Origin of the sequence: Streptomonospora nanhaiensis (genome assembly GCF_013410565.1) — a bacterium.
Lineage (GTDB): Bacteria > Actinomycetota > Actinomycetes > Streptosporangiales > Streptosporangiaceae > Streptomonospora > Streptomonospora nanhaiensis.
Genome location: NZ_JACCFO010000001.1, coordinates 1999248 through 2114590, shown reverse-complemented (window position 1 = coordinate 2114590; position 115343 = coordinate 1999248). Strand labels below are relative to the sequence as shown.

Here is a 115343-nt window from a genome sequence, read left to right as displayed (position 1 = left end):
CGCCTGGTGGCCGACCTGTTCCGCAGCGGCGACATCGGCGGTGCGGGCCGCGTGGTCTACTTCGAGCTCGACCGCGACCCCGGCTGGCTGGACGCCGTCGACATCCTCAGCGGCGCCCGGCCGCTGGGCGCCAAACTGCGCTGCGGCGGCACCCGCCCCGACCACTTCCCCAGCGCGCGGGAGGCCGGGGCGTTCATCACGGCCTGCGTGGAGCGCGACGTCCCCTTCATCGCGACGGCCGGGCTGCACCGCGGGGTGGGCCGCGCCGACCCCGCCACCGGCGCCGCGCACTACGGCTACCTCAACCTGCTGCTGGCCACCGCCGCGGTGGTCCAGGGCCGCCACGACGCCGTGGTCCCCGCCCTCACCAGCACCGACGCCCGCGGGCTGGCGTGCGCGGCGGCCGGACTGGACCCCGCCACCGCCGCCCGCACCCGCGAGCTGCTGGTGGGCTACGCCTCGTGCAGCACCGGCGACCCGGTGCGCGACGCCGCCGCGCTTGGCCTGCTGGGCTCCTGGGAAGTGTGAGTGCACGACCCCGCAGCGAACCCTTCGAGGAGGAACGTGACGACGACATGGGTGCCCGGCGCCGACGACTCCGGTTACGGGGCCGACAACCTCCCCTACGGCGTGTTCGCCCGGCCCGGCTCGCCGCCGCGCGTGGGCGTGCGCGTCGGCGACCACGTGCTCGACCTCGCCGGCGCGCTGGGCGGCGCCGAGTTCGCGGCGCCCTCGCTCAATCCCTTCCTGGCGCGCGGGTCGTCGGCCTGGCGCGCCACCCGCGCCAAGATCAGCGGGATGCTGACCTCGGCGGACTCCCGCCCGGCGGTCGAGCCGCACCTGGTGCCGCTGGCCGAGGTCGAGCTGCGGCGGCCCTTCGAGGTCGCCGACTACGTCGACTTCTACGCCTCCCTGGAGCACGCCGCCAACGTCGGGCAGATCCTGCGGCCCGGTGAGGAGCCGGTTCACCCCAACTGGCGGCACCTGCCCGTGGGCTACCACGGGCGCGCGGGCACGGTGGTGGTGTCGGGCACGGGCGTGGTGCGGCCCCGGGGCCAGCGGCAGCCGGCCGACGGCGGCGGGCCGCAGTACGGCCCCAGCACCCGGGTGGACGCCGAGGCCGAGCTGGGCTTCGTGGTGGGCACCTCCACCTCGCTGGGGCGCGCGGTGCCCGTGGGCGACCTCGCCGAGCACGTCTTCGGCGTGGTGCTGGTCAACGACTGGAGCGCCCGCGACATCCAGGCGTGGGAGTACGTGCCGCTGGGCCCGTTCCTGGGGAAGTCCTTCGCCACGTCGATCTCGCCGTGGGTGGTGCCCCTGGACGCGCTGGGCGCGGCCCGGTTCGCCGGGCGCGAGCAGTGGCCCGAGCCGCTGCCCCACCTGGCGCGGGTGGCCGACTGGGGGCTGGACATCGAGATGGCCCTGGCGGTCAACGGGCACGTGGTGTCGCGGCCGCCCTATGCCGCGATGTACTGGACGCCCGACCAGATGCTGGCCCACCTCACCAGCAACGGCGCGTCCCTGCGCACCGGCGACCTCTACGCATCGGGCACGGTCTCGGGCGCGGAGCCCGGACGGCAGGGCTGCCTGCTGGAGCTGAGCTGGGGCGGCACCCGGCCGGTGCGGCTGCCCGGCGGGGGCGAGCGGACCTTCCTGGAGGACGGCGACACCGTCACCCTCACCGCCACGGCCCGCGGCATGAACGGCGGCACGATCCGGCTGGGCGAGGTGTCGGGCACGCTGCGCCCGGCCGAAGGCTGAGGCCGCGGTGCCGGGCGGCGGCCGCACCGCCCGGCACCCGCGGTCACTCCCGTGCCGACGTGCCCGGCAGCGCCAGGCCGAGCGTGTCCACCAGCGACGCCACGAGGCCGGTGTCGCGGCCGGACTCCTCAGCGGGTGCCCCGGTCTGGTCGGCGGCGGGCTCGGGCGCGGCCGAGACCTCGACGCCGGCCTCGGCCAGCCGCTCCTCGACCTCGGAGATGACCTGGCTGATCTGCCAGGTCTCGATCTGGAAGCGCGTGGCGCACTCCTCGGACTTCTCGGTGCGGGTCTGGGCGTCGGCCGCCTGCCACAGCCGCAGCACCGCGCCGTCGTCGACGGCGGCGTCGGCGGGCCGCACCGGGGAGCCCTGCGGCAGCAGCTCCTCGGTCAGGCAGGTGCGCACGTCCAGGACGGAGACCGAGGGCACGTCCTGCGGCTCGGCCGCCGGGGACCCGCCGTCGGCCGCGGTGCCGGTCGGAGCATCGGCCGGGGTGTCGGCCTGGGCCGGCTCCTGCGGGTCCTGCGCCGCCTGTTCGCCGCCGTCGGAGGCCGACGCGGCGGCGGGCTCGGGCCGGTCGGGCCGCTGCTCCGCGTCGGGCCGCGGGGCGTCCTGCCGGCCGTCCGCCTGCGCCTCCGGGGCGTCCTGGCCGGGCTGCTCGTCCTTGCCGGGCCGGTCCGGTCCGGCGGGCCCGGCGGGCTCGGCGGGCGGGGTGGGTTCGGCCGGTTTGGCGGGCTCCTGCGGCTCCCCGGGCAGGGCCGCGGGCTCCTGCTCGGCCGCGTCGTCCTGCTCGGCGGTCCCGTTCTCGGCAGCGCCGTCCTGCTCCGGGGAGTCCTCCTGGGCCGGCTGGTCCGGCCGCGGGGATTCCCAGGGGTTGGGGCGGGGCCGCACGCCCTCGGCGAAGTCGAACAGTTCGTCCTCGTCCCAGCGGTCCGGCTGGAGGTAGGCGGCCACCGCGACACCGGGTTCGGGCACCCAGAACACGTCTCCGGTCTTCGGGGAGGCGTAGGCGTCGGTGCCGTTGACCTCGGCGCGCTGCAGCGCGGAGTCCTCCAGGTGGTCGTAGCGCGTGGCGCGCACCTCGTCCAGGTCGGCGAGGTCGTCGCCGCGCAGCACGCTGACCCGGCCGTAGATCGCGTCGAGGCCCTGCACCCAAGCGATCTCGGAGCGGCGGTCGCCGTTGAGGCCGACCGTGGACTTGGCGTGGATTCCGTGGTTTTCGAGGCCGGGCGGCAGGTACCCGATCTCGAACCCGTCGAGTGAGTAGGTGGAGACGCTCTGCCGGACCATGGGCCACGGCAGGGGCCGTTCGTCCGCGCTCGCGGCGCCCCCGCCGGCCGTGAGGCCGGCGGCGGACACGGCGGCGGCACCGGCGAGCGCGATCCACCTCTTGTGGTGCTTGCGCATGCTTGGACTCCTCAGTTGACTACCAAGCGTGAACGGTGACTACGCGGCGTGCATGTCACCACTCATCAAAAATCGCACATCCCGTAACCATTTGCTCACAGCGTGTGGTTCGTGTCGTGTGAACGTTCTTCAGTGCGCACCCGGCCCTGGGGGGAGTTTCTGGGCACTGCACCGCGGGATCGCCTGGCTGACACTCCGCGGTAACCGTCCGAGCCGACCCTGGAACGGTCCGTGATGCGCTTCAGCAGAGGAGTGACATGTTTCGACGGTTCGGCCTCGCGGTGGCCGCGATGGCGCTGGCGCTCGTCGGAAGCGGGGGCGCGGCGGTGGCGGTGGTCGCCCAGCCCACCGCCCCCTCGGCGCCCGCCCGCCCTTCCACCGGTTCCGCCGATCCCGGCCGCGACACCCGGGTTCCGGCCGTGTTGGACGTCGCCCACCGCGGCGCCTCGGCCTACGCCCCCGAGAACACCTTGGCCGCCATCGACACCGCCCGCGACCTGCGCGCCACCACGGTCGAGATCGACGTGCAGCGCACCCGGGACGGAGAGCTGGTGGTCATCCACGACACCACGCTGACGCGCACCACCGACGCCGAGGAGGTCTTCCCCGGCCGCGGCTCCTACGCGGTCGCCGACTTCACCCTCGCCGAGCTGCGCCGGCTCGACGCCGGCTCCTGGTTCGGCGCCGAGTTCGCCGGGGAGCGGGTGCCCACCTTCGAGGAGGCCCTGGCCCGGCTCGCGCGCCACCGGCTCAACCTGCTGCTGGAGGTGAAGTCGCCCGACCTCTACCCCGGCATCGAGGCCGACATCGCCGACACCCTGGCCGAGCACTCCTCGTGGCTGAAGCCCCGGCCGGCGTGGAAGTGGCCCCGGCTGACCATCCAGAGCTTCGACTGGGAGTCGGTGGCGCGTTCCCACGAGCTGCTGCCCGACGTGCCCCACGGCCTGCTCGGCCTGGTGCCCGCCGAGGACGTCGACGACTACGCCTGGGCCGACCAGATCAACCCCAGCCACACCGTGATCGACGCCGACTACGTCGAACTGGTGCACGAGGCCGGCCTGGAGGTGCACACCTACACCGTCAACGAGCCCGACGACATGCGCGCCGCCATCGACGCCGGTGTCGACGGCATCATCTCCGACCGGCCCGACGTCGCCCGGCGGGTGATCGCCGAGGAGACCGCGGCGGTGCGGCCCTAGCTGCGGGGCGACCAGCCCGCCACCCCCGGCCGGCGCTGCCAGGGCAGCGGTCCGGCCGGGGGCCGGTACTCCACCCCCAGCGCGTCCAGCCGGCGCAGGTGGTCCCGCAGGCGGGGCCAGAACTCCGCGTACTCGCGGGTGTCGCGGGTCCACACCGTCTCGGCGAAGGCCGACAGCCGGGGGAACACCATGAAGTCGACCGAACGGGGGGTGTCCATGTGCTCGGTCCACACGTTGACCTGCGCCCCCAGCACCCGGTCGGCGCCCGAGGCCGCCAGTTCCGGCGGCACGGGGTCGGCGGTGTAGACGTCGGCGGTGGTGAGCACGGTGCCCACCGGCACGGGCTCGTCGGGGTCGGCCGACTGGCGGTAGTCCAGGTAGGAGGTCGCGGTGGGGCACATCACCACGTCGTGGCCGGCCCGCGCCGCCGCGATCCCGCCCTCGGTGCCGCGCCAGGACAGCACCGTGGCGCCCTCGGCCAGGCCGCCCTCCAGGATCTCGTCCCAGCCCAGCAGCCGCCGCCCGCGCTCGGCGAGGTAGGCGTCGAACTGCCGGATGAACCAGCTCTGCAGCTCGTCCTCGTCGGCCAGCCCCTCCTCGCGGATGCGCCGCTGGGCGGTCTCGCTGGTCCGCCACTGCTTCTTGGGGCACTCGTCGCCGCCCACGCACACGTACCGGCTGGGGAACAGCTCCAGCACCTCGTCGAAGACGCCGCGGTAGAAGTCCAGCGTGGTGTCGCTGACGTTGAGGACGGTCTCGATGACCCCCCAGTCGCGGCCCACGTCCACGGGGTCGCCCTCGCCCAGTTCGGGGTAGGCGGCGATGGCCGCCTGGGAGTGGCCGGGGATGTCGATCTCCGGCACCACCGTGATGTGCCGGGCGGCGGCGTAGGCGACGATCTCGCGGATGTCGTCCTGGGTGTAGAAGCCCCCGTGCGGGCGGCCGTCGTAGACGGGCGGCTGGCCCGCGCCCACCTGGCTCTCCGCGCGCCAGGCGCCGACCTCGGTCAGGCGCGGGTAGCGCTTGATCTCGACGCGCCAGCCCTGGTCGTCGGTCAGGTGCAGGTGCAGCACGTTGAGCTTGTGCATGGCCAGCAGGTCGATGAAGCGCAGCAGGCCGTGCTTGGGCATGAAGTGCCGGGCGACGTCGAGCATGCAGCCCCGCCAGGCGAACCGCGGCCGGTCGGTGACGCGCACGCTGGGCAGCGTCCAGTGCGCGGCGCCGGCCAGGGGCGCCCGCCGGAACGCGTCGGGGGGCAGGAGTTGACGCAGGGTCTGGGCGCCGTAGAACACCCCGGCGGGGTCGTTGCCCACGATCAGCGCGCCCTCGCCGTCGACGATGAGCCGGTAGCCCTCGGTGCCCAGCCCGGCGGCGGCGTCGACGCTGAGCCGGATCTGCGCGCTCTCGCCGTCGCCGCGCGGGAACGGCAGCCCGGTGGCCGCACCCAGTTCGGCCCGCAGCCACGCCTCGGTACCCCGGGCCGCGCTGTCGGCGTCGATCCGGGTGGACGGCGTCAGGACCAGGCCGTCATAGGCTCCGGTCGCCAGCTCGGCGGGCCGGGGCAGCAGCGAGAAAGCGGGCACGGGGGGCTCCCATCCGGTCTAGACCAATGGCCAGACCATGGTGCCACGACCCGTCCGAAAAGGACATGGGCGGCCCGCGGCTACCGCACGGGCACCCGGATCCGCTCGCTGCCGGGCCCCAGCGGCGCGGTGGGGGACAGCCACTCGTTGGAGAGCAGCACCGCGAGGGTGTAGAGGTGCCACACCTGCCCCGGGCGGCGGACGGGGTCCTCGTTGAGCAGGCGCTCGGTGCGCTCTTTGTCCACCAGTTCGAACAGTTGCGGGGTGTCGAGGATGCGCTCGCGCATGGGCGCGAGGTACTCCCCGCCCAGGCGGCGGCGCCAGTCGAACCCGCCCCTTGCGGTGGTGGCCGTCAGGGCGGGCCGCGCCCGCCCCGTCCAGCGGCGCGACCGGCGGGCGTCGAAGCGCCAGGGCCGCCCCTCGACGGGCAGCGCGGCCAGCGGCGGCGCCAGCCGCGCGATGAGCCGGTACACCACCTCCTCCGACCAGCGCCACCGCGGCGACAGCGTCATGGCCTCCCAGCGCACCCGGTGGTCCAGGAACGGGTGGTACATGCAGAACCCGATCAGGGTGGCCGTGCGCGACCCGGGCAGCCACCGGCCGCTGCGGAACCGCAGGAACATCCGGTCCAGCACCACGGCGAGGTCGTCGGTCTCGGCGGTGTAGCGCCGGAAATAGCGGTCGGCCTCGGCGTTGGCCTGCGGGGTCATCAGCGCCGCCTGGGCGCGGGTGATGGTCTCGACCTTCTTCAGCAGCGCCGAGCGCTCCAGGCAGGGCTGGTCGTTGAGCCACCCGCCCCGCAGCGCCTCGCCGCCCGACCCCGACAGCCGGGCCTCCAGCAGGAACGACGTGGGCGCGATGACGTTCTCGAACGCGGAGTTCATGCCCTCGGTCATGCGCACCAGCCGGGCGGTGCGCGGCAGCGGGTGCTCGGCCAGCACCGCGTCGTCCTCGACCTCGGGTTCGGTGACGCGGTGGTCGGTGACACCCAGGCGCGCGCAGATCCGGCGGGCCAGGACGACGTCGGGGTGGTCGGCGAACCCGCGCGTGGTGGCGCGGAACGGGATGCGCGCGGCGTGCAGCAGCGCCGCCACCAGCCGGCTGTCGCGCCCGCCCGTGAGCGACAGCGAGATCGCCTCGTCGTGCCGGCGCACCGGCGCCACCGAGTCCACCAGCGCCTCGGTCAGCGCCGCCAGGCGGGCGCGGCGGGCCAGGGGGCGGCGCGGGGCCGGCTCGGGCCGGGGCAGCGGGCGCGACACCACGCGCGCCACGCCGTCGCGCACCCGCAGCGTGCTCAGCTCGGTGAGGGTGGAAATTCCCCGGAAGGGCGTGTGGTCGCTGATGTAGAACCCGTGCCGCACCAGCGCCTGCATGGGCGCGACGTCGTAGTCGGGGGCGGGCGGCATGGGGGAGTCGGGGCCCTCCTCGGCGGCGCGGGCCACCAGGTGCACCAGGGCGGCCCGGTTGCCGATCACGTGCAGGGCGGCCCGCTCGCAGTGGTAGACCGGGTCGTTGCGGGTGAGCGAGGTGACCGCGTCCACACCCCGGGGCAGCGCGCGGAAGATCCCGAACGCGCCCGCGGTGCGGTCGGCGAGCGGACCGGGGTCGCCGGGCTCGGCGCGCAGGCGCTCGGCGTCGGCGGGGTCGGCCAGGTAGCCGGTGTAGCCGAAGACGCCGTCCTCGCCGTCGACGCGCACGGGCGTGAGCGGCCGGGGCAGCCAGGGGTGCTCGGGTTCGTTGGTCCACGCCATCAGCACGATGTTGTGCCGCGGGGCCTCCCAGGAGGAGTGCCGCAGTGTCTCGGCCGGGACGGGCAGCACGCGGTGGGCCAGGGTCCGCGCCGCGGCGACCACGTGGTCGGCGACGGGCGCGCGGTGGTCGGGCTCGGCGGAGCAGAGTGCCAGGTAGAAGCGCATGTGCGTCTCCGTTGGGTGGTCGCTGCGGCAGGCGGCGGTGCGGCCGCACCCGTCGCGGATGAGGCTGCTCCCAGTTGACGCCCCGGCTACCCCGGCGGTGGCCCGGCACGGGCCGGTTCACGCAGATGTCGGCGGCTGTTCACCTGGTAAGGGCTTGCCGGCGGCGCGCGGCCCCGTGGGGCCGGAGGCGGCCACCGGCCGGTCCCGGACACCCCGGCGGGCCGGCGGCACCGAGCACGCCCGCCGGCGCGCGGGCGGCGGCGGGCGCGCTCGGCGGCCTCCCCGGGAGGGCGCGCCTCCGTGGACGGGCCCCTAGAGCGCCGGTGTGACCAGGTCCAGCCGGATCCAGGTGTCGGTGACGCGCACGCCCGGCAGCGCGCGCAGCCGCTCGAACACCGTGCCCAGGCCGGCGACCGAACCCGCCGCGACGGTCCCCACCAGGTCGGCGCCGCCCAGGCAGCGGGCCAGGAACCGGGTGTGCTCCCACCCGGCGATCCCGGCGACCGCGGCGGCCCCCTTCGCCGCCGGCCGCGCCGTGAACCCGCCGTGCCGCCCCATCCCCACCGCCTCGGGGTCCAGCAGCGCGGTCACGGCACCGCGCCGCCCCGGACCAGCCGCATCACCCGCGCGCGCACCGCGCCCGCCGACAGCCCCACGCGCCCGGCCAGCGTCTCGAACGGCAGGCGGCCGTCGGCCCGCAGCTCCCGCACGATGGCGGCGTCGACGCCGTCCGGTTCCAGCGCGCTCACGGCACTCACCTACCTGGTTCGGGGGTGTCCCAATTCTGCCGAACCCGCGCCCGCCCGCCCGGCCCCGCGGCGCGGGGCGCCGCGCGGGGGGTTGACACGGCGCCCACCGGGAAGGAGGCCGGGCGGGACCCGCTCGCGTCACCGACTCTTGCCCTGATGTTTCCGGTGATTCCCCGGAAGGCGAGCGAGAGGTCAGACACGGCCGCTATCCAGGACACACGCGGTGCGCGGCGGACGCCGGAACCGCCGCGCGGCGGCGGCCGAGGGCGCCGCGCGCCGCGACCGCCGGGGGGGAGGAGGGCGCACCGGCACGGTAGGGCTGGCACCACCCCGATCCGGGTGGTGACGTTATCGCCCGCTCCAGGAGCCGCCGCGTAGCGTTTCGGACAGGCGGAGCGCTCACCTCGGCGCCGCCCAGTACCGACGAGGGGGAGACGATGCCGGATCGGCCGCCGGATCCCGCCGGCCCGCGAGAGAGGAGGCCGGAATGCTGATCTGGTCCATCCTCATCGCCCTGGCGGGGGCCTTCTGCATGGCGCTGGGGTCGGCCCTCCAGGAGCGCGACGCCGTGCGCGCCCCCGGGCACAGCGTCGCCCGGTTCGGGTTCCTGCTCCACCTCGCCCAGCGCCCGCGCTGGCTGCTGGGCACCCTGGGCGCCGGGGCCGGCGTGGTCCTGCACCTGGTCGCCCTCAGCGGCGCCCCCCTCACCATCATCCAGCCGATCGGCGTCACCGGCCTGATCTTCGCCATCGTGCTCTCGGCGGTGTTCAACCGGCGCCGGGTCCGGCCCGGGCAGATCGTCGCCGGCGGGGCCGTCATGGTGGGCCTGGCCGGGCTGCTCCTGCTCTTCCCGCACACCGCCCAGACCCCGCACATGGCCACCGGCACCGCCCTGGCGCTGGCCGGCTCGGTCGCGGCCGTGGGCTGCGCGGCCTACGCCGCCGCCCACTGGCTGCCCCCCGCCCTGCGCGTGCTGCTGCTGGCCGCGGTCGGCGGCGTGGCGCTGGGCACCACCTCGGCCCTGGCGCGCGTGGTGGCGGCCAACGCCGTGGTCGACGCCACCGCCGTACTGAGCTGGCTGACCGTGCTGTGCGTGGCGGTGGCCGTGTTCGGCGGGCTGTTCCAGCAGAACGCCTACCGCACCGGCCACTTCGCCGCCGCCTACGCCACGCTGCTCGTCGTCGACCCCATCACGGGGGCCGGTATCGGCGCGCTGCTGCTGGGCGAGGGGCTGCCCGCCACGCCACTGGACCAGGCCCTGGCCGCCGGATCCGCGCTGCTGGCCATCGCCGGCACGGTCGCGCTGGCCGTGGCCCGCAACCGCAACCCCGAGGCGGCCCGGCACCGGACAGGGGATCCCGCACCGGCCGGCACCGCGCTTTCCACGACCTCCGTCCACTCGACGACGACTCCAGGAGACTCCCGATGACCCCGTTGAGCCAGCGCACACAGCTGCGCGCCGGCGTCCGAGCCGCCGCTGCGAACCCGGCCCGCCTGCGCGTCCTGATCGCGGCCGACACCTATCCGCCCGACGTCAACGGCTGCGCCTACTTCACCCACCGGCTGGCCACCGGGCTGGCCGCCCGCGGCCACGACGTGCACGTGGTGTGCGCCTCGCCCACCGGCGAGCCCGGGGTCCGCCGCCGGGACGGGGTCACCGTGCACGAGCTGCGCTCGGTGTCGGTGCTGGTCCACGAGTCCATGCGCACCACCCTGCCGCTGGGGATCAACGGCCACCTGGACCGGCTGATCTCCCGGCTGCGCCCGCACGTGCTGCACGCCCAGAGCCACTTCACGACCTGCCGCGCCGCCATCGGCCGCGCCCGCCGGGCCGGGGTGCCCGTGGTCCTGACCAACCACTTCATGCCCGACAACCTGTTCGCCCACGCGCACGTGCCCGGCCGGCTGCAGGAGCTGGTCGGCGACCTCGCCTGGCGCGACATGATCGCGGTGGCGCGCACCGCCGACTACGTCACCACGCCCACCCGGCGCGCCGCCGACCTGCTCACCGGCAAGGGGCTGGACCGCCACGTCGAGGCGGTGTCCTGCGGCATCGACCTGGAGCGCTTCCACCCGCGCCCGGCCGAGCGCGCCGCGGCGCGCGCCCGCTTCGGCCTGCCCGACCGCGACACCATGGTGTTCGTCGGCCGGCTGGACGAGGAGAAGCGCATCGAGGACCTGATCCGGGCGCTGCCCCGCGTCCACGGGGAGCGCGACCTCCAGTTGGCCCTGGCCGGCACCGGCCAGCGCGAGGAGCGCCTGCGCCGCCTGGCGGCCGAGCTGGGTGTGGCCGACCGCGTGCACTTCCTCGGGTTCGTGCCCGACGCCGACCTCCCGCTGGTCTACGTGGCCGGGGACGTGTTCGCCATCGGCAGCGTGGCCGAACTGCAGAGCATCGCCACACTGGAGGCGATGTCCACCGGCCTGCCCGTGGTGGCGGCCGACGCGCTCGCCCTGCCGCACCTGGTGGAGGAGGGCCGCAACGGCTACCTCTACTCGCCCGGCGACGTCCCCGCGCTGGCCAAGCGGCTGGCCGAGGTGCTGGCCGACCCCGGCACCCGCGCCGCCATGGGCGCCGCCAGCCGCGAGATCGCCCGGCGCCACGACCACGCGCGCTCCCTGGACCGGTTCGTCGAGATCTACACCGAGGTCCGGCCGCGCCCGATGTCGCGGCTGCGCACGCCCGCGGCCGCCGGGGCGCGCGTCCGCCGCCAGGGGATGGCCGCCTGACCGGCCGACGATCCGGGCGAACGGGAGAAAGCGCCGAAACGGCCCGGTATACCGACAACTCACTCACTTTCCGTATTCTTTGCGCGACTCTCCGGTGATGGCCTCGCGCCGCGCGGTTAGACACCCCCTGTGTGGTTCGTCGGGACGGGCCGGGGCGGCAGGGCCGCGCAGATCCACGGGATCGCGGCCCGGCTGCGGAAGGTCCAGCGGGAGGCCGATGAGCGCGAGGCCGCGCTCATCGGCCTGGAGCGCGTCCACACCGACATCCAGCGCCAGGTCCAGCGCGCCGAGGAGGAGCTGGCCGAGCTGCGCCGCCGCCGGATCGAGGCGTACTCGCGCTGGTGGGCGGTGCGCGAGGAGCGCGACCGCGCCCGCCACGTGGCCCGCCGGCTGCGCCGCCGCCTGGAGCGCCTCCACCACCGGCCGCGGCCCTTCGGCGGCTGAGGGCGCGGGCCGCCGCCCGCCTCAGCCGGGTGCCGCGCCCAGTTCGGCGTCCAGGTCGCGCCGCACCTCGGCCGCCGTGCGGCGCAGCGCCCGCAGGGTGGCCTCGATGGCCGGGCGGCGCATGCTCGTGGCGCGCACCACCGCGTAGACCTCGCGGGTGGGGCCCACACCGGGCAGCCTGCGGAAGGCCAGCCCCCCGGTGCCGGCCGCCAGCGCCAGCGCGGGCACCGCGGCGATCCCGATGCCCCGCGCCACCAGGCTGAGGATCGTGCTCTGCCCCTCGAACTCCCAGGCCGTGGTCGGGGCGCCCCCCACGTCGGCGAACAGGCGGTCGATGCCCGAGCGCGAGGGCTCGCTGCGCGGCGCCGCGATCCACGGCTCCTCGCGCAGCTCCCGCAGGTCGACGGGAACGGCCGGGTCGGCCAGGCGGTGCCCCCGGGGAACCGCCAGCACCATGGGGTCGTGCAGCAGGTGCACGTGCCGCAGCCGCCCCGCGCCGCTGTCGGGCCGGTCGCCCGACCAGTCGTCGACCAGCGCGATGTCGACCTCGGCCGAGGCCACCTGCCGGATCCCGGCGGCCCCCATGCTCTGCCGCAGCACCAGCTGCATGTTCTCGTGCACCCGCAGGCCCCGCGCCAGCAGCGGCGCGAAGGCCACCGCGCCGGTGGGGAAGGCCGTGACGGTGACCTGGCCGGCGGCGACCCCCCGGTGCTCGGCCAGCACCGACTCCGCGGCCTCGACCATGGCCAGGATCTGCTCGGCGTGCTCGACCAGCAGCCGTCCGCTCTCGGTCAGCTCGGCGCTGCGGGCGGTGCGGTCGAGCAGGGCGGCCCCGGCCTCGCGCTCCAGCGCCGACAGCTGCTGGGAGACCGCCGAGGGGGTGTAACCCAGCGCCTCGGCGGTAGCGGCGATGGTGCGGCGCTCGGAGAACTCCTTGAGGATCCGCAGCCGACGCAGGTCGAGCATAAGCCGAGCTTATCCTCTGCATGCAAAAGATTCGCTGGTACTGATGCACCGGATTGGGCAGTGTGGCGTGTGACAGCCGGACGCCTGCGGCGTCCGGCGGCAGACCACGGGCTCGGAGCCGTTTCGAGCCGCCTGGACGATGCGGAGTTGATCGCTTCATGTCTGTCACCGTGTCCGCCACCCTCGCCGTCAACGAAGCCCTGGCCGAGCGCCGCCGCCGCGGCCTGCCCGTCCTACCGCTGGGCTTCGGAGAGGCCGGGCTGCCGGTCCACCCCTCCATGCGCGACGCGCTGTCGGCTGGATGTGACAGGAACGCCTACGGCCCGGTCGCCGGCACGGCCGAACTCCGCGAGGCCGCCGCCGGCTACTGGCGCCGCCGCGGCCTGCCCACCGACCCCGACCTGGTGGTGGCCGGCCCCGGCAGCAAGCCGCTGCTCTACGGCCTGCTGCTGAGCATCGGCGGCGCGGTCGCGGTGGCCGCGCCCAGTTGGGTCAGCTACGCCGCCCAGGCCCACCTCTCCGGCCACGGCTGCGTCCAGGTGCCCACCGACCCCGCCCAGGGCGGGCTGCCCCAGCCCGACCTGCTCGCCGCCGCCGTCGAGGACGAGCGCGCGCGGGGCCGCGACATCCGCGCGGTGGTCGCCACCCTGCCCGACAACCCCACCGGCACCCTCGCCGACGACGCCACCGTGCGCCGCCTCGCCCACACCGCGCGCGAACTCGACCTGGTGATCATCTCCGACGAGATCTACCGCGATCTCGTGCACGACCCCGGCGCCGACTTCCACAGCCTGGCCGAGTACGCGCCCGAGCGCACCGTCGTCACCACCGGCCTGAGCAAGAACCTCGCCCTGGGCGGGTGGCGGCTGGGGGTGGCCCGGCTGCCCGACAGCCCCTTCGGCCGCCTGCTGCGCGCCGACCTGCTCGGGGTGGCAAGCGAGATCTGGTCCAGCCCGGCCGCGCCGGTCCAGCAGGCCGCCGCCTACGCCTTCGGCGAGCCGCCCGAGATCGCCGACCACATCGGCCGCAGCCGCCGCCTGCACGGCATCGTCATCCGCGAGGTGGCCGACCGGTTCGCCGCCGCCGGCGCGCTGGTGCCCGCGCCCCAGGCGGCCTTCTACACCTACCCCGACCTCGAGGCGTGGCGCGGCCACCTCGCCGCCGAACACGGCGTGCGCACCGGCCGCGAACTCGCGGCGCTGCTGCTGGAGGACTACGGCATGGGGGTGCTGGCCGCCGCGGAGTTCGGCGAGAACGAACGCGCCCTGCGCCTACGGGTGGCCTCAAGCCTGCTCTACGGCGACACCGAGGCCCGCCGGCACGCGGCGCTGGCCGCCGACGACCCGCTGGCGCTGCCCTGGATCCGCGCCCACCTCGACCGCCTCAGCGAGGTGCTGGAGCGGGTCGGCCCGGGCGCGCGGCGCGCGGCGGCGCGGGTGCCCGCCCCGGCGGTGCGGGCGGTGCCCAAGGCGGGATGAGCCGTCCGGCCGGCCTGGCGCGGATGGCCGGCCGGACCCACGGCATGTGGGAGACAGCGGGGGCGGCGGGGAGGACCGCGGGGAGCGCGGTCAGCGGGAGCGACACCCGGTCATCGCGGAAGGGCCGGGCGCGCTCCCGCGCCGCGGACAGCGTAGCGCCCGTTCAGGCGTGCAGCCGCATCCGGGGCAGGTCCACCTGCCCCGGGGCGATCACCGAGCGGTAGTGGCCGATCAGCTGGTCGCCGACGACCTCCCAGGTGCGGCCCTCCACGGCGGGCCGCGCGGCGGCGGCCATACGCCGGCGCAGCGCTCCGTTGTGGATCAGCCGGCCCACCGCCACGCGCAGCTCGCGCACCGATTCCGGGGCGTAGAGCAGGCCCGTGCGCTCGGGCTCGACCAGGTCCAGCGGGCCGCCGGCCGCCGGCGCCACCACGGGCACGCCCGAGGCCAGGGCCTCCTGGATGGCCTGGCAGAACGTCTCGTCGGCGCCGGTGTGCACGAACACGTCCATCGAGGCGTGCAGCCGCGACAGCTCCTCCCCGGTGCGCTGGCCCACGAACACCGCGCCCGGTATCCGGCGGCGCAGCCGTGCCCGGTCGGGGCCGTCGCCCACCACCACCAGGCGCGCCCCGCGCAGCCGCGCCACGTGCGCCAGCAGGTCCACCCGCTTGTCGCGGGAGAGGCGGCCGATGTAGCCGACCAGCACCTCGCCGCCGGGTGCCAGCCGCCGGCGCAGCTCCTCGTCGCGGTGGCGGGGGTGGAAGCGGTCGGTGTCCACGCCCCGCTGCCACAGGCTCAGCCGGGGGAACCCGCGCTCGGCCAGGGCGCGCAGCGTGGCGGTGGAGGGCACCAGGGTGCGGTCCACCGCCGCGTGGACCTGGCGCAGCAGGGGCCACAGCGCGTCCGCGCCGGGCACGCCGTGGCGCGCGGCGAACCCGGGCAGGTCGGTCTGGTACACGGCGACGGTGGGCAGGGCCAGCGGTCGGGCCACCTCGACGGCGGCGCCGCCCAGCAGCACCGGCGAGGCCAGGTGCAGCACGTCGGGGGCGAAGGCGCGCAGCGCCGCGGTGACCAGCCGCCGCGCGGGCAGGCCCAGCGAGAACGACCGGTAGCCCGGCAGCGGGACGCTGGGCAGGCGCAGCACCGGATAACCCGCGTAGGTGGCGGGACCGGCGCCGGGGGCGAGGATGAGGGCGTGGTGGCCGCGCGAGCGGAGGTGGTCGGCGACCCGGCACACCGAGTTGGTGACACCGTTCACCTGGGGAAGGAACGACTCCGTCACGATCGCCACGCGCAGCGGGTCGGCGGGGTCGGGGCTGAGGGATGGGTAAGGCGGGCGCATGCGGCTCTCCCGTTCACGGGACGGCTCCTGGGCGGCACCCTAAGCAGCCAGAATGAACCGGTTCGTACCGCAGGCATACGCGCGGTCAACGGCCCGCCGCCGGGAATGCGACATCTTCGGCGGCCCTTCGCGGCCGTGCCGTCGTAGGATCGCCACCTGTCGTGCATTCGCCCCCACCAGCCCCAGGAGTCGCCATGACCCTCGTCGAGTGGGCGCAGCAGGTCTGCGCCGAACTGGACCTGCCCGAGGAGCTCGGCAAGGCCGACGTGGACCGCGTGCTGGACCTCGCCAAGGACGCCGCCCACTCGATCGCGCGCCCCGCCGCCCCGGTCACCACCTACCTCGTGGGCATCGCGGTGGGCCGCGGCGCCGACCCGCAGGAGGCCGCGGCGGCCGTCGCGGCGCTGGCCCGCGCCCAGGCGGCGGAGTCCGACACCGCCTGAAACGCCCACGTCACCCGCGCGTAACACCGCGTTCGGCGCAACCGTGGTGTGGGTCAATCGTGATGCCCGCGTGACGCGGGGGTGTGACCCTTTCTCTGCGCTGACCCGGGCCCGCCCCACACCGCGAGGCCCGGGCCCGGCCTCGCCCCGCGCCCCGCACACGGCACGGCGAGGCGGTGGCCAGCGCCCCCGATCCGACCGACAGGGAGTCGTCCATGGCGCAACTCCAGGAAATCCTGGGTGAAATCTCCTCAGTGGTGTGGGGACCCTTCGTCCTCATACCGCTGCTGCTGCTCACCGGCCTCTACCTGACGATCCGGCTGCGCCTGCTGCAGTTCCGGGTCCTCTTCCACGCGCTGTGGCTGGCCCTCTTCCGCCGCACCGAGGGCGGCGACGCCCAGGGCGACATCTCCCACTACCAGGCGCTGAGCACGGCCCTGGCGGCCACGGTCGGTGTCGGCAACATCGCCGGCGCCGCGCTGGCGATCACCGCGGGCGGCCCCGGCGCGCTGTTCTGGATGTGGGTGGTGGCCGCGCTGGGCATGGCCACCAAGTACAGCGAGGCCCTGCTCGGCGTGAAGTACCGCCGCCCCGACGCCCGCGGCGAGCAGAGCGGCGGCCCGATGTTCTACCTGCGCTACGGCCTGCCCGGCGGGCTGGGCCTGGTGCTGGGCGGCGCCTTCGCGGTGTTCGGCGCGATCGCGTCCTTCGGTATCGGCAACGGCACCCAGGCCAACACCGTGGCCCTGCAGATGGAGGACGTGTTCTCCATCCCGCCGTGGATCTCGGGCATCGTGCTCGTTGTGGTGACCGCCCTGGTCGTGATCGGCGGCATCAAGAGCATCGGCCGGTTCGCCTCGGCGGTCGTGCCGCTGATGATCGTCTTCTACATCGTCATCTCGCTGCTGGTGCTCATCGCCCACATCGGCGACCTGCCCGCCGCCATCGCGCTGGTGTTCACCGAGGCGTTCACCGGGCGGTCCGCCACCGGCGGCCTGCTGGGCTCGGCGCTGCTGTTCGCGATCCAGCAGGGCGTGGCCCGCGGCATCTTCTCCAACGAGTCGGGCCTGGGCACCGGCGGTATCGCCGCCGCCTCGGCGAAGACCGACCAGCCCGTGCGCCAGGCCATGGTGTCCATGACCCAGACCTTCATCGACACCATCATCGTGGTGTCGATGACCTGCCTGGTCATCATCGTCACCGGCGCCTGGGAGACCTCCACCGACGACGGCTCGCTGCTGACCGCCCAGGCGATGTCCGACGGCCTCGGCGCGATCTCGCCGGCGCTGGCCCCGCTGGGCACCTACGGCGTGGCCATCTCGGTGATGTTCTTCGCCTTCACCACCATCGTGGGCTGGTCCTACTACGGCGAGCGGTGCATCGACTTCCTCGTCGGGCGCAAGGGCGTGTTCCCCTTCCGCCTGGTGTTCGTGGCGGTCGTCTACATCGGCGCGACCGTGCCGCTGGACGTGATCTGGTCCTTCAGCGACATCGCCAACGGCCTGATGGCGCTGCCCAACCTCGTCGGCCTGCTGCTGCTGTCGGGCGTGGTGGTCGCCGAGACCAAGAAGTACTTCGCCAACCCCGACTGGAAGAACCCGGACTCCACGATCGTGGACGTCCGGTCCTAGCCGGCCGGCCCGGCCGCCGGCCCTCGCCGGGGCCGGCGCCGCGCACCCCCACGGGGGCGCCCCGCACCGCGGGGCGCCCCCGCCGTTCGTCGCGGGCGTCCGCAGCGCCGCCCAGGGCCGCCGGCGCCGCCTCAGCCCCGGCGCCGCGGGGCGTCCCACCAGGCGTGGAAGTGGTGCGTGGGGCCCTTGCCGCGGCCGACGTCGAGGTCGTCGGCGCGGCGCAGGGCCTCGGTGAGGTAGTCCTTGGCGTCGCGCACCGCGTCGTCGTAGTCGCGGCGGCGGGGCAGCAGCGCGGCGATCGCCGAGGACAGGGTGCAGCCGGTGCCGTGGGTGTTGCGGGTGGCGACGCGTTCGGCCGTGAACGTCGCGACCCGGCCGTCGGGGGCCACCAGCAGGTCGGTGCTGCTCTCCCCCTGCAGGTGGCCGCCCTTGAGCAGGACCCGGCGGGCGCCCAGCGCCAGCAGGCGCTCGGCCTGCTCCCGCATCGAGGAGAGGTCGTGGCGCTCCTCCTCGCCGAGCAGTTCGGCGGCCTCGGGCAGGTTGGGGGTGATGAGGTCGACGCGCGGGACCAGGCGGGTGCGCACCGCCTCGATCGCCTCGGGGGCCAGCAGCCGGTCGCCGCTCTTGGCCACCATCACCGGGTCCAGCACCACGTGCGGCGGGGCGTGGCGGTCCAGCGCGTCGGCGACCGCCTCGACGACCTCGGCGTTGGCGAGCATGCCGATCTTGACCGCGTCCACGCGGACGTCGCCCAGCAGGGTCTCCAGTTGCGCGGCGACGAAGTGCCCGGGCACCTCGTGCACGGCGGTGACGCCCGTGGTGGACTGCGCGGTGAGCGCGGTGATCACGGCCATGCCGTAGCCGCCCAGGGCCGAGAACGTCTTGAGGTCCGCCTGGATCCCGGCGCCGCCGCTGGGGTCGCTGCCGGCGATGGACAGGATGTTGCAGCTGCTCACGCGCGTCCCTTCGGATGCTGGGTGGTGGGCCCCCGACCGCGCCCGCCGGGCGCCGCGCGCGCGAGCGGCGGGGGAGCCGGGCGTGCGCGGGTGCGGGGGCGTCCGGCGCCCCGGTCGGCGCCATGATCCCACGGCCGGGGCCGCGGGCGCCGGTCAGGCCGCCCGGCGCAGGGAGTCCAGCGCGGCCTGGCGGGTCTGCGCCTCCTGCTCCCAGCGGTCGGGGTCGGCGCTGTAGACGACCATGGCGGCGCCGCCCTGGCCGTCGGCCACCAGCAGGCCGCTGCACATGCGCGGCACACCGGACTCGGCGGACTCGAAGGTCCACCGCGCGGCCTCGCCCGCCGGGTGGTCGACCTCCTCCAGGGTGATGCTGCGGAACCCGGGCTTGGCGGCGTACTCGGCCTCAAGGGAGCGCAGGTGCTCCACCGGTGTGGCGCCCGCCAGGTCGACCCTGCTCAGCAGGAGGTCCTGGGAGGAGTCGGGCGCGGAGATCCGCAGGCCGTCGGCCTCCTGGGCGGCCGACCAGTCGCCGGGGGCGGCCACCCGGAACCCGCCGCCGGTGTGCTCGACGAACCCCTCGGGCAGCGGCGGGGCCTCCTTGAGGGCGTTGGCGTGGTCGGCGGCGGTGCTCTCGGCCGAGGGGCTGGGCGCGGGGTCGTCGTCGATGAGCACGCTGGAGAGGTACTCCACCAGCAGCGGGGCGGCGATCAGCGTGATCAGGCCGAGCAGCAGCGAGGCCAGCACCCGCGTCCACCCGCGCCGGTCCAGCCGCGCCGGAGCCAGGCCGGCGACGCTCATCGGGGTGGAGTGCCCCAGCGGGGCGGAGCCCAGCGGCCGGGGAGCGCGGTCGGGGGCGGGGGCCTGCGGCAGCGCGCCGGAGACGTCGAGCTGGGTGGGGGTGGCGTCCTCGGGTCCGGCGCCGCTGACCACGCCGGCCAGTGCGGAGTCCAGGGCGTCGCCGCCCAGCCGGTGCTCGGGGTCGGGCTGAAGCATGCCGTTGAGGACGGGGCGCAGCGGGCCGGCGCGCCGGGGCGGGTCGGGCGGGGACTCCAGCGCGGCGGTGAGGCGGCCGGCGTTGGTGGGGCGTTCGAAGGCCGAGCGGCCCTCCACCGCGAAGTACAGGGTGGCGCCCAGCGACCACACGTCGGCGGCGGGCGACATCATGTTGTGGCGCAGCCGCTCGGGCGCGACGTAGCCGGGGGATCCGGGCAGCCTGCCCGTGAGGGTGAGCTTGTCCTCGGAGTCCGACACCGCAATACCGAAGTCGGAGAGCATGGCGCGGCCGTCGGGCAGCAGCATGACGTTGGCCGGCTTGACGTCGCGGTGCACCACACCGGCCCTGTGCGCGCTGTCCAGCGCGGCGAAGATCTGGCGGCCGATCTCGGCGGTGCGGCGCGGCGACAGCGGCCCCTCCTCGGCCACGACCTGGTCCAGGCCGCGGCCGCTGACCAGTTCCATGACGATCCAGGGGCGCCCGCCCTCGCGGACCACGTCGTGGATGGTGACGATCCCGGGGTGGGTGCTCAGGCCCGCGCAGATGCGCGCCTCGCGCATGGTCCGGGCGATGAGTTCGTCGCGCTTGTCGGGGTCGAGGTCGGGGGCGACCCGCACCTCCTTGATCGCGACGTGGCGGTGCAGGAGTTCGTCCTCGGCGCGCCACACGGTGCCCATGCCGCCATGGCCGATCGGCTCAAGGAGCCGATAGCGGTCGGCGAGTACGTGGGAGGCCATGCCCACAGACCTTAGCGCGAGGGGGGACGTTCATGGGGATCGCGGAGATCGCACGGGTATTACCGGTTGGACACGTTGCGCCGGGTCAACAGGACAGGGGCTGACCTGCGCCGGAGCGCCGCCGCCCGCGCCTCGGCGCCCTCACCCCCGGGCGGAGCCCCTCCCGGACCGGGCGACGCCCGCGGCCCAGCGGTAGTCCTGCTTGCCCACGGCGGTGCGCCGCACCCGGTCCACGAAGTGGATCGAGCGGGGCACCTTGAACCCGGCCAGCCGCGACCGGCAGTGGTCGCGCAGGGCGTCGGCGTCGGGCCCGCCGCCGGGCGCCGGCGCCACGATCGCGGTCACCCGCTGGCCCAGCAGGTCGTCGGGCGCGGCCACAACGATCGCGTCCTCCACGCCGGGGTGCGCCTTGACGACCGACTCCACCTCCTCGGCGAACACCTTCTCTCCGGCGGTGTTGATCACCGCCGATCCGCGGCCCAGCAGGGTGACCGTGCCGTCGGCCTCGACCGTGCCGTAGTCGCCCGACAGCACCCAGCGCCGCCCCTCGGCGTCGACGGGGAAGGTGCGCGCGGTCCCCGCGGGGTCGTTGTGGTAGCCCAGGGGGATGCGGCCGGTGCGGGCGATGCGGCCCACGCGGGCCGAGCCGGGCGGCAGGGGGCGCAGGCGCTCGTCGAGCACGGCCACGCTGGCGCCCACGGAGAAGCGCGGCGCCCCGCCGCCGGCCACGCCGCACACCCCGGTCTCCGAGCCCCCGTAGCTGTCGTGCACGGCGATCCCGGGCCGCCACGCCAGCCACAGGTCGCGCACCGCCGGGGTCAGCGGCGTGCCGCCGGAGGTCACCGTGGTCAGGTCGGTGCAGCGGTCGGGCACGGCGGTCAGCCGCTGGGCGAGCGGCCGCGCCATGGCGTCGCCCACGACCTGCACGGCGTGCACGCGCTCGCGGTCGGCCAGGCGCACCGCGGCCTCGGCGTCGAATGCGGGCGCGGTGCTCAGCACCACGGTGCCGCCGGTGAACAGCGTGCCCAGCGCGTTCCACTGCCCGGCGGCGTGCATCAGCGGCCCGAGCACCAGCAGCCGGCGCGGGCTGCGGGCCCGGGCGCGCTCGGCCACCTCCTCGGGGGAGGCGGCGCGCGGGGCGCCCGGCGGGCGCAGCTCCAGGGCCGCGCGGAACAGGTCGCACTGGCGCCACACCACGCCCTTGGGCCGGCCGGTGGTGCCGCCGGTGTAGAGCAGGTAGCGCGCCTCGCGGCCCGGGGCCGGAAGGGCGGGCACCAGGTGGTCGGCGGCGGCCGCCAGCGCGTCCTCGTAGCCGGTCTGCTCGACCCCGGCGGGGCCGGCGGGCCCTCCGGGCGGCGCGGCGCCCGCAGGGTCGGCCAGCAGCAGAAGGCGGCGCAGCCGCGGCAGCGCCGGGGCGGCGCGCCTCAGCCGCGCGGCCAGGGCGCGCTCGGCCACCAGCGCCACCGAGCCGCTGTCGGCCAGGACGTGCACGAGTTCGGACTCGATGTAGCGGTGGTTGACGTTGACCGGCACGGCACCGGCGCGCAGCGCACCGAAGAACGCCTCAAGCCATTCGAGCCGGTTGTGCGCGAGGACGGCCACGGGTTCGCCGGGCGCCACCCCCGCGCCGGCCAGGTGCGCGGCCAGGCGGTCGGCGCGGGCGAGCAGGCCGGCGTAGGTGGCGCGGCGGTCGCCGGCGACCACGGCGGTGCGCTCGGGCACGGCCGCGGCGACCGCGCCGAGCAGGGCGGCGAGGGTCAGGCGCTCGGCGCCCTCGCCCGCGGCCGGGCGGCGCCCGGCCGCGTGGGCCGGGGCGGGCTCGGCGCCTCCTGCGGCGCCCCGGGGCGCGCTGCGGGCTGTCTCAGTCATGGGTCCCCCAGATCGCCGGTGTACCCGTGAAAGTCTGTGCCGACCGATCATGCCGCTATGGGGCGCGTCACAGCGGGGCGGGGGTGGGCAACCCCGGCGGCGGCCCGCGGCGGCCGTGTGGCCCAGTTCTGCCGGGCGCTGTGCGCTTTGTTCGGTTACCGAGCGGGTATCCCATGATCGAACATCGATCAAGGGCGATCGGAGGAACCTGGATGAGCGACACCCGCGGTCTGGGGGACCAGCCTGTCGGCGGAGACCCCGCCGGGCCGGTCATGTCGACCACCGAACACATTCGGCTGGCCGAAACCCATTCGGCGCACAATTACAATCCCCTGCCCGTCGTCATCGCCGAAGGCGAGGGCGCCTGGGTCACCGACGTCGAGGGACGCCGCTACCTCGACTGCCTGGCCGGCTACTCGGCCGTCAACTTCGGCCACCGCAACCCCGAACTCGTGGCCGCCGCCCACCACCAGCTCGACCGCGTCACCCTGACCAGCCGCGCGTTCTACAACGACCAGTTCGCGCCGTTTGTCACCGCCCTGGCCCAGCTCGCCGGCAAGGAGCAGGTCCTGCCGATGAACTCCGGGGCCGAGGCCGTCGAGACCGCCGTGAAGGTCGCCCGCCGCTGGGCCTACGACGTCAAGGGCGTGCCCGCCAACGCCGCCACCATCGTCGTGGCCGGCGGCAACTTCCACGGCCGCACCACCACCATCGTCTCCTTCTCCGAGGACCCCGACGCCTACGGCGGCTACGGTCCCTACACCCCCGGATTCCGCATCGTCCCCTACGGCGACGCCGCGGCGGCCGCCGCGGCGGTCGACTCCACCACCGCCGCCGTGCTGGTCGAGCCCGTCCAGGGCGAGGCCGGCGTGATCGTCCCTCCCAACGACTACCTCCCCCGGCTGCGCGAGATCTGCGACCGCACGCGCACCCTGCTCATCGCCGACGAGGTGCAGTCGGGCCTGGGCCGCACCGGCACCGTGCGCGCCTGCGAGCACTCCGGGGTCGTGCCCGACGCCTACCTGTTCGGCAAGGCGCTGGGCGGCGGCATCCTGCCGGTGTCGGCCATGGTGGCCGACGCGGAGGTGCTCGGCGTCATCAAGCCCGGCCAGCACGGCAGCACCTTCGGCGGCAACCCGCTCGCCGGGGCCATGGGCCGCACCGTGGTCCGCATGCTGCGCGAGGGCCCCTACCTCGACAACGCCCGGCGGCTGGGCGAGGTCCTGCGCACCCGGCTCAAGGAGTTCGTCGGCAGCGGCGTGGTGGCCGCGCGCTCCATCGGGCTGTGGGCGGGCATCGACGTCGAGCCCTCCCTGGCCACCGGCCGCCAGATGTGCGAACTGCTGGCCGAACGCGGCGTCCTGGTCAAGGACACCCACGGGTCCACGATCCGGCTGTCGCCGCCGCTGGTGATCACCGAGGACGAGCTGAACTGGGCGCTGGACCAGCTCGGCGCCGTCCTGCGCGGCCTGGGCGCCGCCCGGTCCTAAGGGCCCGTCGCCGCGCCCCGGCCTTCGCCGGGGCGCGGCACCGCCGGACCGGCTAGTCGAGTTCGGCGGCCAGCACCTCGGGGTCGGCGCCGTCCAGGGTCTCCAGCGCCGCGTAGAGCGGGCGCTCGGGCCCCTGCTCCACCTGGTCCAAGACCCGCTCGGCGAACTCCTGCTGGCCCCGCGCGTTGGGGTGGAACGTGCTGCGGTCGATCTCCAGCCCGTTGGCGAAGTCCGACAGCAGCACCCCGTTGAGCCAGGGGTCCTCGGTGCCCACCTCGTGGCCCTTCAGCGCGTTGTACATCCGGACGTACTCCACGCTTCCGGTCTGGCCCGCCTCCACGATCTCGGAGTCCAGCGCGGCGACGTCCTCGGCCACCTGCTCGTTGAACCGCTTGGTGATGGCGTTCAGCCACTCCTGGTCGTGCGGGGCCATGGTGTAGTACATGCTGTCGGGGTCGCCGGGGAACAGCCGGGGGTAGCCCACCACCAGCACCCGGGCGTCGGGCGCGCGCTCGCGGATCTCCAGCACGATCTCCTCCAGGGTGGGGCCGAACGTGCGCATCCGCTTCTCGATCTCCTCCTCCTGCTCGGTGCACGCCTGGGTCTCCACCAGCGGCACCCGCACCATGCACGCGCGCAGGATCTTGGTGAACCCGACGTCGTTGCCGCCGATCCCGATGGTGACCAGGGACGTGTGCGGGCCCACCCGGTCGATCTGCGACCGCGGCTCGCCCAGGGAGTCCAGCATCGCCCAGCCGCGCTGGCTGCTGCACGCGAAGAACCCCAGGTCGCCCGCGAAGTCGTGCGCCGAGACCACGTGCCGGGGGTAGGCGTTCGCGGAGCGGCGGCAGTCGCCCACCGCCGCCGTGCCCTCGGCGTAGTCGCCGGCGCCGTCGCCGGAGGAGTAGGAGTCGCCCAGCGCCACGTAGTTGCCCCAGGTGGCGGCGGCAACGGGGTCCAGGCGGCGCCGCCAGCCGGCGCCGTCGGCGTAGTCGCGGCGCGGGTCGTCGGCCGTGGGCGGGCAGGCGGACTGGGTGATGTCGCACCAGGCGGTCACCAGGCCGTGCCGGGTGGCGGGGACCAGCAGCACGACGACGCACACCAGCGCCAGCGCGGCCGCCGTGGCGGTGATGACCAGGCGGCGCCGGCTCATCTCGGGAAGGCGCACTGGGCGGGTTCGCCTCCTCTCACCTCGCGCGGACGGGGGCGGCCCGGTCCGGGTGCGGCGGGCCTATGCCGCAGGCTACCCGCGCGCCCGGGCGGGGGAGGGGCGCGCAATGCCGGTTCCGGAGGCGGCGGCGCACGCCGGGGGCGGGACCGGTGTGCCGGAGAGGGCGGCGGGCACCCGCTCCGGCGGCCCGAGCCGGGCGGCCGGGACCGGAGCGGGCCTGCGGGGCGCGCCTCCCGCGCGGTGGCCGCAGCCGCGACGCGGTGGCCATCCCTGCGCCGGCCCGCCGCCGCGACGCCGTTGGCGCTGCGGCGGGCCGCTGCGGCACCGGTCCACCGGTGAGGAGGCGCGCCCGGCCCGTCGAACGGCTCCGCGCCGCGAGGGCGCGGGCCGCGTGCCAGGGGGACCCCGCAACTGTCACACGAGGCGCCCGGCGGCGTCATGGCCGAAGCCGACAAAGAACGGCGGCCGATCCTTGGCGGAAGGCCACTGCCGCGGCGCGCGCCCGCCAAGGGCGACCACCCGCCCGCGCCCCGACCTGCCGTGGTGGATGATGGGCGTCACACCGCAGCACCCGTGCCGCCCCCGCCGGCGCGCAGCACCAAGGAGGACTGCCGAAGATGCGGACACCGCCGCCTGTGCTCTGGACACCCGACAGCGAGCGGCGCGAACGCGCCAACATCACCGACTTCGCCCGGTGGGTGCGCGAGCACCGCGGAGTCGAGGCCCCCGACTACGAGTCGCTGTGGCGGTGGTCGGTCACCGACCTCGACGGCTTCTGGTCGGCGGTCTGGGAGTACTGCGGCGTCCAGGCCGACACCCCCTACGAGGAGGTGCTCGCCTCGGCCGAGATGCCCGGCGCGCGGTGGTTCACCGGCGCGCGGCTCAACTACGCCCGCCACGTCTTCCGCGACCGCGACGACGACGCCGTGGCCATCCGGCACGCCTCGGAGCTGCGCGTGCTGGGGGAGTGGACCTGGGGCGAGCTGAAGGCCCGCACCGCAGCCATCGCCCAGGGCCTGCGCCAACTGGGCGTGGGGCCGGGCGACCGGGTCGTGGCCTACCTGCCCAACATCGCCGAGGCGGCGGCCGCGTTCTACGCCTGCGCCGCCATCGGCGCCGTGTGGTCCTCCTGCTCGCCCGACTTCGGGGTGCGCAGCGTCGTGGACCGCTTCGCCCAGATCGAGCCCGCCGTGCTGCTGGCCGTCGACGGCTACCGCTACGGCGGCAAGGACTTCGACCGCACCGGGGTGCTGGCCGAGCTGCGCCGCAGCCTGCCCACCCTGCGCCACACCGTCGTGCTCGACTACCTGGGCACCGGACCGGTCGAGGGCGCGCTGGACTGGGCGGAGCTGGAGGCCGCCGGCGCCGGTGCCGAACTGGAGTTCACCCCGCTGCCCTTCGACCACCCGTTGTGGGTGCTGTACTCCTCGGGCACGACCGGCCTGCCCAAGGCGATCGTGCACAGCCACGGCGGGATCGTCGTCGAGCAGCTGAAGAACCTCACCCTGCACCTGGACGCCCAGCCCGACGACCGCGTCTTCTGGTTCACCACCACCGGCTGGATGATGTGGAACTTCCTGGTCAGCGTGCTGCTGACCAAGGCGTCGATCGTGCTCTACGACGGCAGCCCCGGCCACCCCGACCTCGGCGCCCTGTGGGACCTGGCCGAGCGCGCCGGGATCACCGTGTTCGGCACCAGCGCCGGGTACCTGGCCTCGTGCATGAAGGCCGGCGTCCACCCGGCCGAGGGCCGCGACCTGTCCCGGCTGCACGCGCTGGGCTCCACCGGCTCGCCGCTGAGCCCCGAGGGGTTCGCCTGGTGCTACCGCGAACTGGGCGACCGGCTGTGGCTGTTCTCCACCAGCGGCGGGACCGACATCTGCAGCTGCCTGGTGGGCGGCGTGCCCACGCTGCCGGTCTACGAGGGCGAGATCCAGGCGCGGTCTTTGGGCATGGCGGTGGCCGCCTGGGACCCCGACGGCAAGGAGTTGGTCGGCGAGGTGGGCGAACTGGTGGTCACCCGGCCGGCGCCCTCCATGCCGGTCTACTTCTGGAACGACCCCGGCGGCGAGCGGCTGCGCGACAGCTACTTCGCCATGTACCCCGGGGTGTGGCGGCACGGCGACTGGATCGAGATCACCGAGCGCGGCACCGCGATCATCTACGGGCGCTCCGACTCCACCATCAACCGGGGCGGGGTCCGCATGGGCACCAGCGAGATCTACCGGGCGGTGCTGGCCCTGGAGGAGGTGGTCGACGCCCTCGTGGTCGACGTCCCCCAGCCCGACGGCGGCTCCCGCATCGAGCTGTTCGTGGTGGTGCGCGAGGGCGCCGCGCTCGACGACGACCTCACGGCCCGGCTGGCCCGCCGCATCCGCGAGGACTGCTCGCCCCGCCACGTGCCCGACGCGGTGCGCGCCATCGCCGAGGTGCCGCGCACGCTGTCGGGCAAGGTGCTGGAGGTCCCGGTCAAGCGCATCCTCATGGGCGAGCGCCCCGAGCGGGTGGCCAGCCGCGACTCCCTCGCCAACCCCGAGGCGCTGGACTACTTCACCCGCCTGGCCGCCGAGCGGTGAGGCCCGCCGCCGGTCCGGGCCGGGCTCCGGCCGGGCCCGGACCGGCGGGGGCGGGGAGCGGCCACAGGGGACAAACACTCCCGAATCCGCCTAGTCTGGGCGGCGTGTCGCAGCACATACCCCAGACGCGGGCCGCAACCGCGCAGCGCTCCCCGGCGGAGCGGATCGCCGGCATCGACGTCGCCCGCGCCCTCGCGGTGTTCGGCATGTTCTCCGTCCACCTCGGGGTCGGGGCCATCGGCGTGTTCGGCTCCGACGCCGTGGGCACCGCCCTCACCGAGTCCGTCCACGAGCTGACCCGGGGCCGCTCCTCCGCCCTCTTCGCGTTCCTGGCCGGGGTCTCCCTGGCCCTGATGACCGGGCGCGCCGAACCCCTGGCGGGGGCCGAGCTCCGGCGGCGGTGCCTGCGGATCCTCATGCGCGCGCTCGTGCTGGGCGTGCTGGGGGTGCTGCTGGACCTCGCCGGCGCGCCCATCGCGATCATCCTCACCTACTACGCCGGCTTCTTCCTGCTGGCGATCCCCCTGCTCCTGCTGCGGCTGCGCGCCCCGGCGCTGGCCGCCCTCGCCGCGGTGACCGCCGCGGCCGGACCGGTGGCCTCCTTCGCGATCCGCGGGGCCATGGGCGACACCGGGCCGCGTGTGGCCTCCATCGGCGGGCCGGTCGACTTCCTGCTCACCGGCTACTATCCGGCCTTCAGCTTCATGGCGTTCGTGGTGGCCGGAATGGCGGTGGGCCGGCTCGACCTCACCTCCGCGCGGGTGCGGCTGGGCATGGCGGCCGGCGGGGCGGGGCTGGCGCTGCTGGGCTACGGCGGCTCCTGGCTGCTGCTGCACCCCCTGGGCGGCCTGGACCACCTGGAGCGGGCGTGGCTGGCCTCCCCGGACAAGCAACTGCTGTACCAGACCATCGGCGACAAGGTCGGCGACATGCACGGGCAGGTCCCCACCGACACCGCCTGGTACCTCGCCGTGGCCTCGCCGCACAGCGGCACCGGCTTCGAGATCGCCGGCGCGGTCGGCACCGCGCTCGTCGTCCTGGCCGCCTGCCTGGCGGCGGCCGACGCGGCCGGCCGGCTGCTGTACCCCCTGGCGGCGGCGGGCTCGATGCCCCTGACCATCTACACCGGCCACGTCCTGGTGATCGCCGCCCTGGGCTACTCCGCCTGGGACGCCCAGCCGTTCCGGCTGGAGGCGTTCGTCCTGGGCGCCCTGGTGCTCGCCACGGTGTGGCGCCTGACGCTGGGCCGGGGCCCGCTGGAGCGGCTGGTGGGCCACCTCGCCGAAACGGCCGCCGAGGTGGTGCCGCCCGAGGACCGCGGCCGCGCGGCGCCGCGCGCCTAGCCCCGCGCGCCCTGCCGCGTGCGGGGGCGGGCCGGAGCGCCCCAGTCGTCGGCCAGCGCGGCGGGCAGCAGCGCCAGGCACTCGTCGACGGCCGTGAGCAGGGCGTCCTCGCCGCCTCGGCGGCACGAGCGGCCCAACGCCACCTGCAGGGCCGAGGAGAACGCCGCCGCCAGGAGGTCGGGGCGGGGGTCGAGGCCGGGGTCCACGCCGGCGCGGCGGGCGATGAGGAGGGCCAGCCGGCTCTGGTGTGCGCACACCCGCTCCTGGCGCGCGCCGTGCAGGCGGGGGGAGTCGTTGGTCAGGCGCAGCACCTGGAGCTGGGCCGCGACGTCGGCGGGCTCCAGTTCGGACCACGCGTCGCCGAAGGCGTTGACCATGGCGGTGAAGGGGTGCTCCTCGGCCGGCCGCGCGGCCAGCTTGAGGCGGAACCCCTCCTCGATCTGGTCGTGCACCGACAGGACGATCTCCTCCTTGCTCGGGAAGTAGCGGAAGAGCGTGCGCTGGGAGACGTCGGCGGCGGCCGCGATCTCCTCGGTGGTGACCGCGTCGAAGCCCCGCTCGGCGAACAGCCGCAGCGCCGCGGCGACGAGGGCCTGGCGGGTGCGGGCCTTCTTGCGCTCGCGGAGCCCGGGCTGCTCGCAGGTGTGCGTCATCTCACGCCCGCCCGCCCCGGCGGCGGCCGCCCGAAATGTCAGCACGCGACGTTACCTTCACCGCATCCACCTCATCGTTCAGGGCGTGTCTGCCCGGATGATACCCGGCGGCGCATAAAACAGTCAGCGATTGCCACTTGTCAGCCGCTGCCATAATCTTGGCCGGTGCCGCCGCCCGCGGCACCACGGCCCACAGGGGGAGACCATGACCGACACCGCCGCCAGACCCGCAGCCGACTCCGCGGCGCCACCGCCGCCCCCGCCGCCGCGCGGGTTCCGCGGCGGCCCGTGGGGCACCCTGGTGGCCATCGCCTTCGGCGTGGTCATGGTGGCCCTCGACGGCACGATCGTCGCCGTGGCCAACCCCGACATCGCCCGCGACCTCAGCGCCTCCCTGGCCGAGCTGCAGTGGGTCACCCACGGCTACCTGCTCGGCCTGGCCGTCTTCCTCATCACCTCGGGCAAGCTCGGCGACCGCTACGGCCACCGCCGCGTCTACCTGGTCGGCGTCGTCGGGTTCACCCTCACCTCGATCGGCATCGCGCTCTCCGGCGCGGTGCCCGTGCTCGTGGGCTTCCGCATCCTGCAGGGCGTCTTCGGCGCCACCATCGCCCCGGCGGCCATGGGCCTGCTGCGCTCCAACTTCCCCCCGCACATGCTCGGCCGCGCCTTCGGCGTGTTCGGCAGCATCCTGGGCGGCGCCATGGCGGCCGGCCCCATCGTCGGCGGCATGCTGGTCTCCGCCTTCGGCTGGGAGGCCGCGTTCCTCATCAACCTGCCCCTCGGCGCGGTCACCGTCGCCGCGGCGCTGTGGCTCATCGGCCCCAACCGCGCCACCGACCCCGCCTCGCGCCTGGACATCCCCGGCATCCTGCTGCTGAGCGTGGCCATCTTCGCCCTGGTCTGGGCGCTGGTCGAGGCCCCGGTGGTGGGCTGGGCCCACCCCGAGACCCTGGCCGTGCTCGCCGTCTCGCTGGCCTTCGGGGCCGGGTTCGCCCTGTGGCAGGCCCGCGCCGCCGACCCCCTGATGCCGCTGGGCATCTTCCGGCTGCCCGCGCTGTCCATCGGCGTGGTGCTGATGGTGCTGACCGCGCTCGGCCTCATGGGGTCGCTGTTCTTCGTGACCTTCTACCTGCAGGGCGTGCGCGACCTCAGTCCCATGCAGACCGGCCTGCAACTCCTCCCGCTCACCCTGATGATGGGCGTGTGCGGCACCCCCGCCGGGCGCGTCATGGACCGCTTCGGCACCCGGGTGCCCACCGTCGCGGGGCTGCTCACCGCCGCCGCGGGCCTGTTCCTGCTGTCGCGGCTGAGCCTCGACACCGGGGTCGTGGCCACCTCGGCGGGCTTCCTGCTGCTGGGCATCGGGCTCAGCCTGGTCATGACCGGCGCCACCGCCGCCATGATCACGGCGGCGCCGGTGTCGCTGGCCGGGGTCGCCTCGGGCCTGCAGCAGACCGCCATGCAGCTGGGCGGGTCGCTGGGAACCGCCGTCCTGGGCGCGGTGCTGTCGCTGGTCATCGTCACCACCCTGCCGGGCCACTTCGCCGACGCCGGGCTGGGCGAACTCTCCGCCGCCGAGGCGCGGGAGATGCAGAGCGCGGTGTCGCAGGGCGGCGAGGTCCTCGGCTCGGCCCAGGGCGCCACGGCCGAGGCCATCACCCGCGCCAGCAACCTGGCGTTCCTGGACGGCATGCACCTGGCGTTCGGGATCTCCGCCGCCGTCATGGTGGCCGCGGCCGTCCTGGCGATGTTCATGAAGCCGCAGCGCCACGACACCGGGTCCGAGGTTCCGGTCGTGCACATCTGATCCGCTGATCCGCCGTCCCACCGCGGCCGGCCGGGGCGCCCCACGCCCCGGGCCGGCCGCGGTGCGCGGGGAGCCGTGCCCCCCCTCCGCTGCGCACCGGCTCCTTTCGGGGAATCCGATATCAGGGAATTACGGCATTCTGACATTCCGTATTTTTCACCGGATTTCCGGTCGGGCCGGTTTGGTGTCCGCGGTTCCCGCCCCCGTATTCCGGATCGCGTTCTGCGATCCGGCTCCGCGCGGCATCTGTGGACAACCTCGCCGACGGTGGCGATGAAACGGATAAAATTGCGCCGTGATCGTCACTGCACGCATTAATGGCAACGCCGAAATTCGGTTATGGTCCACAGCGTGCCGGGCTGGGCGCGGCGGGGGCCACCTCCCGTGCCGGAAAGCGGGGAACGCTTATGGCGCAAGGGGTGGTTTTCTCCGTCCTGGGGCCGCTCCGGGTGGCCGTGCACGGCAATCCGGTCCGGCTGTCCGCGGGCAAGCAGCGGGCGCTGCTGGCGGCCCTGCTGCTCAGCGCCAACGAGCCCGTGCCCCAGGACCAGCTCGTCGGCTGGGTCTGGGACCGCGCCCGCCCGCACAGCCCCCGGGCCGCGCTGCACACGTGCCTGACCCGGCTGCGGCACACCCTCGACCAGCACGCGGCGGGTCTGTCGGCGGTGGTGCGCACCTGCTCGGCCGGCTACCTCATCGAGGCCGGCCCCGACCAGCTCGACCTCCTGCGCTTCCGGCGGCTCGCCGCGCACGCCCGCCAGGCCGCCGCGCGCCGCGACCCCGACTCCGAGTCCGCGGCCCTGCGCCAGGCCCTGGCGCTGTGGAGCGTGCCCATCCTGCCCGAGGTCCGCTCCGAGGCGCTGCGGCGCGACCTCGTCGCGCGCGTCACCGAGGAATGGCTGCTGGTGCGCGAACGCGCGCACGCGCTCGCCCTGGCCCGGGGCCGGCACGACCCCCTGATCGCCGAACTGCGCGACCTCGTGCGGCAGTTCCCCTTCCACGAGGGGTTCTGGCGCCAGCTCGTGCTCGCCCTCTACCGGTCCGGCCGGCGCGTCGAGGCGCTGGAGACCTACGCCGAACTCAGCGCGCGCCTGCGCGACGAAACCGGCATGGACCCCTGTCCGGAGTCGCGCGAACTCCACCTCGCCGTGCTGCGCGGCGATCCCGCCCTCGCGGCCGCCGGCGCGGTCCCGGTGCCCGCCGCGCGAACGGGGCAAACCGGGACGTTGCCCGAGAAGAGCGGCATCGAGCCGTGAATTACCGAGAAAAGTCCATTTACCGGCGGTGTGGACGCTGCTGCGGTGCGGCAAATGAAAGCAGTAAGTAAGTCGAGTGAAAGGACGCGCCGACGCCTTTCGTCTATGCTCCTATATGACTGGCACGGATCCGCGGGAAAACCGGCCGATCGCCATGTGCGTGAACACGGCGACGGCGGACCGGTGGAAACCGCGTTTCGCATCCGCCGCGTCTGCGCGGCCACGCCTCCCCATGGACCACTTCAGGAAGGTTCGCCGATGAGCGCAAAGGGACCGACCATTTACGAAGGCGTCGACACCATCCGCCGCATCCAGCAGTTGGTGGTCCTGTGCTCCCTGCTGCCGCCCGACGGCAAACTCCGCGAACTCCTCGAAACCGCCCTCGCCGTCCACGAGGAGCCCTTGCTGGCCCACGTCGGACCCGTCCCCGACCTCCACCCCCACGCCGTGAAGGGGTGGCTGGAGTCCTTCTGGCTCCGTGACGACATCACGCCTGAGGAGAGGCAGGTGGTCGACTGGCAGAGCGACAGCGACAACATGGGCGCCGCCATGCGAGAACTCAGCAACGTCGAGCAGCAGACCGGCATGCGTCTCATCGCCGAGAAGTCCGAGTGAACCACCGGGCCGCCCGCCAGGGCCGCCCGGTCCGCCACCACCTCACGCAATCGGCACATCGCCAACGCACCGAAGGAGAACACATGTCCACCACCACGCTGATGCACCAGGCCGCCGTCGACGCCGAGTTCCGCGCAGCGGTCCTCGCCGACCCCACCGCCTTCGGCCTCACCGCCGACGCGCTTCCCGCCACCGTGGAGCAGGCCGACCAGGCGGCCATCGACTCCTGGACCGACGGCATCGTCAGCAGCGAGATCTTCGCGTGCAGCACCAGTTGCAGCTGGGGGCCCTTCACCGTCGTGTGCGACGGCTCCTCCAAGCAGTAGCCCGTGAGCGGGGTCCGGGCGGGGCGGGTCCCCGCCCGGGCCCGTGGCGGGTCGGCGCCGCCGACCCGCCCGGCCACCGCGGCGCTCGCGCCGCCTCCTTCGACGGCAGGAGCCGACTGGACCATGGGACACCCCTACCCCGCCGACATCGCGGCCCGTGCGTGCAACCTCGCGGAGCGCATCCGGATCGTCGACGCGCTGGGCGACCCCCGTCCGGGCGCGGCGGCCGGGCTCGACCCTTTCGACACCTGGAAGATCGAGCGCACCTCGGCCAAGCTCGCCGACCGGCTGCGGCGCCAGCCGCAGCCCGGCTCCCCGGCCACCCCCGCCGACGGCCGCGACCAGCACGACTACGCCCGCATCCTCACCGCCTACCGCCTGCACGAACTCCTCCTGCCCGACGCCGACGACTCCGTCCGGAAGGTCTTCACCGACCTCCACAGCGACTGGCTGCCCACCTACCAGGCCGCCCTCGACACCTACGACCACGCGCCCGCCGCCGACCCCGGAGCCCCCTGGCGCGCCCCCGGCACCTACTACGGCCGCCTGGCCACCGCCTGCGAACCCTTCCTCCTCGAACTCGGCCGCCGCCTGGAATCCGCCCGCGACCGCAACCCCGTGGCGCGCTCCGGGCTCATCGACCGCGCCCTCATCGCCGACCTCCAGGGCCACCTGCTCGACCGGTTCGAACTCCACCTCGCCTGGGCGGTCGAGGCCGAGGGCAACGTCCACTGCGCCCGGACCGGCCTCGACAAGTCCACCGCCACCGAGGCCGACTACCTCGCCTTCCTCGACACCGCCTTCGCCGACGGCGCCGCCTACCACCGCTTCTACCTGCGCTACCCGGTCCTGGGCCGGTGGCTGGCCCACGTCACGCGCCTGCTCGCCGACTACGGCGCCCAGCTCGTCGACCGCCTCTGCGCCGACGCCGCCGACCTCTCCGCGGCCTTCTTCGAGAGCCCGATCACCCGGTTCCGAGGGCTCAGCCTGGGGCACTCCGACCCCCACGCCGGCGCGCAGCAGGTGGCGTTCGTCCACGTCGACCTCGCCGGCGGCCGCACCGGCAGCCTCGTCTACAAGCCGCGCAGCATCGCCGCCGAATCCGCCGTCCAGGACCTGCTCACCCGCATCCGCGAGGCCGGCGCCGTCGACTTCGCCACCCGCGCCGTCCTCGACCGCGGCCCCTACGGCTACGAGGCCGCCATCCCCGCCGGCCGCAACCGCGTCGGATCCGCCGCCGACGCCGACCGCGTCTACCGCCAGCTCGGCGGCTACCTCGCCCTGTTCTACGTCCTGGGCGGCGGCGACCTCCACTTCGAGAACATCCTGGTGGCCGACGGCAACGCCTACGTCTGCGACTGCGAGACCGTGCTCGGCGCCCGCCCCGAGGGCCAGATCGAGGGTTCGGGCACCCTCCTGGACTCCGTCTTCAACACCGGCCTGCTCGAGTGGCCGCGCCCCGCGGCCGCGGCCGACGGCGCCGCCGCCATGAACATCAGCGGCTACGCCGGCGGCGTCTCCTACGAGATGCCCATCGCCGTCCCGCGCGTCAGCGGCCCCCGCATGACCTTCGCCGCCTCCGTCACCCACGAGGAGGGCGTCCGGGTCGACCCCGCCGCCGCCAACCGCGTCTTCCTCGGCGACCGCCTGGTCGACCCCGGCGACCACGCCGACGCCATCACCACCGGGTTCACCCGGGTCTACGACTGGTTCCGCCAGTGGCCCGACCGCACGGCCCAGCACGTCGCCGACGCCTTCGCCGGCGCCACCCTGCGGTTCATCAACCGGGCCACCCAGGTCTACGCCCAGGCGCTGCTGTCCGCCCGCCACCCCAAGGCGCTGGCCGACCCCCTTGAGGTCGACCTCCTCGCCCGGGTCGTGCGCGCAGCGCCCCGCGTCTGGGACGACCGCGGGGTCCTGGCCGAGTGCGAGCTGCAGTCCCTGTGGCGCATGGACATCCCGCTGTTCACCGTGGGGGCGCACGACCGCCGGCTCGTCCACGACCACGCCACGGCCATCGCGTCCTACCTCGCCGAGTCACCCGTGCGCAGCGCGGCCGAACGCATCCGCCGGCTCTCGCCCGAGAACCGCGCCCAGCAGCGGCACTACATCGCCGCCGGGCTCTCCACCGGCGAGATCTCCAGCCCCTCCTTCGTCACCGCGGCGCGCGAGCAGGCCCGGCGCATCGGCCTGCGGCTGTGCGACCAGCTCCGCGCGTCCTCGGCCCCCGCGCCCTGGACCTCCTACCGGCTCGACAACGGCACCCCCGTCGAGGCCGACATCGAGGCCGACCTCTACCTCGGCTCCGCGGGCATCGCGCTGTTCCTCGCCTACCTCGACCACCTGGCCCCCGACCCCCGGCTGCGGGCCGCGGTCGAGCGCGCGCTCGACCACGCCCTCGCCCACGCCGACGACCACCGCCGCATCGGCGCCTTCACCGGCACCGGCGGTCTCATCTACCTGCTCACCCACCTGCACCACCTGTGGGGCGACCCCGCGCTGCTCGACCGCGCGGTGCGGCTCGCCGCCGGCCTGGGCGACCGGATCGAGGCCGACCCCCACCTCGACATCCTCGGCGGCGCCGCCGGCCTCATCCCCGTCCTGCTGGGACTGGCCGCCGCGGCCGACGGCGCCGGGCTGGCCGAGGCCGTCCGCTGCGCCGACCACCTGCTGCGCCGCGCCCGCGACAACGGCGACACCCTGAGCTGGCCGCAGCAGGGCGCCGACCCCACCCAGCTCGACCTCACCGGGTTCACCCACGGCGCCGCCGGCATGGGGTGGGCCCTCATCCAGCTCGGGGTCCGCATCGACCGCCCCGACCTCATCGCCGCCGGCCGCCGGGCGTTCGCCTACGAGGCCCACCACTTCGACACCACCGCCCAGGACTGGTACGACCTCCGCACCTTCGGCGGAGGAGTCGTCCGCGAGAACCGCCACTACGCCAACGCCTGGTGCAACGGCGCCGCGGGGATCGGGCTCAGCCGCATCAGCGCCTGGGACCTCCTCGGGCGCGACGACGACCTCCTGCTGCGCGAGGCCGGTGTGGCGCTGGCGGCCACCCTCCGCAACTTCCCGCGCCTGATGAACGACACCCTCTGCCACGGCCGGTCCGGCAACGCCGAACTCCTGCTGCGCTACGGCCGCCTGCACGACGACCCCGCCTTCCAGCTGGAGGCCAACGTGCAGGTGCAGAACCAGTGGCGCACCTTCGACGAGGCCCGCCACGGCATCACCGGCGACAGCACCGACTTCTTCCCCGGGCTGATGCTCGGCATCTCCGGCATGGGCATGCACTTCCTGCGGCTGGCCGCACCCGACCGCGTGCCCTCGGTGCTCCTCCTCGACCCGCCCGCCACCGACTCCGCGAAGGGGTAACAATGTCCATCGAGTCCTGCACGCAGTTCCTGCGCACGGTCTACTCGTCGCGGGAGCTGAGCGCCCAACTGCGCGCCATGACCGCCGCCCGCGAGATGGTCGCGCTGGGCCGACGACACGGTTTCGACTTCCAGCTCACCGACCTCGCCGCGGCCTCCTCGAGCTTCGTGCCGCCCGAGGACGCACCGGCCCCTCCGCCGCCCCCGCCCGAGGCGCCCGACCCCGGCCCCGGGCGCACGTCCTTCTACCACCACGAATACGAGCTCACCGACATCCCCGGGCTCGCGCCCCTGCTCGACGAACTCCCGCGGCTGGCCATCAAGCCGCCCACCGTCGACCTCGCGGACTTCGCCCGGCGCCACCGCCCCGACGACCTCCGCAGCACCGACCTCGCACCGGGCAGTCCGGAGTACCGCGCCTGGGAGGCCGGCGTCCAGGACCCCGCCGAAGGCGGCACCCACCGGGCACCCACCGACAGCAACGAGCGCGAGTTCCACGTGGTCAACCTCGACGAGCACGTCGACCACCCCGGCTACCTCGACTACCTCGCGGCCAAGGGCCGCACCGTCGCCGCCCTTGAGGACCTCTTCGGCTGCGAGATCCGCTTCTCCGGCAGCATGTGGTACCCGCCGGACAGCTACCGGCTCTGGCACACCAACCGGAGCCAGCCGGGCTGGCGCATGTACGTCATCGAGATCGACCCGCCGTTCTCCTCCGGCGAGAAGACCTCGTTCTTCCGCTACCTGCACCCCGACACCGGCGAACTCGTCACCCTCACCGAGCGGCACCGGATCGTGCGGTTCTTCAAGGTCGAGCAGGACCCCGACCGCCTGTTCTGGCACTGCATCGTCAACCCCACCGCCTCCGACCGCTGGAGCTTCGGGTTCGTCGTGCCCGACACCTGGCGGGAGCGCCTCGGCCTCACCGGCTGAGCCGCGCCCCGCTCCCACCAGCGGCCCCCACCGGAAAGGACGCCGGTTGTTCCCACTGCGGCGCCGCCCGCGGACGCGCACCGACCCCGGGCTCCCCACCCCGGGGTCGGCCTCCGTCCCCGCCATCCGGGCCGTCGGCCTGCGCAAGACCTATCCGGGGGTCGAGGCCGTCCGCGGGATCGACCTCACCGTCGCCCAGGGCGAGACGTTCGGCTTCCTGGGCCCCAACGGCTGCGGCAAGACCACCACCATCGCCATGCTGTGCACGCTGGTGCTGCCCACCGCGGGCCGGGCCGAGGTCTGCGGCCACGACACCCGCACCGCGCCCGGCGCGGTGCGCCGCAGCATCGGCCTGGTCCTCCAGGAGTCCACCCTCGACCCCGAGCTGACCGTCGAGGAGAACCTCCGCTTCCACGGCGACCTCTACGGCCTGCCGCGCGCCGGCCTGCCGCACCGCGTCTGCGAGGTCCTCGACCTCGTGGGGCTGGCCGACCGCCGTGCCTCCGCCGTGCGCACGCTGTCGGGCGGCATGCGCCGCCGCCTGGAGATCGCCCGGGGCATCCTGCACCGGCCGCGCGTGCTCTTCCTGGACGAACCCGCCATCGGGCTCGACCCCCACGCCCGCGCGCGCGTCTGGGCCCACCTGGGCGCCGTCAGCCGGCACGAGGGCACCACCCTGTTCCTCACCACCCACTACCTGGACGAGGCCGACCACTGCGACCGCGTCGCCATCGTGGACTCCGGCCGCGTCGTCACCGAGGGCCCGCCCGCCGAGCTGAAGGCGGTCCTGGGCGCCGACCGCGTCGAACTCCGCACGGCCGACAACCCCGCCGCGGCCCGCGCCCTGCGCGAGCGCTTCGGCCTGACCGCCGCAGCCGCCGGCGACTCCCTGACCCTGCGCGCCGAGGACGCCGCCAGCCTGGTGCCGCGCCTGTGCGCCGACCTCGGCGTGCCCGTGCACGCGGTGTCGGTCACCCGCCCCAGCCTTGACGACGTCTTCATGCACCACACCGGACACCGCGTCGCCGCGTCCGGCAGCGCCGAGCCCGCACCGGGAGCCGCCACGTGACCCCCGGAGCCGGCGCCGCGCCCGCCGCTCACGAATCCCTGCCGGCGCCCACCACGGGGGCGGCCCTGGAGTTGCGGGCGGGCGCCATGGTGTGGCGCCGCGAGATGCTGCACTTCGTCCGCGACCCCGCCCGCGCCGCCGTTTCGCTGTTCCAGCCCATGCTGTTCCTGTTCATCCTGGGCGTGGGCCTGGCCCGCCTGCTCGACGAGTCCAGCGCCGGCGGCTCGGCCGGCGACGCCTACCTGCGGTTCGTGTTCCCGGGCGTGCTCGTCATGGCGGCGCAGGCGCCGGCCATCTCGGCGGGCGCGTCGATCGTGTGGGACCGCGAGAGCGGTTTCCTGCGTGAGATGCTCGTGGCGCCGGTGCACCGCTCCACCCTGGTCCTGGGCAAGTGCCTGGGCGGCGCCACCGTGGCCACCTGCAACGCGGTGGTGGTCCTGGCGTGCGCGGGACTGGTCCAGATCCCCTACCACCCCGGGCTGCTGGCCGCGCTGCTGGCCCAGTTGAGTCTGACCGCGCTGGCCATGACCGCGCTGGGCTCGGCCGTGGCGGTGTCCATCCGCCGCATGCAGACCTTCCACACCGTGCTGGGCGTGCTGATGACCCCGCTGCTGTTCCTGTCGGGCATGATGTTCCCGCTCAGCGCCATGCCGGGGTGGATGGCCGCTATCGCCCTGGCCAACCCGCTGACCTACGCGGTCGACGCCCAGCGCCGCACCATCGAAGCGGTGATCGGCGGCGGTCCCGCGCAAAGCACCGCGTTTCTGTCCACCGTCGAATGGGGCGGGTGGCAGCCGCCGGTGGCGCTTGAGGTCCTGCTGGTCGCCGCGTGCACCGCGGCCGCCCTGACCTGGACGGCGCGCCGCTTCGCCCGCGTGATCTGATGCCCGCGCCGCGGCCGCGGGCCCTACTTCTCCTCGCGCTCGGCGCGTTCGGCCAGGGCCGCCTCGTGGCGGGCGCCGGGGTCCCAGCCGCGCTCCACCACCCGCTTCTGCACCACGATCGCGGCCGCCAGCAGGACCACCGCCAGCACCAGGGCCAGCACCACGCCGATCCCGTCGCCGGCGCGGAACGCGTAGCCGATCGCCATCCCGAACCACCCGAAGTCGGCGTCGCCGAAGGTGGTGTTGGCGCTGCCGAAGTCGCCCAGGACGCCCAGCAGCAGCGCGGGCAGCAGGGTGATCAGCACGCCGTTGACGAACGCGCCCGCCACCGCGCCCCGGCGGCCGCCGGTGGCGTTGCCGTAGACCCCGGCGGCGCCGCCGGTGAAGAAGTGGGGGACCAGGCCGGGCAGGATCAGCGCCAGCCCGAAGGCGGGGTTGATCGCCAGCGCCATCACCGCCAGGGTCGCCAGGCCGCCCACGAAGCTGGAGATGAACCCGATCAGCACCGCGTTCTGCGCGAAAGGGAACACGATGGGGGCGTCCAGCGCGGGCACCGCGCCGGGCACGATCCGCTCGGCGATGCCCTGGAACGCCGGCACCAGTTCGCCCAGGATAGTGCGGACACCGTAGAGGATCACCGCCACGCCGATCCCGAACTGGAGGCCCTGCATCACCGACTGCATGAGGAAGTGGCCGATGGTGGGGTCGAGCCCCTGGGCGGGCTCGAACATGTCCAGCGCGGCGGCGGTGCCCTGGCGCGCCCAGTACACCAGCGCCACGACCAGGTAGATCAGCACCATCGACAGCGCCGTGGCCACCATGGAGTCGCGCAGGAAGCGCAGCCCCTCGGGCAGCTTCATCTCCTCGGTGCTGCGGCTGGTGCGCCCCACCAGCTGCCCGGTGGCGCCGGCGGCCACATAGCCCAGCGTCCCGAAGTGGCCGATGGCGATCTTGCCGTCACCGCCCACCCGCCGGGTCCAGGGCTGGGCCAGCGCCGGCAGCGACACCATGACCACGGCCAGCAGCACCGCGCCCAGCGCCACGGTCACCACGGTGGGCAGGTCGGTGGTGGCCAGCACCATGGTCAGCAGGGTGGCCATGAACAGGGTGTGGTGGCCGGTGAGGAACACGTAGTGCAGGGGGGTGAACCGCGCCAGGACCAGGCTCAGCGCGAACCCGGCGATCATGATCCAGGCCACCTGGGCGCCGAACCGGTCCTGGGCGATGGCGACGATCGCCTCGTTGGTGGGCACCACGCCCTGGGCGCCGGCGGCGCCCTGGATCATCACGCCCAGGGGGTCGAGCGCGGCCACCACCAGGTCGGCGCCCGCGCCGATCAGCAGGAAGCCCAGCACGGCCTTGATCCCGCCGCCCACCACCTGCCCGACCGAGCGGCGCAGCGCGATCAGGCCGACCGCGGTGATCAGCCCGACCATGTAGGCGGGGATGCTCAGGATCTCGTTGACGATGAACTGCGCGACGGCGACAAGCCACTGCATAGGGCCGCTCCTGCACTACCCGTGGGACCAACAACGACCAGAGCCGGGGGTGGCGGCGCCGGGGGAGGGCCCGGCGGCGCGGGGTCAGCCGTTCACGGCCGAGGCGAGCTTGTCGCGCACCTCGGTGCCGTCGACGAAGTTGTCGATGACTACGACGGGAACCCCCAGGTCGCCCAGTTCGGCGGCCAGTTCACCGGAGGTCAGCACGACGTCGGCCGTCGCGGCGGCGCCGCGCGCCGTGCCGATGTCGGCGACCTCCACGTCGGCGTCCAGCCCCAGTTCCCGGGCGGCGCGCTCGGCGTTGCTCTTGAGCAGGACGCTGGTACCGATGCCCATTCCGCAAACCGCGAGGATCTTCATTCGTCGGCGCTCGATTCGTACTCGGTGATGGTGGTGTGGATCTCCTGGGCGCTGGTGGCGCGCACGAGCCGGTCGAGGCGGGCGGGGTCGGCCAGCAGGCGGGCGAGCCGCGACAGCGCCGAGGAGTGGCCGTCGTGGTCCACCGCGGCGAGCCCGACCACCAGCCGCACGGGGTCGTTGGTGCTGTGGCCGAACTCCACGGGCTCCGCCAGCCCCGCCCACGACAGGCCGGTGCGCAGCACGGCGGGCGAGGGCCGCGCGTGGGCCAGGGCCAGACCGGGGGCGATCACGATGTAGGGGCCGTACTCGTCGACGGCGCTCTGCATCTGCCCGATGTAGTCGTTGGTGGTGGTGCCCGTGGCCACCAGGAGTTCACCGGCGGCCCTGATGGCCGAGCGCCAGCTGTCGACCTGGATGCCGGTGACGATCGCGTCGACCGGCAGGAGCTGCGACAGGGACGGTTCGCGCATGCATTGCCTCCCGATGGTGCACCCGGCTCACGGTGTTCGCGCACGTGGCTGGAGCCGCGTTATCACGCTAGGGCGTGATCGCACGAATGTAACGTAAGGTCCGGTTGGGTGTCGTGCCCGGTAGGGTCGCATGCGCCGCCCGCGAGCGCCAGAGCGGGGGTGGCTTGGCCGGCACGGCCACCGGCACAGGCACGACGTACACGGGGGAGGCGCGGTGCCGCGGGGTCCGCAGAACCTGATCTTCGACGCCGACGACACGCTGTGGGAATGCACGGTGCTGTTCGAGCGCGCCATCGAGACCTTTGTCGACTACGTGGACCACCCCACGCTGTCGCGCGCCGAGGTCCGGGCCGCGCTGACCGAGGTCGAACGCGAGAACACCGCGGCCCACGGGTACGGCGCCCGCGTCTTCGAGCGCAGCCTGGGCGACTGCCTGGCCCGGCTGCGCCCCGGCCGGCCGGTGGACGCGGCCGACCGCGCGTTCCTCGGCCGCCTGTGCGCGGCGCTGGTGGAGGGCGAACTCGTTCTGCTGGAGGGCGCGCTGGAGACCCTGCACACCCTCCGCCGGCGGCACCGGCTGTACCTGCTGACCAAGGGCGACCCCGAGCACCAGCGGGCCAAGATCGCCGCCTCGGGTATGGAGCCGCTGTTCGCCGGGGTGGGGATCGTGCGCGAGAAGGACCCGGCCGCCTACGAGTCCTTCGGCCGCGATCACGGCCTCGACCCCGGCGCCACCTGGATGATCGGCAACTCGGTGCGCTCGGACATCCTGCCCGCCCTGGAGGCGGGCATGGGCGCGGTGCTGGTGCCCCACCCCGCCACCTGGGTCCTGGAGCACGCCGAGCCGCCCGCCGGGCACGCCCGCTTCCGCGAGGTGGACCCGATCGGGCGGCTTGTCGAGATCTTCTAGTCGGCGGCGCCCCTGCCCGGGGCCGGCAGGCCGGGCACCTCGGGGAAGGGGAACGGCGCGGGCGGGTGGCCGGCGGCCACCGTCCACACCTCGCCGGTGCGGCCGAGTTCCAGGATGTGCTCGACCGCCGCGGCCACCTCCTCGGGCGCCAGCAGTACGCGCTTGCCGTCGAACACACCCATGAGGTTCCTCGATTCGTGTCGGGGGGTTCCCGGGTCGAGTCTGGCCCGGCCCGGGAGCGGCGGCGAGGGGGTCAGAAGACGCGCTTGGCGCCGGGGAGGGCGCGCAGCAGGGCGGCGGCGCCCCAGCACAGCGGGAGGGACAGCGCCCCCACCACGGTGAACTTGGCGATCGCCGGCGCGTCCCACCAGGCGAACGCGTAACCGAGGCCCACCAGCACCACCGCGTGCAGGAAGTAGACGGCGTAGGCGTTGGCGGAGAGGAACCGGCCGAAGGCGCGCTGGCGGTTGAAACGGTGCTGGAACAGGCACAGCAGGGCGATGATGACCGACACGGCGAACACGCTCTCGGCCGCCGTGTACAGCAGCGACGGCCAGGACAGCGGGGCGGCCTCGGTCGCGCCGGTGATGGCCGTGATGGCGACCGTGACGGCACCGGCGACGGCGATCGGCAGGGCGGCCCACCCCGCGGCGGGGGGAACGCGGTCGAACCAGCCGCGCCGGAAGGCCATGGCCCCGACCGCGAACAGCAGCACGTACTGGGGCAGGTAGGCGGGCGTGGCCACGCCGATGATCGGCCAGTAGGAGCCGACCGGCACGAGCAGGCGCCACAGGGCGGTCAGCACGATGAGCGCGGCGGTGAACCCGGCCACCGCGAGCGGACCGGGCATCCGGCCGGCGCCCCGCGCGGTCGCGGCGGCGGGAGCGGTGCGGCGGGCGCCCACGCGGCGGAGGAGCACGTAGACCAGGCAGAACACCAGCAGGGTCTCCACGAACCACAGCGGCCCGGGGTTCCAGGACACCAGGTAGAAGAGCCAGTAGGGCAGTTCGTCGGCGTACTCCTGGAACACCCCCAGTGTGACGACGGGCCGCACCAGCAGCACGAACGCCAGCAGCGGGACGCCCAGGCGCACCAGTCGGCCGCGCAGGAAGCCGCGCCCGCCCTTGCGGTCGTGGGAGCCGGGGACGAAGAACCCGGACACGAGGAAGAAGAACCCCATGAAGAACGCCTGGTTGAGCACGGCCAGGAGGTCGAGCAGGCCGCCGGTGGGGTCCTGGGCGGTCTCGATGTAGTACCAGACCGGGATGTTGCCGTAGGTGACCGCCACGTGGTGCAGCACCACCAGCACGGTGAGCGCCACGCGCAGGTTGTCGAGGTAGTGCAGCCGGGGGCGGGCCGCGCCGCCGCCCTCCGCCGGCGCGGAGGCGGGGTCCGGTGCGGTGCCGGGCGGTGCCGCGTGGGGTGGCGGTACGGGGGTGGGCGCCGCGCCGGGGGGAACCGGGCCGGACGGGGGCGACTCCAGGGACATCAGGAACTCCGAGCACGAGAAGGGGATGCCATACGGCTGGCCGAATTTCTGGCCGCTTGGTCAGTTTTCAGTACGCATGGACAGAAGGCAACCCGGGCCAACCCTGAGAGACCACTGATCCGTCCCCGAGCGGCCCGCCGGGGGATGCCCGGGGCGGCCTCCGAAGGCACAGGTCGGGAGGGTCGCGCGGCCGCGGGGCGCCGGGGAAGGGGGCGGGGCGCCGCGCCCTGGCCGGACCGGGCCAGTGACACGCCCCACCCGGGCCGGACACCGGCCCCGCGCGGCCGCACGGGGCCGGGACGTGCCCCGCCGACGACCGGCGGGACGCCGACGGCGGTGGAGCGGCGCGCGGCGATCGGCGCCTCGCGCGAGACGCCGGGAGGGGCCGGTGCCGCGCCCATCCGGACGAGGAGGCAACGGCGGCGCACCGCGCTCGGGCGCGGTCGACGGCCGCTCCCGCCCGGCCCCCACCGTGGCCGCGGGGTTCCGCCCGGCCTACACCACGGCCCGGGCGAAAAACGCGGGGGAGACCGCCACCGCGCTCGCGCGGCGCGCGCCCGCTTCGCCGTGGCGGGTACCGCGGCGGCACGGGTGCCGACCGGCCACGGCGCCGCCGCGTATCCGCGGATCACGGCGCGGTGTGTCGGTCCGGTCGAGGGCCGGGCACGAACGCACCCGGACCCCCGGACCAGCAGGCCCCAGGGGGAGCGGTCCCGCCGCTCCGGCCGGGAAACGGCCCCGCCCCCGGCCCGGCACGTCAGCCGCCGGGCGGCAGGCGGCGACCCCCGAGCGGCTGGACCGGCACGGCGGCGACCACTCCCCGCCGGAGCCGGCGGCCGGCCGCCGGCCGGCCACCGGCTCCGGCCTCCCGGGGTCAGTACACCTAGGCAGTGTTTTTTGATTTGGTGAGGTCGCGAAGCCAGATGCGGATGGAGGCGAGCTGGACGGTTCCGTCATAGACCGCAGCCCTCTTGTCGTACCTGGTCGCGACCGCCCTGTTCTGCTTGAGCAGGTTGATCGCGCGCTCGACGGTGTTGCGGCCCCGGTAGGCCTGCCGGTCGAAAGCCGGCGGCCTGCCTCCCCGTGATCCGCGCCTGCGCCGGTTGGCCCGCTGGTCGGCGGGCTGGGCGATGGTCGCCTTGATGCCGCGCGCCCGCAGACGGGCGCGTATCGCGGCCGAGGAGTAGGCCTTGTCGCCCAGCAGGCGGTCGGGACGGGTGCGGGGCCGGCCCCGGGTCCGCGGCAGCCGCAGCGCACCCATCAGCGGCGCGAACATCAGCGTGTCGCCGCGCTGGCCCGGGCTGGTGGCGATGGCAAGGGGGCGGCGGCGGGAGTCGGCGAGCAGGTGGATCTTGGTGGTCAGCCCGCCCCGGGACCGGCCCAGCGCTTCGGATCCGTCCCATTCCTCCCGAACCGCGTCCCCTTTTTCGCCGCTCCGGCGGCGTGGTGGTGGGCGCGCACCAGGGTGGAGTCGATTCCCACGTCCAGGGGCCGGCCGGTGGCGGCGTCGATACGCAGCCGCTCGGCGATCCTGTCCCAGGTGCCGTCCAGGCACCAGCGGCGGTGGCGTCCGGCGGCGGTTTCCCAGGGGCCGTAGCGTTCGGGCAGGTCGCGCCAGGGGATACCGGTTCTGGTCCGGAAGAGGATGGCGTTGATGACGCGGCGGTGGTCGGCCCACCGCTTGCCTTTGCGGGGGTGGGCGGGCATGAGCGGGGCGAGCAGGTCCCACTCGGCGTCGGTGAGTTCATGGCGTCGGACCATGGATCCCAAGGATTACCGAAGACCAGCCCGCCCCGCAGACCTTTCAAAAAACAGGACCTAGGGCGCCGGAGCGGGTTCGGCGCGGGTGGCGCGGTCCATGGCCTCGGCCAGTTCCTCGGCGTGCCGCTCCAGGTCGTGGTCGGGGTAGGCGGCCCAGTAGCCGAACATGCCGTCGATGCCGGCCTGGACGGTCACCGCCATCACGCGGGGGTCGAACGGGCGGAAGAGACCCGCTTCCTGGCCGTTGCGGAAGAGGGACTCGATGGCCTCGTAGACGGGCTCGGAACCGGCCACCCCGTACTTGGCCCTGCCCTCGGGGGTGAGCGAGTGCGTGAAGATCGCACCGAGGGCCAACAGTTGCTCGCGGTGGCCGCGCATGTACTCCGCCACGGTGCGGATGTGCGCCCGCAGTCCCGCGCGCGCGTCGGGCGCCGCCGTGATGCGGGGGCCCACGTGCTCGGCGATCGACGTGTACACCTGGATGACCACCTGCTCCATCAGTTCGTCCTTGCTGGAGAAGTGGTAGGAGATCACGCCTTTGCTGATTCCCGCCCGCTCGGCGATGCGCGCCAGCGAGGCGTTGGTGAAGCCGACGTCGGCGATGGTCTGGATGGCGGCCTCGATGATCTGAGCCCGGCGGGCCTCCTCGATGAAGGAGCGCTTCCTCTGACCGCCCTGACTGTCTTCTGGCCGCATGGACAGAAATTATCAGCCTTCACCGGGCCCGCACGGGCGCCCCGGCCCGGCTACCGCGGGTGGTGGGGCGGCCGGGTGATGTGGGCTGCCGTGCGGTCGCGGTGCGCCAGGGCGTCGCTGGTGGTGGGGGCCTGCGCGCGCATCAGCCGCCGGGCGTCGTCGGCCGCCGCCCGGGCGGCCTCGCACGAGGCGGCGCGGCGGTGGTCGGCGGGCTCCTCGGCGGGCAGGCCCAGCCCCTCGGGCAGGCCCACCCGGCCCACGACGCGCAACTGGGCGCCCTCCTGCGACACCGACGGCCGGATGTCACCGCGCGGCGACTTCCACCCGCGCAGCCGGTGCTGGAGCCACTCGACGCCTTCGTAGCCCTCGCCGCGCGGCCACGGGGCGCCGTCGTAGCGGTGGGCCAGCGCGTGCAGCAGGTCGTTGACGGTCCACCCGGCCGAGAAGAACCGGGCGGCCTCGTCCCGCAGGTCGGCGAAGTCCACCCCGCGCAGCGACGGGTCGCGGCGGCGCAGGGTCTCGCAGGCCCGGTGCACGTCGCTGCGGGTGTGCACGGGCACGTTCATCGGGTCGGGCCCGGCGGGGCGCGCGAGCAGCGCGTCGTCGACCGTGACCACCACGTCGCCGCCGCCCCGGTTCTCCCAGATGCCGACCTGGTCGCGCGGCCAGCCCTGGGACTCCACGAGGTCGGCGGCCAGCCGCTTCAGGTCCAGCACGCCGTCCTCGGAGGTGATCCGGAACTCCGCCATTGCCCCTCCTCTTCCGGTCCGCCCGCCGGGGCCCGCCCGCGGCGGCGCCGGTCCCCGCGGGCCTCCGGCTCCCCATGATGCCCGATGCCCCGACCCGGCCGCCCCCTTCCGGCCCGGCCGCCCGCGCGGTCGGCGCCGCGCCCGCCCGCAACCCGCCTCCACCCGCCCTGAGCAGCGGCGACACCCTCCGTACCGGGGCCGGCGCCCGGCGGGCCGCAGGCGGTGATTTGTCCGATCGTGGCACTATGGTGGCGGTGATCACCGGTGCCGCAGCCTGAGCGGGCGCCGCCAGCGACATCCGTGAGGTGCCACGTGACCGATACCGCCCCGCCGCCCGGAACGGCGGCACCGAGCCCGCCCGACGCGGCGGCCTCCAACGCGGCGCTGCGCGCGTTCCTGCACGGCCTGCCCGGGGTCGACGAGGTCGGCGTCCAGGCGCGCGCGGCCGACCTGGCCACCCGCAGCATCAAGACCACCGCCAAGGCCCGCGCCATCGACCTCGCCATCCGCATGGTCGACCTCACCACCCTTGAGGGCGCCGACACCCCCGGCAAGGTCCGCGCCCTGTGCGCCAAGGCCGTGCGCCCCGACCCCGCCGACCGCTCCGTCCCCTCGGTCGCCGCCGTCTGCGTCTACCCCGACCTCGCCCGCACCGCCGCCGACGCCCTGGCGGGCAGCGGCGTCGCCGTGGCCTCGGTCGCCACCGCGTTCCCCTCGGGCCGGGCGCCGCTGGAGGCCAAGCTCGCCGACACCCGCCGCGCCGTGGCCGACGGCGCCGCCGAGATCGACATGGTCATCGACCGGGGAGCCTTCCTGGCCGGCGACTACCGCGCCGTCCACGACCAGATCACCGCGGTCAAGGAGGCGTGCGGGCCGGCCCACCTGAAGGTCATCCTCGAAACCGGCGAGCTCGCCACCTACGACAACGTCCGCCGCGCCTCGTGGCTGGCCATCCACGCCGGCGCCGACTTCATCAAGACCTCCACCGGCAAGGTCTCGCCCGCCGCCACCCTTCCCGTCACGCTCATCATGCTGGAGGCCGTGCGCGACCACCACGCCGCCACGGGGCGCCGCGTGGGCGTCAAGCCCGCCGGGGGCATCCGCACCACCAAGGACGCCCTGCGCAACCTGGTGCTGGTCAACGAGGTCGCCGGCCCCGGCTGGCTCGACCCCGCCCACTTCCGGCTCGGGGCCTCCAGCCTGCTCAACGACCTGCTGATGCAACGCACCCGGCTGTCCACCGGCAGCTACCCCGGCCCCGACTACTACACCCTGGACTGAAAGGCCGACCCGTGGCAGAACAGCCCGACCGGGCCGATCCCGGCGCCGCCGACCGCGGCCGCCCGCACGGCACCGGCCGCCCCGACCCCGCCCCGACCGGGCTGGAGTACGCCCCCGCGCCGGAGTCGCGCGCGGTGGTGTCGCTGCGCACCTCCTACGAGCTGTTCATCGACGGCGAGTTCACCCCCGCCAAGAGCGGCGAGGAGCTGACCACGGTCAACCCCGCCGACGAGGAGCCTCTGGCCCGGGTGGCCGTGGCCGGGGCCGCCGACATCGACCGCGCCGTCGCCGCCGCCCGCCGCGCCTACGAGGGCGCCTGGGGCCGCATGTCCGGCGCCGAGCGCGGCAAGTACCTGTTCCGGATCGCCCGGATCATCCAGGAGCGCTCGCGCGAACTCGCAGTGCTGGAGTCCCTGGACAACGGCAAGCCCATCAAGGAGACCCGCGACGTCGACCTCCCCCTGGTCGCCGCGCACTTCTTCTACCACGCCGGCTGGGCCGACAAGCTCTCCCACGCCGGCCTGGGGCCCGCGCCGCGCCCCCTGGGGGTCGCCGCCCAGGTCATCCCGTGGAACTTCCCGCTGCTCATGCTGGCCTGGAAGATCGCGCCCGCCCTGGCCACCGGCAACACCGTGGTGCTCAAGCCCGCCGAGACCACCCCGCTGACCGCGCTGGCCTTCGCCGGGATCTGCCAGGAGGCCGACCTCCCGCCCGGGGTCGTCAACATCGTCACCGGCGCCGGCGACACCGGCCGCGCGCTGGTGGCCCACCCCGGCACCGACAAGGTCGCCTTCACCGGCTCCACCGAGGTCGGCCGCGAGATCGCCCGCGCGGTCGCCGGCACCGGCAAGCGCCTCACCCTCGAACTCGGCGGCAAGGGCGCCAACATCGTCTACGACGACGCCGCGCTGGACCAGGCCGTCGAGGGCATCGTCTCGGGCATCTTCTTCAACCAGGGCCACGTCTGCTGCGCGGGCTCGCGGCTGCTGGTCCAGGAGTCCGTCGCCGACGAACTGCTGCCGCGCCTGCGCGCCCGCATCGAGCGGCTGCGCCTGGGCGACCCGCTCGACAAGAACACCGACATCGGCGCCATCAACTCCGCCGCCCAGCTCGACCGCATCCGCGAACTCGCCCGCGCCGGCGCCGACGAGGGCGCCGAGTCCTGGTCGCCCGCCTGCCGGCTGCCCGAGCGCGGCTACTGGTTCCCGCCCACCGTGCTCACCGGGGTCACCCAGGCCCACCGGGTCGCGCGCGAGGAGATCTTCGGCCCGGTGCTGTCGGTCCTGACCTTCCGCACCCCCGAGGAGGCGGTGGCCAAGGCCAACAACACCCCCTACGGCCTGTCGGCGGGGGTCTGGACCGAGAAGGGCTCGCGCATGCTGTGGACCGCCGAGCGCCTGCGCGCCGGGGTGGTGTGGTCCAACACGTTCAACAAGTTCGACCCGGCCAGCCCGTTCGGCGGGTACAAGGAATCCGGCTACGGCCGCGAAGGCGGCCGCCACGGACTGGAGGCTTACCTTGTCCACGCCGCCTGAGCAGCCCCGCGCCGCCGACACCGGCACCGCGGCCGAGCACCCCCACCTGGCGGCCGCGCCCGAGCCCGGCGGCCCCGGCTCCGCGCCCGACCGCCTGCCCGTGGGCTCCGGTCCGGGCCGCCTCGCCGTCCGCAAGACCTACAAGCTCTACGTCGGCGGGGCCTTCCCCCGCTCGGAGTCAGGCAGGTGCTACCCCGTGACCGGTGCACACGGCGGCCACCTCGCCAACGCCGCGCTCGCCTCGCGCAAGGACGCCCGCGACGCGGTCGTGGCCGCGCGCAAGGCGTTCGCCGGGTGGGCGGGCCGCACGGCCTACAACCGCGGCCAGATCCTCTACCGCGTCGCCGAGATGATGGAGGGCCGGCGGGCCCAGTACGCCGCCGAGATCGCCGAGGCCGACGGCATCGCCGCCGACCACGCCGACCGGCTCGTCTGCGCCGCCGTGGACCGCTGGGTGCACTACGCGGGCTGGCCCGACAAGATCGCCCAGGTCATGGGCGGCGCCAACCCGGTCTCGGGTCCCTACTTCAACCTCTCCACGCCCGAACCCACCGGCGTGGTCGCCGTCCTGGCGCCCCAGCGCGCCCCGCTGCTGGGGCTGGTGTCGGTCATCGCCCCGGTCATCGCCACCGGCAACACCTGCGTGGTGGTGGCCGCCGAACGCGCGCCGCTGCCCGCGCTCACCCTCGCCGAGGCGCTGGCGACCTCCGACCTGCCCGGCGGTGTCGTCAACATCCTCACCGGCCGCACCGCCGAGATCGCGCCGCACCTGGCCGCGCACGCCGACGTCAACGGCATCGACCTCACCGGCGCCGTGCCCGAGGACGCCGTCGAACTGGAGCGCGCCGCCGCCACCACCCTCAAGCGGGTGCTGCGCCCCCGCCCCGGCGAGGACTGGACCGCCGACCCCGGCCTTACCCGGATGACCGCGTTCCTGGAGACCAAGACCGTCTGGCACCCCGTCGGCAGGTGACGGCCGCACCCGGGCGCCCGCAGCGCCCTGTGCGATATTGGGGCACCGGGCGCGCGGTGCCGGCACCGCGCGCCCCCGTCCGCCGGCCGCCGGCCGGCCGGCAGGGAGGTGGCGCGAGGTGGGCGACGAACCCGGCGCGGCCGGCCCCGCGCCCGCCGCGCCGCGCCCGGCCGACCCCGGCGGCCTCGTCGGGGACGTCCGGCTGCTGCGGCTGGATGCCCGCGGCGACCCCGAGGTCGAGCGGGTGCGCGCCGCGGTGCCGCGCCTGCGCGTCGCGCCGGGCCAGCGGCGGCTGGTCACCGAGGCCGTCGAGACCCTGCCGCGCGCCGACGCCGACCCCGACCGCTTCCCCTTCGCCGTCCTGCGCGCCCACGAGCCGGTGGGGTTCGGGATCATCGAACGGGGCGGCGCGGTCAGCCGGCTGGCCCTGCTGCTCGGCGCGGCGTCCGGCGGTGTCGTGGGCGACCCCCGCGCGGCCGTGCTGCTGCGCGCCTTCTACCTGGTGCCGGAGTGGCAGAACCGGCGGATCGGCCGCACCGCCTGCGCCCGCCTCGACGACCTGGTGCGCGGCGTCCACCCGGGCGCCCGCGCGGTGCTGGTGGCCGTCTCCGAGGCCAACCGCCCGGCGGTGCGCGCCTACCTCGCCGGCGGGTTCGCCGCCACCGGACACCGGGTCCTCCTCAGCGCGACCGCCGGCCCCCAGGCCGTGCTGCGCAGGCCGCTGCGGTGAGCCGCCGCGCCCCCGGCGCCCGGCGCGCAGCGCGCCCGCCCGCCGCTCGCCGGCCCCGGCGCGGACGCCACGCGGGGCCCGTCGTCGTTGCCCGGACCCGCCGCGGCGGGACAAGATCACCGAGCGGACCCGTCCGCGCCGACCGCGTCCCCGTCAGAAGGAGAGAGCACCCGTGACCACCGACCCCGTGACCACCGCCCGCAAGGCGGCCGACGAACTGCGCTCGCGTACCGGCGTGGAGTCCTACGACGTCGCCCTGGTGATGGGCTCGGGGTGGGTGCCCGCCGCCGACGCCCTCGGCGGCTCCGGCGGCGAGTTCGCCGCCAGCGAGCTGCCGGGGTTCGTCCCGCCCGGTGTGGAAGGCCACCGGGGCACGGTGCGCAGCGTCAGCGCCGATGGGCGCGACCTGCTGGTCTTCCTGGGCCGCACCCACCTCTACGAGGGCCACGGCACCGACCCCGTCGTGCACGGCGTGCGCACCGCCGTGGCCGCCGGCGCCTCCACGGTCATCCTCACCAACGCCGCGGGGTCCCTGCGCCCGGACATGCCCGTGGGCTCGCCGGTGCTCATCGCCGACCACATCAACCTCACCGCGCGCTCCCCGCTGCGGGGCGCGGCGTTCGTGGACCTCACCGACACCTACTCCCCGGTGCTGCGGGCGCTGGCCAAGGAGGCCGACCCCGCGCTGCCCGAGGGCGTCTACGCCGCCATGCCCGGGCCGCACTTCGAGACCCCCGCCGAGATCCGCATGCTGCGGGCGATCGGCGCCGACCTGGTGGGCATGTCCACGGCGCTGGAGGCGATCGCCGCGCGCGAGGCCGGTGCCGTCGTGCTGGGGATCTCCCTGGTCACCAACGTCGCGGCCGGGCTGACCGGCCAGCCGCTGGACCACGAGGAGGTCCTGGCCACCGGCCGCGACGCCGCCGCCGACGTCGGCGCGCTGCTCGCCGAGATCGTGGCCCGGCTGGACACCCCCGCCGCCGGCCCCCAGGGCGACTAGAACGGGGCGGCGGCGCGGGACCGCCGGGGAACCGGCCCCGGCGGCGACAACGAAGGGACGACGCGGACCATGGGCGACTCCTACCGAGCCCAGGCGCTGGCCTGGCGCGAGCACGACCCCGATCCCCAGACCCGGGCGGAGGTGACCGCGCTGCTGGAGGCCGGCGACGACGCCGCGCTGGCCGACCGGTTCGGCGCCCGGCTGGAGTTCGGCACCGCCGGCCTGCGCGGCGAACTGGGCGCCGGGCCCAACCGGATGAACCGGGTGACCGTCATGCGCGCCGCCGCCGGGGTGGCGCGGTGGGCCGGGGCCGGCGCCACCGTGGTCATCGGCTACGACGCCCGCCACCGCTCCGCCGACTTCGCCCGCGACTCCGCCGCCGTGCTCACCGGCGCGGGGTGCACCGCGCTGCTGCTGCCCCGGCCGCTGCCCACGCCCGTGCTGGCGCACACCGTGCGCGACCTGGCCGCCGACGCCGGGATCATGGTGACCGCCAGCCACAACCCGCCCCGCGACAACGGCTACAAGGTCTACGCCGGCGGGGCCGGGCCCGACGCGGGCGCCCAGATCGTGCCGCCCGCCGACACCGCGATCTCCGCCGCCATCGACGCGGTGGAGTTCGCCGACCGGCTGCCGATGGGCACCGGCTGGCAGGTGCTGGGCGAGGAGGTGGTCGACCGCTACCTCAGCGCCGTCGGCCGGCTGCCCTTGGGCGGCGAGCGCGACGTCACCACCGCCTACACGCCGCTGCACGGGGTCGGCGGGGCCACGCTGGCCACCGCGTTCGCCCGCGCCGGGTTCCCCGCGCCGGTCACGGTGCTGGAGCAGGCCGAGCCCGACCCCGACTTCCCCACGGTGGAGTTCCCCAACCCCGAGGAGCCCGGCGCGATGGACCTCGCGCTGGCGCTGGGCCGCGACGCGGGCACCGACATCGTGCTGGCCAACGACCCCGACGCCGACCGCCTGGCCGTGGGCGTGCCCGGTCACGGGCTGCTCACCGGCGACCAGGTGGGCGGGCTGCTCGCCGAGTACGTCCTGGAGCGCACCAGCGGCGCCGACCGGATGGTGGCCACCACCATCGTCTCGGCGGGGCTGCTGCCCAAGATCGCCGCCGCCCACGGGGTGCGCTGCGCCGAGACCCTGACCGGCTTCAAGTGGCTGGCGCGGGCCGCCGGTCCGGGGGAGCGGTGCGTGTTCGCCTACGAGGAGGCGCTGGGCTACTGCCTGGCGGGCGACGCGGGCCGCCCGGTCGCCGACAAGGACGGGATCGGCGCGGCGCTGGCGGTGGCCGCGATGGCGGCCGAGGCCAAGCGCGCCGGCCGCACCCTGCTGGACCTGCTGGACGACCAGGCGCGCCGCTACGGCCTGCACGCCACCGCGCAGGAGTCGCTGCGGGTGGCCGACCGCGCGGTCATCGGCGGCACCCTGCGCCGGCTGCGCGCGTGGCCGCCCCGCGCGTTCGGCGACCTGGAGGTGGAGGGCGTCGAGGACTTCGCCGAGGGGCGCGGCGGCCTGCCCGCCACCGACGCCCTGCGCTACCGCCTGGGCGGACCGGCGCGGGGCCGGGTCACCCTGCGGCCCTCGGGCACCGAACCCAAGCTCAAGGCCTACCTGGAGGTCGTGCTCCCGGTGGAGTCCGCGGGCCCCGCGGCCGCCCGGGCGCGCGCCGGCGAGCACCTGGCGAACCTGCGCGCGGCGGTGCGCGAACTGTTCCCCGCCTGACCCGCGCGCCGGGGCCCGCCCCCGGCGGCGGGCGCGGCGCCGCGCTCACCCCGCCCGCGCGCCCGCGCGGGCGGCTCAGCCCACGCGGTCCAGGACCAGCGGGAGGCGGCCGCCGGGGCCGTCGACCTCGAAGGCGTCGGCCAGTGCCTCGGCCGCGCGGTCGAACCGGGCCGGCTCGTCGGTCAGCAGGGTGAGCAGCGGCCGGCCCGCCCGCACCGGCTCGCCGGGCTTGGCGTGCAGCAGCACCCCCGCGCCGGGGGAGACCGGGTCCTCCTTGCGCGCCCGCCCCGCGCCCAGCCGCCAGGCGGCCACGCCGACGGCGCGGGCGTCCAGCCGGGTGAGCGTGCCGGTGGCGGGCGCCAGGATGTCGCGGCGCTCGGCGGCGGCGGGCAGGGGGGCGTCGGGGTCGCCGCCCTGGGCGGCGACCATGCGCCGCCACACGTCCATGGCCGCGCCGCCGCGCAGCGCGGCGGCGGGGTCGGCGGCGATCCCGGCGGCCTCCAGCATCTCGCGGGCCAGCGCCAGGGTCAGCTCCACCACGTCGGACGGGCCGCCGCCCGCCAGCACCTCCACCGCCTCGGCGACCTCGACGGCGTTGCCCACCGCGCGGCCCAGCGGGGCGTCCATGGCGGTGAGCAGGGCACGGGTGCGCACACCGTGGTCGGTGCCGATGGCCACCATCGTCTCGGCCAGCTCCCGGGCCGAGGCGGGGTCCTTCATGAACGCGCCCGAACCGACCTTGACGTCCAGTACGAGCGAGGCCGTGCCCTCGGCCAGCTTCTTGGACATGATCGAGGCGGCGATGAGCGGAATGGACTCCACGGTGCCGGTGACGTCGCGCAGCGCGTAGAGGCGGCGGTCGGCCGGTGCCAGGCCGGGGCCGGCCGCGCACACCACCGCCCCCACGTCGGCCAGGACGCGCCGCATGTCCGCGGGCGCGAGGTCGCCCCGCCAGCCCGGTATCGCCTCCAGCTTGTCCAGCGTGCCCCCGGTGTGGCCCAGGCCGCGCCCGGACAGCTGCGGCACGGCCGCACCGCACGCCGCCACCAGCGGGGTGAGCACCAGCGTGATCTTGTCGCCGACCCCGCCGGTGGAGTGCTTGTCGGTGGTAGGCCGCGCCAGATCGGAGAAGTCCAGCCGCTCCCCGGAGCGCAGCATGGCCTCGGTCCAGGCGCCGACCTCGGCGCGGGTCATGCCGCGCCAGACCACCGCCATGCACAGCGCGGACATCTGCTCCTCGGCGACCTCGCCCCGGGTGTAGGCGTCCACCGTCCAGGCGATCTGCGCGCCGGTCAGCTCCCGGCCGTCGCGCTTGGCGGCGATGACCTCGACGGCGTCCATGTACACCCTCCGATCGGCGGCGCGGACCGGACGGCGCGGCCGGTCCCGGCTGAGAGAACACGAGACTAGACGGTGGGGGCCGCGGGGCGGCCCAGGGCGGGGCGCGTGCGCGTCCCCCCGCGGTGTCCACAGCCGGACGCGGAGCCGTGGTGGGCGCCGCGCCCGGGTGGGACGATGGAAAAAGGGGGTCCCCCGCTACAACGGGCCCCGGGCGAGGTCGTCGGGGCCGAACGCCTGGGGCAGCACCGCGCTCAGCGGCAGCACCCCCTCGGGGGTGTCCACCAGCAGCTCCGGGCCGCCGTGCTCGAACAGCAGTTGGCGGCACCGCCCGCAGGGCATCAGCGCCCGCCCTTCGGCGTCCACGCACGCGAACGCCCGCAGCCGGCCGCCGCCCGAGGCGTGCAGCGCCGACACCAGCCCGCACTCCGCGCACAGCGACAACCCGTAGGAGGCGTTCTCCACGTTGCAGCCCGACACCGTGCGGCCGTCGTCCACCAGCGCCGCCGCGCCCACCGCGAACCCCGAGTAGGGGGCGTAGGCGCGGCGCATGGCGGCCGCGGCCGCCGCGCGCAGCGCCGGCCAGTCCACCTCCGCCGCCGCGTCCGCCGCCGCGCTCACGAGCGGCCCCGGCGCCACTGCCGGCCCACGCCCGCGGGCGCCCGCAGCCGCTGCGAGGCCAGCGCCAGCACCAGCAGCGTCGCCATCTGCGGGCTGTAGGTGACCAGTTGGCCCGGCAGGGAGTCGGTGCCCAGGAACCACACCAGCACCAGCACCCCGGCGACCACCGCGACCACGGCCGACACCGGACCGCGCGCCGTCCACGCCCCCACTCCCACGGCGACCGCCAGGCCGACCCCGGCCAGCGCCCACCACCAGGGCGCGCCCAGCGTCAGCGCCGCCACGCCGGCCACCACCGCCACCAGGGCGCCGGCGGCGAACACCACCAGCGGCAGCCGCCGCGTGCGCCACAGCGCGCGCCCCAGCAGCGCCAGCCCGGCCGCGATCAGCGCCACCGCGATGAGCAGCAGCAGCGCGTGCACCGCGCCGCCGCCCCCGCGCACCTGCAGCGCGTCGGTGAACCCGAACAGCCCCGCTCCCATGGCCAGGCCGCCCGGCCGCCAGTTGCCGAAGATCATCGCCGCCAGGCCGATGTAGCCGCGCCCGCCGGTCTGGCCCTCCTGGTAGACCGACGACGCCACCATCGCCAGGAACACCCCGCCCATGCCGGCGAACCCGCCCGACAGCAGCACCGCGGTGAACTTGTAGGTGTAGACGGGCACGCCCAGCGACTCCGCGGCGTCGGGGTTCTCGCCGCACGAGCGCAGCCGCAGCCCGAAGGGAGTGCGCCACAGCACCACGAACGTGGCCGGCGCCATCAGCAGCGCCAGCAGCGTCAGCACCGAGACCTGCGTGGTCAGGCCCACCACGAGCCCGGCCAGGTCGGCGACCAGGAACACCTGCGACTCCTGCGCGGGCGCCAGCAGGTCGGCCACGAACGGCAGGCCCACCTGCGGGAACTCCGGCAGCGGCGGCGACTGCGAGGCCCCGCCGCCGGGGGTGTCCACGAAGAACAGCAGCGACAGGTAGCGCATGGCGCCCACCGCCAGGATGTTGATCGCCACGCCCGAGATGATGTGGTCGACCCCGAAGGTCACGGTGGCCAGCGCGTGCACCAGGCCCCCGGCCATGCCGCCCAGCACCCCGGCGACCAGGCCCGCCCACGGACTGCCCGTGCTGTAGGCGAAGTAGGCGCCGAACCAGGTGCCCAGGACCATCATGCCCTCAAGGCCGATGTTGATGATCCCGGCCCGCTCGGCCCACAGCCCGCCCAGCCCGGCCAGGCCGATGGGCACGGCGAACGCCAGCGCCGCCTGGAACGTGCCCGAACTGGTGAGCATGGGCTGGCCGGTGATGGCGCGCACCCCGGCCAGCGCCACGAACGCCGCCACAACGATGCTCACGATCCGCAGCCGGTTCCACGCGCGCGGACGCCCCTCGGCGGCGGGCCGGCCCGCCGCCGGCGCGGCGACCGTCATCTCCTGGCTCATCGGGCCTCCGCCCCCTCGCGCGCCAGCTCCCGGCCGACCTGCTGCTGCTGGTAGCGCAGACCCCAGCGGTGCACGACCTCGTACACCACGACCACGGTCAGCACGATGGTGGCCTGGGTGACCACGGCGATCTCCTTGGGGATGCCCTCGAAGTCGAGGATTTGGGCGGACTGGTCGAGGAAGGCCCAGAACAGGGCGGCGAACGCGATGCCCGCGGGGTGGTTGCGGCCCAGCAGGGCGATCGCGATCCCGGTGAACCCGAGTCCGGCGGGGAAGTCCAGCGCGTAGTAGTGCGACTGGCCCAGCAGCTGCGGGATCCCGACCAGGCCCGCCACCATGCCCGAGATCACCATCGACAGCAGCACCATCCGGCGGATGTTCACGCCGCTGGCCAGCGCCGCCGTGGGCGACTGCCCGGTGGCGCGCAGGTCGAACCCGAACCGGGTGCGGTTGAGCATCGTCCAGTAGCCCACGCCCACCGCCGCGGCCAGCAGCACCAGGCCGTAGATGTCGCGGTCGGAGCCCATGAAGCCGGCGGGGATCCCCGGCACCCATCCCGACTCGGGGATGGGCGAGGTGCCGATGTTGTTGGTGCTGATCTGCACCGCCAGCCGGTCGGTGTTGAGCAGGTAGGCGGTGATCCCGGTGGCCACCGCGTTGAGCATGATCGTGGAGATCACCTCGGAGACCCCCCGGGTGACCTTGAGGTAGCCCGCGATACCGGCCCAGAAACCGCCGACCGCCACCGCCACCAGGATCACCACCACCTGGTGGACCACCGGCGGCAGCACCCACGCGCCGCCCACGGCCGCCGCCAGCAGCGCAGCCAGCCGGTACTGCCCGTCCACGCCGATGTTGAACAGCTTCATCTTGAAGCCGATCGCCACCGCCACCGCCGACAGGTACAGCGTCGTGGCGGAGTTGACGACGATGACCAGGCTGTTGGGCTGCAGCCCGAACTCCAGCATCTGCCCGAAGGCGTGCAGCGGCGCGACACCGCTGAGGGCCAGCACCACGCTGGTGGCGGCCAGCGCCAGCACACCCGCCGCGGCCACCGCGCCGAAGGCCAGCGCCAGCTGCGTGCCCAGGCCGCGGTGCAGCCAGAACCCGGCGGCGGCCCCGGCCGCGGCGCCCATCGTGTACGCGGCCGGCTCGATGAACCACCAGTCCAGGACACCGCCGACGATCACGCCGGCCAGGACCGACAGCACCAGCGCGGCCGGGATGACCACGAACCGGTGCATCCGGGTGTCGGCGTCCTCGGTGGCCGGGCGGCTGAACAGCGCGGTCACCGCGAACGCCAGGGCCGTGCCCAGCGCCGCCGCCGCGGGCGCCAGCAGGCCCATGTCGCCCAGCAGGGTCACCACCGCCGCCGGCACGACCGCCGCCGCCACCGCGGCCCAGGTGGGGAGGGTGGGGAGTTTGCTCGTCATGCGCCGTCCTCGCCTTCGGCGGCGCCGGAGGCGCCCTCCAGCCCGGCGCCGGTCATCGCCGAGCCCAGCTGCTCGGGGGTCACCGTCATCGGGTCGGCCTGGGCGACCAGCCGGCCGCGCAGGATCACGTGCAGGGTGTCCGACATCCCGATCAGCTCGTCCAGGTCGGCCGAGACCAGCAGCACCGCCAGCCCCTCGCCGCGGGCCCGCCGCAGGTGCCCCCAGATGGCCGCCTGCGCGCCGACGTCCACGCCGCGCGTGGGGTGCGCGGCCACCAGCACCTTGGGCCGGCCGCTCATCTCGCGGCCCACGATCAGCTTCTGCTGGTTGCCGCCGCTCAGCGCCTCGGCGATGACGTCGATGCCGGGGGTGCGCACGTCGTACTCGGCGACGATGCGCTCGGTGTCGGCGCGGGCGCCCCTGCGGTCGATCCAGGGGCCGCGCGCGTTGGGCGGCCGCCCCTGGTGGCCCAGGATCCGGTTCTCCCACAGCGGCGACTCCAGCAGCACGCCGTGGCGGTGCCGGTCCTCGGGGACGTAGCCCACGCCGGCCTCGCGGATGGCCAGGGTGCCCCAGCCCGTGATGTCGGTGCCGTCCAGCTCCACCGTTCCGGCCTCCACCGGGCGCATGCCCATGACGGCCTCGATCAGCTCCGACTGGCCGTTGCCCTCGACACCGGCGATGCCCACGATCTCGCCCTGGCGGATCGTCAGCGACACGTCGTCGACCACCCGGCGCCCGCCGGGCTCGCGCACCGACAGGCCGCGCACCGCCAGCATCGGCCGGTCGGTGACGGTGGACTCCCGCAGCTCGGGCACGGGCAGCTCGCCGCCGACCATCAGGGTGGCCAGCTCGCGGGCGCTGGTGGCGGCCGGGTCGACCGTGGCCACCGTGGTGCCGCGCCGGATCACCGTGATGGTGTCGGCGACCGACAGCACCTCGTCCAGCTTGTGGGAGATGAAGATGACCGTCAGCCCCTCGCGCTTGAGTTCGCGCAGGTTGTCGAACAGTTCGTCGACCTCCTGGGGCACCAGCACGGCGGTGGGCTCGTCCAGGATGACGATCCGCGCGCCCCGGTAGAGCACCTTGAGGATCTCCACGCGCTGGCGCTGGCCCACCCCCAGTTCCTCCATGAGGCGGTCGGGCTCCACGCCCAGGCCGTACTGCTCCGACAGCGCGGTGATCCGGGCGCGCGCGGCGCGGCCGATCCCGGCCTGCTTCTCGGCGCCCAGTACGACGTTCTCCAGCACCGTGAGGTTGTCGGCGAGCATGAAGTGCTGGTGCACCATGCCGATCCCGTGGGCGATCGCGTCGGAGGGCGAGTTCAGCCGCACCGTCTCGCCGTTGACGGCGATGGTGCCCTCGTCCGGCCGGTGCATGCCGTAGAGGGTCTTCATCAGGGTCGACTTGCCGGCGCCGTTCTCGCCCACGATGGCGTGGACGGTGCCCGGCGCCACCGTGATGTCGATGTCGTGGTTGGCCACGACCCCCGGAAACCTCTTGGTGATCCCACGCAAGCGGACGGCGGGAGGTGCCTCCCCGCCGTCCGGTGGTGCGCCGCTCATCCGACTCCTTGGTTGGGCGTTGGTCCAGCGTTGGTCCGCGCCGCCGGTGGGCGGCGGGCTGCGAAGGCGCGGGCGGAACACGGCACCGGGCCCAGGGCACGCTCCCTGGGTCCCGGTGCCGTGTTTACGAGGCGTCCGCCTAGGGCTCGGTGGGGACCTCGATCTCGCCGTCGATGATCTGCTGCTTCAGTTCGTCCAGCCGGTCCTGGATGTCGCTGATCTCCTCCTCGTTGGAGGTGGAGTAGTCCACGCCGCCGCTCTCCAGGTCGAAGCGCTGGATGCCCGACTGCTCCTCGCCCTCCTGCACCGACTGCACGAACTCGAACACCGCGGTGTCGACCTGCTTGATGGCGGAGGTCAGCACGAACTCCCGCTGGTCCTCGGGGGCGGTCTGGTACTGGTCGCTGTCGACGCCGATGAACAGCCGCTCGGCCTCGGCGGCGGCCTCCAGCACGCCGTTGCCCGAGGCGCCGGCCGCGTGGTAGACCACGTCGGCGCCGCTGTCGAACTGGCCCTCGGCGGTGGAGCGGCCGGTGGCGGGGTCGGAGAACCCGCTCATGTCCGGCGGCTGGCTGATGTAGGAGATCTCGATCTCGATGTCGGGGTTGATCTCCCGGGCCCCGGCCACATAGCCGGCCTCGAACTTCTTGATCAGCGGGTTCTCGACACCGCCGACGAAGCCGATGTGGTCCTCCTCCGACTTCAGCGCGGCGGCGGCGCCGGCCAGGAAGGAGGCCTGCTCCTCGGTGAAGACCAGGCTGGTGACGTTGTCCAGGTCCTCGATCTCGGAGTCGACGATGGCGAAGTGGACGTCGGAGTAGGCCTCGTCGGACGCGACGTTGCGCATCGGCTCGGTGTAGGCGTAGCCCACCCCGATGATGACGTTGAAGCCCTGGTCGGCCATGTTCTTCAGCCGCTCCTCCTTGTCGACGTCGGACTCGTCCTCGCTGGGCTCGAAGTCCTGCACGTCGTCAGCGCTGATGCCCAGTTCCTCCTGGACGCGCTGCAGGCCGCGGTAGGCGGAGTCGTTGAACGACCGGTCGCCCCGGCCGCCGACGTCGTAGGCGAGTCCGACGCGGATCTCGTCGCTCCCGCCGCCCTCGCCCCCGTCGCCGCCGGCGTTTTCGCCTTCGGGACTGTCACAGGCCGTCATGGCCAGGGTCAGCACGCCGACCGCGGTGGCGGCGGCGAGCTTGACGGCATGCTTGCGCTTCACTCTGCACTCCTCTTCGCACCTGGACACCAGGCCGCGTCGGTAACGGACTCACCAGGTTTCGCGGAAGGACGATATCCGTTCCGGGAAATGTCACCAATGACCAGGGAAAAGTTGTTATGAAGGCGAGAGCGGAGCGAAACGGAGGTCGGCGCCGCGCCTTTCACTGTGTCCCACACCACCCCGGTGACCTGCCCGGTCGTCCCTCACGCGGTAATTCTCCGCCGCCCGGCCGCGCCCGCCGAGTAACGGCGCAGTGACGGCGCGGCGCCGGTTTCGGAAAGCGCGCTATTGATCCCCGAGCGGTCCTGAATACCCGTCGGCGCCGCAACGCCCGGGCCCGCGGCGGACCGGGGCCGCGACGCGGGCACGCGCGCGTTCGGCGGGCGCCGGCGCGCCGCCTGCCGGGGTCAGGCCGTGCGGGCGGCCCCCTCGCCGGCGCCCGAGGCGCCGCCGGTCCCCTCGTCGGCCGGCTCCGGCCCGGCCGCCAGGAACTGCGCGGCCGCCCTCTTCATGGCCTGGGCCGCCACCGCCGTGCGGTGGTCGCGGCCGGGCACCCGCGCCAGCGTGCCCCCGGTGCGCGCGGCCAGGACCGGCGCGCCGGCCGCGAGGTCGTCGCGGTCGCCGGCCGCGAACAGCAGCGGCACCCCGCGCGGGGCGGGGTCGGGCCGGAACGGGTGCGCGGCCTGCCCCCGCGCGCACGCCTCCAGCGCCGCGGTGTCGGCGCCCGGCAGGGCCGCGCCCGCGCGGAACACCCGGCCGAAGGGGGAGTTGGCGTCGGCGCCCAGGCGGTCCAGGTCGGCGCCGGCGAACGCGTCGGCCGGACCGAACCCGCCCAGCACCGCCCGCCGCACCCGGCCGGGGTGCGCCAGCGCCAGCTCCCAGGCCAGGCGGGCGCCCATGGAGTAGCCCACGACGTCGGCCCGCTCGGCGCCGACCGCGTCCAGCAGCCGCACCAGGTCCCCCGCCATCGCCTCGGGGGTGTAGGCGGCCGGGTCGTGCGGTTTGCCGCTGCGGCCGTGCCCGCGCAGGTCGCAGCCGATCAGGGGGCGGCCCGCCAGCGCGCGCACCCACCCCGTGCGCTCCCAGTTCAGTTCGAAGTCAGAGCCGAACCCGTGCACCAGCAGCACGGGGGTCCCCGCGCCGGGTACGGCGGTGTAGGCCAGCGGAACCTCGCCGGGCAGGACGCTTGGGGTCATCGCGGTCGCCCCTTTCGGTGTCGCCGGCCGCGCGGCGGCCGGCACGCTCACTCCCGCGGCGGGCGCAGCCGCACCCGCCGCCGTGTCGGCTCCTCGGCCGGGACGGTGCCCACGATCCCGGGCGCGCCGCCGCCGGGTTCGGGGTCCACCTCGAAGGTCACCAGCGGGGCACCGACCGCCACCACCGCGCCCGCCTCGGCGTGCAGCCGCGCCACCACGCCGGTGGCCGGCGAGGGGATCTCCGCCGCCGACTTGGTGGTCTCGACCTCCACCAGGGGGTCGTTGCGGGCGATCCGGTCGCCCGGCGCCACCAGCCACTCCAGCACCGTGGCCTCGACCAGGCCCTCGCCCAGGTCGGGCAGGTGGAACGTGGACTCCCGCGCGGGGGCGTTCTCGCTCATGGGTCAGTACTCCAGGGTGCGCTGGACCGCGAACAGGATGCGGTCGACGGTGGGCAGGTACTGGGGCTCCAGCGGGCCGGCCGGGTAGGGGACGTCGAAGCCTGTGACCCGCTGCACCGGCGCGGCGAGGTCGCGGAAGGCGCGCTCGGTGATCAGCGCGGCGACCTCGCCGCCGAGGCCGGCGGTCAGCGGGGCCTCGTGCACCACCACGGCGCGGCGGGTGCGGGCCGCCGAGGCCGCGACCGTGTCGGCGTCCAGCGGCTTGAGCCAGCGCAGGTCCACCACCTCCAGGTCCACGCCGTCCTCGGCCGCCAGTTCGGCCGCCCGCAGGCAACGGCGCACCATCGCGCCCCAGGCCACCAGCGTGGCGTGGCGGCCCGCACGCACCACGCGGCCGGCGCCCATCGGCGGCGCCGGCGCCGCCGCCCATCCGTCCTCGGGCAGGGGCGCGCGGTCCCAGTAGCGGGCCTTGGGCTCCAGGAACACCACCGGGTCCTCGCAGCGGATCGACTGCAGCAGCAGGTGGTAGGCGTCCAGCGGGTCGGCGGGCGCGGCCACCCGCAGCCCGGGCACGTGGGCGAACAGCGCCTCCAGGCTCTCGCCGTGGTGCTCGGGCGCCTGGATGCCGCCGAAGCTGGGCACCCGCAGCGTGATGGGCATCGGGGCGGCGCCGCGCGAGCGGTAGTGCATGCGCGCCATCTGGTTGACGATCTGGTCGACCGCCGGATAGGCGAACCCGTCGAACTGGATCTCGGGCACGGGCCGCCACCCGTTCATGGCCAGGCCCACCGCCAGGCCCACGATCCCCGACTCGGCGATGGGGGTGTCGAACACCCGGTCGGCGCCGTGGCGGCGCTGGAGGCCGTCGGTGACGCGGAAGACCCCGCCCAGGCGGCCGACGTCCTCGCCGAACACCAGGGTCGCGGGGTCCTCGGCCAGCGCGGTGTCCAGCGCGCGGTTCAGCGCGTCGCGCATGGACGGTCCGGCGGGCGGCGCGGCCGTGCGGCCGTGCTCGGCGGCGGCGGTGGCGGTCGGGCTCATCGGACCTCCTCCTCCCACACCCGCCGCTGGGCGGCCAGGTGCGGCGCGGGCTCGCGGAAGACGTGGTCGAACAGGTCGGTGCCCGGAGGCTCGGGCGCGGCGCTGACACCGTCGCGGATCCGCTCGGCGGCGGCGCGGCACTCGGCCTCGGCCGCGGCGAAGAACGCGGCGTCGGCGGCGCCGGAGGCCTCCATCGCCGCGCGGGCGCGCAGCAGCGGGTCGCGGTCGGCCCACGCCCGCTCCTCGGCGGGGTCGCGGTAGCGGGAGGTGTCGTCGGACGTGGAGTGCGGGTTGGCGCGGTAGGTCAGCGCCTCGATGAGGGTGGGCCCGCCGCCCGCGCGGGCGCGCTCCAGGGCGGTGCGCGTGGCCTCGTGGACGGCGGCGAGGTCGTCGCCGTCGACCGTGACCCCGGGCATGCCGTAGCCGGCGGCGCGCGCGGCCACCGAGCCGCCCGCGATCTGGCGCTCGTTGGGCACCGACAGCGCCCACCGGTTGTTCTGGCAGACGAACACCACCGGCGCGTTCAGCACGCCGGCCAGGTTCATGGCCTCGTGGACGTCGCCCTCGGAGCTGGCGCCGTCGCCGAAGTAGGACACCGCCACCCCGGTGCGCCCGGCCAGCCGCTCGCCCAGCGCCCACCCCACGGCGTGCGGCACCGGACCGCCCACCACGGCGTTGATCGGCGCGAACCGCGAGGTCAGGGGGTTGTAGAGGCCGCCGTGCCACAGCGCCCGGTGGCTGGCCAGGTAGCCGACCATGTCCACGCCCAGGGTGAGGGCCACCGCCATCTCGCGGTAGGTGGGGAACGCGAAGTCGCGCTCGGGGTCCATGGCGGCGGCGCTGCCGACCTGGGCGGCCTCCTGGCCGCGCAGCGACACGTAGGCGGGGAAGACGCCCTGGCGCTGGAGGGCGATGGCCTCGGTGTCGAGCATGCGGGCGGTCAGCATCAGCCGGTACAGGCGGCGCGCCAGGTCGGCGGGCAGGGGCCCGGCGCGGTGGAGGCGGGGGGCGGGCGGCTCGCGGGTCGGCATGGTGGGCTCCCTCGGTCAGCGGACCGGACGGCGGCGCGCGGGCGGACCGCCGGACTGCTTCGATTGTGCGCTCGGGGTCGACACATGTGCCAGATCTTCCGGAAAAGTCGATACACCGGAGTACAGGCGGCGGATAAACATCCGCGATCGTCTAAAATCGGCGGTGTCCGGTGGGGGCCTTCGTGGACACGCCGGAACGGCGCCGCGCGCGGTGGGGGCGCGGGCGCCGCCGAGGGGTGGGACGAACCGCGGCTAGAGGTCGGGCAGCGGGTCCGGCGGCAGCGACGCCGTGCCGAGCAGTTCGGCGTCGCAGGCGTTGACCACCGACACGTACTCGTCGTCGACCTCGAAGGTGTGGCCGCCCAGGTGGAAGGTGGGGATCAGGTGGGTGTCGACCGGACCCAGGCGCACGCCGCGCGGGAACACGTGCCAGATCCGCTTGGGGCGGGTGCGGCTCCAGAACCTGTTCAGCAGCACCGTGATGGCCGAATCGGTCACCACGAAGACGAAGAACATCGACTCGTTCCACGACGCCGGGAAGATGTAGCGGATCTCGGCCCCGGCCGGCAGGAAGCCGCGGGCTCGTTCGCGGACCGACGGGGGGACGGGCATCGGGCCTCCTAGCGGTAGCCGCGCGGGTGCGCCGCGCGCCTGAGACCCATGCTAGATCGCACGGCGGCGCCGGGCCGAGGGGCGCGTTCGCGGATCGGGTGGCGCTGCCGCCGCCCTTATCTCGATAATCAATGACAAAGCAGGCGAAGCCGATGGTCGACCCCGCCCGACCGTCCTTCGACCGAGACCCCCGGGGAGCAACGGGTATGGCCGACGGGCAGTGGCAGGACACCGACCGCAGAGAGGGCGCGGCCGAGGCCGAGCGCCGGAGGCCGCCGCGCTTTGCGGCAGGCGGCGACGACCCCGACCGCCCGCGCGCCCGCGGCGCGCGGCTGCCCGACGCCGTGGACGAGATCATCATCGGCGCACTGGCCGAGGACGCCCGCACCGGCATCACCGAGATCGCGGCCATGGCCAACGTCTCGCGCGCCACCGCCTACAACCGCATCAAGCGCCTGACCGACGAGGGCGTCATCCGCGGCTACTCGGTGGTCACCGACCACGCGCGCATGGGGCTGGGGGTCACCGCGCTGGTGCTGATCTCGGGCAGCCAGCCCGACTGGCGGGCCAACCGCGAGATCCTGTCGTCCTACCCCGAGATCGAGTACTGCTGGTACGTGGTGGGCTCGGCCGACATCGTGCTGCTGGTCCGCGTGGCCGACACCAACCAGCTGCGCGACCTCATCCTCACCCGGCTCCAGGCGCTGCCGGGCGTCACCGCCACCCAGACGCTGACCGTCATCGACGAGGTCGTGCACCGCCCCGTCGTGCGCCCCGCCAACTGACGCCGCGCCGCGTCCGGGCGGTGACGCAGTGCCCGGACGTGCTCTAGCATGCCCCTGACGCCGGGTCCGGGGACCTCTCCCGCACGACCCGGCCAGGAGTCGCGGGCGGACCGGGGGCGGTGCCGACATGGAGACCAGGGCACCGGCCAGAGAGCCGCAGCAGCGGCGCAGCCGCGCCACCCGACAGCGGCTGCTGGAGGCGGCCGTGGAGTGCCTGGCCGAGACCGGCGTGAGCGCCAGCACGCTGGGCGCGGTGGCCGAGCGCGCCGGGGTCTCGCGCGGCGCGGCCCAGCACCACTTCGGCACCCGCGAGCACCTGCTCACCGAGGCGCTGCGCTACATGAGCGGCGCGCGGCTGGCGGAGCTGCGCCGGTGCGGGGCCCGCCTGCCCGAGGGGCCGGGCCGGATCGAGGCCGCCGTGGAGATGCTGGTCGCCACCTACAACGGCACCGAGTTCGACGCCGCCGTGCAGCTGTGGGCCGCGGCGGCGGGCGACCCCGCGCTGCGCGAGCACGTGCTGCCGCTGGAGGAGCACGTCGGCCGCGAGGCGCACCGGGTGGCGGTGGAGCTGCTGGGCGCCGACGAGTCGCGGCCCGGCGTGCGCGAGACCGTGCAGGCCACTTTGGACCTCGCGCGCGGACTGGGCCTGGCCGACCTGCTCACCGACGACAGCGCCCGGCGCGGGCGCATCGTGCGGCAGTGGGCGCGAATGGTGGCCAAGGAGCTGGGGGAGCCGGGGTAGACGGTAAGCGCTTACCCGAGGGGCGCGGGCGCGCCGCGCCCCTCGGGAGGCGAGGGGGAGGGCTACAGGGTCGGGCCCGCCCCGCCCGAGACGATGCCGGGGACGTTCGCGGCGTTGTCCAGGTCGTAGGAGTAGGGCGGCTCGGGGACGGAGCCGGCGGTCTCCAGCGCGCCGGAGCCGTCCAGGACGTTGCCTCGGGCCTCGATGCGGCCGGGGTCGGAGTCGGCGTAGCCCACGTGGGTGGGGTTGTCGACGTTCTCGAAGTAGTTGTTCTCGACCAGCACGCCGGCGTCCATGGTGGAGGCCACGCCGTACTCGGCGTTGTCGCGGTAGTAGTTGTTGTAGACGTGCACGCCGTCGCCGAACCGCACGCGCGGGTGGCGGCTGTCCGAGCCGTCGAAGTAGTTGTGGTGGTAGGTCACCCGCAGGTTGCCCCGGTCGGCGGTGTGGCCGTCGGAGTGGCCCAGCAGCATGGACTTCTCGTGGTCGAAGACGTGGTTCCACGAGATCGTCACGTAGTCGGACTCCCGCTTGACGTCCACGGCGCCGTCGTTGCCGTTGGTGAAGCTGTTGTGGTCGATCCAGACGTTGGTGGACCCGTCCTGGACGTTGATGGCGTCGTCGCCCCAGTCGGAGAACGCGATGTTCTGCACGATGACGTTGTGGGCGTCGTCGATGTCCAGGCCGCCGCCGGTGATCTCGGCGCCGTCGAGGCCGATCACGGTCTTGTCGCTGGTGACGTCGTTCATGCCGTCGAGTTCGATGGTGCCCTGCACCTGGATCGTCAGGGGGCCGTCGCTGGCCATGGCGTCGACCAGGGCGCCGGCGCTGCTGACGGTCACGGTGGCGCCGCCGGCGCCGCCGGTCGTGCCGCCGTTCATGCTCGCCCAGCCCTCGGGCGAGCCCACGGCCTGCGCGGAGGCGGGGGTGGCCAGCGTGCCCGCGATGAGCACGGCGCCCGCGCCGAGGGCGACGAAGGCGCCGAGGGACCGGCGGGTAAGGGTTTTCTCGCTGTTCGTACGCATCAGATCTCCTAGTGGGGGACCGGCCCACCGGGCCGGCGAGTCAAGGAGTCGTGCCCGCGCGGCGGGCTGCTGGAGGGCGGGGGCCCGAGGGGCGCCCCGCCGTGGGAGGGCCGCGGGTACCGGCGGTTGCCCGAAGGCACCCGCCGAAGTGGGGAAACGCCGCGGCCGGCGGTGCGAGACCTCCTGGGGTGAGGTCTTGGGAAGCGCTTTCCAATGGTCCGAAACTTACGTGACCGTTACGCCGGTGTCAACGGGGTGTCATGATCCAATGACGCCGTGCTGTTCCGCGGCCGCATTCACGACCTGCGCCTTTTTCGGAGGCCAATGCGCGCACCTGCGGAATTGCGGAATTTCGTCCAACGGACCGGAGTTCCACCCGCGTGGGCGGGGGCGGCCCGCGTTCTCGATTCCGTACCGTCCCCCGCTCCCGCGGCGTTCAGGTCTTCATCGGCACCTCGGCCCCGTGGTCTGGGGCGCGCACACGCTTCGCGGCGTCCGGCGCGGATTCGCCTGAGTCTCCCCGCCGCCGCCCCCATAACCCACCGCCTCCCGGGTAGGGGAGCAGCGGCCCGGCCGGTGCGGGACGCCGGGTCGTCGCGCTTTGCGAGGGGGAAGCTCATGACGCACACCACCACCACGACCGGCCTCGCGACCGTGCCGGCGCTCAGCGACCTCGAACTGCGGCGGGTGGACCGGTACTGGCGGGCCGCCAACTACCTCTCCGTCGGGCAGATCTACCTGCTGGCCAACCCGCTGCTGCGCGAACCCCTCCGGCCCGAGCACATCAAGCCCCGGCTGCTCGGCCACTGGGGCACCACCCCGGGACTGAACTTCGTCTACGCCCACCTCTCCCGGCAGGTGCGGCGGCGCGGCACGGAGATGATGTGGATCGTGGGCCCCGGGCACGGCGGGCCCGCCGCCGTGGCCACCGCGTGGCTGGACGGCACCTACTCCGAGGTCTACCCCGAGATCACCCGGGACGCCGAAGGCATGCGGCGGCTGTTCCGGCAGTTCTCCTTCCCCGGCGGCGTGCCCAGCCACGTCGCGCCCGAGACCCCCGGCTCCATCCACGAGGGCGGCGAACTCGGCTACGCCCTCTCCCACGCCTACGGGGCCGCCTTCGACAACCCCGACCTGGTCGTGGCGGCGGTCGTGGGCGACGGGGAGGCCGAGACCGGCCCGCTGGCCGGAAGCTGGATGGCCCACCGCTTCGCCGACCCCCGCCGCGACGGCGCCGTGCTGCCGATCCTGCACCTCAACGGCTACAAGATCGCCGGCCCCACCGTGCTCGCCCGCATGCCCGAAGGCGACCTCGTGGCGATGCTTGAGGGCTTCGGCCACCGGCCCTACATCGTCTCCGGCGACGACCCCGCCACCATGCACCAGCACATGGCCCACGCCCTGGACCGCTGCCTGGACGACATCGCCGCCATCCGGCGGCGCGCCCGCTCCGGGGGCGGCCCCGACGGCGACCGCCGGCACATCGAGGCGCGCTGGCCGATGATCGTGCTGCGCAGCCCCAAGGGCTGGACCGGACCCGGCGAGGTCGACGGCATCCCTGTGGAGAACACCTGGCGCGCCCACCAGGTACCGCTCTCCGAGGTGCGCGCCAACCCCGCCCACCGGCGCCAACTGGAGGAGTGGCTGCGCTCCTACCGCCCCGAGGAGCTGTTCGACGAGCGCGGCGCGCCCATGGCCGAGACCACGGCCGTCGTACCCGCCGGCGACCGCCGCATCAGCGCCAGCCCGCACGCCAACGGCGGCCTGCTGCTCAAGGACCTCACCCTGCCCGACTTCCGCGACTACGCCGTCGACGTGGAGCGCCCGGGCTCGGCCGCCACCGAGGCCACGCGCGTGCTCGGCGGCTACCTGCGCGACGTCATGCGGCGCAACCCCCGCACGTTCCGCATCATGGGCCCCGACGAGACCGCCTCCAACCGGCTGGGCGCCGTCTTCGAGGCCACCGGCCGCGCCTGGGACATGGCCCGGCTGCCCACCGACGACGGCGTGGCCCCCGACGGCCGGGTGATGGAGGCCCTCAGCGAGCACCTGTGCCAGGGCTGGCTGGAGGGCTACCTGCTCACCGGCCGCCACGGCCTGTTCAACAGCTACGAGGCGTTCATCCACATCGTGGACTCGATGTTCAACCAGCACGCCAAGTGGCTCAAGGTCTCGCGCGCGCTGCCCTGGCGCCGCCCCGTCGCCTCGCTGAACTACCTGCTCAGCTCGCACGTGTGGCGCCAGGACCACAACGGGTTCAGCCACCAGGACCCCGGCTTCATCGACCACGTGGTCAACAAGAAGCCGGAGATCATCCGCGTCTACCTGCCGCCGGACACCAACACCCTGCTGTCGGTGGCCGACCACTGCCTGCGCTCCCGCGACTACGTCAACGTGGTGATCGCCGGCAAGCAGCCCAACCTCGACTACCTGACCATGGACGAGGCCATCGCGCACAACACCCGCGGCCTGGGCATCTGGGAGTGGGCCAGCACCGACGCCGGCGTGGAGCCCGACGTGGTCCTGGCCTGCGCCGGGGACGTGCCCACGGCCGAGACCCTGGCCGCGGCCAAGCTGCTGCGCGAGCACCTGCCCGAGCTGCGGGTGCGGGTGGTCAACGTCGTGGACCTCATGCGCCTGCAGCCCGCCGAGGAGCACCCGCACGGGCTGCCGCACAGCGCCTTCGACGCGCTGTTCACCGTCGACAAGCCGGTGATCTTCGCCTTCCACGGCTACCCGTGGCTGATCCACCGGCTGACCTACCGCCGCAACGGCCACGCCAACCTGCACGTGCGCGGCTACAAGGAGGAGGGCACCACCACGACCCCCTTCGACATGGTGATGCTCAACGACCTCGACCGCTTCCACCTGGTCATGGACGTCATCGACCACGTCCCCGGGCTGGACGTGCGGGCCGCGCACCTGCGCCAGCGCATGCAGAACGAGCGGCTGCGCTGCCGCGCCTACACCCGCGAGCACGGCGACGACGCGCCCGACATCCGCGAATGGCGCTGGACGCCCTGACACCCGGCTCCGGGCCGCCCCGCCGGACGGGACGGCCCGGAGCCGCCGCGCATCAGCCGGTTGGGGCCGCCTCGTCCGCGCGCCCGGCCGCGTGGGCGCGCTGGGCCTCCTGGCGGGCGGCCTCGGCGCCCAGCGCGATCGGCGCCGCCAGCCACTCGTCGGCCAGCCCGAACGCGTCCACCAGCGTCTCGGCGTGCGGCCGCAGCTCCCGGCACAGCCGGTTGACCTCCTGGGTGACCGTCTTGGCGCGCGTGGCGGTCAGCCGCTCGTGCTCCAGGAACCAGGCGCGGTCCTCCTCGATCACCGACAGCACGTACAGGTCGCACACCTTGTCCAGCAGCGCCTTCGTGCCGCCCTCGGGGCAGCGGTCGATCCCGGCGACGAACGCCTCCAGCACGATCCGGTCGATGTGGGCCCGCCCGGCGGCCAGCACGTGGTCCTGGGCGTCGTTGAACACCGCGAACGCGTCGCCGCCGGCCGACGCCCTGCGCAGCCGCCTGGCCAGGCCGTCCAGGACGTGGCGCTCGCGGTCCTCCAGCACCTTCAGCTGCCAGCCCCGGTCGCGCAGGTCGGAGGCGTCGCCGCGCCCCGGCGCCGCGCTGACCAGCCGCTCGATCAGCGACCGCGCGGCCGTGCGCTCGATGACCGCGCCGAGGAACTGCCCGGCCGCGAACCGCGCCATGCCCATGGGGTCCAGGTCGCCGAACTCCTGGCGGTAGTTGGTCAGCAGGCCCTTGGCCACCAGCTGCAGCAGCACCGTGTTGTCGCCCTCGAAGGTGGTGAACACGTCGGTGTCGGCCTTGAGCTGGGGCAGCCGGTTCTCGGCCAGGTAGCCCGCGCCGCCGCACGCCTCCCGGCAGGTCTGGATCGTGCGGGTGGCGTGCCAGGTGGCCACGGCCTTGAGCCCGGCCGCGCGCGCCTCCAGCTCCCGCTGCCCGTGCTCGTCGTGCAGGCCCTCGCCGCTGTGCCGGTCGTGCAGGGTGGAGACCAGCTCCTCCTGGGCGAAGTGCAGGGCGTAGGTGCGCGCCAGGGCGGGCAGCAGCCGGCGCTGGTGGGCGCGGTAGTCCAGCAGCCGCACCTCCTCGCCGGAGCCGGGGCGGTCGAACTGGCGGCGCGCCTCGGCGTACTTCACGGCGATGGCCAGCGCGGCCTTGGTGGCGCTTCCGGCGCCGCCGGCCACGCTGATGCGCCCGCGCACCAGGGTGCCCAGCATGGTGAAGAACCGCCGGTTGGGGCTCTCGATGGGGCTGGAGTAGGTGCCGTCGGGGGCGACGTCGCCGTAGCGGTTGAGCAGGGCCTCGCGCGGCACGCGCACCCGGTCGAACCACAGCCGCCCGTTGTCCACCCCGTTGAGGCCGGCCTTGGGGCCGCAGTCCTCGATGCGGACCCCGGGCAGGGGGCGGCCCCCGGCGTCGCGGATCGGCACCAGCAGGGCGTGCACGCCGTGGCCCTCGCCCCGGGTGCGCAGCTGGGCGAACACCACCGCGTAGCGGCCGTCGCGGGCGGCGTTGCCGATGTAGTCCTTGCGCGCGGCGTCGTCAGGGGTGGTGACCACGAACTCGCCGGTGGCGGGGTCGTACTCGGCGGTGGTGCGCAGCCGCTGGACGTCGGAGCCGTGCCCGGTCTCGGTCATGGCGAAGCAGCCGGGGATCTCCAGCGACATGATCCCCGGCAGGAACTCGGCGTGGTGGCGCTCGGTGCCCAGGGCCTGCACGGCGCCGCCGAACAGCCCCCACTGCACGCCCACCTTCACCATGAGCGACAGGTCGCACACCAGCATCTCGAAGGCCACCACCGAGCCGCCGACGTCGTCGGCGCCGCCGTGGTCGCCGGAGAAGCCGTAGGACGACATCTCGGTGGCCGCGATCTCCTTGAGCTGGCCGAGCACGCGCTCGCGGTGCTCCTCCACGCCCAGGCCGAACACCGGGCGGAACCGCTCGCCCCGCAGGTGGCGGCGGGCCAGGTCGCGGATGTGCGCCCAGCGGCCGTCCAGCAGCCGGCGCAGGTCGGCCGGATCCGCGGACGGCAGGTCGGGTGACGTCATGCCGGGTACCCCCTTGTGTGGTTTCCTGCACCGTCGTATCACTTGCATCGGGTCCGGGCGCACCGGGGCACGCGGACCCCGCCGGGGGAGCGGGCGCCCGAAGCCCGCGCCCGACCGCTGCCCGGGCGAAGGCCGGTCTACCGCGCGGCGCCGGGCGCCGCCGCGCGCCCGGGGTGGGAAAGAGGACGACATGGCATCCCAGGAGCGGCCCGAGGTGCGTGAGGCGCACCCCGGCGACATCGAGGCGATCGTGGCGCTGGCCGAGGAGCGGCGCGCCGCCTACCGGCCGCACGCGCCGGGGTTCTGGGACCCCGCGCCCGACGCGCGCGACCGCCACCGCGCGCGGGTGGCCCGCCTGGTGGCCGACCCGCGGGCGCTGGTCCTGGCGGCCCGGCGCGGCCCCCGCCTCAGCGGCTGCCTGCTGGCCGTCCCGGGGCCCTCCGCCGAGGTCTACGCGCCCGGCGGGCCCCTGGCCTACGTCGAGGACTTCTGGGTGGCCGACCCCCGCGACTGGTGGGTCAGCGGCACCGCGCTGGTCGAGGCGGCCCGGCCGCGCCTGGCCGCGCGGGGCGCGGTGCGCATGGTGGTGGAGAGCGGCGGCCACGACACGCACAAGCGGGCGTTCCTGTGGCGCTCGGGCCTGTCCCTGGCCTCGGAGTGGTACCAGGCGCCCCTGGCCTGAGCCCGAGCGCGGGCGGGGCCCGGGTAAGGCGCGGCCCACGGCCGCCCCGTGTTCGCGTCGGCGCCGGGTGAATTTCCCGCCGCGTTCGCGCCGCCGTGCCGCCCGGGGGGTTCGGCGGCGGCCGGTACCGGGCAGGGGTAGAGCTACGTCAGCTCCGCCGAGCGAGGAGACGGCCTTGAGCTACCTCACCGAGTCCGACGTGCACGACTACATCAACGGCGTCTGCTTCAAGACCGGGCCGCCCGGCCGCGTCGGCGCCGAAGCCGAATGGCTGGTCACCGACCCCGCCCGCCCAGGCGCACCCGTTCCCATCCGCACCGTCTCGACCGCCGTCGCCCAGGCCGGGCCGCCGCCCGGCGGGAGCGCCGTCACCTTCGAACCCGGAGGGCAGCTTGAGCTGAGCTCGCCGCCCCTCCCCGGCCCCGGGGCCGCCTACGCCGCCCTCGCCGCCGACACCGACCACATCGCCCGCCACCTGAGCGCCGCCGGCCTGCGCCTGGTGGGGGTCGGCCTGGACCCCCGGCGCCCGCCCGTGCGCCAGCTCGCCCAGCCGCGCTACGCCGCCATGGAGCGCTACTTCGACTCCGCCGGGTGCGCCACCGGCCGCCTGATGATGTGCAGCACCGCGTCACTTCAGGTGTGCCTGGACATCGGCGCCGACGCCGCCGACGCCGCACGGCGCTGGCGGCTGGCCCACCGGCTGGGGCCGCTCCTGGTGGCGGCCTTCGCCAACTCCCCGGTCCACCGGGGCCGCGCCACCGGCTGGCGCTCCAGCCGGTGGGCGGTGTGGGAGGGCATCGACCCCTCCCGCACCCGCGCGCCGGGCCGCGGCGACCCGGTCGCCGCCTGGACCGCCTACGCGCTGCGGGCGCGGCTGATGACCATCCGGGCCGACCACGGGCCCTGGGAGGTCGACCCCGGGCTGGCGTTCGGCGACTGGCTGGCGTGCCGCCACCGCCGCCGGCCCACCCGCGAGGACCTCGCCTACCACCTCAGCACGCTGTTCCCGCCGGTGCGCCCGCGCGGCTGGCTGGAGCTGCGGATGATCGACGCCCTGCCCGCGCGCTGGCTGGCGGTGCCCATCGCCGTGGCCGCCGCGCTGCTCGACGACCCCGCGGCGGCCGACACCGCCGCCGAGGCCACCGAGCGGCTGGGCGGCGGCGCCGGGCTGTGGCGGCGCGCCGCCGCCCTGGCCCTGGCAGACCCCGAGCTGGCCGCCTGCGCCCGCACCTGCTTCGCCGCCGCGAGCGCGGCGCTGGAGCGCATGGACGAGGCCGGCCTGGCGGGCGCGGTGGAGGACTACCGGGAGCGCTTCGTGGAGCGCGGCCGCTGCCCCGCCGACCTGCACCACCTGGCGCCGGCGGCCTGACCGCCGGAGCGCCGGCCGCGCGAGGCCCGCGGGCCCGGACCCGCCGCTCCCGCGGCGCCCCGCCCGCACCCCGAGACCCGGCACCGCCGCGCCCGCAGCGCGCCGCGGCGGAAGAGGAGGAGACCACATGACCCGGCCCACGCCCGAACCCGCCCGCCCGCCGGCCGTCGCCGACGGCGCCGCCGGCGAGCGGCTGCGCACCCGCATCGCCGCCGAACTCGACCACGGGCGCCGCCGCAGCGTCGCCCTCACCCTGGAGGCCCTGGACGAGGACGAGCTGCTGGCCCAGCACTCGCCGCTGATGTCGCCGCTGGTGTGGGACCTCGCCCACGTCGGCAACTACGAGGAGCAGTGGCTGGTGCGCGCCGCCGCCGGAGGCGAGGCGCTGCGGCCCGACATCGACGTCCTCTACGACGCCTTCGAGAACCCGCGCGCCGAGCGCGTCAGCCTCCCGCTGCTCACCCCGCGCGAGGCCCGCGACTACAACGCGCGGGTGCGCGCCCGGGTGCTCGACGCCCTGGAGCGCGCCCGGTTCGACTCCGGCGCCCCGCTGCTCGACGGCGGGTTCGTCTACCACATGGTGATCCAGCACGAGCACCAGCACGACGAGACCATGCTGGCCACCCACCAGCTGCGGCGCGGCCGCCCCGTGCTGCCCGGCCTCACCGCGCCGCCGCCCCGGCCCGCCCCCGACACCCGCCGCCCGGCCGAGGTGCTGGTCGAGGCCGGGCCCTTCACCATGGGCACCGACGACGACCCCTGGGCCTATGACAACGAGCGGCCCGCCCACACCGTCGACCTGCCCGCCTTCCGCATCGACACCGCCGCCGTGACCAACGCCGCCCACCTGGACTTCATCGCCGACGGCGGCTACGACGACCCCCGCTGGTGGAGCCCGCGGGGCTGGGAGTGGCGCACCCGCTCGGGCAAGCGCGCCCCCGCCTTCTGGATCCGCGACACCGGCGGCGGCTGGCTGCGCCGACGCATGGGCCGCGTGGAGCCGCTGCCGCCCGAGGAGCCGGTGCAGCACGTGTGCTACTACGAGGCCGAGGCGCACGCCCGCTGGGCGGGCAAGCGGCTGCCCACCGAGGCCGAGTGGGAGAAGGCGGCGCGCCACGACCCCGCCACCGGCGCCTCCCGCCGCCACCCATGGGGCGACGCCGATCCCGCCCCGCGCCACGCCAACCTGGGCCAGCGCCTGCTGCGCCCCGCCCCGGCCGGGGCCTTCCCCGACGGCGCGGCGCCCTGCGGCGCGCTGCAGATGCTCGGCGACGTGTGGGAGTGGACCGCCACCGACTTCACCGGCTACCCGGGCTTTGCCGCGTTCCCCTACCGGGAGTACTCCGAGGTGTTCTTCGGCGGCGACTACAAGGTGCTGCGCGGCGGCTCCTGGGCCACCCACCCCACCGCCGTCCGCGCCACGTTCCGCAACTGGGACCACCCCATCCGCCGGCAGATCTTCAGCGGGTTCCGGTGCGCGCGCGACGCCGACCCCGACGAGGGCGGGCGCCGCGGAGGCGGCCGGTGAGGGCCGTCCGCCGCACCCGCGACGGGGCGCGCCGGCGGGTACGGGAGGCGGCCGCCTGATGTGCCGCCACCTCGCCTACCTCGGCGCCCCCCGCACGCTGCACGACCTGGTCTACGCATCGCCCGCCTCGCTGCTCACCCAGTCCTACGCGCCGCGCGAGCAGCGCCACGGCACCGTCAACGCCGACGGGTTCGGCGTGGGCTGGTACGTCCCGGGCCGCACCGGCCCGCTGCGCTACCGGCGGGCCATGCCGATCTGGGCCGACGCCTCCTTCGCCGACGCAGCCCAGGCGCTCACCACCACGTGCCTGGTCGCCGCCGTGCGCGACGCGACGCCCGGCTTCGGCACCGACGAGTCATGCGCCCAGCCGTTCCGCGCCGACAGCCGGCTGTTCTCCCACAACGGCGCGGCGGCCGACCACGAGGAGCTGGCCGCGCGGCTGGGCCACCCGCTGCCGCGCGGCGTGCTCGACGCCCGCACCCCCGTGGACTCCGCGCCGCTGTTCGCCGCCGCCGTGCGGCTGTGGCGGGCGGGGGAGGAGCTGGGCGCGGCGCTGGCCCGCGTGGCGCGCGAGGCCCGCGCCTGCTCCGCCGGGCGCTACAACCTGCTGGCCGCCGACGGCCGCCGCCTGGCCGCCACCGCCGCAGGCGACACCCTCTACGTCCGCCACGGCTGCGGCGGCGTGTGGCTGGCCTCCGAACCCCTCGACGACGACCCCGCCTGGCGGCGGGTGCCCGACCGGACCCTGGTCACCGCCGACCGGGACGGATACCGCCTGACCGGCATCAGCGCGGTCGACTGAGCAACGGGGGAGCCGATGCTGCGCATCGACCAGTACCTGACAACCGACGACTTGGCCAAGGCCCTGCGCCGCGACGTCGCCGAGGGCCTGGGCTCGCGGCCGCGGTCGCTGCCGCCCAAGTGGTTCTACGACGAGCGCGGCAGCGCGCTGTTCGAGGAGATCACCCGGCTGGCGGAGTACTACCCCACGCGCGCCGAGCGGGCCATCCTGCTGGGCCACGCCCCCGAGATCGCCCGCGCCTCGGGCGCCGACACCCTGGTGGAGCTGGGCGCGGGCTCGGGCGAGAAGACCCGGCTGCTGCTGGACGCGCTGCGCGCCGCCGGGACACTGCGCCGGTTCGTGCCCGTCGACGTCAGCGGCGCGTTCCTGCGGGAGTCGGCCGCCGCGATCGGCGCGGGCTACCCCGGCCTGGAGGTCCACGCCGTGGTCGCCGACTTCGAGCGCCACCTGCACCTGCTGCCCTCCGGCGGCCGCCGCGCCGTCGCGGTCCTGGGCTCCACCTTGGGCAACCAGCCGCCGGACCGCCGCGCGGCCTTCCTCGCCGACCTGCGCGAGGGGTTCGCCGAGGGCGACACCCTGCTGCTGGGGCTGGACCTGGTGAAGGACCCCGCCCGGCTGGTGGCCGCCTACGACGACGCGCGCGGGGTCACCGCCGAGTTCAACCGCAACGTGCTGCGCGTCCTCAACCGCGAACTCGACGCCGACCTGCGCCCGGAGGGGTTCGACCACGTGGCGGTGTGGGACCCCCGCGCGGAGTGGATCGAGATGCGGCTGCGCGCCCGCTCGGCGCAGCGTGCGCGCGTGCGCGCCATCGGCCTGGAGGTCGACTTCGCGGCGGGCGAGGAGGTCCGCACCGAGATCTCGGCGAAGTTCCGCCGCGAGGGGATCGCGGCGGAACTTCGCCGGGCCGGGTTCGGCCTGGAGCACTGGTGGACCGACCCCGCCGGGGACTTCGCGCTGCTGCTGGCGCGCCCCTGAGCGGCGGCGGGCGCGCCGCTTCGGGGCGCGGCGCGCCCGCCCGGCCACCCGGCACCGCCGCCGGCGCGGCTCCGGTACGGTAATCCCCGTGATCAAGGTAGGAGTGTTCGGCGCCCAGGGGCGCATGGGGTCCGAAGTCGTCAAGGCGGTCCAGGGGGCCGGCGACACCGAGCTGGTGGCCGGCGTCGACACCGCCGAGGAGCGCGACGCCGTGCGCGGCGCCGACGTCGTCGTGGACTTCACCCACCCCGACGCGGTCATGGACAACCTGCGCTGGCTCATCGAGAACCGGGTGCACGCCGTGGTGGGCACCACCGGCTTCGACGACGCCCGTCTGGACCGGGTGCGCGAGCTGCTGGCCGCCAACCCCGGCGCCAACGTCCTCATCGCGCCCAACTTCGGCATCGCCGCCGTGCTGATGATGTCCTTCGCCGCCAAGGCCGCGCCCTACTTCGAGTCCACCGAGATCATCGAACTGCACCACCCCAACAAGGCCGACGCCCCCAGCGGCACCGCCTCCCGCACTGCCGAACTCGTGGCCGCCGCCCGCGAGCGCGCGGGATCGGCGCCGATGCCCGACGCCACCACCGCCGAGGTCCCCGGGGCGCGCGGCGCCGACGTGGCGGGCGTGCGGGTGCACGCCCTGCGCATCACCGGGATGATCGCCCACCAGGAGGTCGTGTTCGGCACGCACGGCGAGACCCTGCGCATCCGGCACGACTCCATGAACCGGGAGTCCTTCATGCCCGGCGTGCTGCTGGGAGTGCGCCGGGTGGCGGGCCTGCCCGACCGCCTCACGCTGGGCCTGGAGCCGCTGCTCGGCCTGGACTGAGCGGCCTGGGCCGCCCGCCGGGGCCCGCACGCCGCGCGCGGGCCCCGGCGGGCGCCGCCTCAGACCTCGAACCCCAGCAGCACGTAGACCTGCGCCGCCAGGACCGCGCCGACGATCGGCGCCACGATCGGCACCCAGGAGTAGGACCAGTCCGAGGACCCCTTGCCGGGGATGGGCAGCACCGCGTGGGCGATGCGCGGGCCCAGGTCGCGCGCCGGGTTGATGGCGTAGCCGGTGGGCCCGCCCAGGGACAGGCCGATCGCCAGGACGAGGAAGCCCACCAGCAGCGGCGCGAACCCGGTGCCGAACAGGTCCTGCAGCCCGCCGCCGCCGGCGCCGATCGGGTTCATGTTGGCGTTGATGCCCAGGATGCCGAAGATCAGCAGGAAGGTGCCGATCACCTCGGTGGCGAAGTTGGCGGCGATGCTGCGCACGGCGGGGATGGTGCTGAACACCCCCAGCTTGACCACCGGGTCCTCGGTGACCCGCCAGTGCGGCAGGTAGACCACCCAGGCCAGCACCGCGCCGAAGAACGCGCCCAGCAGTTGGGCCGCGATGTAGCCGGGCACCTGCGCCCAGCCCAGTTCGCCGATGGAGGCCATGGCGAAGGTGACCGCCGGGTTGATGTGCGCGCCGCTGTACTGGCCGACCACGTAGACGGCGACCGTCACGGCGAGGCCCCAGCCGAACGTGATGACGATCCAGCCGCTGCCCTCGGCCTTGGACCGCGCCAGGGTGACGCCGGCGACGACGCCGCAGCCCAGCAGCGTCAAAATCGCCGTTCCGACGAACTCGGCCAGGTAAACCATGCGGACCTCCACCGTGACGAGTGCTTCCCGGGGCCCGCACGGCCTCGGGGGTGCCCCGGCGCGCGGCGCCGGAACGGGGGGATTGCGGACGGTGTACGGCGATATGCGATGTGCAGGAAGTGTGATCCAGCTCTCTGATCGCTGTCAACCGCGAAGGTGACGATGCTTGGGTCAATCCGACGCAGTGCACATTTCCGAAGACAGAGACGGCCAAACCGGCGACTTCGCGCGCGCCGCCTCCGCGGACCCCGAGATCCGCCGCCCGAAGGGCGCTCGCGGTGCCGCGCCCGTAGGCCCCCCGACGCAACGGGGGCCGGGGCGCACGCCCCGGCCCCCGGCCGCCGCCGGGCGGCTACCCCAGCGCGCCCAGCGCCAGGCCCGCCGTGAACAGCACACCGAAGGCCAGTTGCAGCTTCCCGGTCTCGCCCAGCCCCAGGACGAGGTCGCGGCCGACCTGCCCGGTGACCACCCGGCGCACCGGCGGCACCGCCAGCGGCGCGGCCAGCAGCACCAGGGCGGCCCACCACCCGGCCGCCGCCGTGGCCAGCGCGGACACGAAGGCGGCCACGACGCACCCGACGTAGAGGCGGCGGGTGTTCCGCTCGCCCAGGCGCACCGCCAGGGTGTTCTTGCCGGTGGCGGCGTCGGTGTGGATGTCGCGCAGGTTGTTGATGACCAGCACCGAGCACGACAGCAGGCCCACCGGGACGGCGGCCACCCACCCCTGCCACGGGACGGCCTCCATCTGCACGAACACCGTGCCCACCACGGCGACCAGGCCGAAGAACACGAACACCGACACCTCGCCCAGGCCGTGGTAGCCGTAGGGGCGGCTGCCGCCGGTGTAGAACCAGGCGGCCACGATCGCCACCGCGCCCACCAGGACCAGCCACAGCGCCGTGGTGACCGCCAGCACCAGGCCCAGCACGGCCGCCACCGCGAAGCACACCCACGCCGCCGTGAACACCCGCCGCGGGGCCGCCAGGCGGGCCGCCGTCAGGCGGGTGGGGCCCACACGCCGCTCGTTGTCGGTGCCCCGGACGCCGTCGCTGTAGTCGTTGGCGTAGTTGACACCCACCTGCAGGGCCAGGGCGACACCCATCGCCAGCAGGGCCTTCCACCACACGGCGGAGCCCGCGCCGAGGGCGACCCCGGTGCCCACCGCAACCGGGACGATCGAATTGGGCAGGGTGCGCGGACGCGCCCCCGCGACCCATTCGCTGACCGTGGCCACGCGCTGGTCCTCTTTCCTCCGACGCCGCTGCCCCGGGCCTCGCTGCCCGGGACGCCCTCAACGGTAGCGCCGCCCGGGGGCGGGGCCGGGACCGGCCGCGCGGCGCCGCCCATCGGGCGGCCGGGTCACCCGCCGATCGCGGCGTGCAGGCGCACCATCGGCAGCGGCGCGCCCAGGTCGAGTTCGCGCGTGGCGCCGTCGGGGCGCCAGCCCGCCGCCTCGGCGAAGGAGCGCAGCGGGTTGGGCGGCTCCAGCACCCACAGCACCGCCAGCCCGAAGCCGTCGTCCACCAGGTGGTCCACCGCCGCGTTGAGCAGCCGGCTGCCGTGCCCGGCGCCGACGTGGTCGGGGTGCACGTGCAGCGCGTAGACCTCGGCGTCGGTCCCCGGCCAGCGGTCGGGGTCCTCGGCCGGGCCGACCGCGGCGAACCCCACCACCGCGCGGTGGTCGGTGGCCACCAGCAGCCGGTGCCGCGAGGTCGGCGGGGTCCGCACGGCCGCCAGCCACTGCTCGCGGAACCGGGCCGCGGCCTCCTGCCCGCCGATCTCGGCCAGGACGGCCTCGGGCAGCAGCGGGCCGTACATCGACCGCCAGGCCGCAACCTGGACGTCCACGACGGTGGGGATGTCCGCCTCGCGGGCGGACCTGACAAAGCGCTCTGTCGACACGGGGCGGCCCTATCCGCTCGATCCGCTGGTCACCTGCTCCTGGCCGCGCCCGCCGGGGCGCGGTGTGCCCTGCATGCTCCCAGGTGCGGCCCGCGGCGCCAAACGCCGCGCCGCGCGCGCCGGGCGGCAGGCGCCCCGCATGCCGCGCCCGCGCCCCTGAAGCGGTATCGGTGAGGACCCGGGAAATACCCGCAATGCGCCGGCGCGGCATGCGCGCGGTACCCGGGTCGTGGCAGCATCGAGGGCGTGAGCATCATCCTGAGAATCTTCATCAACGCCGTCGCCATCTGGGCGGCCGTCTTCCTGATCGAGGGGCTCGACGTCCAGACCGAGTCGCCCACCCAGACGATCCTCGTCTACGTCGCCCTCGGCGCGATCTTCGGCCTGGTCAACGCGGTCATCAAGCCCATCGTCAAAACGGTCGGCTGCGCGTTCTACGTCCTCACCCTCGGCCTGATCGCCCTGGTCGTCAACGCGCTGCTGCTCCTGCTCACCGCGTGGATCGCCGGTGCGCTGGACCTGCCGTTCACGATCGACGGCTTCTGGCCGGCGCTGCTGGGCGCCATCGTGGTCGCCGTCGTGAGCTGGCTGCTCAGCCTCCTGCTGCCGGGCGACAGCGACGACTAGCGCCGCCGGAGCCCGCCCGTGCGGCGGAGCGGCCGCGGCCGCTCCGCCGCCGCGCCCGGTCCGGGCGCGCGGGGCCCCTAGGACAGGAACGTGATGCACAGCGCCGCGACGGTGATCGCGAAGGCCATCACCACGGCGCTGTAGCCCAGCACCGCGCCCGCGCGCAGCCGCGTCAGCGCCAGCAGCGGCAGCGCCCAGAACGGCTGCACGCCGTTGGTGAGCTGGTCGCCCATGGCCACGGCCATCACGCCCACGCCCGTGTCCAGCCCCAGCTGCTGGGTCGCGCTGAGCACGATCGGGCCCTGCACCGCCCACTGCCCGCCGCCCGAGGGCACCGCCAGGTTCACCAGGCAGGCGCTCATCAGCGCCCAGAAGGGGTAGGTGAACGGCGTCGAGAACGACACGAACCACTCGGCGACCGCGGCCAGCAGCCCCGAGTGCTCCATGATCCCCATGATCCCGGCGTAGAAGGGGAACTGGACGATGACCGAGGACGCGTTGCGGGCGCCCTCGGCCGCGGCGGCGGCGTAGCCGGCCAGCGTGCCGTGCAGGGCCAGGCCCAGCATCAGGAACGTGAAGTTGAGCAGGTTGAGGTCCATGCCCACGATCCCGCTGCGCACCAGTTCGGGCACGAGGTAGACCAGGCCCGCCAGAACCACCGTGTACACCGGGATCCGGCTGTGCATGAGGCGCTCGGCCGGGGCCCGCCGCACGGGCTCCGCCGGGCGCGGGCCGCCCTGCCCGGCGCCCTCGCGGGCGGCTGTGTCCCTGGCGTCCCCGTCGTCCCCGTCGTCCCCGTCCTCCTCGGCGATCTCCTCGGCCTCCTCGGCGCGCGGGTGCATGCCCAGCACCAGCAGCGGCGCGCCGACGATCATCACCGCGAGGAACACCAGGTTGAACGGCTGGAACAGGGTCTCGGTCAGGGGCACCACCCCGATCTGGTCCTCCAGGAAGTGGCCGGGGGTGTTGACCAGCAGCGGGGCCGACCCCGACAGCCCGCTGTGCCAGACCATCAGGCCGGTGTAGCCGCCCGCGGCCAGCAGCGGGAAGTGCACCTTGATCCCGCGTTCGCGGCAGGAGCGCGCGACCTCCACGGCCAGCAGCGCGCCCGCGATGAGCCCCAGGCCCCAGTGGACGATCCCCAGCAGGGTGGCGCCGAGCGTGGTGAGGGCGTAGGCCGAGCGCGGTCCGCGCGGCAGGCGGGCCAGGGCGCGGATGCCGCGCCGCGCCGGGGGAGAGGACGCCAGCGCGTAGCCGGTCACCAGGACCAGCGACATCTGCATGGCGAACTCCAGCAGCCCCCAGAACCCGGCGTACCAGTCGTCGACGAGCGCGACGGGGCCGTGGTCGGTCAGGCCGAGGGCGAGCAGGTAGACCGCCACCGTCAGGGCGATGGCGAAGACGAAGGCGTCGGGGATCCAGCGGGTGCTGAACCCGGCCAGGGCGTTGCCGATCCGGCGCATCGGGCCCTCCAGGGGTGCGGGGGAGCGGGGGAGCGCGCGCCGGGGCGGCCGCGGGTGCGCCGCGGCGCGAAAACGCCGAGGTCACCCCGGTGCGCGCTGGAAGTGTGGTATGCGCCTCACTCGGGAGTCAAGATCACAACAACGCCGACCGGTGCCCCGCAGGACACGCCGGAACGGCCGGAAGGTGGCGCAAAGCCCGGAAAATCCGCTTCGACGGGGCCGCATGGGCGCAGGTGGGGTCCTGGCGCGGTACGTTTTCCCTATGTCAGGCAGCACTACACCGAGCGCTCCTTTCGGCCGGATGCTGACCGCAATGGTCACGCCGATGCGCGAGAACGGCGACGTCGACTACGACGGAGCCGCCCGACTCGCCACCTATCTGGTCGACGAGCAGCGCAATGACGGCCTCATCATCAGCGGCACCACGGGCGAGTCGCCGACCACCAGCGACGACGAGAAGGACCGGTTGCTGCGCGCCGTGCTGGAGGCGGTCGGCGACCGCGCCGTCGTCGTCGCCGGTGTGGGCACCAACGACACCCGGCACAGCATCCACCTCGCCGAGTCGGCCGCGCGCGCGGGCGCGCACGGGCTGCTCCTGGTGACCCCGTACTACAACAAGCCGCCCCAGGAGGGGCTGATCCGCCACTTCACGGCGATCGCCGACTCCACCGACCTGCCGGTGATGCTGTACGACATCCCCGGCCGCACCGGCACCCCGATCGCGTCGGAGACCCTCGTCCGCCTGGCCGAGCACCCGCGCATCGTCGCCAACAAGGACGCCAAGGACGACCTCGGCGCCAGCTCCTGGGTGATGGAGCGCACCGACCTCGCCTACTACTGCGGCACCGACATCCTCAACCTGCCGCTGCTGTCGGTGGGCGCCTCGGGATTCGTCAGCGTCGTGGGCCACATCGTCGGGGCCGACCTGCACGACATGATCGACGCCTACGAGTCCGGCGACGTCCACCGCGCGCTCGCCATCCACCGCCGCCTCACCCCCGTCTACACGGGCATCTTCCGCACCCAGGGGGTCATCACGACCAAGGCGGTGCTGAACATGTTCGGCCTGCCCGGCGGCCCCGTGCGCACGCCGCTGGCCGACGCCTCCATCGAACTCCAGGCGCTGCTGCGCGAGGACCTCGCGGCCGCCGGAGTCAAGGGACCCATCGGCCTCGCCCCCCACCAGGCCGTGCCCGCCAGCGTGGTGGGCGTGGAACGCCTGACGGAGGGATCCGCATGAGCCATCCGCACCCCGAACTCGGCCCGCCGCCGCCGCTGACCGCCGACACCCTGCGCGTGGTGCCGCTGGGCGGCCTCGGCGAGATCGGCCGCAACATGACCGTCTTCGAGTACGCGGGCAAGCTGCTGATCATCGACTGCGGGGTGCTCTTCCCCGAGGAGGAGCAGCCCGGGGTCGATCTCATCCTGCCCGACTTCGACTACATCCGGGACCGGCTCGACGACGTTGCGGCCCTCGTGCTCACCCACGGGCACGAGGACCACATCGGGGCTGTGCCGTTCCTGCTGCGCGAGCGCGCCGACATCCCGCTGGTGGGCTCGCGCCTGACCCTGGCGCTGCTGTCGGCCAAGCTCGGCGAGCACCGCATCAAGCCCGAGACCGTCCAGGTCGAGGAGGGCGACCGGCGCTCGTTCGGCCCCTTCGACCTGGAGTTCCTGGCGGTCAACCACTCCATACCCGACGCGCTGGCCGTGGCGGTGCGCACAGGTGCGGGCACCCTGCTGCACACCGGCGACTTCAAAATGGACCAGTTGCCGCTGGACGGCCGCCTCACCGACCTCGCCGGGTTCGCCCGCCTGGGCGCCGAGGGCGTCGACCTGCTGCTGGCCGACTCCACCAACGCCGAGGTCCCCGGGTTCGTCACCAGCGAGCGCGACATCTCGCCGGTCATCGACAAGGTCTTCGACGACGCCGGCCAGCGCATCATCGTGGCCTGCTTCGCCTCCCACGTGCACCGCGTCCAGCAGGTCCTGGACGCCGCCAAGGCCCACGGCCGCAAGGTCGCCTTCGTGGGCCGCTCCATGGTGCGCAACATGAACATCGCGCGCGACCTGGGCTACCTCACCGTGCCCGGCGACCTGCTGGTCGACGTCAAGAACCTCGACGACCTGCGCCCCGACGAGGCCGTGCTGGTCTCCACGGGCTCCCAGGGCGAGCCGATGTCGGCGCTGACCCGCATGGCCAACCGCGACCACCAGATCCGCATCGAGGAGGGCGACACCGTCCTGCTGGCGTCCTCGCTCATCCCCGGCAACGAGACCTCGGTCAACCGGGTCATCAACGGGCTGACCCGGTGGGGCGCCAAGGTCGTGCACAAGGGCAACGCGCTGGTGCACGTCTCGGGCCACGCCTCGGCCGGCGAGCTGCTCTACGTCCACAACATGGTGCGCCCGCGCAACTTCATGCCGGTCCACGGCGAGTGGCGGCACATGCGCGCCCACGCCAACATCGCCGCCCTCACCGGCCTGGAGCGCGACCGCATCGTGCTGGCCGAGGACGGCGTGGTGGTCGACCTGCACAAGGGCCGCGCCCGCATCACCGGCAAGGTCCAGGCCGGCTACGTCTACGTCGACGGCGCCTCGGTGGGCGACGTCACCGAGTCCGCGCTCAAGGACCGCCGCATCCTCGGCGAGGAGGGGTTCATCTCGGTCATCGTGGCCGTGGACTCCACCTCCGGCAAGATCGTCGGCGAGCCCGAGATCCACACGCGGGGCGCGGGCATCGACGCCGACGCCTACGACGAGGTCATCCCCAAGATCCAGGAGTCCCTGGAGCGGGCCGCCTCCGACGGCATCACCGACCCCACCCAGCTGCGCCAGCTGGTGCGGCGCGGGGTGGGCCGCTGGGTCAACGAGACCTACCGGCGCCGGCCGATGATCGTCCCGGTGATCGTCGAGATCTAGCCCGCGCCCCGGGCCGGCGGCGCGCCGGGGCGCCGCCGTGCCCGACACGCCGGGGCGGGCCTGCTCGGCGGCCGTGCCGCACCCTAGTAGGGTGCCCACCATGGCCACCCGTGCGCCCAAGACCCCTCAAGGATCCGGCGGCGGCGCGTCCCGGGGCGGCGGCTCCGGCCGGAAGAAGGCGCCGGCCCGCCGTCCCTCCGGCTCCTCCGCCCAGCGCGGCCGTGCCCCCGCGGCCAAGCGCCCCGCCCCCTCCCGGGCCGGCGCCGCCTCCGAGGGCCCCATCGCCCTGCTGTTCGTGTGGATCGGCCGGGTGCTGCTGCTGGTGTGGCGGCTGCTCGCGCACACCGTGGGGGGCTTGGCGCGCGCCGCCGGCCGCAGCGCCCGCGACCTCGACCCCGACCTCCGCCGCGACGGCTTCGGCCTGGTGCTGCTCGCGCTGGGCCTGCTGATCGCCGCCGCCGTGTGGTGGGACACCGAGGGCCCGCTGCCGCGCCTCACCCGCCTGGTCGTGGTCGGCGCGTTCGGCACCTTCTCGCCCGTGCTGCCGCTGCTGTTCCTGCCGTTCGCCTGGCGGCTGATGCGCACCCCCGGCACCGGCCAGACCGACGTGGGCCGGCTGTTCATCGGCGCCGCCTCGCTGCTGGTGGGCCTGCTCGGGCTCATCCACATCGGCCACGGCATCCCCTGGCCGGCCGAGGACCCCCAGGCGGTGCGCGAGGCCGGCGGGATCATCGGGTTCGCCGCCTCCGGGCCGCTGAGCCTGCTGGTCACCCCCTGGGTCACCGGCGTGCTGCTGGCCATGCTGCTGATCTTCGGGCTGCTGGTGGTCACCGCCACCCCCGTCTACCGCATCCCCGAGCGGCTGCGGCAGCTCTTCGGCGGCCTCATGGAGCCCGACTCCGGCCCGCACGCCGGTGTGGACATCCTCAACCCGCCCGCCGAGGACGACACGCCCAAGCCCCGGCGGCGCCGCAAACCGCGCCCGGCGCCCGCGGACGCCGAGGCCGACACCGGGGTCGCCGGCGACCACGAGCGCCCCTACGACACCCCCGTGGTGGCCGCCGCCGAGGCCGCCCCCGCGCCGCCCCCGCCTGACCCCACCCCGCCGCCGGAGTCCGCCGAGCAGCTCTCGATCCCGCCGCGCGTGGTCGACGGCGACTACGAGCTGCCCGCCTCCACCATGCTCAAGCCCGGCACGCCGCCCAAGCCGCGCACCAAGGCCAACGACACCGTCGTCGAGGCGCTCACCGGGGTGCTGGAGCAGTTCAACATCGACGCCGAGGTCACCGGGTTCACCCGCGGCCCCACGGTCACCCGCTACGAGATCGAGCTGGGACCGGCCGTGAAGGTCGAGAAGGTCACCGCGCTCACCAAGAACATCTCGCTGGCGGTCAAGAGCGCCGACGTGCGCATCCAGTCGCCCATTCCCGGCAAGTCCGCCATCGGCGTGGAGATCCCCAACGCCGACAAGGACATCGTCAGCCTCGGCGACGTGCTGCGCTCGGCCCCGGCCACCTCCGACGACCACCCCATGCTCGTGGGCCTGGGCAAGGACATCGAGGGCTCCACCGTGGTGGCCAACCTCGCCAAGATGCCCCACGTGCTGGTGGCCGGCGCCACCGGCGCGGGCAAGTCGACCTGCATCAACGGGCTCATCACCTCGATCATGATGCGGGCCACCCCCGACGAGGTCCGCCTCATCCTGGTCGACCCCAAGCGGGTCGAGCTGACGATGTACGAGGGCATCCCCCACCTCATCACGCCGATCATCACCAGCCCCAAGAAGGCCGCCGACGCGCTCCAGTGGGTCGTGGGCGAGATGGACCGCCGCTACGACGACCTCGCCGCCTCGGGCTTCCGGCACATCGACGACTTCAACGCCGCCGTGCGCGCCGGCGAGCTGAAGGCCCCGCCCGGCAGCGAGCGGGTCTACGAGCCCTACCCCTACCTGCTGGTGATCGTCGACGAGCTGGCCGACCTGATGATGGTGGCGCCGCGCGACGTCGAGGACGCGATCGTGCGCATCACCCAGCTGGCCCGCGCCGCGGGCATCCACCTGGTGCTGGCCACCCAGCGGCCCAGCGTCGACGTGGTCACCGGCCTGATCAAGGCCAACGTGCCCTCGCGGCTGGCGTTCGCCACCTCCAGCCTCTCCGACAGCCGCGTCATCCTCGACCAGCCCGGCGCCGAGAAGCTGGTCGGCAAGGGCGACGCGCTGTTCCTGCCGATGGGCGCGGGCAAGCCCATCCGGCTGCAGAACGCCTGGGTCACCGAGAAGGAGATCCGGGCCATCGTCGAGCACTGCAAGAAGCAGGCCGAGCCCACCTACCGCGAGGACGTCGGCACCGCCGAGGCCAAGAAGAAGGAGATCGACGAGGAGGTCGGCGAGGACCTGGACCTGCTGCTGCAGGCCATCGAGCTGGTGGTCACCACCCAGTTCGGCTCCACGTCGATGCTGCAGCGCAAGCTGCGCGTGGGCTTCGCCAAGGCCGGGCGGCTGATGGACCTCATGGAGAGCCGCGACGTGGTCGGCCCCAGCGAGGGCTCCAAGGCGCGCGACGTGCTGGTCAAGCCCGAGGACCTGCCCGGCGTGCTCGCCGAGGTGCGCGGGGCCCAGGGCTGAGGCCGGTGGCGCGGGCGGACCCTCCGGCGCCGCGCCGGGGGCTCCGCGATTTCGCCCGGTTTGCCGTGTGCTCGGCCGCGTTGCCGGTGTTAATGGCGTTGACCGAGTTTTCACCGGTTCATGGGGTGTGGCGCGGTGCCCTTTTCGGCAGAGGCACCCACAGTGGTTGAAGACCTACTCTGCGGTGCCAGCGGCGGAGGTCCGCGCGCCGGGGTTCGCCCGGCCGTGCCTGCGGCGTCCGGCCCCGCGGCCTACCCCCACCCTGGGAAGGGGCGGATATGACGACGATCGGCCAGACCCTCGCCGCTGCCCGCGAAGACCTCGGGTACTCCCTCGCCGATCTGAGCGCGCGGACCTGCATCCGGCAGCCGGTGCTCGCGGGGATGGAGGGCGACGACTTCCGCGTCTGCGGCGGCGACTTCTACGCGCGCGGGCACATCCGGTCGGTGTGCCGCGAACTCGGGCTCGACCCCGGCCCGCTGATCGAGGAGTTCGACCGCGAGCACGCCCGCGGCTCCATGGCCCCCGCGTTCACCGGCGCGCCCGTGACGACCGGCACGGTGCACCCCACCGGGCGGTCCTCGGCGGCCGGAGACGCCGCCGAGGAGCGCGCCAAGGAGGGCGCCCGCGAGCGCGCCGAGGAGCGCGCCGCACCCGCCGCCGAGGCGCCGACGGCCGCGCCCCAGGCCGCGGTGCCCGCCCCGCGCGGCCCTCGGGACACCGAGGCCGCCGTCGCGGCCTCCGGCGCCGGGCGGGCCCGCCGGGGCGCCGCGGGCGGCGACGGCGGCGCGGCGGAGCCGGGCGCGGCGCCGCACCCCGCCCCCGCCCGAGCCGCCGGCTCCGCCGCACCGCGGCCCGACTCCGCCGGCCCCGCCGAGGCCGGCGCGCCGGCCGCCGAGGACGCCCCGCGCCGCCGCCGGGGCGGCCGGATCCTCGCGCTGCCCGCCGCCGTCGCCGCCGCCGCACGCCGCTCCTGGCCGCTGCTGGTGGTGGCCGCCCTGGCCGGGGCCGCGATCTTCGCGGCCGTGCGCGCCTGGCCCGACGAGGACTCCCGCGAGCGCGCGGCCGGGGCCGTCGTCGCCCGCCCCGGCGGCCAGGCCGCGGCGGCGCAGGGCCGCGCCGGCGGCCTCAGCGCGGTCGTGGCCGCCGAGCGCAAGGCCGAGGAGGTCCGCCTCACCCTCGCCGCCACCGACCGCGTGTGGGTGCGCGTCACCGGCCCCGACGGCCGCGACCACTTCACCGGGATCATGGAGCGGGGCCACGTGCGGACCTTCGCCCACCCCGACGAGCTGCGGCTGCACGCGGGCCGGGCCTCGGCGCTGCACGTCCGGGTGAACGGCGAGGACCGGGGCCCGCTGGGCGACACCGGCCGGGTGGCCGACGTCCGCTACGCGGCCGTCGACCTGGTCTGACGGCGGCGGGGGCGCCGGCCGCCCCCGCCGCCGGCCCCCGCGGGCCCGGCGGAGGCGCCGGCCGGGCCCAAGCCCTCGGGCCGAGGTTCTACCCTGGTAAGGGCGCGGCACCCCGCCGTACCACGCGCCCCGATCTCCTCAAGCCCCTTGGAAGCCATGTCATCGCGCCGTAAAGTCTCACTCGTCACCCTCGGCTGCGCCCGCAACGAAGTCGACTCCGAAGAGCTGGCCGGCCGGCTCGCCGCCGGCGGCTGGGACCTCGTCGACGGCGAGGGCGGTGAGAAGGCCGACGTCGTGGTGGTCAACACCTGCGGGTTCATCGACGCCGCCAAGCAGGACTCCATCGAGGCCCTGCTCAGCTCCGCCGAGGACGGCACCAAGGTCGTGGCCGCCGGGTGCATGGCCGAGCGCTACGGCTCGGAGCTGGCCAAGGCCCTGCCCGAGGCCCAGGTCATCGGGTTCGACGACTACACCCACATCTCCGAGCGGCTGGACGACGTCCTCAACGGCCGCCCGCTCACCCCCCACGACCCGCGCGACCGCCGCACCCTGCTGCCGATCTCGCCGGTGGAGCGCCGCGGCGGCCACGGCACCCACGTGCCCGGCCACGCCGCCATCGAGCCGCTGCCCGAGGGCGTGGCGCCCGCCTCGAGCCCGCGCGTGCCGCGCCGCCGCCTCACCGGCGGCCCCGTGGCCAACCTGAAGATCGCCTCGGGCTGCGACCGCCGCTGCACCTTCTGCGCCATCCCCGCCTTCCGCGGCGCCTACATCTCGCGCCACCCCGACGACGTCGTGCGCGAGGCCGAGTGGCTGGCCGGACAGGGCGTGCGCGAACTGTTCCTCGTCAGTGAGAACTCCACCTCCTACGGCAAGGACCTGGGCGACCTGCGCGCCCTGGAGAAGCTGCTGCCGCGCCTGGCCGGGGTCGAGGGCATCGAGCGGGTGCGCGTCAGCTACCTCCAGCCCGCCGAGACCCGGCCCGGCCTGGTGGAGGTCCTCACCGGCACCCCCGGCGTGGTGCCCTACTTCGACCTGTCGTTCCAGCACGCCAGCGGCCCGCTGCTGCGCCGGATGCGCCGCTTCGGCGACCGCGAGCGGTTCCTGGAGCTGCTGGCGACCGTGCGCGCGGCGGCTCCCGAGGCGGGTGTTCGCTCCAACTTCATCGTCGGTTTCCCCGGAGAGACCGAGCAGGACTACGCCGAACTGGTGGCGTTCCTGGAGGAGGCCCGGCTCGACGCCATCGGCGTCTTCGGCTACTCCGACGAGGAGGGCACCGAGGCGGCCACCTACTCCGGCAAGCTCCCCGAGGACACCGTCGGCGAGCGGGTCGACCGGCTCAACCGGCTAGCGGAGGAACTCATGGCGCAACGATCCGAGGAGCGCGTCGGCTCCACGGTCGACGTCCTCATCGAGACCGACCTGGGCGGCGGCGCCTACGAGGGCCGCGCCGCCCACCAGGCCCCCGAGGTCGACGGCAGCACCGTGGTGCACGGCAGCGGCCTGCGCGTGGGCGACATCGTGCCGGCCACGGTCACCGAGGCGCTGGGCGCCGACCTGGTCGCCGAGGCCGCCGCCGACCGTGCGGAGGCGCGATGAGCACCGGCGAGCCCGCGCCGGCGCCCCCGCCCGTCCCGCTGTGGAACATCGCCAACATCCTGACCATCACCCGGCTGGTGATGGTGCCGCTGTTCGTGGTGTTCATGTTCCTGGAGCACCCCGCCTGGCGGTTCGCGGCCTTCGCGGTGTTCGTGGTGGCCGCCATCACCGACCGCGTCGACGGCGAGATCGCCCGGCGGCGCAACCTCGTCACCGACTTCGGCAAGATCGCCGACCCCATCGCCGACAAGGCCCTCACCGGCGCCGCGCTGGTCGTGCTCTCCCTGCTGGGTGAGCTGTGGTGGTGGGTGACCATCGCGATCCTGGTGCGCGAGTGGGGCGTGACCGCGCTGCGGTTCGCGGTGATCCGCCACGGCGTGATCCCGGCCAGCCGCGGCGGCAAGCTCAAGACCGTGCTGCAGGTCGTGGCGATCTCTGTCTACCTGTTCCCGCTGCCCGAGCCGCTGACCGTCGTGGCCCACGTGGTCATGGCCGCCGCGCTGGTGGTCACCCTGTGGACCGGCGGCGACTACGTGGTGCAGGCGCTGCGGCTGCGCCGCCGCGACCACACCCCCGGACCGGCGGCCTAGGTGGACGCTCCCCGGCCCACCGGTCCCGGTGTCGCGGCCGCAGCGGCGGCGCACCGCGCGCTCGCCGCGCTCGCCGCGCTCGGCGCCACCGCGGCCACCGCCGAGTCGCTCACCGGCGGACTGATCGGCGCCACCCTCACCGCGGTGCCCGGCGCCTCGGCCACCTACCGGGGCGGGGTGGTGGCCTACGCCACCGACCTCAAGGCCGCCCTGCTGGGGGTGCCGCGCGACCTGCTGGAGGCGCACGGCGCCGTGCACCCCGAGGTCGCGGCGGCCATGGCCGAGGGAGCCCGGCTAAACCTCGCGGCCACATTCGGCCTCGCCGTCACCGGGGTGGCCGGGCCCGAGCCGCAGGACGGGCGGGCCGTGGGCACCGTGTTCGCGGCGGTCGCCGGTCCCGGCGGCAGCGGACGGGTGTGCGAACTGCGTCTCACCGGCGACCGGGCGGCCATCCGCTACTCCACCACTGAACAGGCCCTTTCCCTCCTGGCCGCCGAGGTGGCGGTCATCACGGGCAAATAACGGCCCCACCGCCGTTCCAACCGGGGTTTCCGGGGAACAAACCGACACCAAGATCGTGTTACCCCTCCAGCGAACAGCACGGCGTGAGGTGCGACGATCGGGCCTAGGACAGGTACGGTGTTTTTTATGAAGGTCGCTACCGGTGGGAGGGAGCGCGAATGATGGTCCTGCTTCGTCACCTACTTGGTGACGTGCTACGGCGGCTTCGGCAGCGACAGGGCCGCACCCTCCGCGAGGTGTCGGCCGATGCTCGGGTTTCGTTGGGGTACTTGTCCGAGGTCGAGCGCGGGCAGAAGGAGGCGTCCTCCGAGCTGCTCTCCTCGATCTGCGGCGCCCTGGGCGTTCCGCTCTCTCAGGTGCTGCGTGAGGTCGCCGACCAGCTCGCTCTCGCCGAACTGCAGGAGGCCGCGCTGCTCAGCGGATCGGTTCCGGCCGACTCCGTGCCCTCCCCCGACCGCCTGGGTATCGACTCGGTGCCCGACCGCGTTCCCGACGTCGTGGACATGGTGGGCGTGTAGCACCGCCCGCCGCCCGGCACACCCTGCTCCAACACCGGCCCGCCGCCCCGCGGGCCGCATACACACGGCGACGACGCCGGCCGCTCAACTACCCCGAGCGGCCGGCGCCGCGCTTTTCCGGCGCGGCGGCCGGCCCGGCGCCGCGCCCCCGGTGCGGCCGCCCGGCCCCCGCCGCCCGTGTTTCCCGCCCGTTATGTCGGGCAGGTGACCCCTGGAAACGCAAACGGCACATCGGGGGATGAACGTTATGCAGAAGATCCACGGACCGCTTGACGACAACGCCCGGAAGACCACCGGTGAGGCGCTGCAGGGCGCCGTGGTCGACCTGATCGACCTGTCCCTGCTGGCCAAGCAGGCGCACTGGAACGTCATCGGGCGCTCGTTCCGGTCGGTGCACCTTCAGCTCGACGAACTGGTCGAGGTGGCGCGCAACCACACCGACGTGCTCGCCGAGCGCGCGGTCGCCATCGGCGTCAACCCCGACGGGCGCTCCACGAAGGTCGCCGCCGACACCCAGATCTCCCAGCCGGACCCCGGCTACCTCCAGGACGACAAGGTGATCGCGGTGGTCACCGACGCCCTGGCCGGGGTGGTGCGCAGGTTCCGCGAGCGCATCGCCGCCACCGAGGAGCCCGACCCCGTCACCCAGGACCAGCTCATCGCCGCGGCCGAGGACCTGGAGCAGCAGCACTGGATGTTCGAGGCCATGCGCTGAGGCACCGCCCGAAGGCGGGTCGCGGGCGGGCGCCCGCGCCGGGCCCGAACGACCTCGCCGACGCCGGCGGCCGCGCGCCGCCGGCGTCGCGGTGTGCGGGGATGGGCGCAGATGCGCTGCTGGTGGGGGTCAGCTCGCCCAGGCGTCGGGGTCCTCGGCCAGGGTGCGCACCGTGGCCGGCAGCCGCCCGGTCGAGACGTCCTCCAGGGTCACGCTCTCCAGGATCGAGCGCTCGCTGGCGCGCAGCGCGATCCACACCTGCTGCAGGCTGCGGGCCGCGCCGTCGTAGTCGACGTGCTCGGGGCGCTCGCCGCGGACGTTGGCCAGCGGGCCGTCGACGGCGCGGATGACGTCGGCCAGGGAGATGTCGGAGGGGGAGCGGGCCAGCCAGTAGCCCCCCACCGGGCCGCGCTGGCTGCGCACCAGGCCCGCGCGGCGCAGCTGGGTGAGGATGTTCTCCAGGAACTTTCCGGGGATGGCCTGGGCGCGCGCCAGCTGTTCGGCCGTAACCGGACCGCCACTGGCGGCGGCGAGTTCGGCCGCGGCACGCAACGCGTAGTCGACCCGGGCAGAAAGGCGCATGCTGCGATTATGCCGTGACGGCTGGGACGGCCGCGTCAGCGGGGCGAACGTGTGGCACACGCGGGGCGGTGACCTGCATCTGTACTTCTCCTACCGGTGCGGCCGGGAACGGGTGCGGGGACGGGGCCGGGCCGCGGGCGCCCCCGGGGGTGCGCCCGCGCGGGGACCCCTTCAGACTACCGACGCCCCGGCGGACGCTCCCAGCACCTCCGCCGCGCTCTGCCCGTTGACCCGGGCCGCGCCGTAGGTGCTGATGTAGGCGGCGCACTCGGGCCGCCAGGCCGGCAGGCCCATCTCGACCACCACGGCGTCGGGGCGCGCCCGGCACAGCTCGGCCACCAGCGCCCGCGTGGCGGGGTAGCGGTGGGCGTCGCGCACCACCACCACCAGGCTCCGGCCCTGGGCCGAGGCCAGCACCCGCTCGGGGGCCGCCGCCTCGGCGTCCAGCCGCTCGGTGCCCGGGAACCACGGCGCCAGGCCCCACGGCACCTCGCCCACGGCGATACCCGGCGGGGCGTCGATCTCCACCACCACCGGGTCGCGCAGCGCCGGCACCGCGCCCTGCACCCGCACGGCCCGCCGCGCGGACTCCAGCCCGATGTCGGCCACCCGGGCGCCGCGCGGGCGGCGGGCGGTCCAGGCGCGCAGCCGCGCCGTCCGCTCGGCGGCCTCCTCCAGCCGCTCTCCGCTGAGGCGGCCTTCGGCCACGGCGGCGGTGATCGCCGACCGGATGGCCGCCACCTGGTCGGCGTAGACGAACCGGCCCAGGCACAGCAGGTCGCACCCGGCGCTCAGCGCCCGCACCGCCGCCTCGGGGATCCCGATGCGGGCGCTGACCCCGGCCATGTCCAGGGCGTCGGTGATGACCGTACCGGTGAAGCCCAGTTCGGTGCGCAGCAGCCCGTTGACGACGCTGGGCGCCAGCGTCGCCGCGCCGGTCAGGCCCAGCAGGGGCAGCCGGATGTGGGCGGTCAGGACCGCCTGCACCCCCTCCTGGACCGCCGCCCGGAAGGGCAGCAGCTCCCGCGCGAACAGCAGGTCGCGGTCGGCGTCGACCACCGGCAGCTCGGTGTGGGAGTCCTGGTGGGTGGCGCCGTGGCCGGGGAAGTGCTTGGCGCAGGCGGCCACCCCGCCCTCCTGGAGCCCCGCGACCGCGGCGGCGGTGTGGCGGGCCACCAGTTCGGGGTCGGCGCCGAAGGACCGGGTGCCGATCCCCGGGTTCTCGGCCACGGTGTTGACGTCGGCCGAGGGCGCGAGGTCCAGGGTGAAGCCCAGTTCGCTCAGCTCGGCGCCCAGCGAGCGGTGCACGGCCCGCGTCAGCTCGGGGTCGTCCACGGCGCCCAGCGCCGCGTTGCCCGGGTAGCCGCTGCCCTCGCGCTGGCCGATGCGGGTGACGTCGCCGCCCTCCTCGTCCAGCGACACCAGCGGGGAGTCGGCGGCCTCGGCCAGGCGCCGGTTCAGCGCGGTCACCTGCTCGGCGTCGGCGATGTTGTTGTGGAACAGGCAGACGCCGGCCACGCCCTCGGCGAGCCCGTCGAGCACCCAGCGCGGCGCGTCGTAGGACTCGAAGGGCACCAGCAGCGTCGCGTTGGCGAGGCGATCGAGCTGCGGATCTGCGGGCATGGGGACTCCGTTCAATGGGGTGAGGGGACGACCGCGCAGGGTGGGCGGGCGCGGGCGCGCCGCGCCCGGGGCGGGGCGCGGCACGCGGGGCGGGCTGCGGCGGGGGCCGGAGCGGCTCAGCCCTTGACCGCGCCCATGGTCAGACCCGAGACCATACGGCGCTGGACGAACAGGAAGAACGCCATCACCGGGAGGGTGAGCAGGGTGGAGGCGGCCATGATCGCGCCCCACTCGGTGCCGAAGCGGCCGAAGTAGTAGGACAGTGTCAGCGGCAGCGTGTACTCCTCGGTGCTGCGTCCCAGGAACGTCAGCGCGACGATGAACTCGTTCCAGGCGGTGATGAAGGCGAAGATGCTGGCGGCCACCAGGCCCGGCGCCACCAGCGGCATCAGGATCCGCCAGAACACCGTCCAGGGGCCGGCGCCGTCGATGGCGGCGGCCTCCTCCAGCTCGCGGGGCACCGCGGCGACGAACCCGCGCAGCATCATGATCGTGATGGGCAGGGAGAACGCGGTGTAGACGATGAGGATGCCGGTGAGGTTGCCCAGCATCTGCACGCCCGAGGCGTCCTGCAGGCGGCGGAAGTTGATGAAGATGGAGATGATCAGCGCCTCGCAGGGCACCATCTGGATCACCATCAGCACCATGATGAAGGCGGTGCGCATCTTGAACCGGAAGCGGGCCACCGCCACGGCCGCCAGCAGCGACAGCAGCGCGCCGGCCGCCACCGAGCCCAGGGTCACCAGCAGGCTGTTGCCCAGGAACTCCCAGAAGTTGACGCCGGGGATCAGTTCGCCGTTGATCACCCGGTCGAAGTGCTCCAGCGTCAGGCTGCCCGGGAACAGCCGCACGTCCTTGGAGAAGATCTCGCCGACCGGCTTGAACGCGGTGGCCACCATCCAGTAGACGGGGAACACCGAGAACACCAGCACGGCGGCGCCGGCGGCGTAGGCGCCGGCGCGGCGCGCCAGCACCGGCGGCGGGGTGCGGCGCCGGCGCGGCGCGCGGGCGGCTCCGGAGGCGCGGGCGGTCGTCGTCGCGGTCATCGGGTCTCCCCCTGGCGGATCATGATGCGCAGGTAGTAGGCGGTGACGGCGAGGATCATGACCGTCATGACCACCGCGATGGCCGAGCCCATGCCGTAGTTGGCCGGGCTGGCCGAGAACCCCTGCTGGTAGATGTAGTAGGACAGCAGGTACACCGACTTGTTCTGGAAGCTGTTGGCCAGGATGTAGAGCTGGGTGAACACCCGCAGGTCCCAGATGATCTGCAGCACCAGCAGCAGCGCGAACAGCGGGCGCAGCATCGGGAACGTGATGCTCCAGAACGACCGCCAGCCGCCCGCGCCGTCCACCCGCGCGGCCTCGTACAGCTCGTCGGGGATGCTCTTGAGGCCGGCCAGCACCGACACCGCGACGAACGGGAACGACTGCCACACGATCACCAGGATCAGCACGGTGAACAGCGGCACCGGCTCCAGGAACCAGTTGTAGTCGAGCCAGCCGCCGCCCACCAGCCAGTCGGGCAGCCGGTCCAGCGCCACGTTGGCCAGGCCGCGCTCGGGCAGGAAAAGCCACCGGAACACCAGCGAGGCGCTGATGGCGGGGGTGGCCCAGGCCAGCATCATCCCGATCGAGACGGTCACCGAGAACCAGCGCGGCAGCCGGTGCAGCAGGTTGCCCACGGCGGTGCCCAGGACCATGGTGACGCCGACCATGAGCGCGCACACCACCACGGTGTTGCGCAGGATCATCCAGAACTCGGCGTCGGAGAGCAGCGTGGCGTAGTGGGCGAAGCTGTTCCACTCGGGCGCCGGAGCGGTGGGCAGCAGGTGGCGGACGGTGTAGCTGTGCAGCGAGTTCCACACCATCTGCAGGATCGGTCCGAGCTGGACCAGGACCAGCAGCACCAGGGCGGGGGCGATCAGCAGGTAGGGGGTGGGGATCTTGCGGCGGCGCGGCCGGGGCGGGGTGGGCGGCCCGGGGGGCGGCGGCGCCGGCGGGCTCTGGCCTCGTACGGCTTCGGCGGTCTGTGCCATGGCGGGACTTCGCAATCGGGTCGAGGACCGGTTCGTGGGGCCGGGGCGGCGTGAGGGGTGGGGGCGCCGCCCCGGCCGGTCGGAGGGTCGGGCTACTCGACGGGCTCGTTGAGGACCTCGGTCAGCTCCTCGTTGGCGGCCCGCAGGACCTCGTCGGGGTCCTCGCCGCGGACGATGTCCAGCACCGCGCCGGGCAGGATCTTGCCGTCCTGGTCGGCGGCGTTCCAGTTCGGCGTGGTCGGGAAGAACTTGGTGTTGCGCATCTGCTCGGCGGCGGCCGCGGTGACCGGGTCGGACTGGTAGGACTCGTCGTCGAGCATCTCGGGGTAGGCCGGGAAGTAGCCGGCGGCGTCGGCGTAGCCCTTGCCGCCCTCCTGGTCGCCCATCACCTTGAGCAGTTCGAACGCGAAGTCGGGGTGCTCGGTGGTGGCGAAGACGGTGAGCGCGGAGCCGCCGGCGAACGCCGGGGCGATGCCCTCGGCGCCGGGGATGGGCGCGGCGCCGATCTCCTCCAGCACGGCCGGGTCCTCGGCCTGCTCCTCCATGGAGGTCAGCGCCCAGCCGCCGTCGATGTACATGCCGACCTCGCCGTTGGCCATGTCGGCCAACGGGACGAGCTCGTTCTCACCGACGTAGGACTGGGGGGAGACCTCCTCCTCGGTGGTCAGGCCGGCGTAGAACTCGATGGCCTCCTGGGTCTCGGGGGAGGTGAGCCGCCCCTCCCAGGAGTCGCCCTCCATCGTGGCGATCTCGCCGCCGTTGCTCCAGATGAAGCTGGCGATGCCGTTGGTGAAGTCGGTGGGGGCGGCGAAGCCGGGGACGCCCTTCTCGTCCTCGATGGCCTTGGCGACCTCCACCAGTTCGTCCCAGGTGGTGGGCGGCTCCATGCCGATGTCCTCCAGCCAGTCGGCGCGGTAGTAGAGCGTGCGCACGCCCGAGAACCACGGGATGCCGTACTGGGCGCCCTCGTAGGTGCCGTACTCCACGGCGGCCTGGTCCATCTCGCCGACCGCCGCCCACTCCTCGGTGTGGGAGGTGATGTCCATGAGGGCGCCCTGGGCGGCCCAGTTGGCGACCTGGTCGTTGCCGACCTCCAGGACGTCGGGGGCGTCGCCGCCGGCCAGCGCGTTGTTGATGGACTGCTGGGCGTCGGGCCAGGAGATGAACTCGACCTCGACGGCGGTGTCGGGGTAGGTCTCCTGGTAGCGCTGCTCGACGGTGTCGAAGTACTCCTTGAGCGGGTCGTTGGCGGTGCCCATGACCCACACGGTCAGGCTCTCGGGCGCCTCGGAGGGGTCGGTGCCGCCTCCCGAGCCGCCCTGGCCGCAGGCGGCTGCGGCCAGCAGCACCGCCGTCGTCACGGTTGCGGTCTTCAGGGATCTCATGCTGGTAACTCCCTTCACGCGTCGCCACGCGCGACGTTGCGTCGAGAAGACGCCCCCGTACATCTCCGGGTCGGCTGCAAGCGCGGTGCGGGCTTCGTCGTCGGTTCGAGGGGTGTGCAGGGGTGTGCTGGGATGGCACCTGTGGTCGGTCCGCCCCGCCCGGCGCGCCGCCGGAAGGGCCTTGAGAGGGCGCCGGTGCGGCGCCGGTCCGGATCGGCCGTTAAACTAACAAGAAACTTTCCTAATGAATAGAGAACGGGGTGTCACGGTTATGTCTCGACGTCCGGGGACTCCACGCCTGCTGCGCCAACTCAACGACCGGGCCGCCCTGGAGCTTCTGCTGGCGTCGGGACCGCTGACGCGCACCCAGTTGGGCCAGGAGACCGGCCTGTCCAAGGTGACGGCGTCGCAGCTGCTGGCCCGACTGGAGGAGCGCCAGCTGGTGCACGTCGTCGGCAGCCAGGCCGGCGGGCGCGGGCCCAACGCCGCGCTCTACGCCGTGGTGCCCTCCAGCGCCTACGCCCTGGCCCTGGACGTGCGCGCCGACGAGGTCACCGGCGCCGTCGCCGACATCACCGGGCAGGTCATCGGCGACTTCACCGTCGACCCCGCCGAGACCGGCGACCCCGGCGAGCGCGTGCACGCCGCCGTCATGGACCTGCTGCGGCGCTGCGAGGTGCCGCTGGACCGGCTCAGCGGCGCCACGATCGGCACCCCCGGTGTCGTCGACCCGCGCACCGGCGGGGTGCGGTTCTCGTTCGACCTGCACACCTGGCTGGAAGGCGCCTTCCAGGCGCTGCGCGCCGACCTCGGGCCGTTCGTGCGCATCGAGAACGACGTGAACCTCGCCGCCCTGGCCGAGCACGCCGAGGGGGCCGCCGAGGACGTCTCCGACTTCGTCCTCATCTGGCTGGGCAAGGGCGGCGGGGTCGGCATGGCGATCATGCTGGACGACCGCATCCACACCGGTGTCACCGGCGGGGCCGGCGAGATCGGCTACCTGCCGGTGCCGGGCGCGCCCCTGCCCGGCGACGTCGGACTGCCCGGCGACTACCACTCGCTGCGCCGCACCCGCGACCAGCCCACCATCGCCCACGGGTTCCAGGCGCTGGTGGGCGCCCAGGAGATCCGCGCGCTGGGGGAGGGCCACGGGTTCACCGGCAAGGACGTGGGCGAACTGCTGGCGGCGGCGTGCGCGGCCGGCGCCGAGGGCGACGCGTTCCTGGACGAGCTGGCCGAGCGCATCGCCCGGGGCGTGGCGGCGGTGTGCGTGGTGCTGGACCCGGGGCTGGTGGTGCTGGGCGGGGAGGTCGCCCAGGGCGGCGGCGACAACCTCGCCGGCCGGGTCGCCCGGGCCACGGCCCGCATAGGGCCCAACGCCCCCCAGGTCGGAGTGGGCCGCGTGGAGTCGCCCGTCCTGCGCGGCGCCCTGCTGCGCGCCCTCCAGCACGCGCGCGAGGACGTGTTCGACTCGACGGTGGGGTAGCCGGCGGCCCGCCGGTCGGGGAGGGGACCCCGGGCGGCGGGCGGTGGTGCCCGCGCGCCTGGGCGGGGCTCGACGGCGCAGGGCGCGGCGGGTCAGGCCCCGGGGCCGGACGGGACGGGCGGGCGCCGCGTGGGTGCGGCGGTTGCGGCGAGGGCGGGGCCAGGCCGGACCGCCGTGCTGGCGGCGCCTGCGCTGAGCGCGGGGGGTCGGGCCGGGCCGCGTGCGGGGCGGCGCGGCTGCGGTGCGGGCGGGGTCAGGCCGGGGCGCCGCCCAGCTCGCGCCGCATCGCGATGCGCGGCGCCACTACGATCCCCGCCTCCTCCTCGGCCCGCCACTGCGCCCGCAGCTGCGGCCCCCACCGCTCGCGCGGCCACTCCGCGAATCCGCGCCGCGCGTACCAGGGCGCGTTCCACGCCAGGTCGCGGAAGGTCGTCAGCGTCATCGCGGCGAACCCCCGGTCGCGCGCGAACGCGCACGCGGCCTCCAGCAGCGCCGACCCCACCCCGCGCCGCCCGTGCGCGGGGTGGACGGCGAGCTGCTCCAGGTGCGCCGCGCCGTCCAGCACGGTCAGCGCCGCCAGGCCCCGGACGGGGGAGTGCGCCACCAGCACCCAGCGCGCCTCCCGCAGCATCGCGCGGGGGTCGTCGGGCGGCAGCACCAGCCCGGCCTCGGCGAACAGGGTGTCGGCGGCCAGGCTCACCGCCACCACGTCGTCGACGTCCCCGGGCAGCAGCGGGCGGATCGGCACGGCGGGGAGGTCGGGCATCGGCGGTCCCAGAGAGTCGGCGCGGCGGACGGACACCCGCCATGATGCCGTCGCCCAGGCGGTGGACGCGATCGGATTTCCCAGGGGGACACAACGGGGTTCATCTGCGGCGCGGACCGGATCTTCGGTACGCTTCGGCGCCATGGACAACGTCGAGCGGGGCAGAGCGGTGCACGGGCCCCGCGTCGCCGTACCCGCCGGCGACGACGGCCACGCGCTGCTGTGGTTCGCCTACTGCCCCAACTGCCAGGCGATGGTCAACGCCGACCGGGGCTTCCTCGCCGACTGCTGGCGCTGCGCCAAGCCCCTGCCGCGCAAGTTCAACTCCCGGTCGGAGATCCGCGTGGAGTGGGTTCCGGTGGAGGAGGCCACATCAGACGAGGGGTCCGCCGAGACGTGCCACTGCGTCTACTGCGGCACCGCCACACCCATCGCCACCCGCACCTGCCCCACCTGCCGCCGCGCCGCCTACCCGCAGCTCCCCGAAACGCCGCCTGAAGCACCGCCAGAAGCGCCGTCAGAAAAGACCGCCCCCGAAGGCGACGACCCCACTCCCAAACCCCCGGCATCCCGCCCGGCCCCGCCGTAGGCGGGCTCCGGGAGGCGGTCCGAGGGCACTGCGGGCCGGACGCGGGCTAAGGGGCGAGCCGATCGAGAAGCGAGCGCGCCCACGCATAAGGGCAGGGCGCAGTCGAGTAGACGCCACCCGGTTGCTTTCGCCGCCGACAGCCTGCGCCACTCACCCCCATCCCCGCGTGCGCGGGGAGCACCCTTCTTCACCTGGGGTGTTGCCGTGCGGGAGCGGCGTTTTCGACTCCGTGTACTCCATTCGGCGGGAGGGCGGTAGCGGCTCCGCCCTCTTCGGCATCCTCGGGCCTCTGAAGGTGTGCCCGAGGGAGGTTGGACCTGTGGTCGCGGCCACCCGCCTCCCTAGTTCAACGGCGTAGGCGGAGGCCCTTGGGGGTGGCGTGGAAGCCCGCCTCGGACAGGGCGGTGTCGAGGGGGGTGCCGAACACCGGGGCGCCGTCGGCGCGTTCGACGGTCAGGGATTCGACGCCGCCCGCCTGGACCGTGTCGGCCAGGGCCCGTGCCGCGCGGTTCAGGGCGTGCTGCGGCGACCCGAAGGTCAGCGCCGAGCGGCCGCCGCGCTCCAGGTACAGGGTCAGCGCGCCGTCGTCCAGCACCACCAGGGCGCCCGCCTTGCGGCCCGGGCGGCCCGACGTGTCGGACGCCGGCGGCCACGGCAGCGCCGCGCCGTAGACGTTCGCCGGGTCGGCGGCCGCCAGCACCAGCGGCGGCTCACCCGCGCCCTCGGCCATGCCCCGCAGCCGGTCGACCGCCCCGGGCAGCGCGAACTGCGCCGCGCCCAGGCCGTCCACGAAGTAGCCGCGCCGCGCCCGGCCCGCCTCCTCGAACCCGCGCAGCACCGGGTAGACCGCGCTGAACCCGCCCGCGCCGCCCGCGCGGCGGCGGTCGCCCCGCCGCACCTGCTCGGCCACCACCGCCCCCCGCGTGACCACCCCGTAGCGGTCCAGCAGTGCCGCCGTGCCCGCAGCCAGGCGGCGGGTGGGGTCGGGTTCGCGCTCCGGCAGCAGCCACCACCGGCCCGCCGCCGTGGGCGGCCCCGTGCGCGTGGGCATGACCGGGCGCCGCGACCGGCTGCGGTGCGCGGTGCCGCCCGCGCCCAGCAGTGCCCGCAGCGGTGCCACCGAGTCGTTGCCCACCCGGCCCGACCACACCAGGTCCCACAGCGCCGCCACGATCGCGGCATCGGAGACCGCCGCCGCGCCCTCGGCCCGCGCCACCCGGTCGGCGATGTCGCGGAAGAACAGCGCGCCGCCCTCGCGCAGCGCCGCCAGCACCGCCGCGCGCGCCGGAGCGGCGGAGGAGCCGGCGGCATCGTCGTCGGCGGGCTCGGGCAGCAGGGCCGCCGCCTCGTCGGCGGTGACCAGGCACACCCAGCCGTCGTTGCCGGACATCGGGCCCGCCCCCGCCCACAGGACCTCGCCGGCGTGGGTCAGCTCGTCCAGCAGCGGCGGGGAGTAGCCCTCGACCCGCGCCGGCAGCACCAGCGACTCCAGCGCCGAGGCGGGCACCGGCGCGCCCCGCAGCGACTCCACCGCCGAGTACACCGCGTCGGGGCCGCGCAGCCGCCGCCCGCCGCCCCGCGGCGCGGGGCCCGCCCCCAGCGCAGCCACGTGCTGCCACGCCGGCACGAACCGCCCCAGGGCCCGCTGCGGCACCGGTTCGACCTCACGGCGCAGCCGCGCCACCGAGCGCCGCCGGAGCGCCCGCAGGACGTCGGCGTCGCACCACTCGGTGCCCCGCCCGCCGGGACGGAACTCGCCCTCCACGACCCGCCCGGTGCCGGCCAGCCGGCGCAGCGCCTCGACCACGCGCCCGCGCTCCACCCCCAGCCGGGCGGCCGCGTCGTCGGCGCGGAACGGCCCGTGCGTGCGCGCGTAGCGCGACACCAGGTCGCCCAGCGGGTCGGCCACCGGCGCCGCGAACACCTCGGCCGCGCCCGCGAAAGCCGCGCCGCCGGGCACACCCGGGTCGCCGCCGCCCTCCCAACCCGCACCCGCGCCACCGCGCCCGGCCGCCGCCAGCCAGTCCGGCAGCTCCACGCCCGCGCCGTCGCGCAGCCGCGCGGCGTCCTCGACCGCCGCCCACCGGACCTCGCCCGCCACACGGACCTCGATCGCGCGCCGCGCCGCCGCCAGCTCCGCCAGCGCCTCGGGCGCCACCCCGCGCTCACCGGCCTCGCGCGTGGACAGCGGCCCCAGCTCCCGCAGCAGGTCGGCGGCGCCCTCGCGGCCCGATGCGGGGTCCACCCGGCGCTCGGGCGCCAGCCGCTGCAGCCAGGAGTCGTACTCGGCCACCACCGCGGAGTCGAGCAGTTCGCGCAGGTCGGCCTGGCCCAGCAGCTCCGCCAGCAGGCCGGAGTCCAGGGTCAGCGCCTGGGCGCGCAGCTCCGCCAGCGGGGCGTCGCCCTCGTACAGGAACGCCGCCGTGTAGCCCATCAGCAGCGACTGGGCGAACGGCGAGGCGCGCGGGGTCTCGACCTCGACCACCCGCACCCGCCGCGCCCGGATGTCGGCCATCAGCTCGGCCAGCCCGCCCACGTCGAACACGTCGCGCAGGCACTCGCGCACCGCCTCCAGCACGATCGGGAACGACCCGAAGCGCCCCGCCACCGACAGCAGCTGCGCCGAGCGCTGCCGCTGCTGCCACAGCGGCATCCGCCGCCCCGGGCGGCGGCGCGGCAGCAGCAGCGCCCGCGCGGCGCACTCCCGGAACCGCGCCGCGAACAGCGCCGAACCGCCCAGCTCGGCGGTGACCGCGTCCTCGACATCATCAGGCGCCACGACCAGCGACTCCGCCAGGCCCCCGGCCCCCGCCGCGCGCGGCCGGCGCCCGCCACCCGCCGCCCCGGTGTCGCCGCCAGCATCAGGGGAGTCCTCGACATCGGGCAGCCGCACGACGATGCCGTCGTCGCCGTGCACCACCTGGGCGTCCAGGCCGTAGCGCTCCCGCAGCCGCGCGCCGATCACCAGCGCCCACGGCGCGTGCACCCGCGCGCCCAGCGGGGAGTGCACCACCGCCCGCCAGTCGCCCAGCTCGTCGCGGAACCGCTCCACCACGATGGTGCGTTCGTCGGGCACCCGGCCGGTGGACTCCTCCTGCTCGGCCAGGTACCCCACCAGGTTGGCCGCCGCCCAGTCGTCCAGGCCGGCCGCGGCGGCGCGCCTCAGCGCGTCGGGAGTGTCCATGCCGCCCAGCTCGCGGGCCAGCGCCCCGATGGCCCGGCCCAGCTCCGCCGGGCGGCCCAGCGCGTCGGCCTTCCAGAACGGCAGCCGGCCCGGACGCCCCGGCGCGGGGGACACCAGCACGCGGTCGGCCGTGATGTTCTCGATGCGCCAGGCGCTGGCGCCCAGCACGAAGACGTCGCCCACCCGGGACCCGTAGACCATCTCCTCGTCGAGTTCGCCCACCCGCGTGGGGGCGCCCGCCCCGCCGCCCGCCAGGTGCACCGCGTAGGTGCCGCGGTCGGGGATGGTGCCGCCGCTGGTCACCGCCAGCCGCTGCGCCCCCGGGCGGCCCGACACCGTGCCGCCCGAGCCCGCGCCGCCGGCGTCGCGGTCCCACACCAGGCGCGGCCGCAGCTCCGCGAACTCGTCGGAGGGGTAGCGGCCCGACAGCATGTCCAGCACGCCCGACAGCGCGGAGTCGGGCAGGGTGGCGAACGGCGCGGCCCGCCGCACCAGGGCGGCGAGGTCGGCCACCCGCCACTCGTCCATCGCGGCCATGGCCACCACCTGCTGGGCCAGGACGTCCAGCGGGTTCAGCGGCATCCGCAGCGCCTCGATGGCGCCCGCACGCATGCGCTCCACCACCACCGCCGAGGTCAGCAGGTCGCCGCGGAACTTCGGGAACAGCACCCCGCGCGAGACCTCGCCCACCTGGTGCCCGGCGCGGCCCACCCGCTGCAGGCCGCTGGCCACCGACGGCGGCGACTCCACCTGCACCACCAGGTCGACCGCGCCCATGTCGATGCCCAACTCCAGGCTGGAGGTGGCCACCACGCACGGCAGCCGGCCGGACTTGAGGTCGTCCTCGATGCGCGCGCGCTCGCTCTTGGACACCGAGCCGTGGTGGGCCCGCGCCACCACACCCGCCTCGACCCCGTAGGTCTGCCCGGCCTCGGCCATCACCTCGGCCGGGGACAGGCGCGGCACCGGCGGCCCGCCCGGCGCGAGGGAAGGCGCGCCGGGCGGGCCGCCGGCCGCGCCGCCGGTGTCGGGGCGGTCCCCGCGGTCGAGGGCGCGCCGCTCCGCCGCCAGCTCGTTCAGCCGGGCGCACAGCCGCTCGGCCACCCGCCGGGAGTTGCAGAACACGATGGAGGAGCGGTGCGCCTCGACCAGGTCGAGGACCTTCTCCTCGACGTGCGGCCAGATGGAGGTGCGGGCCTTGGCGGCGCGGTCGTCGGCGCGCGCGGGCGCCACCGACGCCTCCAGTTCGGTCATGTCCTCGACCGGGACGGCGATGCGGACGTCGATCGACGGGGCGCTCGGCGGCGCCACCACCGTGGCCGGCCGGGGGCCGCCGAGGAACCGCGCGACCTCGTCGTGCGGGCGCACCGTGGCCGACAGGCCGATGCGCTGCGCGGGGCGCTCCAGCAGGGCGTCCAGCCGCTCCAGGCTGAGCGCCAGGTGCGCGCCGCGCTTGGTGCCCGCCAGCGCGTGGACCTCGTCGACGATGACGGTGCGCACCCCGCGCAGCCCGGCGCGGGCCTGGGAGGTGAGGACCAGGAACAGGGACTCGGGGGTGGTGATGAGGATGTCCGGCGGCGCCGTGGCCAGGGCGCGGCGCTCGTTCGCGGGGGTGTCGCCGGTGCGCACGCCCACCGTCAGCGCGGGAACGGGGGCGCCGGCCTGCTCGGCGGCGCGGCGGATGCCCGAGAGCGGCGCCCGCAGGTTGCGCTCGATGTCGGCGGCCAGCGCCTTGAGCGGCGAGACGTAGAGCACCCGGCAGCGCAGCGCGCGGTCGTCGGGCACCGGCTCGGCCGCCAGGCGGTCCAGCGCCCACAGGAACGCCGACAGGGTCTTGCCCGAACCCGTGGGCGCCACCACCAGGGTGTTGTCGCCCTTGGCGATGGCCTCCCAGGCCCCGGCCTGCGCCGGCGTGGCCCCGGCGGGGAACGCGGCGCGGAACCAGGCGCGCGTGGCGGGGGAGAACCGGGCCGGCGGGTCGCCGCCGGCCGCGCCGCCGCGGCCGCGGGGTTGGGGAGTCGACACCATGGGCCCAGTCTGCAACGCGGCACCGACGAAACCGGTGAACCGGTGCCGCGCGCGGCGGAGGCCGGGATGGGGCGGGCGGGAGAGGGCGGGCGCGGAGCCGGGAGGCCGGGGAGGGGCCGCCGGCACGGGGAGGCCGGGAGGCGGGGGAGGGGCCGGGAAGGCGGCGCGGCGGGGCCGCGCGGGGCGGCGCGGCGGGTACGGCGCGAGCGCTTGCGCGGGCGTCGATACTGGTGGGGATGAGAATCTCGCAATTCTGGCAGCGCATGTACGAGCAGTTCGGCGAGCCCTACGCCGACAGCCTCGCGCGCGACCACGTCATCGAGGGCCTGGGGTCGCGGACGGTCCAGCAGGCGCTGGCCGACGGCGTCAGCGCCAAGGAGGTCTGGCGCGCCGTGTGCGACACCTTCGACCTTCCGGCGGCCGCGCGCTGACACCCGCCCCAGCGCGCCGCCGCCCGCCGCCGGTGCGTCCGAGAAGGGCGGGCGGACCCGCGCCGCCCCGCGCGGGCGGGCCGCCGCCCGCACCCGCCGCACCCGATCGCGCCGTTCCGCCGGGTATCCGCCGGTTCCGCCGTACCACCGGCCTGATCTGCGGCGACATCCGCTCCCCGGCCACCGTCCGCCCCGCCCCCGACCCGCCCGCGAAGGTGGGGAAAACACGCGATCGAACAGAGGTTCGGGTAGGCTGGTGGTGAATCCGGGGCCGGTGATGTGTCTCATCGGCCTCCGGCGGACCACGACGCCCCGCTGGTCGGGCGTCCGCGAGCGACCACGACCTCCGCAGCCGCGCACCGGCCGCGGCGGTTGTCCACAGGAGCGCGGACCCGGTCGAGGATTGTCCTCACGACCGCGTAGCGTCGCTCTCAACATGAAGAAGAAGACGTCGACCCAACAGGGGTTCCCCGTGGCTGCTGCTGACCGAGAGAAGGCTCTCGAAACCGCGCTCGCGCAGATCGAGCGCCAGTTCGGCAAGGGCTCCGTCATGCGCCTAGGCGATGACAACCGCCCCCCGATCGAGTCCATCCCCACCGGGGCGATTTCCCTGGATATCGCATTGGGAATCGGCGGAATTCCGCGTGGGCGAATTGTAGAGATTTACGGACCGGAATCGAGCGGTAAAACCACCGTGGCATTGCACGCGGTGGCCAATGCCCAGCGCCTTGGCGGAATCGCCGCGTTCATTGACGCCGAGCACGCGCTCGACCCGGAATACGCGAAGAAAATCGGCGTCGACACCGACGAACTCCTGCTTTCCCAGCCCGACACCGGCGAGCAGGCGCTGGAGATCGCCGACATGCTGATCCGCTCCGGCGCGGTCTCCATCCTGGTGGTCGACTCCGTGGCAGCCCTCGTGCCGCGCGCCGAGATCGAGGGCGAGATGGGCGACAGCCACGTCGGCCTCCAGGCCCGCCTGATGTCCCAGGCCCTCCGCAAGATCGCCGGTGCGCTGCACCAGACCGGTACCACCGCGATTTTCATCAACCAGTTGCGGGAAAAGGTCGGCGTCATGTTCGGGTGCATGTCCTACGGCACCCGGGTCACCCTGGCCGACGGAACGCAGGAGAAAATCGGAAAGATCGTCAACCAGCGCATGGACGTCGAGGTCATGTCCTACGACCCCGACCTCGACAAGATCGTGCCGCGCAGGATCGTCAACTGGTTCGACAACGGCAACGCCGACCTCTTCCTGCAGTTCACCGTCGCCAAGTCCGGAAAGAACGGCCGGGCGCAGTTCGCCGCCACACCCAACCACCTGGTGCGCACGCCCGGCGGATGGCGCGAGGCGGGCGAGCTCATGGTGGGCGACCGCGTGCTGACCACCGAGACCCACCGCCTGAGCGAGCAGCAGCGCCAGATCGTCTTCGGATCCATCATGGGCGACGGCAACCTCTCGCCCAACCGCCGGGGACGCACCGGAGTGCGCTTCCGTATGGGGCACGGCGCCGCGCAGGAGCCCTACCTCGAGTGGAAGACCTCCCTCCTGGCCAACATCGGGCACTCCCGCACCACCAACGCCAAGGGCGCCGTCTTCGCCGACTTCACGCCGCTCCCGGAGTTGAGCGAACTCCGCGAGGTCGTCTACTTCGGCGACGGCAAGAAGCACTTCACCTGGGAGTTCCTGAAGTCGCTGACCCCGCTGGCCCTGGCCGTCTGGTACATGGACGACGGCTCCTTCACCCTGCGCTCCAAGGGAGTGCAGGCCCGGACCGAGGGCGGCAGCGGCCGCATCGAGATCTGCGTCGAGGCGATGAGCCCCGGCTCCCGCCAGCGGCTGGTCGAGTACCTGCGCGACACCCACGGCCTCGACGTCAGCCTGGCCCTGCGCGGATCCGCCCGCAAGGCGTTCATCCGCTTCACCACGGCGGCCTCGGCGCGCTTCCAGGAGATCGTCGCGCCCTACGTCCACGAGTCGATGGACTACAAGTTGCTGCCTCGCTTCCGCGGTCGGTGCGCCGTCGAGCCCGAGTTCGCCGAGCCGCAGGAGAAGCTCGTCGCGGCGCCCATCCTCGACATCCACGACAAGCCGGTCACCCGCAGCATGCGCCGGTTCGACATCGAGGTCGAAGGCAGCCACAACTACTTCGTGGACGGTGTCATGGTCCACAACAGCCCCGAAACCACCACAGGTGGCCGGGCGCTGAAGTTCTACGCCTCGGTGCGGCTGGACGTCCGGCGGATCGAGACGTTGAAGGACGGTACCGACGCGGTCGGCAACCGGACCCGGGTCAAGGTCGTGAAGAACAAGGTCGCGCCGCCGTTCAAGCAGGCGGAGTTCGACATCCTCTACGGGGTCGGCGTCTCGCGCGAGGGCGGGCTGATCGACCTCGGGGTGGAGCAGGGCGTCGTGCGCAAGTCCGGTGCCTGGTACACCTACGAGGGCACCCAGTTGGGCCAGGGCAAGGAGAACGCGCGGAACTTCCTGCGCGAGAACGTCGACATGGCCAACGAGATCGAGAAGAAGATCAAGGAGAAGCTGGGCGTGCCCGGGGCCTCCGGCGACGACTCCGCCGGGGCGCCGCCTGCCGACTCCAAGGCCGAGGCGGCCAAGGACACGGGTGCCAAGGACACCGCGGCGTCGGCGGCCGACTCCGCCGCCGCGCCCGCCAAGCGGACCGCGCGCACCAAGGCCGCTCCGAGCACGGATGCCTGATCCGCGCGGAGGCGACGACCCCCTCGCGGCCGGCTCCGGCACCTGGGCGGGCGGGGGGCCCGCGGCGGAGGAGGACCCCGAGGCCAAGGCGCGCGGCATCTGCCTGCGCCTGCTGACCTCGGCTCCCCGCACGCGGGCCCAGCTCGCCCAGGCGCTGCGGCGCCGGGGGATCGACGACGACGTCGCGGAGTCCGTGCTCAGCCGCTTCAGCGAAGTCGGCATCATCGACGACGCCGCCTTCGCCGACGCCTGGGTCGACTCCCGCCACGCCGGGCGCGGGCTGGGCCGCCGCGCGCTCGCGGCCGAGCTGCGGCAGCGCGGCGTGGCCGAGGAGACCGTCCGCGAGGCCGTGGACGACCTCAGCCCCGACCAGGAGGAGGAGACCGCCCGCCGACTGGTGCGCCGCAAGCTCGCCTCCACGCGGGGCCACGATCCCGCCGCTCGCGCGCGGCGCACCCTGGGCATGCTGGCGCGCAAGGGCTACTCGTCGGGCCTGGCCTACCGCGTGGTCCGCGAGGAGATGGAAGCCGAGGGCGACGAACTCGACCTGCCCGACCCCGAGGCCGGATAGGCCACCGCGCCCGCGCGGTCGGGTCCGCGCCCGGCGCACCCGCGCTGCTTCGCGCGGCCCCGCCGCCTGAACGGCCCTCGGTGCGCCGGGGCCTTCGGCGAGCGCGCGGACACGCGCACGCTCGGCTCCGCGGCCTTCGCCCCGGCTCTGGTCCTGGGCCGCGCGGCGGCGGCACCGCGCGGTGGGCGGGTCCGGCGGCGCCGCCCCACCCGCCCCGCGGCGGTCCCCTGGTGCCGGCGCGCCGGTCCCCGCTACGGTGGGGGCCGCCCACGGGCAGGTGGGTGACGACTGTTGTCCGCAAAGGAGCGGTGCATGGCGGCGAAGAAGCCGAGCGGTCTGAAGACCTGGGAGAAGGTCGGCATCGGCGCGGTGGCGGTGGGATCGGTCGTGACCGGTGCCGTCAAACTCGAATCGGCCCCCGAACCCGCGAAGTGGTCCCAGGGCGCGCTCGCCGACACCGCGTTTCGCGCGCAGACCGCCGTGCGGAACCTGGACGTCGCCGCCGCCCATCGGCTCACGGGTCTCAGCGGGCGCACCACCCCGGGTGCCACCCACCTGAACGACTCCTCTGGTGGATGCCGCCTACCGGCGCTACGGGCGGCTCGGGGAGAGCCTCGCCGACATCGACAAGGGCCTGCGGAAGACGGAGGCGGCGCTCGCGGGAGCCGGCGCGGGCTTCACGGCGGCCGAGCGCGGGCAGACCCTGCCCGACGACGTCAACCGGCTGACCCCCAAGGACGTGGGCGACTTCCTGCGCGCCGCCCGGGAGGGGGTCGACCGGATGGACCGGTCGGCCGGCCGGCTGTCGGCCGCCCACCGGGGCACGCCTCGCGAGGCGGCGGCCGACGCGTCGGCGGACGAGCTGCGGCGGGCCGCGCGTGCGTTTCCGTCCACGGCGGAGATCGGCGCGGCCCAGCGCGAGGCGGAGCAGCAGGCCGCCACCAAGGCGGCCGGCGCGCCGCTGACTCCGGGCCGCCTCACCGCCGCGCGCCAGGGCCGCACCGCCCCGGCTCGGCGCACCCCGGCGCCGCGCCCCGGCCCGGCGAACGGCCGGGCGCTCTAGGGCCGCTCTGGCGACACGCGCCCTGCCGCGCGGCGGCGCGGAAGGCCCTCCCGCTCTCACCGCGCCCGGCCCCCGCCTGCTCGCAGGTGCGCGGTTCGGGGGTCCTGACGCCGCCGTCCGGGGCAGCGCGGGGCGCCGCCGCCCTTGCCTCCTCGGCGCGCAGGCGCCATGATCCTCCTCGGGTGGCGGCGCGGTCCCCCGGCACCGCCGCGCGGCCCGGCTGCGACGAGAAGGGGGCCGCAATGGCGTTCGACATCGAGTTCCCGCCGCTGAGCGAGGCCGCGAAGCGGTGGTGATGGGTGGCAGGCAGGCGGCGTTCCGGCGCGAGCACGACACCCACATGGCGATGTCCCGGGGCACCAGCCGGATCCGTGCGGACGTGGCGGAGATGAGCCGGCTGCGCCACGCGATCACTACCGCCCTGGGCGGGGGAGACGGCGCCGCGGCCGCCGAGGCCGGCCGGGACCGCGGCGTCGGCCTGGACGAGGTGCGGCGGGGCCGGCGGGCTCGGGCGAGCGGGCGCGGTGCGCCGGCCGCCGCCCGCCTCCCGGAGCGGCGCGGGAGGCGCCGCGGCCTGCACTGACACCGCCGGGCACGTCAGGGGAC

General features: G+C 74.8%; 96 protein-coding genes and 3 pseudogenes (1 of these 99 only partly in view). 55 read left to right on the top strand and 44 right to left on the bottom strand.

Annotated elements, in window-relative coordinates; genetic code table 11:
* Together HNR12_RS09055 and fahA are read left to right on the top strand one after the other, a co-directional pair.
* Positions 1-528, top strand: the 3' portion of a protein-coding gene (locus HNR12_RS09055; protein ID WP_179767066.1) for a hypothetical protein. 318 nt of this gene lie to the left of the window's left edge; only the last 528 of its 846 coding nucleotides appear in the window; its start codon lies off the left edge, out of view; it ends in the stop codon at positions 526-528.
* A gap of 36 nt (positions 529-564) precedes the next feature.
* Complete coding sequence (gene fahA, locus HNR12_RS09050) at positions 565-1761, top strand: fumarylacetoacetase (protein ID WP_179767065.1); 1197 nt, start codon at positions 565-567, stop codon at positions 1759-1761.
* 43 nt (positions 1762-1804) lie between these two features.
* Here fahA and HNR12_RS09045 read toward each other — a convergent pair whose 3' ends face one another.
* Positions 1805-3166: a hypothetical protein gene (locus tag HNR12_RS09045; RefSeq protein WP_179767064.1), complete on the bottom strand. Its 1362-nt coding sequence runs from the start codon at positions 3164-3166 to the stop codon at positions 1805-1807.
* Between the two features lie 257 nt (positions 3167-3423).
* On the opposite strand from HNR12_RS09045, the gene HNR12_RS09040 reads away from it, so the two are divergent.
* The gene (locus tag HNR12_RS09040; protein WP_179767063.1) at positions 3424-4365 is read left to right on the top strand and encodes a glycerophosphodiester phosphodiesterase; all 942 of its coding nucleotides are present in this window, start codon (positions 3424-3426) and stop codon (positions 4363-4365) included.
* Here HNR12_RS09040 and HNR12_RS09035 read toward each other — a convergent pair.
* The 4 genes from HNR12_RS09035 to HNR12_RS09020 all read right to left on the bottom strand — a co-directional run bounded on the left by HNR12_RS09035 (position 4362) and on the right by HNR12_RS09020 (position 8613).
* Entirely contained in the window at positions 4362-5948 is a 1587-nt protein-coding gene (locus tag HNR12_RS09035) for a beta-N-acetylhexosaminidase (RefSeq protein ID WP_179767062.1), read from the bottom strand. The genes HNR12_RS09040 and HNR12_RS09035 overlap by 4 nt on opposite strands.
* An 80-nt stretch (positions 5949-6028) precedes the next feature.
* Positions 6029-7864 (bottom strand): asparagine synthase-related protein, encoded by a 1836-nt coding sequence (locus HNR12_RS09030; RefSeq protein WP_179767061.1) that lies wholly within the window; start codon positions 7862-7864, stop codon positions 6029-6031.
* A gap of 312 nt (positions 7865-8176) precedes the next feature.
* Positions 8177-8455, bottom strand: coding sequence for a hypothetical protein (locus tag HNR12_RS09025; RefSeq protein ID WP_179767060.1), 279 nt, complete (start codon positions 8453-8455; stop codon positions 8177-8179).
* Positions 8452-8613, bottom strand: coding sequence for an AsnC family transcriptional regulator (locus tag HNR12_RS09020; RefSeq protein ID WP_218901895.1), 162 nt, complete (start codon positions 8611-8613; stop codon positions 8452-8454). The genes HNR12_RS09025 and HNR12_RS09020 overlap by 4 nt, the downstream gene beginning before the upstream one ends.
* Before the next feature lie 487 nt (positions 8614-9100).
* Between HNR12_RS09020 and HNR12_RS09015 the strand changes: the two genes are divergently transcribed.
* From HNR12_RS09015 to HNR12_RS09005, 3 genes are all read left to right on the top strand, one after another.
* Positions 9101-10042, top strand: coding sequence for a DMT family transporter (locus tag HNR12_RS09015; RefSeq protein WP_179767059.1), 942 nt, complete (start codon positions 9101-9103; stop codon positions 10040-10042).
* Positions 10039-11343: a glycosyltransferase gene (locus HNR12_RS09010; protein WP_179767058.1), complete on the top strand. Its 1305-nt coding sequence runs from the start codon at positions 10039-10041 to the stop codon at positions 11341-11343. The genes HNR12_RS09015 and HNR12_RS09010 overlap by 4 nt, the downstream gene beginning before the upstream one ends.
* Positions 11344-11472: 129 nt before the next feature.
* Positions 11473-11787: a hypothetical protein gene (locus HNR12_RS09005; RefSeq protein ID WP_179767057.1), complete on the top strand. Its 315-nt coding sequence runs from the start codon at positions 11473-11475 to the stop codon at positions 11785-11787.
* Between the two features lie 21 nt (positions 11788-11808).
* Here HNR12_RS09005 and HNR12_RS09000 read toward each other — a convergent pair whose 3' ends face one another.
* A complete protein-coding gene (locus HNR12_RS09000) occupies positions 11809-12753 on the bottom strand; it encodes a LysR family transcriptional regulator (protein WP_179767056.1) in 945 nt (314 codons plus the stop codon).
* A 158-nt stretch (positions 12754-12911) separates the two neighbouring features.
* On the opposite strand from HNR12_RS09000, the gene HNR12_RS08995 reads away from it, so the two are divergent.
* Complete coding sequence (locus HNR12_RS08995; RefSeq protein WP_179767055.1) at positions 12912-14231, top strand: pyridoxal phosphate-dependent aminotransferase; 1320 nt, start codon at positions 12912-12914, stop codon at positions 14229-14231.
* Between the two features lie 163 nt (positions 14232-14394).
* Here HNR12_RS08995 and HNR12_RS08990 read toward each other — a convergent pair whose 3' ends face one another.
* A complete protein-coding gene (locus HNR12_RS08990) occupies positions 14395-15573 on the bottom strand; it encodes a glycosyltransferase family 4 protein (protein WP_179767054.1) in 1179 nt (392 codons plus the stop codon).
* Positions 15574-15767: 194 nt separating this feature from the next.
* On the opposite strand from HNR12_RS08990, the gene HNR12_RS08985 reads away from it, so the two are divergent.
* Positions 15768-16016, top strand: coding sequence for a DUF6457 domain-containing protein (locus HNR12_RS08985; protein ID WP_179767053.1), 249 nt, complete (start codon positions 15768-15770; stop codon positions 16014-16016).
* Positions 16017-16231: 215 nt separating this feature from the next.
* On the top strand, positions 16232-17647 hold the full coding sequence (locus HNR12_RS08980; protein ID WP_179767052.1) for an alanine/glycine:cation symporter family protein: 1416 nt from the start codon (positions 16232-16234) through the stop codon (positions 17645-17647).
* A 131-nt stretch (positions 17648-17778) separates the two neighbouring features.
* On the opposite strand, the gene thiD is transcribed toward HNR12_RS08980, so the two are convergent.
* The 3 genes from thiD to HNR12_RS08965 all read right to left on the bottom strand — a co-directional run bounded on the left by thiD (position 17779) and on the right by HNR12_RS08965 (position 22203).
* Entirely contained in the window at positions 17779-18603 is an 825-nt protein-coding gene (thiD, locus tag HNR12_RS08975; RefSeq protein WP_179767051.1) for a bifunctional hydroxymethylpyrimidine kinase/phosphomethylpyrimidine kinase, read from the bottom strand.
* 153 nt (positions 18604-18756) lie between these two features.
* On the bottom strand, positions 18757-20334 hold the full coding sequence (locus tag HNR12_RS08970; RefSeq protein WP_179767050.1) for a serine/threonine-protein kinase: 1578 nt from the start codon (positions 20332-20334) through the stop codon (positions 18757-18759).
* A 141-nt stretch (positions 20335-20475) separates the two neighbouring features.
* Entirely contained in the window at positions 20476-22203 is a 1728-nt protein-coding gene (locus HNR12_RS08965) for an AMP-binding protein (protein ID WP_179767049.1), read from the bottom strand.
* Between the two features lie 212 nt (positions 22204-22415).
* On the opposite strand from HNR12_RS08965, the gene rocD reads away from it, so the two are divergent.
* Entirely contained in the window at positions 22416-23693 is a 1278-nt protein-coding gene (rocD, locus tag HNR12_RS08960) for an ornithine--oxo-acid transaminase (RefSeq protein WP_179767048.1), read from the top strand.
* Positions 23694-23745: 52 nt separating this feature from the next.
* Here rocD and HNR12_RS08955 read toward each other — a convergent pair whose 3' ends face one another.
* Positions 23746-24861: an SGNH/GDSL hydrolase family protein gene (locus HNR12_RS08955; protein WP_179767047.1), complete on the bottom strand. Its 1116-nt coding sequence runs from the start codon at positions 24859-24861 to the stop codon at positions 23746-23748.
* Positions 24862-25499: 638 nt separating this feature from the next.
* Here HNR12_RS08955 and HNR12_RS08950 point away from each other — a divergent pair.
* Together HNR12_RS08950 and HNR12_RS08945 are read left to right on the top strand one after the other, a co-directional pair.
* Entirely contained in the window at positions 25500-27440 is a 1941-nt protein-coding gene (locus HNR12_RS08950; RefSeq protein ID WP_308118571.1) for an acetoacetate--CoA ligase, read from the top strand.
* 104 nt (positions 27441-27544) lie between these two features.
* Positions 27545-28783 (top strand): heparan-alpha-glucosaminide N-acetyltransferase domain-containing protein, encoded by a 1239-nt coding sequence (locus tag HNR12_RS08945; protein WP_308118572.1) that lies wholly within the window; start codon positions 27545-27547, stop codon positions 28781-28783.
* Here HNR12_RS08945 and HNR12_RS08940 read toward each other — a convergent pair.
* Positions 28780-29481, bottom strand: coding sequence for a TetR/AcrR family transcriptional regulator (locus tag HNR12_RS08940; RefSeq protein ID WP_308118573.1), 702 nt, complete (start codon positions 29479-29481; stop codon positions 28780-28782). The genes HNR12_RS08945 and HNR12_RS08940 overlap by 4 nt on opposite strands.
* A 160-nt stretch (positions 29482-29641) precedes the next feature.
* Here HNR12_RS08940 and HNR12_RS08935 point away from each other — a divergent pair, with 160 nt between their 5' ends.
* The 8 genes from HNR12_RS08935 to HNR12_RS08900 all read left to right on the top strand — a co-directional run bounded on the left by HNR12_RS08935 (position 29642) and on the right by HNR12_RS08900 (position 39703).
* Positions 29642-31246, top strand: a complete 1605-nt coding sequence (locus tag HNR12_RS08935; RefSeq protein WP_179767045.1) for an MFS transporter — start codon at positions 29642-29644, stop codon at positions 31244-31246.
* A 419-nt stretch (positions 31247-31665) separates the two neighbouring features.
* The gene (locus HNR12_RS08930; protein ID WP_179767044.1) at positions 31666-32502 is read left to right on the top strand and encodes an AfsR/SARP family transcriptional regulator; all 837 of its coding nucleotides are present in this window, start codon (positions 31666-31668) and stop codon (positions 32500-32502) included.
* 258 nt (positions 32503-32760) lie between these two features.
* On the top strand, positions 32761-33117 hold the full coding sequence (locus HNR12_RS08925) for a DurN family substrate-assisted peptide maturase (protein WP_179767043.1): 357 nt from the start codon (positions 32761-32763) through the stop codon (positions 33115-33117).
* An 83-nt stretch (positions 33118-33200) separates the two neighbouring features.
* A complete protein-coding gene (locus HNR12_RS08920) occupies positions 33201-33443 on the top strand; it encodes a cinnamycin family lantibiotic (RefSeq protein WP_179767042.1) in 243 nt (80 codons plus the stop codon).
* A 123-nt stretch (positions 33444-33566) separates the two neighbouring features.
* Positions 33567-36818 carry a type 2 lanthipeptide synthetase LanM family protein gene (locus HNR12_RS08915; RefSeq protein WP_179767041.1) on the top strand — a complete coding sequence of 1084 codons (3252 nt, stop codon included), beginning with the start codon at positions 33567-33569 and terminating at the stop codon, positions 36816-36818.
* 2 nt (positions 36819-36820) lie between these two features.
* Positions 36821-37750: a Nif11-like leader peptide family natural product precursor gene (locus HNR12_RS08910; RefSeq protein ID WP_179767040.1), complete on the top strand. Its 930-nt coding sequence runs from the start codon at positions 36821-36823 to the stop codon at positions 37748-37750.
* 46 nt (positions 37751-37796) lie between these two features.
* Positions 37797-38819: an ABC transporter ATP-binding protein gene (locus tag HNR12_RS08905; RefSeq protein ID WP_246425040.1), complete on the top strand. Its 1023-nt coding sequence runs from the start codon at positions 37797-37799 to the stop codon at positions 38817-38819.
* Entirely contained in the window at positions 38816-39703 is an 888-nt protein-coding gene (locus tag HNR12_RS08900; RefSeq protein ID WP_308118574.1) for an ABC transporter permease, read from the top strand. The genes HNR12_RS08905 and HNR12_RS08900 overlap by 4 nt, the downstream gene beginning before the upstream one ends.
* Positions 39704-39726: 23 nt before the next feature.
* Here the strand turns inward: HNR12_RS08900 and HNR12_RS08895 are convergent, their stop codons facing one another.
* The 3 genes from HNR12_RS08895 to HNR12_RS08885 all read right to left on the bottom strand — a co-directional run bounded on the left by HNR12_RS08895 (position 39727) and on the right by HNR12_RS08885 (position 42032).
* Positions 39727-41202, bottom strand: coding sequence for a PTS ascorbate transporter subunit IIC (locus HNR12_RS08895; RefSeq protein ID WP_179767039.1), 1476 nt, complete (start codon positions 41200-41202; stop codon positions 39727-39729).
* An 84-nt stretch (positions 41203-41286) separates the two neighbouring features.
* Positions 41287-41562 (bottom strand): PTS sugar transporter subunit IIB, encoded by a 276-nt coding sequence (locus HNR12_RS08890; RefSeq protein WP_179767038.1) that lies wholly within the window; start codon positions 41560-41562, stop codon positions 41287-41289.
* Positions 41559-42032 (bottom strand): PTS sugar transporter subunit IIA, encoded by a 474-nt coding sequence (locus HNR12_RS08885; protein WP_179767037.1) that lies wholly within the window; start codon positions 42030-42032, stop codon positions 41559-41561. The genes HNR12_RS08890 and HNR12_RS08885 overlap by 4 nt, the downstream gene beginning before the upstream one ends.
* Before the next feature lie 214 nt (positions 42033-42246).
* On the opposite strand from HNR12_RS08885, the gene HNR12_RS08880 reads away from it, so the two are divergent.
* Positions 42247-42942 (top strand): HAD family hydrolase, encoded by a 696-nt coding sequence (locus HNR12_RS08880; protein ID WP_308251325.1) that lies wholly within the window; start codon positions 42247-42249, stop codon positions 42940-42942.
* Here HNR12_RS08880 and HNR12_RS08875 read toward each other — a convergent pair.
* The 5 genes and pseudogenes from HNR12_RS08875 to HNR12_RS08855 all read right to left on the bottom strand — a co-directional run bounded on the left by HNR12_RS08875 (position 42939) and on the right by HNR12_RS08855 (position 47637).
* On the bottom strand, positions 42939-43124 hold the full coding sequence (locus tag HNR12_RS08875) for a hypothetical protein (protein ID WP_179767035.1): 186 nt from the start codon (positions 43122-43124) through the stop codon (positions 42939-42941). The two genes, HNR12_RS08880 and HNR12_RS08875, sit on opposite strands and share 4 nt — an antisense overlap.
* 71 nt (positions 43125-43195) lie before the next feature.
* On the bottom strand, positions 43196-44431 hold the full coding sequence (locus tag HNR12_RS08870) for an acyltransferase family protein (protein ID WP_179767034.1): 1236 nt from the start codon (positions 44429-44431) through the stop codon (positions 43196-43198).
* 883 nt (positions 44432-45314) lie between these two features.
* Positions 45315-46192, bottom strand: a pseudogene (locus HNR12_RS08865) (IS5 family transposase).
* 57 nt (positions 46193-46249) lie between these two features.
* Positions 46250-46888: a TetR/AcrR family transcriptional regulator gene (locus tag HNR12_RS08860; protein ID WP_179767033.1), complete on the bottom strand. Its 639-nt coding sequence runs from the start codon at positions 46886-46888 to the stop codon at positions 46250-46252.
* A gap of 50 nt (positions 46889-46938) precedes the next feature.
* The gene (locus HNR12_RS08855) at positions 46939-47637 is read right to left on the bottom strand and encodes a hypothetical protein (protein ID WP_179767032.1); all 699 of its coding nucleotides are present in this window, start codon (positions 47635-47637) and stop codon (positions 46939-46941) included.
* A gap of 312 nt (positions 47638-47949) precedes the next feature.
* On the opposite strand from HNR12_RS08855, the gene deoC reads away from it, so the two are divergent.
* The 6 genes from deoC to HNR12_RS08825 all read left to right on the top strand — a co-directional run bounded on the left by deoC (position 47950) and on the right by HNR12_RS08825 (position 54878).
* Positions 47950-48918, top strand: coding sequence for a deoxyribose-phosphate aldolase (gene deoC, locus HNR12_RS08850; RefSeq protein ID WP_179767031.1), 969 nt, complete (start codon positions 47950-47952; stop codon positions 48916-48918).
* Between the two features lie 101 nt (positions 48919-49019).
* The gene (locus tag HNR12_RS08845; protein WP_179770502.1) at positions 49020-50453 is read left to right on the top strand and encodes an aldehyde dehydrogenase family protein; all 1434 of its coding nucleotides are present in this window, start codon (positions 49020-49022) and stop codon (positions 50451-50453) included.
* Positions 50454-50547: 94 nt separating this feature from the next.
* Positions 50548-51426, top strand: a complete 879-nt coding sequence (locus HNR12_RS08840) for an aldehyde dehydrogenase family protein (protein WP_246425397.1) — start codon at positions 50548-50550, stop codon at positions 51424-51426.
* 118 nt (positions 51427-51544) lie between these two features.
* Positions 51545-52156, top strand: coding sequence for a GNAT family N-acetyltransferase (locus HNR12_RS08835; RefSeq protein ID WP_179767030.1), 612 nt, complete (start codon positions 51545-51547; stop codon positions 52154-52156).
* Positions 52157-52328: 172 nt separating this feature from the next.
* Positions 52329-53156: a purine-nucleoside phosphorylase gene (locus HNR12_RS08830; RefSeq protein WP_179767029.1), complete on the top strand. Its 828-nt coding sequence runs from the start codon at positions 52329-52331 to the stop codon at positions 53154-53156.
* A gap of 69 nt (positions 53157-53225) precedes the next feature.
* Positions 53226-54878: a phospho-sugar mutase gene (locus HNR12_RS08825; RefSeq protein WP_179767028.1), complete on the top strand. Its 1653-nt coding sequence runs from the start codon at positions 53226-53228 to the stop codon at positions 54876-54878.
* A gap of 75 nt (positions 54879-54953) precedes the next feature.
* Here HNR12_RS08825 and HNR12_RS08820 read toward each other — a convergent pair whose 3' ends face one another.
* The 11 genes from HNR12_RS08820 to HNR12_RS08770 form a co-directional block, all read right to left on the bottom strand.
* Positions 54954-56219: a thymidine phosphorylase gene (locus HNR12_RS08820; RefSeq protein WP_179767027.1), complete on the bottom strand. Its 1266-nt coding sequence runs from the start codon at positions 56217-56219 to the stop codon at positions 54954-54956.
* Between the two features lie 195 nt (positions 56220-56414).
* Entirely contained in the window at positions 56415-56837 is a 423-nt protein-coding gene (locus HNR12_RS08815) for a cytidine deaminase (protein ID WP_372451118.1), read from the bottom strand.
* Positions 56834-58267: an ABC transporter permease gene (locus HNR12_RS08810; protein WP_179767025.1), complete on the bottom strand. Its 1434-nt coding sequence runs from the start codon at positions 58265-58267 to the stop codon at positions 56834-56836. Before HNR12_RS08810 ends, HNR12_RS08815 begins: the two co-directional genes overlap by 4 nt.
* A complete protein-coding gene (locus HNR12_RS08805; RefSeq protein ID WP_179767024.1) occupies positions 58264-59700 on the bottom strand; it encodes an ABC transporter permease in 1437 nt (478 codons plus the stop codon). Before HNR12_RS08805 ends, HNR12_RS08810 begins: the two co-directional genes overlap by 4 nt.
* A complete protein-coding gene (locus HNR12_RS08800; protein WP_179767023.1) occupies positions 59697-61265 on the bottom strand; it encodes an ABC transporter ATP-binding protein in 1569 nt (522 codons plus the stop codon). Before HNR12_RS08800 ends, HNR12_RS08805 begins: the two co-directional genes overlap by 4 nt.
* 139 nt (positions 61266-61404) lie before the next feature.
* Entirely contained in the window at positions 61405-62481 is a 1077-nt protein-coding gene (locus HNR12_RS08795; protein ID WP_179767022.1) for a BMP family lipoprotein, read from the bottom strand.
* 407 nt (positions 62482-62888) lie between these two features.
* Positions 62889-63677, bottom strand: a complete 789-nt coding sequence (locus HNR12_RS08790; protein WP_179767021.1) for an alpha/beta fold hydrolase — start codon at positions 63675-63677, stop codon at positions 62889-62891.
* Positions 63678-63724: 47 nt separating this feature from the next.
* On the bottom strand, positions 63725-64078 hold the full coding sequence (locus tag HNR12_RS08785; RefSeq protein ID WP_179767020.1) for a biotin/lipoyl-containing protein: 354 nt from the start codon (positions 64076-64078) through the stop codon (positions 63725-63727).
* 3 nt (positions 64079-64081) lie between these two features.
* Positions 64082-65053 (bottom strand): alpha-ketoacid dehydrogenase subunit beta, encoded by a 972-nt coding sequence (locus tag HNR12_RS08780; RefSeq protein ID WP_246425394.1) that lies wholly within the window; start codon positions 65051-65053, stop codon positions 64082-64084.
* A 62-nt stretch (positions 65054-65115) separates the two neighbouring features.
* Positions 65116-66150: a thiamine pyrophosphate-dependent enzyme gene (locus HNR12_RS08775; RefSeq protein WP_179767018.1), complete on the bottom strand. Its 1035-nt coding sequence runs from the start codon at positions 66148-66150 to the stop codon at positions 65116-65118.
* Between the two features lie 252 nt (positions 66151-66402).
* Positions 66403-66762 carry a hypothetical protein gene (locus tag HNR12_RS08770; protein ID WP_179767017.1) on the bottom strand — a complete coding sequence of 120 codons (360 nt, stop codon included), beginning with the start codon at positions 66760-66762 and terminating at the stop codon, positions 66403-66405.
* Between the two features lie 206 nt (positions 66763-66968).
* Between HNR12_RS08770 and HNR12_RS08765 the strand changes: the two genes are divergently transcribed.
* Both HNR12_RS08765 and HNR12_RS08760 read left to right on the top strand, forming a co-directional pair.
* Positions 66969-67547: an Lrp/AsnC family transcriptional regulator gene (locus tag HNR12_RS08765; protein WP_246425038.1), complete on the top strand. Its 579-nt coding sequence runs from the start codon at positions 66969-66971 to the stop codon at positions 67545-67547.
* A 127-nt stretch (positions 67548-67674) separates the two neighbouring features.
* Positions 67675-68289 carry a TetR/AcrR family transcriptional regulator gene (locus HNR12_RS08760; RefSeq protein ID WP_179767016.1) on the top strand — a complete coding sequence of 205 codons (615 nt, stop codon included), beginning with the start codon at positions 67675-67677 and terminating at the stop codon, positions 68287-68289.
* A gap of 62 nt (positions 68290-68351) precedes the next feature.
* Here HNR12_RS08760 and HNR12_RS08755 read toward each other — a convergent pair whose 3' ends face one another.
* The gene (locus HNR12_RS08755; RefSeq protein WP_179767015.1) at positions 68352-69314 is read right to left on the bottom strand and encodes a pectate lyase family protein; all 963 of its coding nucleotides are present in this window, start codon (positions 69312-69314) and stop codon (positions 68352-68354) included.
* 618 nt (positions 69315-69932) lie between these two features.
* Between HNR12_RS08755 and HNR12_RS08750 the strand changes: the two genes are divergently transcribed.
* Complete coding sequence (locus HNR12_RS08750; protein WP_179767014.1) at positions 69933-72338, top strand: phosphoketolase family protein; 2406 nt, start codon at positions 69933-69935, stop codon at positions 72336-72338.
* Between the two features lie 52 nt (positions 72339-72390).
* On the opposite strand, the gene HNR12_RS08745 is transcribed toward HNR12_RS08750, so the two are convergent.
* On the bottom strand, positions 72391-74382 hold the full coding sequence (locus HNR12_RS08745) for an acyl-CoA dehydrogenase family protein (protein ID WP_179767013.1): 1992 nt from the start codon (positions 74380-74382) through the stop codon (positions 72391-72393).
* A 190-nt stretch (positions 74383-74572) separates the two neighbouring features.
* On the opposite strand from HNR12_RS08745, the gene HNR12_RS08740 reads away from it, so the two are divergent.
* The 6 genes from HNR12_RS08740 to dapB all read left to right on the top strand — a co-directional run bounded on the left by HNR12_RS08740 (position 74573) and on the right by dapB (position 80573).
* On the top strand, positions 74573-75064 hold the full coding sequence (locus HNR12_RS08740; protein ID WP_179767012.1) for a GNAT family N-acetyltransferase: 492 nt from the start codon (positions 74573-74575) through the stop codon (positions 75062-75064).
* A 175-nt stretch (positions 75065-75239) separates the two neighbouring features.
* Positions 75240-76433 (top strand): ergothioneine biosynthesis glutamate--cysteine ligase EgtA, encoded by a 1194-nt coding sequence (egtA, locus tag HNR12_RS08735; RefSeq protein ID WP_179767011.1) that lies wholly within the window; start codon positions 75240-75242, stop codon positions 76431-76433.
* Between the two features lie 127 nt (positions 76434-76560).
* Positions 76561-77961 carry an ergothioneine biosynthesis protein EgtB gene (gene egtB / locus HNR12_RS08730; RefSeq protein WP_179767010.1) on the top strand — a complete coding sequence of 467 codons (1401 nt, stop codon included), beginning with the start codon at positions 76561-76563 and terminating at the stop codon, positions 77959-77961.
* Between the two features lie 58 nt (positions 77962-78019).
* Positions 78020-78763, top strand: coding sequence for an ergothioneine biosynthesis protein EgtC (gene egtC / locus HNR12_RS08725; RefSeq protein WP_179767009.1), 744 nt, complete (start codon positions 78020-78022; stop codon positions 78761-78763).
* Between the two features lie 15 nt (positions 78764-78778).
* A complete protein-coding gene (gene egtD, locus HNR12_RS08720) occupies positions 78779-79741 on the top strand; it encodes an L-histidine N(alpha)-methyltransferase (protein ID WP_179767008.1) in 963 nt (320 codons plus the stop codon).
* Positions 79742-79829: 88 nt separating this feature from the next.
* The gene (gene dapB, locus HNR12_RS08715) at positions 79830-80573 is read left to right on the top strand and encodes a 4-hydroxy-tetrahydrodipicolinate reductase (protein WP_179767007.1); all 744 of its coding nucleotides are present in this window, start codon (positions 79830-79832) and stop codon (positions 80571-80573) included.
* 59 nt (positions 80574-80632) lie between these two features.
* Here the strand turns inward: dapB and HNR12_RS08710 are convergent, their stop codons facing one another.
* From HNR12_RS08710 to HNR12_RS08700, 3 genes are all read right to left on the bottom strand, one after another.
* Positions 80633-81382 carry an MIP/aquaporin family protein gene (locus HNR12_RS08710; RefSeq protein WP_179767006.1) on the bottom strand — a complete coding sequence of 250 codons (750 nt, stop codon included), beginning with the start codon at positions 81380-81382 and terminating at the stop codon, positions 80633-80635.
* A 352-nt stretch (positions 81383-81734) separates the two neighbouring features.
* The gene (locus HNR12_RS08705) at positions 81735-82616 is read right to left on the bottom strand and encodes a 1,4-dihydroxy-2-naphthoate polyprenyltransferase (RefSeq protein ID WP_179767005.1); all 882 of its coding nucleotides are present in this window, start codon (positions 82614-82616) and stop codon (positions 81735-81737) included.
* Between the two features lie 125 nt (positions 82617-82741).
* The gene (locus HNR12_RS08700; protein WP_179767004.1) at positions 82742-83284 is read right to left on the bottom strand and encodes a GNAT family N-acetyltransferase; all 543 of its coding nucleotides are present in this window, start codon (positions 83282-83284) and stop codon (positions 82742-82744) included.
* A 246-nt stretch (positions 83285-83530) separates the two neighbouring features.
* Between HNR12_RS08700 and HNR12_RS08695 the strand changes: the two genes are divergently transcribed.
* Positions 83531-83911, top strand: coding sequence for a phage holin family protein (locus tag HNR12_RS08695; RefSeq protein WP_179767003.1), 381 nt, complete (start codon positions 83531-83533; stop codon positions 83909-83911).
* Positions 83912-83988: 77 nt separating this feature from the next.
* Here HNR12_RS08695 and HNR12_RS08690 read toward each other — a convergent pair whose 3' ends face one another.
* On the bottom strand, positions 83989-85374 hold the full coding sequence (locus HNR12_RS08690; RefSeq protein WP_179767002.1) for a short-chain fatty acid transporter: 1386 nt from the start codon (positions 85372-85374) through the stop codon (positions 83989-83991).
* Positions 85375-85636: 262 nt separating this feature from the next.
* Between HNR12_RS08690 and dapA the strand changes: the two genes are divergently transcribed.
* The 9 genes from dapA (at position 85637) to HNR12_RS08645 (ending at position 96272) form a co-directional block, all read left to right on the top strand.
* Positions 85637-86614, top strand: a complete 978-nt coding sequence (dapA, locus tag HNR12_RS08685; RefSeq protein WP_179767001.1) for a 4-hydroxy-tetrahydrodipicolinate synthase — start codon at positions 85637-85639, stop codon at positions 86612-86614.
* A complete protein-coding gene (locus HNR12_RS08680) occupies positions 86611-88296 on the top strand; it encodes a ribonuclease J (protein WP_179767000.1) in 1686 nt (561 codons plus the stop codon). The genes dapA and HNR12_RS08680 overlap by 4 nt, the downstream gene beginning before the upstream one ends.
* Before the next feature lie 100 nt (positions 88297-88396).
* Complete coding sequence (locus HNR12_RS08675; RefSeq protein ID WP_179766999.1) at positions 88397-90919, top strand: DNA translocase FtsK; 2523 nt, start codon at positions 88397-88399, stop codon at positions 90917-90919.
* Positions 90920-91197: 278 nt separating this feature from the next.
* Complete coding sequence (locus HNR12_RS08670; RefSeq protein ID WP_179766998.1) at positions 91198-92331, top strand: helix-turn-helix domain-containing protein; 1134 nt, start codon at positions 91198-91200, stop codon at positions 92329-92331.
* Between the two features lie 156 nt (positions 92332-92487).
* On the top strand, positions 92488-93927 hold the full coding sequence (gene rimO, locus HNR12_RS08665; RefSeq protein ID WP_179766997.1) for a 30S ribosomal protein S12 methylthiotransferase RimO: 1440 nt from the start codon (positions 92488-92490) through the stop codon (positions 93925-93927).
* Complete coding sequence (gene pgsA / locus HNR12_RS08660) at positions 93924-94517, top strand: CDP-diacylglycerol--glycerol-3-phosphate 3-phosphatidyltransferase (protein WP_179766996.1); 594 nt, start codon at positions 93924-93926, stop codon at positions 94515-94517. The genes rimO and pgsA overlap by 4 nt, the downstream gene beginning before the upstream one ends.
* Positions 94518-95039, top strand: coding sequence for a nicotinamide-nucleotide amidohydrolase family protein (locus tag HNR12_RS08655; protein ID WP_179766995.1), 522 nt, complete (start codon positions 94518-94520; stop codon positions 95037-95039). It begins immediately after the preceding gene.
* 158 nt (positions 95040-95197) lie between these two features.
* The gene (locus tag HNR12_RS08650) at positions 95198-95557 is read left to right on the top strand and encodes a helix-turn-helix domain-containing protein (RefSeq protein ID WP_179766994.1); all 360 of its coding nucleotides are present in this window, start codon (positions 95198-95200) and stop codon (positions 95555-95557) included.
* Positions 95558-95804: 247 nt separating this feature from the next.
* Positions 95805-96272, top strand: coding sequence for a Dps family protein (locus HNR12_RS08645; protein WP_179766993.1), 468 nt, complete (start codon positions 95805-95807; stop codon positions 96270-96272).
* A gap of 129 nt (positions 96273-96401) precedes the next feature.
* Here HNR12_RS08645 and HNR12_RS08640 read toward each other — a convergent pair whose 3' ends face one another.
* The 5 genes from HNR12_RS08640 to HNR12_RS08620 all read right to left on the bottom strand — a co-directional run bounded on the left by HNR12_RS08640 (position 96402) and on the right by HNR12_RS08620 (position 101900).
* The gene (locus HNR12_RS08640; RefSeq protein WP_179766992.1) at positions 96402-96854 is read right to left on the bottom strand and encodes an RrF2 family transcriptional regulator; all 453 of its coding nucleotides are present in this window, start codon (positions 96852-96854) and stop codon (positions 96402-96404) included.
* Positions 96855-97025: 171 nt separating this feature from the next.
* The gene (locus HNR12_RS08635) at positions 97026-98477 is read right to left on the bottom strand and encodes a glycoside hydrolase family 3 protein (protein ID WP_179766991.1); all 1452 of its coding nucleotides are present in this window, start codon (positions 98475-98477) and stop codon (positions 97026-97028) included.
* A 116-nt stretch (positions 98478-98593) separates the two neighbouring features.
* Complete coding sequence (locus HNR12_RS08630) at positions 98594-99523, bottom strand: carbohydrate ABC transporter permease (RefSeq protein WP_179766990.1); 930 nt, start codon at positions 99521-99523, stop codon at positions 98594-98596.
* The gene (locus HNR12_RS08625) at positions 99520-100515 is read right to left on the bottom strand and encodes a carbohydrate ABC transporter permease (protein ID WP_179766989.1); all 996 of its coding nucleotides are present in this window, start codon (positions 100513-100515) and stop codon (positions 99520-99522) included. The genes HNR12_RS08630 and HNR12_RS08625 overlap by 4 nt, the downstream gene beginning before the upstream one ends.
* Positions 100516-100607: 92 nt before the next feature.
* A complete protein-coding gene (locus tag HNR12_RS08620) occupies positions 100608-101900 on the bottom strand; it encodes an extracellular solute-binding protein (protein WP_179766988.1) in 1293 nt (430 codons plus the stop codon).
* Between the two features lie 271 nt (positions 101901-102171).
* On the opposite strand from HNR12_RS08620, the gene HNR12_RS08615 reads away from it, so the two are divergent.
* Positions 102172-103386, top strand: coding sequence for an ROK family transcriptional regulator (locus tag HNR12_RS08615; protein ID WP_179766987.1), 1215 nt, complete (start codon positions 102172-102174; stop codon positions 103384-103386).
* A 253-nt stretch (positions 103387-103639) separates the two neighbouring features.
* Here HNR12_RS08615 and HNR12_RS08610 read toward each other — a convergent pair whose 3' ends face one another.
* Complete coding sequence (locus HNR12_RS08610; RefSeq protein WP_179766986.1) at positions 103640-104152, bottom strand: GNAT family N-acetyltransferase; 513 nt, start codon at positions 104150-104152, stop codon at positions 103640-103642.
* A 142-nt stretch (positions 104153-104294) separates the two neighbouring features.
* Here HNR12_RS08610 and HNR12_RS08605 point away from each other — a divergent pair, with 142 nt between their 5' ends.
* The gene (locus tag HNR12_RS08605) at positions 104295-104741 is read left to right on the top strand and encodes a hypothetical protein (protein WP_179766985.1); all 447 of its coding nucleotides are present in this window, start codon (positions 104295-104297) and stop codon (positions 104739-104741) included.
* Between the two features lie 346 nt (positions 104742-105087).
* Here HNR12_RS08605 and HNR12_RS08600 read toward each other — a convergent pair whose 3' ends face one another.
* Positions 105088-109953, bottom strand: a complete 4866-nt coding sequence (locus HNR12_RS08600) for a DEAD/DEAH box helicase (protein ID WP_179766984.1) — start codon at positions 109951-109953, stop codon at positions 105088-105090.
* A 236-nt stretch (positions 109954-110189) separates the two neighbouring features.
* Between HNR12_RS08600 and HNR12_RS08595 the strand changes: the two genes are divergently transcribed.
* The 7 genes and pseudogenes from HNR12_RS08595 (at position 110190) to HNR12_RS08575 (ending at position 115320) form a co-directional block, all read left to right on the top strand.
* Positions 110190-110384: a DUF3046 domain-containing protein gene (locus HNR12_RS08595; protein ID WP_179766983.1), complete on the top strand. Its 195-nt coding sequence runs from the start codon at positions 110190-110192 to the stop codon at positions 110382-110384.
* A gap of 472 nt (positions 110385-110856) precedes the next feature.
* Positions 110857-111468: pseudogene (gene recA, locus HNR12_RS29495) on the top strand (recombinase RecA); the annotation flags it as partial.
* Positions 111460-112320: pseudogene (locus HNR12_RS29490) on the top strand (intein-containing recombinase RecA); the annotation flags it as partial. The pseudogenes recA and HNR12_RS29490, both read left to right, overlap by 9 nt.
* Positions 112321-112491: 171 nt before the next feature.
* Positions 112492-113103: a hypothetical protein gene (locus tag HNR12_RS29115; RefSeq protein WP_274614023.1), complete on the top strand. Its 612-nt coding sequence runs from the start codon at positions 112492-112494 to the stop codon at positions 113101-113103.
* The gene (recX, locus tag HNR12_RS08585) at positions 113096-113674 is read left to right on the top strand and encodes a recombination regulator RecX (RefSeq protein ID WP_179766981.1); all 579 of its coding nucleotides are present in this window, start codon (positions 113096-113098) and stop codon (positions 113672-113674) included. The genes HNR12_RS29115 and recX overlap by 8 nt, the downstream gene beginning before the upstream one ends.
* A 571-nt stretch (positions 113675-114245) precedes the next feature.
* Complete coding sequence (locus HNR12_RS08580; RefSeq protein WP_179766980.1) at positions 114246-114737, top strand: hypothetical protein; 492 nt, start codon at positions 114246-114248, stop codon at positions 114735-114737.
* A gap of 295 nt (positions 114738-115032) precedes the next feature.
* Entirely contained in the window at positions 115033-115320 is a 288-nt protein-coding gene (locus HNR12_RS08575) for a hypothetical protein (protein ID WP_179766979.1), read from the top strand.
* Positions 115321-115343: the final 23 nt, after the last annotated feature.

Coding starts and splice junctions, on each gene's coding strand:
- HNR12_RS09045 (WP_179767064.1), bottom strand. CDS start 3,166: ATGCGCAAGCACCACAAGAGGTGGATCGCGCTCGCCGGTGCCGCCGCC.
- HNR12_RS09040 (WP_179767063.1), top strand. CDS start 3,424: ATGTTTCGACGGTTCGGCCTCGCGGTGGCCGCGATGGCGCTGGCGCTC.
- HNR12_RS09030 (WP_179767061.1), bottom strand. CDS start 7,864: ATGCGCTTCTACCTGGCACTCTGCTCCGCCGAGCCCGACCACCGCGCG.
- HNR12_RS09015 (WP_179767059.1), top strand. CDS start 9,101: ATGCTGATCTGGTCCATCCTCATCGCCCTGGCGGGGGCCTTCTGCATG.
- HNR12_RS09010 (WP_179767058.1), top strand. CDS start 10,039: ATGACCCCGTTGAGCCAGCGCACACAGCTGCGCGCCGGCGTCCGAGCC.
- HNR12_RS09000 (WP_179767056.1), bottom strand. CDS start 12,753: ATGCTCGACCTGCGTCGGCTGCGGATCCTCAAGGAGTTCTCCGAGCGC.
- HNR12_RS08995 (WP_179767055.1), top strand. CDS start 12,912: ATGTCTGTCACCGTGTCCGCCACCCTCGCCGTCAACGAAGCCCTGGCC.
- HNR12_RS08990 (WP_179767054.1), bottom strand. CDS start 15,573: ATGCGCCCGCCTTACCCATCCCTCAGCCCCGACCCCGCCGACCCGCTG.
- HNR12_RS08985 (WP_179767053.1), top strand. CDS start 15,768: ATGACCCTCGTCGAGTGGGCGCAGCAGGTCTGCGCCGAACTGGACCTG.
- HNR12_RS08980 (WP_179767052.1), top strand. CDS start 16,232: ATGGCGCAACTCCAGGAAATCCTGGGTGAAATCTCCTCAGTGGTGTGG.
- HNR12_RS08970 (WP_179767050.1), bottom strand. CDS start 20,334: ATGGCCTCCCACGTACTCGCCGACCGCTATCGGCTCCTTGAGCCGATC.
- HNR12_RS08965 (WP_179767049.1), bottom strand. CDS start 22,203: ATGACTGAGACAGCCCGCAGCGCGCCCCGGGGCGCCGCAGGAGGCGCC.
- rocD (WP_179767048.1), top strand. CDS start 22,416: ATGAGCGACACCCGCGGTCTGGGGGACCAGCCTGTCGGCGGAGACCCC.
- HNR12_RS08935 (WP_179767045.1), top strand. CDS start 29,642: ATGACCGACACCGCCGCCAGACCCGCAGCCGACTCCGCGGCGCCACCG.
- HNR12_RS08925 (WP_179767043.1), top strand. CDS start 32,761: ATGAGCGCAAAGGGACCGACCATTTACGAAGGCGTCGACACCATCCGC.
- HNR12_RS08920 (WP_179767042.1), top strand. CDS start 33,201: ATGTCCACCACCACGCTGATGCACCAGGCCGCCGTCGACGCCGAGTTC.
- HNR12_RS08915 (WP_179767041.1), top strand. CDS start 33,567: ATGGGACACCCCTACCCCGCCGACATCGCGGCCCGTGCGTGCAACCTC.
- HNR12_RS08910 (WP_179767040.1), top strand. CDS start 36,821: ATGTCCATCGAGTCCTGCACGCAGTTCCTGCGCACGGTCTACTCGTCG.
- HNR12_RS08895 (WP_179767039.1), bottom strand. CDS start 41,202: ATGCAGTGGCTTGTCGCCGTCGCGCAGTTCATCGTCAACGAGATCCTG.
- HNR12_RS08890 (WP_179767038.1), bottom strand. CDS start 41,562: ATGAAGATCCTCGCGGTTTGCGGAATGGGCATCGGTACCAGCGTCCTG.
- HNR12_RS08885 (WP_179767037.1), bottom strand. CDS start 42,032: ATGCGCGAACCGTCCCTGTCGCAGCTCCTGCCGGTCGACGCGATCGTC.
- HNR12_RS08875 (WP_179767035.1), bottom strand. CDS start 43,124: ATGGGTGTGTTCGACGGCAAGCGCGTACTGCTGGCGCCCGAGGAGGTG.
- HNR12_RS08870 (WP_179767034.1), bottom strand. CDS start 44,431: ATGTCCCTGGAGTCGCCCCCGTCCGGCCCGGTTCCCCCCGGCGCGGCG.
- HNR12_RS08860 (WP_179767033.1), bottom strand. CDS start 46,888: ATGCGGCCAGAAGACAGTCAGGGCGGTCAGAGGAAGCGCTCCTTCATC.
- HNR12_RS08855 (WP_179767032.1), bottom strand. CDS start 47,637: ATGGCGGAGTTCCGGATCACCTCCGAGGACGGCGTGCTGGACCTGAAG.
- HNR12_RS08825 (WP_179767028.1), top strand. CDS start 53,226: ATGGGCGACTCCTACCGAGCCCAGGCGCTGGCCTGGCGCGAGCACGAC.
- HNR12_RS08820 (WP_179767027.1), bottom strand. CDS start 56,219: ATGGACGCCGTCGAGGTCATCGCCGCCAAGCGCGACGGCCGGGAGCTG.
- HNR12_RS08810 (WP_179767025.1), bottom strand. CDS start 58,267: ATGAGCCAGGAGATGACGGTCGCCGCGCCGGCGGCGGGCCGGCCCGCC.
- HNR12_RS08805 (WP_179767024.1), bottom strand. CDS start 59,700: ATGACGAGCAAACTCCCCACCCTCCCCACCTGGGCCGCGGTGGCGGCG.
- HNR12_RS08800 (WP_179767023.1), bottom strand. CDS start 61,265: ATGAGCGGCGCACCACCGGACGGCGGGGAGGCACCTCCCGCCGTCCGC.
- HNR12_RS08790 (WP_179767021.1), bottom strand. CDS start 63,677: ATGACCCCAAGCGTCCTGCCCGGCGAGGTTCCGCTGGCCTACACCGCC.
- HNR12_RS08785 (WP_179767020.1), bottom strand. CDS start 64,078: ATGAGCGAGAACGCCCCCGCGCGGGAGTCCACGTTCCACCTGCCCGAC.
- HNR12_RS08780 (WP_246425394.1), bottom strand. CDS start 65,053: ATGCGCGACGCGCTGAACCGCGCGCTGGACACCGCGCTGGCCGAGGAC.
- HNR12_RS08775 (WP_179767018.1), bottom strand. CDS start 66,150: ATGCCGACCCGCGAGCCGCCCGCCCCCCGCCTCCACCGCGCCGGGCCC.
- HNR12_RS08770 (WP_179767017.1), bottom strand. CDS start 66,762: ATGCCCGTCCCCCCGTCGGTCCGCGAACGAGCCCGCGGCTTCCTGCCG.
- HNR12_RS08765 (WP_246425038.1), top strand. CDS start 66,969: ATGGCCGACGGGCAGTGGCAGGACACCGACCGCAGAGAGGGCGCGGCC.
- HNR12_RS08760 (WP_179767016.1), top strand. CDS start 67,675: ATGGAGACCAGGGCACCGGCCAGAGAGCCGCAGCAGCGGCGCAGCCGC.
- HNR12_RS08755 (WP_179767015.1), bottom strand. CDS start 69,314: ATGCGTACGAACAGCGAGAAAACCCTTACCCGCCGGTCCCTCGGCGCC.
- HNR12_RS08750 (WP_179767014.1), top strand. CDS start 69,933: ATGACGCACACCACCACCACGACCGGCCTCGCGACCGTGCCGGCGCTC.
- HNR12_RS08745 (WP_179767013.1), bottom strand. CDS start 74,382: ATGACGTCACCCGACCTGCCGTCCGCGGATCCGGCCGACCTGCGCCGG.
- HNR12_RS08740 (WP_179767012.1), top strand. CDS start 74,573: ATGGCATCCCAGGAGCGGCCCGAGGTGCGTGAGGCGCACCCCGGCGAC.
- egtB (WP_179767010.1), top strand. CDS start 76,561: ATGACCCGGCCCACGCCCGAACCCGCCCGCCCGCCGGCCGTCGCCGAC.
- egtC (WP_179767009.1), top strand. CDS start 78,020: ATGTGCCGCCACCTCGCCTACCTCGGCGCCCCCCGCACGCTGCACGAC.
- egtD (WP_179767008.1), top strand. CDS start 78,779: ATGCTGCGCATCGACCAGTACCTGACAACCGACGACTTGGCCAAGGCC.
- HNR12_RS08710 (WP_179767006.1), bottom strand. CDS start 81,382: ATGGTTTACCTGGCCGAGTTCGTCGGAACGGCGATTTTGACGCTGCTG.
- HNR12_RS08690 (WP_179767002.1), bottom strand. CDS start 85,374: ATGCGCCGGATCGGCAACGCCCTGGCCGGGTTCAGCACCCGCTGGATC.
- dapA (WP_179767001.1), top strand. CDS start 85,637: ATGTCAGGCAGCACTACACCGAGCGCTCCTTTCGGCCGGATGCTGACC.
- HNR12_RS08680 (WP_179767000.1), top strand. CDS start 86,611: ATGAGCCATCCGCACCCCGAACTCGGCCCGCCGCCGCCGCTGACCGCC.
- HNR12_RS08675 (WP_179766999.1), top strand. CDS start 88,397: ATGGCCACCCGTGCGCCCAAGACCCCTCAAGGATCCGGCGGCGGCGCG.
- HNR12_RS08670 (WP_179766998.1), top strand. CDS start 91,198: ATGACGACGATCGGCCAGACCCTCGCCGCTGCCCGCGAAGACCTCGGG.
- rimO (WP_179766997.1), top strand. CDS start 92,488: ATGTCATCGCGCCGTAAAGTCTCACTCGTCACCCTCGGCTGCGCCCGC.
- pgsA (WP_179766996.1), top strand. CDS start 93,924: ATGAGCACCGGCGAGCCCGCGCCGGCGCCCCCGCCCGTCCCGCTGTGG.
- HNR12_RS08650 (WP_179766994.1), top strand. CDS start 95,198: ATGATGGTCCTGCTTCGTCACCTACTTGGTGACGTGCTACGGCGGCTT.
- HNR12_RS08645 (WP_179766993.1), top strand. CDS start 95,805: ATGCAGAAGATCCACGGACCGCTTGACGACAACGCCCGGAAGACCACC.
- HNR12_RS08640 (WP_179766992.1), bottom strand. CDS start 96,854: ATGCGCCTTTCTGCCCGGGTCGACTACGCGTTGCGTGCCGCGGCCGAA.
- HNR12_RS08635 (WP_179766991.1), bottom strand. CDS start 98,477: ATGCCCGCAGATCCGCAGCTCGATCGCCTCGCCAACGCGACGCTGCTG.
- HNR12_RS08630 (WP_179766990.1), bottom strand. CDS start 99,523: ATGACCGCGACGACGACCGCCCGCGCCTCCGGAGCCGCCCGCGCGCCG.
- HNR12_RS08625 (WP_179766989.1), bottom strand. CDS start 100,515: ATGGCACAGACCGCCGAAGCCGTACGAGGCCAGAGCCCGCCGGCGCCG.
- HNR12_RS08620 (WP_179766988.1), bottom strand. CDS start 101,900: ATGAGATCCCTGAAGACCGCAACCGTGACGACGGCGGTGCTGCTGGCC.
- HNR12_RS08615 (WP_179766987.1), top strand. CDS start 102,172: ATGTCTCGACGTCCGGGGACTCCACGCCTGCTGCGCCAACTCAACGAC.
- HNR12_RS08610 (WP_179766986.1), bottom strand. CDS start 104,152: ATGCCCGACCTCCCCGCCGTGCCGATCCGCCCGCTGCTGCCCGGGGAC.
- HNR12_RS08605 (WP_179766985.1), top strand. CDS start 104,295: ATGGACAACGTCGAGCGGGGCAGAGCGGTGCACGGGCCCCGCGTCGCC.
- HNR12_RS08600 (WP_179766984.1), bottom strand. CDS start 109,953: ATGGTGTCGACTCCCCAACCCCGCGGCCGCGGCGGCGCGGCCGGCGGC.
- HNR12_RS08595 (WP_179766983.1), top strand. CDS start 110,190: ATGAGAATCTCGCAATTCTGGCAGCGCATGTACGAGCAGTTCGGCGAG.
- HNR12_RS29115 (WP_274614023.1), top strand. CDS start 112,492: ATGCGCCGGTTCGACATCGAGGTCGAAGGCAGCCACAACTACTTCGTG.
- recX (WP_179766981.1), top strand. CDS start 113,096: ATGCCTGATCCGCGCGGAGGCGACGACCCCCTCGCGGCCGGCTCCGGC.
- HNR12_RS08575 (WP_179766979.1), top strand. CDS start 115,033: ATGGGTGGCAGGCAGGCGGCGTTCCGGCGCGAGCACGACACCCACATG.